Origin of the sequence: Centipeda periodontii DSM 2778 (genome assembly GCF_000213975.1) — a bacterium.
GTDB classification, from domain to species: domain Bacteria; phylum Bacillota; class Negativicutes; order Selenomonadales; family Selenomonadaceae; genus Centipeda; species Centipeda periodontii.
Genome location: NZ_GL892076.1, coordinates 2,030,125 through 2,145,467, shown reverse-complemented (window position 1 = coordinate 2,145,467; position 115,343 = coordinate 2,030,125). Strand labels below are relative to the sequence as shown.

General features: G+C 56.8%; 104 protein-coding genes, 5 tRNA genes and 1 riboswitch (1 of these 110 running past the window's edge). Of the genes, 105 read left to right on the top strand and 4 right to left on the bottom strand.

The genetic code is table 11. The features are described from left to right. From map to deoD, 65 genes are all read left to right on the top strand, one after another. On the top strand, nt 1–774 hold the 3' portion of the coding sequence (map, locus tag HMPREF9081_RS09760) for a type I methionyl aminopeptidase (RefSeq protein WP_006307110.1). The gene continues 99 nt to the left of window position 1, outside the view; the window shows 774 of its 873 coding nt (coding positions 100–873); its start codon lies off the left edge, out of view; its stop codon occupies nt 772–774. Then, nucleotides 771–2,042 (top strand): DEAD/DEAH box helicase, encoded by a 1,272-nt coding sequence (locus HMPREF9081_RS09755; protein WP_006307109.1) that lies wholly within the window; start codon nt 771–773, stop codon nt 2,040–2,042. Before map ends, HMPREF9081_RS09755 begins: the two co-directional genes overlap by 4 nt. 85 nt (nt 2,043–2,127) lie before the next feature. Then, nucleotides 2,128–3,390: a diphosphate--fructose-6-phosphate 1-phosphotransferase gene (gene pfp, locus HMPREF9081_RS09750; protein ID WP_006307108.1), complete on the top strand. Its 1,263-nt coding sequence runs from the start codon at nt 2,128–2,130 to the stop codon at nt 3,388–3,390. Between the two features lie 123 nt (nt 3,391–3,513). Beyond that, nucleotides 3,514–3,589, top strand: a tRNA-Met gene (locus HMPREF9081_RS09745). Between the two features lie 16 nt (nt 3,590–3,605). Then, nucleotides 3,606–3,691: transfer RNA gene (locus tag HMPREF9081_RS09740), tRNA-Tyr, on the top strand. Nucleotides 3,692–3,699: 8 nt separating this feature from the next. Then, a tRNA-Met gene (locus HMPREF9081_RS09735) sits at nt 3,700–3,775 on the top strand. 9 nt (nt 3,776–3,784) lie between these two features. After that, nucleotides 3,785–3,860: transfer RNA gene (locus HMPREF9081_RS09730), tRNA-Thr, on the top strand. A gap of 6 nt (nt 3,861–3,866) precedes the next feature. After that, nucleotides 3,867–3,943: transfer RNA gene (locus HMPREF9081_RS09725), tRNA-Met, on the top strand. 147 nt (nt 3,944–4,090) lie between these two features. Continuing rightward, complete coding sequence (rpmG, locus tag HMPREF9081_RS09720; RefSeq protein WP_006307107.1) at nt 4,091–4,240, top strand: 50S ribosomal protein L33; 150 nt, start codon at nt 4,091–4,093, stop codon at nt 4,238–4,240. A gap of 12 nt (nt 4,241–4,252) precedes the next feature. Beyond that, entirely contained in the window at nt 4,253–4,438 is a 186-nt protein-coding gene (gene secE / locus HMPREF9081_RS09715) for a preprotein translocase subunit SecE (RefSeq protein WP_006307106.1), read from the top strand. 14 nt (nt 4,439–4,452) lie between these two features. After that, on the top strand, nt 4,453–5,004 hold the full coding sequence (gene nusG / locus HMPREF9081_RS09710; protein ID WP_006307105.1) for a transcription termination/antitermination protein NusG: 552 nt from the start codon (nt 4,453–4,455) through the stop codon (nt 5,002–5,004). A gap of 43 nt (nt 5,005–5,047) precedes the next feature. Further along, the gene (rplK, locus tag HMPREF9081_RS09705) at nt 5,048–5,473 is read left to right on the top strand and encodes a 50S ribosomal protein L11 (protein ID WP_006307104.1); all 426 of its coding nucleotides are present in this window, start codon (nt 5,048–5,050) and stop codon (nt 5,471–5,473) included. Between the two features lie 57 nt (nt 5,474–5,530). Further along, nucleotides 5,531–6,214 (top strand): 50S ribosomal protein L1, encoded by a 684-nt coding sequence (gene rplA, locus HMPREF9081_RS09700; RefSeq protein WP_006307103.1) that lies wholly within the window; start codon nt 5,531–5,533, stop codon nt 6,212–6,214. Nucleotides 6,215–6,418: 204 nt separating this feature from the next. After that, a complete protein-coding gene (gene rplJ / locus HMPREF9081_RS09695; protein ID WP_006307102.1) occupies nt 6,419–6,955 on the top strand; it encodes a 50S ribosomal protein L10 in 537 nt (178 codons plus the stop codon). Between the two features lie 42 nt (nt 6,956–6,997). After that, nucleotides 6,998–7,372, top strand: coding sequence for a 50S ribosomal protein L7/L12 (rplL, locus tag HMPREF9081_RS09690; RefSeq protein WP_006307101.1), 375 nt, complete (start codon nt 6,998–7,000; stop codon nt 7,370–7,372). Between the two features lie 189 nt (nt 7,373–7,561). Next, entirely contained in the window at nt 7,562–9,187 is a 1,626-nt protein-coding gene (locus tag HMPREF9081_RS09685; protein ID WP_006307098.1) for a ShlB/FhaC/HecB family hemolysin secretion/activation protein, read from the top strand. A 169-nt stretch (nt 9,188–9,356) separates the two neighbouring features. Continuing rightward, on the top strand, nt 9,357–20,840 hold the full coding sequence (locus tag HMPREF9081_RS09680; RefSeq protein WP_006307097.1) for a beta strand repeat-containing protein: 11,484 nt from the start codon (nt 9,357–9,359) through the stop codon (nt 20,838–20,840). Nucleotides 20,841–21,034: 194 nt separating this feature from the next. Further along, the gene (gene hrcA / locus HMPREF9081_RS09675; protein ID WP_006307095.1) at nt 21,035–22,069 is read left to right on the top strand and encodes a heat-inducible transcriptional repressor HrcA; all 1,035 of its coding nucleotides are present in this window, start codon (nt 21,035–21,037) and stop codon (nt 22,067–22,069) included. Continuing rightward, nucleotides 22,063–22,644 carry a nucleotide exchange factor GrpE gene (gene grpE, locus HMPREF9081_RS09670; protein WP_006307094.1) on the top strand — a complete coding sequence of 194 codons (582 nt, stop codon included), beginning with the start codon at nt 22,063–22,065 and terminating at the stop codon, nt 22,642–22,644. The genes hrcA and grpE overlap by 7 nt, the downstream gene beginning before the upstream one ends. A 37-nt stretch (nt 22,645–22,681) precedes the next feature. Further along, nucleotides 22,682–24,544: a molecular chaperone DnaK gene (gene dnaK / locus HMPREF9081_RS13685; RefSeq protein WP_006307093.1), complete on the top strand. Its 1,863-nt coding sequence runs from the start codon at nt 22,682–22,684 to the stop codon at nt 24,542–24,544. A 9-nt stretch (nt 24,545–24,553) separates the two neighbouring features. Beyond that, nucleotides 24,554–25,705, top strand: coding sequence for a molecular chaperone DnaJ (gene dnaJ, locus HMPREF9081_RS13680; RefSeq protein ID WP_006307090.1), 1,152 nt, complete (start codon nt 24,554–24,556; stop codon nt 25,703–25,705). Nucleotides 25,706–25,847: 142 nt separating this feature from the next. Next, the gene (locus HMPREF9081_RS09655; RefSeq protein ID WP_006307088.1) at nt 25,848–27,398 is read left to right on the top strand and encodes a hypothetical protein; all 1,551 of its coding nucleotides are present in this window, start codon (nt 25,848–25,850) and stop codon (nt 27,396–27,398) included. Nucleotides 27,399–27,411: 13 nt separating this feature from the next. Continuing rightward, entirely contained in the window at nt 27,412–27,783 is a 372-nt protein-coding gene (locus tag HMPREF9081_RS09650) for a hypothetical protein (RefSeq protein WP_006307086.1), read from the top strand. A 14-nt stretch (nt 27,784–27,797) separates the two neighbouring features. Continuing rightward, the gene (locus tag HMPREF9081_RS09645; RefSeq protein ID WP_006307084.1) at nt 27,798–28,562 is read left to right on the top strand and encodes a zinc ribbon domain-containing protein; all 765 of its coding nucleotides are present in this window, start codon (nt 27,798–27,800) and stop codon (nt 28,560–28,562) included. Between the two features lie 123 nt (nt 28,563–28,685). Further along, nucleotides 28,686–29,135 (top strand): ribosome maturation factor RimP, encoded by a 450-nt coding sequence (locus tag HMPREF9081_RS09640; RefSeq protein ID WP_040395003.1) that lies wholly within the window; start codon nt 28,686–28,688, stop codon nt 29,133–29,135. A 14-nt stretch (nt 29,136–29,149) separates the two neighbouring features. Further along, a complete protein-coding gene (nusA, locus tag HMPREF9081_RS09635) occupies nt 29,150–30,295 on the top strand; it encodes a transcription termination factor NusA (RefSeq protein WP_006307080.1) in 1,146 nt (381 codons plus the stop codon). Next, nucleotides 30,295–30,576, top strand: a complete 282-nt coding sequence (gene rnpM, locus HMPREF9081_RS09630; protein ID WP_006307078.1) for an RNase P modulator RnpM — start codon at nt 30,295–30,297, stop codon at nt 30,574–30,576. Before nusA ends, rnpM begins: the two co-directional genes overlap by 1 nt. After that, nucleotides 30,573–30,905, top strand: a complete 333-nt coding sequence (locus HMPREF9081_RS09625; protein WP_006307077.1) for a L7Ae/L30e/S12e/Gadd45 family ribosomal protein — start codon at nt 30,573–30,575, stop codon at nt 30,903–30,905. Before rnpM ends, HMPREF9081_RS09625 begins: the two co-directional genes overlap by 4 nt. After that, the gene (infB, locus tag HMPREF9081_RS09620) at nt 30,905–33,526 is read left to right on the top strand and encodes a translation initiation factor IF-2 (protein ID WP_006307076.1); all 2,622 of its coding nucleotides are present in this window, start codon (nt 30,905–30,907) and stop codon (nt 33,524–33,526) included. The genes HMPREF9081_RS09625 and infB overlap by 1 nt, the downstream gene beginning before the upstream one ends. 84 nt (nt 33,527–33,610) lie before the next feature. Then, complete coding sequence (gene rbfA / locus HMPREF9081_RS09615; protein ID WP_006307074.1) at nt 33,611–33,985, top strand: 30S ribosome-binding factor RbfA; 375 nt, start codon at nt 33,611–33,613, stop codon at nt 33,983–33,985. Next, a complete protein-coding gene (locus HMPREF9081_RS09610) occupies nt 33,982–34,929 on the top strand; it encodes a DHH family phosphoesterase (protein ID WP_006307071.1) in 948 nt (315 codons plus the stop codon). Before rbfA ends, HMPREF9081_RS09610 begins: the two co-directional genes overlap by 4 nt. Nucleotides 34,930–34,932: 3 nt before the next feature. Beyond that, complete coding sequence (gene truB, locus HMPREF9081_RS09605; RefSeq protein WP_006307069.1) at nt 34,933–35,808, top strand: tRNA pseudouridine(55) synthase TruB; 876 nt, start codon at nt 34,933–34,935, stop codon at nt 35,806–35,808. A gap of 150 nt (nt 35,809–35,958) precedes the next feature. Then, entirely contained in the window at nt 35,959–36,810 is an 852-nt protein-coding gene (locus HMPREF9081_RS09600) for an Rpn family recombination-promoting nuclease/putative transposase (protein ID WP_006307068.1), read from the top strand. Between the two features lie 139 nt (nt 36,811–36,949). Continuing rightward, nucleotides 36,950–39,871 (top strand): insulinase family protein, encoded by a 2,922-nt coding sequence (locus tag HMPREF9081_RS09595; RefSeq protein ID WP_006307067.1) that lies wholly within the window; start codon nt 36,950–36,952, stop codon nt 39,869–39,871. A gap of 77 nt (nt 39,872–39,948) precedes the next feature. Then, complete coding sequence (dapA, locus tag HMPREF9081_RS09590; RefSeq protein ID WP_040394998.1) at nt 39,949–40,836, top strand: 4-hydroxy-tetrahydrodipicolinate synthase; 888 nt, start codon at nt 39,949–39,951, stop codon at nt 40,834–40,836. Between the two features lie 65 nt (nt 40,837–40,901). Then, nucleotides 40,902–41,678 (top strand): basic amino acid ABC transporter substrate-binding protein, encoded by a 777-nt coding sequence (locus tag HMPREF9081_RS09585; RefSeq protein ID WP_040394996.1) that lies wholly within the window; start codon nt 40,902–40,904, stop codon nt 41,676–41,678. Between the two features lie 25 nt (nt 41,679–41,703). Beyond that, nucleotides 41,704–42,630, top strand: coding sequence for a homocysteine S-methyltransferase (gene mmuM / locus HMPREF9081_RS09580; protein ID WP_006307064.1), 927 nt, complete (start codon nt 41,704–41,706; stop codon nt 42,628–42,630). A 21-nt stretch (nt 42,631–42,651) separates the two neighbouring features. Next, on the top strand, nt 42,652–43,263 hold the full coding sequence (gene folE, locus HMPREF9081_RS09575) for a GTP cyclohydrolase I (RefSeq protein WP_006307055.1): 612 nt from the start codon (nt 42,652–42,654) through the stop codon (nt 43,261–43,263). After that, a complete protein-coding gene (gene folP / locus HMPREF9081_RS09570) occupies nt 43,232–44,080 on the top strand; it encodes a dihydropteroate synthase (RefSeq protein WP_006307053.1) in 849 nt (282 codons plus the stop codon). Before folE ends, folP begins: the two co-directional genes overlap by 32 nt. A gap of 2 nt (nt 44,081–44,082) precedes the next feature. Continuing rightward, nucleotides 44,083–44,457 (top strand): dihydroneopterin aldolase, encoded by a 375-nt coding sequence (folB, locus tag HMPREF9081_RS09565; RefSeq protein ID WP_006307052.1) that lies wholly within the window; start codon nt 44,083–44,085, stop codon nt 44,455–44,457. After that, entirely contained in the window at nt 44,451–45,416 is a 966-nt protein-coding gene (folK, locus tag HMPREF9081_RS09560; RefSeq protein ID WP_006307051.1) for a 2-amino-4-hydroxy-6-hydroxymethyldihydropteridine diphosphokinase, read from the top strand. The genes folB and folK overlap by 7 nt, the downstream gene beginning before the upstream one ends. 1 nt (nt 45,417) lies before the next feature. Then, a complete protein-coding gene (locus tag HMPREF9081_RS09555) occupies nt 45,418–46,113 on the top strand; it encodes a uracil-DNA glycosylase (RefSeq protein WP_006307050.1) in 696 nt (231 codons plus the stop codon). Between the two features lie 253 nt (nt 46,114–46,366). After that, nucleotides 46,367–46,546 carry a monoheme cytochrome c gene (locus HMPREF9081_RS09550; protein WP_154647315.1) on the top strand — a complete coding sequence of 60 codons (180 nt, stop codon included), beginning with the start codon at nt 46,367–46,369 and terminating at the stop codon, nt 46,544–46,546. 45 nt (nt 46,547–46,591) lie between these two features. Continuing rightward, entirely contained in the window at nt 46,592–47,719 is a 1,128-nt protein-coding gene (msrB, locus tag HMPREF9081_RS09545) for a peptide-methionine (R)-S-oxide reductase MsrB (RefSeq protein WP_006307048.1), read from the top strand. A 135-nt stretch (nt 47,720–47,854) separates the two neighbouring features. Next, nucleotides 47,855–48,071, top strand: a riboswitch (cobalamin riboswitch). 167 nt (nt 48,072–48,238) lie between these two features. Continuing rightward, nucleotides 48,239–50,167, top strand: a complete 1,929-nt coding sequence (locus HMPREF9081_RS09540; RefSeq protein WP_006307047.1) for a TonB-dependent receptor plug domain-containing protein — start codon at nt 48,239–48,241, stop codon at nt 50,165–50,167. Continuing rightward, entirely contained in the window at nt 50,157–51,128 is a 972-nt protein-coding gene (locus HMPREF9081_RS09535) for an ABC transporter substrate-binding protein (protein ID WP_006307046.1), read from the top strand. The genes HMPREF9081_RS09540 and HMPREF9081_RS09535 overlap by 11 nt, the downstream gene beginning before the upstream one ends. Before the next feature lie 10 nt (nt 51,129–51,138). Beyond that, on the top strand, nt 51,139–52,170 hold the full coding sequence (locus HMPREF9081_RS09530; RefSeq protein ID WP_040394990.1) for a radical SAM/SPASM domain-containing protein: 1,032 nt from the start codon (nt 51,139–51,141) through the stop codon (nt 52,168–52,170). Nucleotides 52,171–52,184: 14 nt separating this feature from the next. Further along, a complete protein-coding gene (locus tag HMPREF9081_RS09525) occupies nt 52,185–53,186 on the top strand; it encodes an ABC transporter substrate-binding protein (protein WP_154647314.1) in 1,002 nt (333 codons plus the stop codon). A gap of 38 nt (nt 53,187–53,224) precedes the next feature. Next, on the top strand, nt 53,225–55,120 hold the full coding sequence (locus HMPREF9081_RS09520) for a TonB-dependent receptor plug domain-containing protein (protein ID WP_006307043.1): 1,896 nt from the start codon (nt 53,225–53,227) through the stop codon (nt 55,118–55,120). Between the two features lie 85 nt (nt 55,121–55,205). Further along, nucleotides 55,206–56,237 (top strand): magnesium chelatase ATPase subunit I, encoded by a 1,032-nt coding sequence (locus tag HMPREF9081_RS09515; RefSeq protein ID WP_006307042.1) that lies wholly within the window; start codon nt 55,206–55,208, stop codon nt 56,235–56,237. 22 nt (nt 56,238–56,259) lie between these two features. Continuing rightward, nucleotides 56,260–58,161 carry a VWA domain-containing protein gene (locus HMPREF9081_RS09510; protein WP_006307041.1) on the top strand — a complete coding sequence of 634 codons (1,902 nt, stop codon included), beginning with the start codon at nt 56,260–56,262 and terminating at the stop codon, nt 58,159–58,161. Nucleotides 58,162–58,184: 23 nt separating this feature from the next. Continuing rightward, complete coding sequence (locus HMPREF9081_RS09505; protein ID WP_006307040.1) at nt 58,185–59,285, top strand: adenosylcobinamide amidohydrolase; 1,101 nt, start codon at nt 58,185–58,187, stop codon at nt 59,283–59,285. Continuing rightward, nucleotides 59,282–62,965: a cobaltochelatase subunit CobN gene (gene cobN / locus HMPREF9081_RS09500; RefSeq protein ID WP_006307039.1), complete on the top strand. Its 3,684-nt coding sequence runs from the start codon at nt 59,282–59,284 to the stop codon at nt 62,963–62,965. The genes HMPREF9081_RS09505 and cobN overlap by 4 nt, the downstream gene beginning before the upstream one ends. Continuing rightward, nucleotides 62,962–63,948 (top strand): ABC transporter substrate-binding protein, encoded by a 987-nt coding sequence (locus HMPREF9081_RS09495; protein WP_006307038.1) that lies wholly within the window; start codon nt 62,962–62,964, stop codon nt 63,946–63,948. Before cobN ends, HMPREF9081_RS09495 begins: the two co-directional genes overlap by 4 nt. A gap of 9 nt (nt 63,949–63,957) precedes the next feature. Then, nucleotides 63,958–64,770, top strand: coding sequence for a nucleotide-binding protein (locus HMPREF9081_RS09490; RefSeq protein WP_006307037.1), 813 nt, complete (start codon nt 63,958–63,960; stop codon nt 64,768–64,770). After that, complete coding sequence (locus HMPREF9081_RS09485; protein WP_006307036.1) at nt 64,760–66,067, top strand: nitrogenase component 1; 1,308 nt, start codon at nt 64,760–64,762, stop codon at nt 66,065–66,067. Before HMPREF9081_RS09490 ends, HMPREF9081_RS09485 begins: the two co-directional genes overlap by 11 nt. Continuing rightward, entirely contained in the window at nt 66,060–67,337 is a 1,278-nt protein-coding gene (locus HMPREF9081_RS09480; protein WP_006307031.1) for a nitrogenase component 1, read from the top strand. The genes HMPREF9081_RS09485 and HMPREF9081_RS09480 overlap by 8 nt, the downstream gene beginning before the upstream one ends. Nucleotides 67,338–67,409: 72 nt before the next feature. Beyond that, on the top strand, nt 67,410–68,357 hold the full coding sequence (locus HMPREF9081_RS09475; RefSeq protein ID WP_245529882.1) for an ABC transporter substrate-binding protein: 948 nt from the start codon (nt 67,410–67,412) through the stop codon (nt 68,355–68,357). Nucleotides 68,358–68,388: 31 nt separating this feature from the next. After that, nucleotides 68,389–69,231, top strand: a complete 843-nt coding sequence (locus HMPREF9081_RS09470; RefSeq protein WP_040395596.1) for an ABC transporter ATP-binding protein — start codon at nt 68,389–68,391, stop codon at nt 69,229–69,231. Continuing rightward, nucleotides 69,228–70,265, top strand: a complete 1,038-nt coding sequence (locus tag HMPREF9081_RS09465; protein WP_006307016.1) for a FecCD family ABC transporter permease — start codon at nt 69,228–69,230, stop codon at nt 70,263–70,265. Before HMPREF9081_RS09470 ends, HMPREF9081_RS09465 begins: the two co-directional genes overlap by 4 nt. Before the next feature lies 1 nt (nt 70,266). Beyond that, nucleotides 70,267–71,025 (top strand): TonB family protein, encoded by a 759-nt coding sequence (locus HMPREF9081_RS09460; RefSeq protein ID WP_006307008.1) that lies wholly within the window; start codon nt 70,267–70,269, stop codon nt 71,023–71,025. Nucleotides 71,026–71,039: 14 nt separating this feature from the next. After that, the gene (locus HMPREF9081_RS09455; RefSeq protein ID WP_006307006.1) at nt 71,040–73,055 is read left to right on the top strand and encodes a TonB-dependent receptor plug domain-containing protein; all 2,016 of its coding nucleotides are present in this window, start codon (nt 71,040–71,042) and stop codon (nt 73,053–73,055) included. 90 nt (nt 73,056–73,145) lie between these two features. Beyond that, entirely contained in the window at nt 73,146–74,114 is a 969-nt protein-coding gene (locus HMPREF9081_RS09450; RefSeq protein ID WP_006307005.1) for a sugar phosphate isomerase/epimerase family protein, read from the top strand. Nucleotides 74,115–74,200: 86 nt separating this feature from the next. Continuing rightward, nucleotides 74,201–76,120 carry a TonB-dependent receptor plug domain-containing protein gene (locus HMPREF9081_RS09445; RefSeq protein ID WP_006307003.1) on the top strand — a complete coding sequence of 640 codons (1,920 nt, stop codon included), beginning with the start codon at nt 74,201–74,203 and terminating at the stop codon, nt 76,118–76,120. A 111-nt stretch (nt 76,121–76,231) separates the two neighbouring features. Continuing rightward, a complete protein-coding gene (gene deoD / locus HMPREF9081_RS09440; RefSeq protein WP_006307002.1) occupies nt 76,232–76,939 on the top strand; it encodes a purine-nucleoside phosphorylase in 708 nt (235 codons plus the stop codon). 79 nt (nt 76,940–77,018) lie between these two features. On the opposite strand, the gene HMPREF9081_RS09435 is transcribed toward deoD, so the two are convergent. Continuing rightward, complete coding sequence (locus tag HMPREF9081_RS09435; protein WP_006307000.1) at nt 77,019–77,540, bottom strand: YjbQ family protein; 522 nt, start codon at nt 77,538–77,540, stop codon at nt 77,019–77,021. A 12-nt stretch (nt 77,541–77,552) separates the two neighbouring features. Next, nucleotides 77,553–78,260, bottom strand: coding sequence for a triose-phosphate isomerase (locus HMPREF9081_RS09430; RefSeq protein WP_040394982.1), 708 nt, complete (start codon nt 78,258–78,260; stop codon nt 77,553–77,555). A 145-nt stretch (nt 78,261–78,405) separates the two neighbouring features. Here HMPREF9081_RS09430 and HMPREF9081_RS09425 point away from each other — a divergent pair, with 145 nt between their 5' ends. The 10 genes from HMPREF9081_RS09425 (at nt 78,406) to HMPREF9081_RS09380 (ending at nt 86,954) form a co-directional block, all read left to right on the top strand. Continuing rightward, the gene (locus HMPREF9081_RS09425) at nt 78,406–79,134 is read left to right on the top strand and encodes a GntR family transcriptional regulator (protein ID WP_040394979.1); all 729 of its coding nucleotides are present in this window, start codon (nt 78,406–78,408) and stop codon (nt 79,132–79,134) included. A 92-nt stretch (nt 79,135–79,226) separates the two neighbouring features. Then, nucleotides 79,227–80,063, top strand: coding sequence for a class II fructose-bisphosphate aldolase (locus HMPREF9081_RS09420; RefSeq protein ID WP_006306992.1), 837 nt, complete (start codon nt 79,227–79,229; stop codon nt 80,061–80,063). A gap of 186 nt (nt 80,064–80,249) precedes the next feature. Continuing rightward, nucleotides 80,250–80,651: a transcriptional regulator GutM gene (locus tag HMPREF9081_RS09415; RefSeq protein ID WP_040394977.1), complete on the top strand. Its 402-nt coding sequence runs from the start codon at nt 80,250–80,252 to the stop codon at nt 80,649–80,651. A 74-nt stretch (nt 80,652–80,725) separates the two neighbouring features. Beyond that, nucleotides 80,726–81,715 (top strand): PTS glucitol/sorbitol transporter subunit IIB, encoded by a 990-nt coding sequence (gene srlE, locus HMPREF9081_RS09410; protein ID WP_006306990.1) that lies wholly within the window; start codon nt 80,726–80,728, stop codon nt 81,713–81,715. Nucleotides 81,716–81,734: 19 nt separating this feature from the next. Beyond that, nucleotides 81,735–82,262, top strand: coding sequence for a PTS glucitol/sorbitol transporter subunit IIC (gene srlA, locus HMPREF9081_RS09405; RefSeq protein ID WP_006306989.1), 528 nt, complete (start codon nt 81,735–81,737; stop codon nt 82,260–82,262). 60 nt (nt 82,263–82,322) lie between these two features. Beyond that, a complete protein-coding gene (locus tag HMPREF9081_RS09400; protein ID WP_006306988.1) occupies nt 82,323–82,694 on the top strand; it encodes a PTS glucitol/sorbitol transporter subunit IIA in 372 nt (123 codons plus the stop codon). Between the two features lie 124 nt (nt 82,695–82,818). Then, nucleotides 82,819–83,778 carry a sugar-binding transcriptional regulator gene (locus HMPREF9081_RS09395; RefSeq protein WP_006306987.1) on the top strand — a complete coding sequence of 320 codons (960 nt, stop codon included), beginning with the start codon at nt 82,819–82,821 and terminating at the stop codon, nt 83,776–83,778. Nucleotides 83,779–83,840: 62 nt separating this feature from the next. Next, the gene (locus HMPREF9081_RS09390; protein ID WP_006306986.1) at nt 83,841–85,427 is read left to right on the top strand and encodes an ArnT family glycosyltransferase; all 1,587 of its coding nucleotides are present in this window, start codon (nt 83,841–83,843) and stop codon (nt 85,425–85,427) included. Continuing rightward, nucleotides 85,424–86,431 carry a glycosyltransferase family 2 protein gene (locus tag HMPREF9081_RS09385; RefSeq protein WP_006306985.1) on the top strand — a complete coding sequence of 336 codons (1,008 nt, stop codon included), beginning with the start codon at nt 85,424–85,426 and terminating at the stop codon, nt 86,429–86,431. Before HMPREF9081_RS09390 ends, HMPREF9081_RS09385 begins: the two co-directional genes overlap by 4 nt. A gap of 142 nt (nt 86,432–86,573) precedes the next feature. Continuing rightward, the gene (locus tag HMPREF9081_RS09380; protein WP_006306984.1) at nt 86,574–86,954 is read left to right on the top strand and encodes a desulfoferrodoxin family protein; all 381 of its coding nucleotides are present in this window, start codon (nt 86,574–86,576) and stop codon (nt 86,952–86,954) included. Nucleotides 86,955–87,017: 63 nt separating this feature from the next. Here the strand turns inward: HMPREF9081_RS09380 and HMPREF9081_RS12820 are convergent, their stop codons facing one another. Beyond that, nucleotides 87,018–87,461, bottom strand: coding sequence for a helix-turn-helix domain-containing protein (locus HMPREF9081_RS12820; RefSeq protein WP_006306983.1), 444 nt, complete (start codon nt 87,459–87,461; stop codon nt 87,018–87,020). Between the two features lie 118 nt (nt 87,462–87,579). On the opposite strand from HMPREF9081_RS12820, the gene HMPREF9081_RS09370 reads away from it, so the two are divergent. The 16 genes from HMPREF9081_RS09370 (at nt 87,580) to htpX (ending at nt 101,702) form a co-directional block, all read left to right on the top strand. Next, on the top strand, nt 87,580–87,777 hold the full coding sequence (locus tag HMPREF9081_RS09370) for a helix-turn-helix transcriptional regulator (RefSeq protein WP_040394976.1): 198 nt from the start codon (nt 87,580–87,582) through the stop codon (nt 87,775–87,777). Between the two features lie 87 nt (nt 87,778–87,864). Beyond that, nucleotides 87,865–88,320, top strand: a complete 456-nt coding sequence (locus HMPREF9081_RS09365) for a PTS sugar transporter subunit IIA (RefSeq protein WP_006306979.1) — start codon at nt 87,865–87,867, stop codon at nt 88,318–88,320. Between the two features lie 106 nt (nt 88,321–88,426). Next, nucleotides 88,427–88,708 carry a PTS sugar transporter subunit IIB gene (locus tag HMPREF9081_RS09360; protein WP_009656976.1) on the top strand — a complete coding sequence of 94 codons (282 nt, stop codon included), beginning with the start codon at nt 88,427–88,429 and terminating at the stop codon, nt 88,706–88,708. A gap of 32 nt (nt 88,709–88,740) precedes the next feature. After that, nucleotides 88,741–90,096 (top strand): PTS galactitol transporter subunit IIC, encoded by a 1,356-nt coding sequence (locus HMPREF9081_RS09355; RefSeq protein WP_006306977.1) that lies wholly within the window; start codon nt 88,741–88,743, stop codon nt 90,094–90,096. 40 nt (nt 90,097–90,136) lie between these two features. Then, entirely contained in the window at nt 90,137–90,805 is a 669-nt protein-coding gene (locus tag HMPREF9081_RS09350; protein WP_006306976.1) for a class II aldolase/adducin family protein, read from the top strand. A 27-nt stretch (nt 90,806–90,832) separates the two neighbouring features. Next, entirely contained in the window at nt 90,833–91,837 is a 1,005-nt protein-coding gene (locus HMPREF9081_RS09345; protein WP_006306975.1) for a dihydroxyacetone kinase subunit DhaK, read from the top strand. Between the two features lie 10 nt (nt 91,838–91,847). After that, the gene (gene dhaL, locus HMPREF9081_RS09340; protein ID WP_006306974.1) at nt 91,848–92,480 is read left to right on the top strand and encodes a dihydroxyacetone kinase subunit DhaL; all 633 of its coding nucleotides are present in this window, start codon (nt 91,848–91,850) and stop codon (nt 92,478–92,480) included. A 184-nt stretch (nt 92,481–92,664) separates the two neighbouring features. Further along, nucleotides 92,665–93,615 (top strand): 50S ribosomal protein L11 methyltransferase, encoded by a 951-nt coding sequence (gene prmA, locus HMPREF9081_RS09335; protein ID WP_040394973.1) that lies wholly within the window; start codon nt 92,665–92,667, stop codon nt 93,613–93,615. After that, on the top strand, nt 93,615–94,361 hold the full coding sequence (locus HMPREF9081_RS09330; protein ID WP_006306964.1) for a 16S rRNA (uracil(1498)-N(3))-methyltransferase: 747 nt from the start codon (nt 93,615–93,617) through the stop codon (nt 94,359–94,361). The genes prmA and HMPREF9081_RS09330 overlap by 1 nt, the downstream gene beginning before the upstream one ends. Nucleotides 94,362–94,381: 20 nt before the next feature. Beyond that, on the top strand, nt 94,382–94,924 hold the full coding sequence (locus tag HMPREF9081_RS09325; protein ID WP_040394970.1) for a TlpA family protein disulfide reductase: 543 nt from the start codon (nt 94,382–94,384) through the stop codon (nt 94,922–94,924). Between the two features lie 27 nt (nt 94,925–94,951). Further along, nucleotides 94,952–95,635, top strand: coding sequence for a cytochrome c biogenesis CcdA family protein (locus HMPREF9081_RS09320; protein ID WP_006306961.1), 684 nt, complete (start codon nt 94,952–94,954; stop codon nt 95,633–95,635). Nucleotides 95,636–95,772: 137 nt separating this feature from the next. Then, nucleotides 95,773–96,282 (top strand): ECF transporter S component, encoded by a 510-nt coding sequence (locus HMPREF9081_RS09315; protein ID WP_006306960.1) that lies wholly within the window; start codon nt 95,773–95,775, stop codon nt 96,280–96,282. 295 nt (nt 96,283–96,577) lie between these two features. Continuing rightward, nucleotides 96,578–96,985, top strand: coding sequence for a YkvA family protein (locus tag HMPREF9081_RS09310; protein ID WP_006306959.1), 408 nt, complete (start codon nt 96,578–96,580; stop codon nt 96,983–96,985). A 184-nt stretch (nt 96,986–97,169) separates the two neighbouring features. Continuing rightward, nucleotides 97,170–98,831, top strand: a complete 1,662-nt coding sequence (gene hcp / locus HMPREF9081_RS09305) for a hydroxylamine reductase (RefSeq protein ID WP_040394969.1) — start codon at nt 97,170–97,172, stop codon at nt 98,829–98,831. A 320-nt stretch (nt 98,832–99,151) separates the two neighbouring features. Beyond that, a complete protein-coding gene (serA, locus tag HMPREF9081_RS09300; protein WP_006306957.1) occupies nt 99,152–100,747 on the top strand; it encodes a phosphoglycerate dehydrogenase in 1,596 nt (531 codons plus the stop codon). 85 nt (nt 100,748–100,832) lie between these two features. Further along, nucleotides 100,833–101,702 (top strand): zinc metalloprotease HtpX, encoded by an 870-nt coding sequence (gene htpX / locus HMPREF9081_RS09295; protein ID WP_006306956.1) that lies wholly within the window; start codon nt 100,833–100,835, stop codon nt 101,700–101,702. A gap of 83 nt (nt 101,703–101,785) precedes the next feature. On the opposite strand, the gene HMPREF9081_RS13945 is transcribed toward htpX, so the two are convergent. Further along, a complete protein-coding gene (locus tag HMPREF9081_RS13945; RefSeq protein ID WP_006306955.1) occupies nt 101,786–101,950 on the bottom strand; it encodes a hypothetical protein in 165 nt (54 codons plus the stop codon). Nucleotides 101,951–102,095: 145 nt separating this feature from the next. Here HMPREF9081_RS13945 and HMPREF9081_RS09290 point away from each other — a divergent pair, with 145 nt between their 5' ends. From HMPREF9081_RS09290 to rfbC, 14 genes are all read left to right on the top strand, one after another. After that, nucleotides 102,096–103,196 (top strand): methyl-accepting chemotaxis protein, encoded by a 1,101-nt coding sequence (locus tag HMPREF9081_RS09290; protein WP_006306954.1) that lies wholly within the window; start codon nt 102,096–102,098, stop codon nt 103,194–103,196. 209 nt (nt 103,197–103,405) lie between these two features. Then, a complete protein-coding gene (locus tag HMPREF9081_RS09285; RefSeq protein ID WP_040395589.1) occupies nt 103,406–104,065 on the top strand; it encodes an amino acid ABC transporter permease in 660 nt (219 codons plus the stop codon). Beyond that, complete coding sequence (locus HMPREF9081_RS09280) at nt 104,058–104,777, top strand: amino acid ABC transporter ATP-binding protein (RefSeq protein WP_006306952.1); 720 nt, start codon at nt 104,058–104,060, stop codon at nt 104,775–104,777. Before HMPREF9081_RS09285 ends, HMPREF9081_RS09280 begins: the two co-directional genes overlap by 8 nt. A 3-nt stretch (nt 104,778–104,780) precedes the next feature. Further along, on the top strand, nt 104,781–105,659 hold the full coding sequence (locus tag HMPREF9081_RS09275; protein WP_006306951.1) for a DMT family transporter: 879 nt from the start codon (nt 104,781–104,783) through the stop codon (nt 105,657–105,659). 35 nt (nt 105,660–105,694) lie between these two features. Then, on the top strand, nt 105,695–106,675 hold the full coding sequence (locus tag HMPREF9081_RS09270) for a cell division protein FtsZ (protein WP_006306950.1): 981 nt from the start codon (nt 105,695–105,697) through the stop codon (nt 106,673–106,675). A 27-nt stretch (nt 106,676–106,702) separates the two neighbouring features. Continuing rightward, nucleotides 106,703–107,491, top strand: coding sequence for an HD domain-containing protein (locus HMPREF9081_RS09265; RefSeq protein WP_006306949.1), 789 nt, complete (start codon nt 106,703–106,705; stop codon nt 107,489–107,491). Between the two features lie 30 nt (nt 107,492–107,521). After that, complete coding sequence (locus HMPREF9081_RS09260; RefSeq protein ID WP_006306948.1) at nt 107,522–109,189, top strand: glutamine--tRNA ligase/YqeY domain fusion protein; 1,668 nt, start codon at nt 107,522–107,524, stop codon at nt 109,187–109,189. A 57-nt stretch (nt 109,190–109,246) separates the two neighbouring features. Next, nucleotides 109,247–109,543, top strand: coding sequence for a hypothetical protein (locus tag HMPREF9081_RS09255; RefSeq protein ID WP_040394967.1), 297 nt, complete (start codon nt 109,247–109,249; stop codon nt 109,541–109,543). 65 nt (nt 109,544–109,608) lie between these two features. Continuing rightward, complete coding sequence (locus HMPREF9081_RS09250; protein WP_006306946.1) at nt 109,609–110,895, top strand: ArsB/NhaD family transporter; 1,287 nt, start codon at nt 109,609–109,611, stop codon at nt 110,893–110,895. A 95-nt stretch (nt 110,896–110,990) separates the two neighbouring features. Further along, on the top strand, nt 110,991–111,917 hold the full coding sequence (locus HMPREF9081_RS09245; protein ID WP_006306945.1) for a DUF1848 domain-containing protein: 927 nt from the start codon (nt 110,991–110,993) through the stop codon (nt 111,915–111,917). Between the two features lie 221 nt (nt 111,918–112,138). Beyond that, nucleotides 112,139–112,435 carry a zinc-ribbon domain containing protein gene (locus HMPREF9081_RS09240; RefSeq protein WP_040394965.1) on the top strand — a complete coding sequence of 99 codons (297 nt, stop codon included), beginning with the start codon at nt 112,139–112,141 and terminating at the stop codon, nt 112,433–112,435. A gap of 96 nt (nt 112,436–112,531) precedes the next feature. Then, complete coding sequence (locus HMPREF9081_RS09235) at nt 112,532–113,305, top strand: basic amino acid ABC transporter substrate-binding protein (RefSeq protein WP_006306941.1); 774 nt, start codon at nt 112,532–112,534, stop codon at nt 113,303–113,305. Nucleotides 113,306–113,515: 210 nt separating this feature from the next. Beyond that, entirely contained in the window at nt 113,516–114,391 is an 876-nt protein-coding gene (rfbA, locus tag HMPREF9081_RS09230) for a glucose-1-phosphate thymidylyltransferase RfbA (RefSeq protein ID WP_040394964.1), read from the top strand. An 11-nt stretch (nt 114,392–114,402) separates the two neighbouring features. Then, complete coding sequence (gene rfbC, locus HMPREF9081_RS09225) at nt 114,403–114,963, top strand: dTDP-4-dehydrorhamnose 3,5-epimerase (protein WP_006306939.1); 561 nt, start codon at nt 114,403–114,405, stop codon at nt 114,961–114,963. Nucleotides 114,964–115,343: the final 380 nt, after the last annotated feature.

The following is a 115,343-nucleotide window of genomic DNA, read 5'->3' as shown; positions in this document are numbered from 1 at the left end:
CTCAAGGGACAGGTACGTCCACCGCGCAAGATTATCAATAATGCGGCGGACATTGAGGGGATCCGCAAGGCGGCAGTCATTAACGACGGCGTGCTCGACCTGATGGAGACGATGGTGCGTCCCGGCGTCGATACGGAGACGCTCGATCGCGCGGCACATGACTACATCGTGGAGCGCGGCGGGATTCCCGCATGCCTCGGCTTCGAGGGGTTCCCGAAGAGCATATGTACCTCGATCAACAATGTGGTCTGCCATGGCATTCCGTCGAAGAAGGATGTGCTCAAGGAGGGCGACATCCTGAACGTCGACTCCACGGTCATTCTCGGTGGTTACTATGCGGATGCCTCGCGCATGTACCTCGTGGGCAAGGTGCCCGCAGCGGCAGAACGGCTCGTACAGGTGACGAAGGAGTGTATGGAGCGCGGCATCGCGGCGGCGCAGCCGTGGCATTTCCTCGGCGATGTGAGCGCCGCCTGCGGTGACTGGGCGCACGCGAATGGCTACTCTGTCGTCACGGCACTCGGCGGGCATGGTGTCGGCAAGGACTTCCACATGGAGCCGTTCGTTGCGCATGAGGGCGAGGCGGGCACGGGCATGCTCATGGTACCGGGCATGGTCTTCACGGTCGAGCCGATGATCAACGCGGGCAAATATGATGTGACGGTGGATGCAGACGACGGGTGGACGGTGCGGACGAAGGATCACACGCTCTCGGCACAGTGGGAGAAGACCATTCTCATCACGGAGACGGGGGCAGAGGTGCTTTCATCATGACGCATTTTGACCAGCTCGGCGTCTCGGAGACACTCGTCACACTGCTGAAGAAGCAGGGCATCATTGAGCCTACCCCCGTGCAGGAGCAGGCGATCCCGCCCATGCGTGCGGGACGCGATGTCATCGCACAGGCACAGACGGGCACGGGCAAGACCATTGCCTTCCTCCTGCCTCTGCTTGCGAAGATCAAGCCGCAGGGAGCGGCAGCGCAGGCGCTCGTCATTGCGCCCACGCGCGAGCTTGCCATCCAGATCGCGCGTGTGGCGGAGCCTCTCGGAGCGGAGCTCGGTATCGGAACGATCGTCATCTACGGTGGTGCGGACATCGAGCGACAGAAGGAGAAACTGCGGCGCCGGCCGCAGCTCATCATCGGCACACCGGGACGACTGCTTGACCATGTGCGGCGCGGAACGCTCGCGCTCGGCAGCGTCAACAAGATCGTCCTCGATGAGGCGGACGAAATGCTCAAGATGGGCTTCATCGAGGATGTGGAAACGTTGCTCACCAAGACGGCACAGGACTATCAGCTTGCCCTCTTTTCCGCGACCATGCCGGAGCGCATCGTGCGCCTGACGAAGCGCTTTATGACGAATCCCGCGCACATCCGCATCGAGGGGGAACGGACGACGCTCGAAAATATCGAGCAGATTGTCCTCTCCGTGAGCGAGGGGACGAAGCTCGACCGTCTCTGCGCATCCATCAACGAGGAAGCGCCCTATCTCGCGATGGTGTTCTGCGCAACGAAGGAGCGCACGCGTGCGCTCATGATGGAACTGGCGCGGCGCGGCTACCTCGTGGACGCACTCAGCGGCGATCTTACGCAGACACAGCGCGCCTTTGTCCTGCGGCAGTTCCGTGAGGCGAAACTGCAAATTCTGTGCGCCACGGACATCGCCGCACGCGGGCTTGACATCGAGGGCGTGACCCACGTCTACAACTACGATCTGCCGCCGACCGTCACCGACTACATTCACCGCATCGGCCGCACGGGACGCGCAGGCTCGCAGGGAAAGGCGATCACGCTTGTCGCGGCGCATCAGCACGAGAAGCTGCGCAAGATGGAATCCGCGCTCAAGGAGCGTCTGCGCCGCGCCGTCGCAAAGAAGAAGCCGCGTTCGTCCCGCCCTGATGAGATGGAGAAAACGCAGACAGCGCAAAAGGGGGAGCGCAGACGGTCTGCACCGAAACACACAAAGCCAAAGCCGCGCAGCAGGAAGGCGGGCAAGACCGTCACGAACATTGGGCGGCGCAGTCGAAAACGCCGCTGAATCAAAAGTTTCTATACAGAAGGAAAACAATTCATTTCGTCGAATTGATATAACGTACGGACAATTTCAAAGAGGAGGCATATTCATGATTGGGATCAAGAATGTCATTGCGATCATCTGCGGGGGTGGCCCCGCACCCGGCATCAACAGCGTTATCTCGGCGGTGGTCAGCGAGGCAACGCGTCACGGTTGGGACGTACTCGGCATCTATGACGGCTTCTCACGTCTTGCGCGCGGCGAGAAGAACTATGTGCGCCTCGAGCCCGCGAGCATCAGCCGCATCCATTTGACGGGCGGCTGTATCCTCAAGATGTCGCGCTTCAACCCGACAAAGAAGGAATCCGACCTGCGCACGGTCGTCGAGACGCTGACCGAGCTCGGCGTGACCCACGTCGTCACCATCGGCGGCGACGACACGGCGTTCAGCTCGATGGCAGTCTCCGAGTATGCGCGCAAGATGGGGCGTACAATCAACGTCGTCCATGTTCCCAAGACCATCGACAACGATCTCCCGCTGCCCGAGGGCGTTCCGACGTTCGGCTTTGAGACGGCGCGTGCATTCGGTACGATGGAGATTGAAAACCTCATGGAGGACGCGAGCACGACGAACAACCGTTGGTACTTTACCATCGCAATGGGGCGTACGGCGGGACATCTCGCACTCGGCATGGGACGCAGCGCGGGCGCGGCGATCACGATCATCCCCGAGGAGTTCGCACAGGATAAGATTCCGCTTCAGCAGGTCGTCGATGTCATCGTCGGCTCCATCGTAAAGCGTTATCTGACGGGGCGCAACTACGGCGTCGCCGTTATCGCAGAGGGCGTCATTGAGAAGATCGCCGAAGAGGACTTCGCGAAGCTTGGCAATGTCGTCACGGACGAGCACGGACACATTCGCTACAGCGAACTCGACTTCGGTGAAATCCTGAAGCAGGCGGTGCTCGCCGAGACGAAGAAGCTCGGCATCGGCATCTCCGTCATCGACAAGGAGATTGGCTACGAGCTCCGCTGCACGGCGCCGATTGCATACGACATCGATTACTGCCGTTCGCTCGGCTACTCGGCGGTGAAGTTCCTCATGAGCGGTGACTCGGGCGCGATCATCACGATCCAGGACAACCAGGCGGTGCCCATGCGCTTCGATGAGATCCGCGACCCCGAGACCGGTAAGACAAAGGTGCGCAAGGTCAACATCAACTCCGTGCACTATCAGATCGCGCGCGGCTTCATGATGCGTCTCGAAAAGGGCGACCTCGACGATCCGGGGCTTGCGAATGCCTACCGCATGACACACGATGAGTTCAAGGAGCGTTACTCCTACCTCTTCGACGGTGACGCCGCAGAGTAACATTCACATAGAGAGAAATTATGGGGCAGAAATTTTCTGCTCCATTTTCATTTTGGGTATTGACGAGACGCTGTCTTTGCCGTATAATATCGTCTTGTTAGCGCAATGCGCAGATAAACATATCGCGGGGTGGAGCAGTCGGTAGCTCGTCGGGCTCATAACCCGAAGGTCACAGGTTCAAGTCCTGTCCCCGCAACCAATTTCATAGATCTCATGGGTAGGTGGCCGAGTGGTTAAAGGCAACAGACTGTAAATCTGTCATCTTCGGATTACGATGGTTCGAATCCATCCCTGCCCACCACCATTTATCGCGGGGTGGAGCAGTCGGTAGCTCGTCGGGCTCATAACCCGAAGGTCACAGGTTCAAGTCCTGTCCCCGCAACCAAGTCTGTGCGCTGGTGTAGCTCAGTCGGCAGAGCGTATCCTTGGTAAGGATAAGGTCACCAGTTCAATCCTGGTCATCAGCTCCATATAACGGCGGCATAGCTCAGTTGGCTAGAGCATGCGGTTCATACCCGCAGTGTCCGGAGTTCAAATCTCTGTGCCGCCACCATTTTGCAATCTGCCCCCGTTACGGGGGTTCTTTTATGCTTTTTTGTGAAAATGCCTCACAATGCGTTGACAGCATTTTCCAAGTATGATAAATTGGTAAGAGTCATTTCTGATGAAACCAAAGAACGAATGAGGAGAGTTGATATTCATGCGCAACAACATTACGCTTGAGTGCACGGAGTGCCATAGCCGCAACTATCGCACGAACAAGAACAAGAAGAACAACCCAGATCGTCTGGAGTTCAGCAAGTACTGCAAGTTCTGCCGTAAGCACACGCCGCACAAAGAGACGAAGTAAGCGTCCTCTGTCATGGGAAAAATAGTCAAATTCCTGCGGGAAGTTGTCGCAGAGATGAAAAAAGTCTCGTGGTCCACGAAGAAGGAACTCGTTACCTATACGGGCGTTGTCGGCATCGCGATCGTCGTTGTCTGCGCACTGATCTGGATCTGTGACACGATTTTTGCCCGTGTGTTTCAGGTCATACTGCACTACTAGACCGGGAGAGGGACATGGCGGATAAGGAAGAACTCTATCTCAGGCAGGCAAACCCCCACCGGGCTTGGTATGTCATCCACACCTATTCGGGCTACGAGAACAAGGTCAAGGCGAACCTCGAACGCCTCATGCACTCGGCGAGCATGAGCGAGATGATTTTCAATGTTGTCGTCCCCGTCGAGAACGAGATCGAGATGAAGGACGGTAAGGAAAAGGTTGTTCCGCGCAAGGTGTTTCCGGGGTACGTCCTTGTCGATATGATTGTCGATGAGCATTCGTGGTACGTCGTCCGCAATACGACAGGCGTCACAGGCTTTGTTGGCTCGGAGAAGCACCCGATCCCACTGACGGCGGAGGAGGCCGAGCGTATTCTTTCGGGCTCGGTCGGCGGTGCGCCGAAGCGCCGTACGAAGGTAAGTGTTGGGGATACCGTGCGCATCGCCTCGGGCGCGTTTGAGGACTATGCAGGCAAGATTACATCCATCGACTCGTCTGGTCTGCGTGTGCAGGTCGACGTGGAGGGGACGCCCCTTGATGTCGAAATCGATCAAGTTGAACTGATTTGAGAATCTCGCATAATATTATGCATCGAAAGGAGGTGATGTGTCGATGGCAAAGAAGGTTGCGCGTGTCGTAAAGCTGCAGGTTCCTGCGGGCAAGGCGACACCGGCTCCTCCGGTAGGTCCTGCGCTTGGTCAGGCGGGCGTGAATATCATGGCGTTCGTCAAGGACTTCAATGAGCGTACGGCAAAGCAGGCGGGGCTGATCATTCCGGTTGAGATCACGGTTTTTGAGGATCGTTCCTTTACCTTTATCACGAAGACCCCTCCGGCGGCAGTTCTGCTGAAGAAGGCGGCAGGGATTGAGAAGGCATCGGGCGAGCCGAACAAGGTGAAGGTCGCGAAGCTCCCGCGTGCAAAGGCGCGTGAGATTGCTGAGTCCAAGATGCCGGATCTGAACGCCGCATCGATTGAGGCGGCGACATCCATGATCGAGGGCACTGCCCGCAGCATGGGAATTGAGATCACGGACTAATCGTCCGCGATGAAGTGGAAGGGCATATGCCCGCTATGACCACGAAGGGAGTTATTCATGGCAAAGTTTGGTAAGAAATACCAAGACGCTGCGAAGCTCATCGAGAGCGGCAAGCTCTATGCTTCGCAGGAGGCGATGGAACTCGTGAAGAAGACGGCGACCGCCAAATTCGACGAGACCATCGAACTGCACGTGCGCCTCGGCGTCGATCCGAAGTATGCGGATCAGCAGGTGCGCGGTGCGCTTGTCCTGCCGAACGGCACGGGCAAGACCCAGCGTGTTCTCGTCTTCGCCAAGGGCGAAAAGGTCGCAGAGGCAGAGGCTGCCGGTGCGGACTTTGTCGGCTCGGATGAGATCGTGCAGAAGATTCAGGGCGGCTGGCTCGACTTCGATGTCGCCGTCGCAACGCCCGATATGATGGGCACGGTCGGTCGTCTCGGCAAGGTGCTCGGTCCGCGCGGACTCATGCCGAATCCGAAGCTCGGCACGGTCACGATGGATCTCAAGAAGGCGATCACCGAGATCAAGGCTGGACAGGTGGAATACCGCACGGACAAGGCGGGCAACATCCATGTCCCCATCGGCAAGGCATCGTTCGACGCGGACAAGCTCCGCGAGAACTATCAGGCAGTCATCGACACGCTGATTCGCGTGAAGCCGGCAGCGGCAAAGGGGCAGTACATTCGCTCCATCACCGTTGTGGCAACGATGGGACCTGCCGTCCCCGTCGCGCTCAGCTAAGAAGCTAAGAGCGTACGGAATTTCCCCGGGCTGTAGACAGCAGGTTTGCGCGAGCATCTAACGACGTGAGTCGCCTGCCGAGGCCGGACGTGAATTTGAACATTCATCTCCGGCAGTGTAGCAGCCGGAGATTTTTATTGCAGAAACACCAATATAGGAAAGTGCTCAGACGAGTACTTCGTATGAAAGGAGGGAATTTAGTTAATGGCAGATCATAAGAAAGAAGTCATCGTTGAGAAGCTGAAAGAACAGCTCTCCTCGGCGAAGGGTGCGGTCTTTACGACGTACAAAGGTCTCACGGTCGCACAGGATACGGAGCTGCGCCGCGAGCTGCGTGCCGCAGGCGTTACCTATCACGTTGTGAAGAACACGATGGTGCGACGCGCAGCCGATGCACTCGGGCTGGAGGGGCTTGACCCGCATCTTGAGGGCACGACGGCATTTGCATTCTCGGCAGAGGATGCAGTTGCACCTGCGAAGGTTATCTGTGGCTACATCAAGAAGAACAAGCTCGACGACAAGGGGATCCTGTCCGTCAAGGTCGGTACCGTCGAGGGCAAGGTGATCGAGGCGAACGAGGTGCAGGCGCTTGCGTCGCTCCCGTCGCGCGAAGAGCTTATCGCAAAGCTCATGGGCAGCATGAATGCGCCGATCTCGAATACGGTGAACGTGCTCCAGGGTGTTATTCGCAATGCCGTCTATGTGCTTGAAGCCGTGCGTGCGCAGAAGGCGTCCGCATAAGGATAAATTACAAAGAGAAATTACATTTTTTGGAGGTATATCATGAACAAGGATCAGATTCTGGAAGCCATTGAGAACATGACCGTTCTCGAACTCTCCGAGCTCGTCAAGGCAATGGAGGAGAAGTTCGGTGTCAGCGCTGCTGCACCGGTTGCTGTTGCTGCTGTCGGCGGCGCTGCTCCGGCAGCTGCGGGCGGCGAGGAGAAGACGGAGTTCACAGTCGTTCTCGCAGCCGCAGGCGACAAGAAGATCAACGTCATCAAGGCTGTCCGTGAGGCAACGGGTCTCGGACTGAAGGAGGCGAAGGAGCTCGTTGACGGTGCACCGAAGCCGGTCAAGGAGCACATCGCCAAGGCTGAGGCTGAGGAGCTCAAGAAGAAGCTCGAAGAGGCTGGCGCAACGGTTGAGCTGAAGTAATTCGGTCAAAACGGATTTTCAAACCGCTTTCCTGCAAGGGGAGGCGGTTTTTTGTGTTGTTGCTTGCAGATTAAAGTGATAAACCGAACATATAAACCTAGAAATAATGTCACATATATGTTAAGTTAGTACATAAAACAAACGATAATGTTTATAATATAAGAATCTAAATCAGTGGAGGCTCTGCGGATGACAAAACATGAGAACACGAAGCTTGCAGGCGTACAGCATGTCGATGGACATACCGTGCGCTTATTTATTATTGCCTGTGCAGCAGTGACAATGTACGCCTCTCCTGTCGGCGCGGCGGAGAATGCACAGGAGAGCATTTGGGTTGCACGCTATACGTTCTCGGGTGAGAATCCGGTGACAGAGGCGGAGCTGGCGGATGTGCTCGCGGAGCACAGACACAAGGAGGCGACACTGACGCAGCTCGAGGCACAGGCGGAGGAGATCACGAAGTATCTGCACGCGAAGGGCTATTTCGTTGCGTTCGCCTATCTCGCGCCGCAGGACTTCAAGAATGGCGTTGTGAATTTCACGATTGTGCCGGGACGCTATGACAATATTGTTGTCAATAATACATCCTATCTCCACGAGACTGCGATTCGACGTGAGATCGGCATTGACTCGGGCGAGCTTGTGAAAAAAAGCACGCTCAATCGCGGCGTATGGCTGACGAACGATCTCTCGCGCGTGGAGACGAACACGCAGCTGAAGGCAGGCAGTCGGCAGGGGACGACGGATCTCGTCGTCAATGTCAAGAACAAGGGACATCGAATGTGGGGCTACGTTGGTTTTGACAACGGCGGCTACCGCTATACAGGACGCTATCAGTACAGTGCATTTGTCAACTACGCGAGCCCCTTTCGCGAGGGTGACCTCTTTTCCGTCGGTGGCGTTATGTCCAACGGCGGGATGTGGTCCGGCTCCGTTTCGTATACGACACCTGTAGCAAAGCAGGGGGAGCGCATCGGCGTGAGCTATGCGCGTTCGCACTACACGCTCGGCGGCGCATTTTCTGCGCTTGACTACACAGGGACGGCAGAGACGGTAAGTATTCACTGGCAGCACAATTTCAAGCGCAGCCGCGATGTGAATATCTACGGGACGGTTCGCTTTGACATGAAGAGCCTCGATGATGAGGCGAAGAGCATGTCGTACCGCAGTCCGAAGAGCGCGCGCAACTGGGTGTACGGCATCAATGGCGACAGCCTCGATCGCTTCTGGACGGGCGGAAAAAATACGTTTGCACTGAACTATACGCGCGGCGATCTCTCGATTGACGATGCCATGCAGCGTGCATACGATGCGGGGACGGCACAGACGGCAGGCCATTTCGGCAAGTGGAACCTCGAACTGACGCGCCTTCAGCACATCAGTGAACGCACCTCGCTCTATCTCTCCTATCAGCGGCAGTGGGCGGAGAAGAACCTCGACTCCTCGGAGAAGATGTCGCTTGGCGGGCCGCATGGCGTACGTGCCTATCCGGTCGGCGAGGCATCGGGTGACGACGGCTGGCGCTGGACATCGGAGCTGCGCTATAACGTGCCGACGCGCGAGGGCGATGAGAATGTATGGCAGCTGATTGCTTTTGCGGACGGCGGTCATGTGCGTCTCTATCATAGCGGGCTTCCGGGCTACACGGGAAAGATGGGGCGCAGCCTTTACGGCGCCGGCGTCGGCGTAAACTGGAGCAATCAGGCAAATTGGGTGGCACGCGCGCACTATGCGTGGAAACTCGGCTCCGAGAATGCTCTTTCGGATACGGACCGCAGCGGGCGCTTCTGGTTTCAGATTTATAAATTCTTCTGAACGGCGAAGAACCGGCATAGCAAAGCCTCCCCCGCCAGAGCGGGGGGGGACCGCGTAAGCGGTGGAAGGGGCGCTTTGAGCGTCCGGACAATACAAACGAAGAGCTGGTGCACGCGTCAAAAAGACTTTGTGCAGCAGTTACATGATTTTTGATTGAGGGGAATAGACCATGAGCATGATGAGAAAACAGCGTCGCAGTATGCTGCGGAAAAGTCTGCACAGCGGTGTCGGCATTCTGGCGGCGGGTGCATTGATGATTGGCGGTGCACAGGAGGTCTATGCCCTGCCGCAGGGAGGAACGGTCGCAGCGGGGGCGGCAGAGATTGCGCAGACGCAGGCGGAGATGGCGATTCGACAGGCGACGGAGAGCGCCGTCATCAACTGGAACTCGTTTAATATCGCGGCGGGAGAACGTGTCAATATTTTTCAGCCGAGCGCACAGGCGGCGCTGCTCAACCGCGTGATTGGGAACAATCCGTCGGAGATTTTTGGCACGCTCTCGGCGAACGGACGCGTTTTCCTCGTGAATCCCGCAGGTGTTCTTTTTGCACCCGGTGCTCAGGTGGATGCGGGCTCGATTGTTGCGTCCACGATGAACATTACGAACGCGGATTTTATGGCGGGCAAATACGCCTTTGTCGGCACGCCGCAGGACGGGAAAGTCATCAACCGCGCCTCCCTCATCGCGCAGAATGAAGGGACGGTTGCGCTCCTTGGCAAGGATGTCATGAACGAGGGCGTCATTGTTGCGCGCAAGGGCGCGGCGGTGCTCGCAGCGGGCGAGGCGGTATCGCTGGACTTCAACGGCGACGGCAAGGTTACAGTCGTTCCGACACAGGCGGCACTTGAGCAGGCGGTTACGAACAAAGGTCTCGTCGAAGCGGACGGAGGTCTCGTTTTCATGTCCGCAGCGACGGGCGATGCACTGACGCGCTCGGCAGTGAATCAGGAGGGCATCGTGCGTGCCGCGAGTCTGGATGGCAAGGCGGGCGCGATCCGCATGACGGCGAACGACGTGCGTCTGGCGGCGGGCAGCGTGACGGACGTGAGCGGCACAGTCGGCGGCACGGTCGAGATCGGCGGCGGCTGGCAGGGCACAGGCGACCTCGCGCATGCGAAAAATGTCACAATCGAGCGCGGCGCAGCCGTACGTGCGGACGCGACTGAGGCGGGCAATGCGGGCGGCACGGTCGCCGTATGGTCGGACGGCAGGACGAAGTTTGCGGGCGAGATCACGGCACGCGGCAAAGGCGCGGGAGGTGCGGTCGAGACCTCGGGTGCACAGGTGCAGATCACGGGACGCGTCGATGCTTCGTCCGAAGCAGGCAAGGCGGGCGAGTGGCTGATCGATCCCGGCGATATTGAGGTCAAGACGCGTGCGGCGGGAGATCCTGAAGCCGGCTCTCAGGCGGATGTGCAGACCGTCACCAATTCGCTGAACGGTGGCACATCTGTAACCATTCAGACGGCGAACCTCACGGGACCGAACGACAATTCCATCACCGTATCGGATGCCATCACGAAGACGGCGGGCGGCGATGCGACCCTTTCCCTGAAAGCAACGGGCAGTGTCAACATCAATGCCGACATCACGTCGACGGCGGGCAAGCTCAATGTGGATATCACCTCCGATACGAACCACCGTGCGGGCGGCAGTGTCAGCGTTGCGACCGGAAAGAATATCAAGACGCTCGGCGGCAATGTCAAGATCGGCGGCGGTCTTGTCGAAGATGGCGTCGGCTTTGCCAACTCGCAGAGTGCGGGCGAAGCGGGCATCACACTCAACGGCGTCACGATTGACACGACGGACGGCGCCACGGCGAGCGGCAATGTCGAACTTGCAGGCAGCACGACAGCGAACGCGGCGGGCGTATCGCTCACGGGCGCGACGATCACGGCGGGCGCGGGCAAGGTCACGCTCGTCGGCAAATCCACGGGCGGCGGCAAGGGGATCGCCCTCGGCGGGAACATCACGACGCGCTCGGTCGAACTGCGCACGGATTCCCTCGACCTCTCGGGCACGATCACGGGCGACGGCGATCCCGCAGGCACGGCGAAGGTTTGGACGCTTTCGGATGGGAAGACCATCAACTTTGGCACAGGCACGGGCGGACTTGACCTCGCAGGCGATACGTTCACGAGCACGGGAAAGATTCGGAACTTCAAGAAGAATACGGTCGGCGACGCCGCGAAAAAGGCGAATATCATCGCAAACGGCGTGACGGCGGACGAAGATCTGGAAATGTATACGGGTGCAGGCACGCTGACGGTCAGCGGTGCGGTGAATATCGCTTCGACGCACGCACTGACGCTTGGCTCGAAAAACGCCATCACGGGCGTGGGTGTCATCACGACGGACACGGCCGTGCTTGAGGCGGCGGATGCAACCGTGAATCTCACGGGCGCGAACGCCGTCAAGAAGCTCGACGGCAAGGCAAAGGGCTTGACATTTAAGAACAGCGGCAATCTGACCGTTGGCGGTGAAACGGGGGTGGTGACAGCCGCGGGCGGCGCGAGTCTCGACGTGACGGGCGATCTCACGGTCGGCGCACACGGCATGACGAACGCGGCGGGCGCGATGAAGCTCAAGGCGAGCGGCACGCTCAAGTTCGATGCGAATGCCGAGGTCAAATCGACGGATGCGGCAGCGACGTCGCTCGAAGCGACGACGGTCAATTTCGACACGGCGAGCAAGGTATCGACAGCAGGCGGCACGATTGATGTCAAGACGGATGCGCTGACGCTCCCCTCGGGAGCGCAGGGCACTCTTTCGAGTGCAAACGGAAAAGTTACGGTTGAGACGAAAACGGCGGGCAAGACGATGGCAGTCGGTTCTTCGACACCCTCCGACCTTGTGCTGCCCAATCTCAATTTCATCAACTCCGGCACGGGCGAAGTCCATCTGGGCAACGCATCTACGGGCAATGTCGAAATCGGCACAGCCGACGTCAAGGCGCCGCTGACGGTGGAATCGGGTGCAACGCTCAAATTCTCGGGCGTAATGACGAATGCGACGGGCAAGGACACGACATTCAAGGCAAATATCATCGACTTTGCTTCGGGGGCGAATCTCGCCTCGGGCGCGGGGACGATGACGATGACGGCGAACAGCGTCACGAACTGGAACGATGCCGCGTTCGCCGATACGAACGGAGCGGGCACGTTTGTCCTGAAGCCCAAGACGGCAGGAAACTTCACCGTCGGCGGCACGGCGGGGCTTGTGACGGATGCAGGCTTCGGAACGCTCAAGGCGGGCAATTTTAAGAACGTCTCTATCGGCGCGAAGGACAATGCCGGCACGGCGACCATCGCAGGCATCGCGAGCGGCAATCTGCCCAAGTATACGAGCATCCTGACGCAGGGGAAAATCAATATCACGGGCGCGATCAACGGTGCGGCGACGGATACGCTCGCGCTCCATGCCGATGCTCCGGGCACGACGCTCGGTGACGGTCTTTCCCAGAGTGCGCCGATCACGGTCGGCAATCTGCTGCTCCTCGGCAAAGGCTCGATGGATCTCAGCACGCAGTCGAATGCGATTTCAAACATCGCCGCCGATATGGCGGACGGCGATCTCAAACTCAAGAACAACACGCCCATGAAGGTCGCCGTCGTCGAAGACCGCACGGTAAATCCTGCGAAGAACGTCGACGGACTCAAGACGAAATCGACGGACATCAAGATGGATGGCGGCAATAAGCTCACGATAGAGGGTAAGCTGACCTCCACGGACGACACGAAGATCGAAGCCGACGACCTCGACCTCGGCACGAACAAGGTCAATGTCGGCAAGCAGCTCACGCTTGAAAAGGCAAATAAGGCGCAGACCATCAATGTCGGTACGGGAGCGGGCGACTGGAACATCGACAATGCCGCTTACGGCAAGATCAAGATCGGCGGCGCGACGCAGACGGGCGACGTGAACCTCAAGGGCGCGACGTTCAAGAAGCCGTCGGACATCGAGACCACGGGCAAGGTCACGCTGACGGGCACGACGAAGGCGGGCGCGGATGGCAAGTCCGACATGAAGATCAAGGCGCATACGGCGGAACTGCCGACGGCGGCGGATACGCTCGCCGTCAAGAACCTCGACCTCGACCTCTCGGGCGGCATCGATCTTGGCCTCGGCAAGATCAACGGACAAAAGGACGGCAAGGTCACGGCGAAGGGCGCATCGGCGAGTCAGGACATCTATATCAGTGACAATGCCGCAGACGCTCCTGCCGCAGATTTCCGCATCGCCTACCGTACGATCAATGACACGCTCAACGGCTTCGGCGGCTTCGACGTCGCGGGTGAGAAGCATGTCTACTTCTACGGCGGCGCAGTCAAGAAGTCCATCAACGCGGCGGGTAAGCTTGGCGTCGAGGTGCGCGACAATCTCTCCATCGAGGGCAAGGGTACGAAGCTCACGATCGGTGCAGATCCGACGCAGGCGGGGCACGATCCCGCCTCGGTCATTACGGGCGGCTTCACCGTTAAGCAGGGCAAGACTGTCCATGTGAAAGGCTCGGGTGCGACGAAAAAGGGCGAAGGCGCGGAGATCAACATCCAGACGGGCAGTGACATCCATCTCGAGCAGGGAGCTACACTGAAGGTCGAGGGCAACTATGCACAGGCGACGCTCAATGCACGAAACGGCGACGTCGTGCTGAACGAGGATGCCAAGGTGCAGGTCGCTCCCGGCTCCACACCCGTCTGGGTCGATGTCACGGGCAATAAGCTGCAGCTCGATGCACGCGCTCAGCTCGATTCGGGCACCGATACCGTCGGTGCTCTGCGCGTGCATACGGACAAAATCGTCACGCCGGCGGCGGACGACAACACGACGAACATCGTCGGTAAGAGCGGTCTCGTCATCACGCGCAAGACGGCGGGCGATCTGACGCTCAACAACTCTTCAACGGGCGCAGGGCTTCATGTCACGAGCGACCAGCTCAATGGCAAGCTCTTTGGCAATCAGTTCAGTGAGCTTGTTCTCGGCGACAATCGTAGCCAGACGGTCACGATTGATGGCCTTGAGGCAAATAACCGCGTCGTCGTCAAGACGGCGGAGACGGGCAAGGTCACAGTCGATGCGGGCGGTCTCAAAGTCGGCACCGATGGATCGGGCAAGCCTTACAATGTGACACTGACGACGGGCGCAATCGAGAACCCGTCCGGTGGCAAAATGAATATTGGTGCGGGAAGTGCGCTGAATCTCTATACGAACAGCATCGCGAACCTCACCCCGAGCAGCGGCAGTCCGTCCGTCACGGGCACGGGCACGCTCGGCATCGGAACGTACAACGGTACGAAGACCATCGGGCTTGGTGACGGTGCGACGGGCGACCTGCAGTTGACGAACAATAAGTTCACGCAGGTATTCGGCCCGAACTTCTCGCATTACGCCATCGGCAACAGCACGCAGGGCACGATCAATGTGAAAAATTCTTCCCTCGGGAAGGACGTGACACTCCAAGCGGATAACATCAACTTCGCAGGGGATATGACGCTTGCGGCGGGAAAGACGCTCGTTGTCAACGCCAAGACGGCGGCGAACCAGACGGCGGGCAAGATTACGGCGGCGAAGCTCGCCGCAGTCGGCGGCAATATCGCACTTGAAGAGGCGAACGAAATCGGCACGCTCGCTGCCGACGCGCTCTCCGTCAAGGTCAAGTCGGACGCACTGAATATCGGCGCGATTACAACGCCCGCAGGTGCGCCCGTTGCTTCGCGTACCATCAAGGGTGTGAAGGCGGGCGAGTCGGGCGGTACGGCGGGCGACATTGAGCTTTCCGCCGATGTCATGACCTTCACCGAGGGCGTCGAGGGCAAGGGCAATCTCACCATACAGCAGGCGAATGCCGCGACGAACCTCAACGTTGGTGTGACGGGTACGGGGCTGACCCTGCCCGAAAACCTCTTCGGCGGCGCGAAGATCAAGGATGGCTTCAAGCACGTCTACCTCGGACGCGAAGATGCAACGGGCGCGACGAAGGTTGGCGGAAATCTGAACTTCGTCGATCCGACGACGATCCGATCCGGCAAGACGGCAGGCTCGATGACGCTCGACGGCTCGGCGAATATTCGGACGAACGGCAATGACTTTGCCCTCGCGTCGAAGGAGCTGACGACCGCTGCGGGAAGCTCCGTCGATACGGGGACGGGTGCGCTCACACTCAAGACCGATGCGATCGACTTGAGCGGCAAGATGAAGGGCACGAAGGCGCTCAACATCCTGCCGATGTCGTCCAATCGGGATGTCAAGCTCGGCGGCAGTGTGAACGATCCGGCGAAGCTCTCGCTGCTCGACAAGTATTTCAATGGCAACAACCGCCAGTTCTGGGAGTATGAGATCATCAACATCGGCGACCGCGGAGGCACCGGACGTCTCTATCAGAGCGGCGTGATCGACATGCCGTTCCGCGTGAACATCCAGCAGGCGGTTTCGAGCGGAGCGGGCGGCGTCAACCTCTCGGGCACGATCAATACGCACGGCAGGGACTACACCGTTGCCAGCCGTGAAGTCAATCTCGACGATGCGCATATCAATGCGGACGGTGCTGACCGCGATCATGACGGCAATGTCGCCATCCATACAGATGTGCTCAACACGGCGAACGGCAGCACGATCATCGGTCACGGCGACGTGTCCTTCGACACCTATTCGTCGAACAAGACGATCAACTTCGGCACGCCCGGCGCGGGCGGCTCTGCCTCCGATCCCACGCTTCCGTCCGACATCTTCAGCGGCACGGGACTTCTGCGCAAGAATCCCGACGGCAAGGGCTTCCGTAAAATACGCATCGGCGGTACGAATGCGGAAAATGTCAAGGTCGGCAACGTCGACCTGCCTGAGGGGCTTGCTGATGCCGTCGCCATCAAGACGCGCGGTGCTGTGACCTCGACGGGCGTATTGAAATCCGTTCCGACGCTCGAAGTGGAGGCGAACTCCGTCAACCTCACGGGGCCGAACGAGATCAAGAACCTCGGCGATATCACGTCAAGGGCCGGCGTTTCCGTCGAGACGAAGGGCGGCACAAATGTCACGGGGGTTATCAAGGGAAACAATGCCGCCATCAATATCACGAACAAGGACGGCGGCAACGTCACGATTGCGCCCGGCGGGCAGATCGTCGGCACGGGCACGTCCGATGTCCTCATCGAGGCGAAGGGCGGCGCATTCAAGAACAAGGGCGGCGCGAACGCCATCCAGACCGCGCCCGGTCAGCGCTATGTCGTGCATACGGAGGACTCCGTCGAGAACGAGATCGACGGGCTTGTATTCGAGTTCCGTAAATATGGCGTGGACTATACGAATCGCGGCTCCTTCCCCGTTCCTGCGGGCAAGAACGCCATGTTCTACAAGTACCAGCCCGAACTCAAGCTCTACTCGACGCGTGCCTACGGCGATGACAACGCGGCCTTCTTCAACTCGACGGCGGGCTTCCATATCGAAGACGACGGCAATGTCAAGCGTCGTGCGCTTGACAAGACGGAGGTCGACTATATCCGCGACCATGTGATTGACTCGGGCACGCATAACTTCGGCACGACGAAGCTGACAAATGTCAATGCCGACGTCAATACGGCGGACGGCACAGTGACGAATGCGTTGACCGATGTCAATATGCGTTCGGGTGCGCATACCTACGGCTCGGATTCGACCATCGCCAATGAGAAGATTACTTATATAGGACACAACGACCTCAACTACAAGATCACGGTCGACTACCGCATCGTGCCGCGTGTCGTTACGGTCACGGGCAAGACGGAGACGGTCAACTACGACGGCACGGCGCACAGCTACACGGGCAACGCGGGCGTCACATTCTCGAATTTCGCGAACAGCCAGACGGCGGCAACACCGGGACTGCTCTCGGGTTCTGTTTCCTATACCCCGATTGCGGATGCGGCGAAGACGACGGGATATGCGCAGGGCGCTGTCCATGCGGGCGAGTACAGTGTTGACCTGAAGAACAGCACGCTTACGGCAAACAACTACAAGTTCAAATATGTGCCGGGCAAACTGACCATCAAGCCCATCGACATTCACTTCACCGCGCCGAGCGGCGAGCGCATCTACGGTACGGCGAATGACAGTGTGACGATTCCCGCGCCGTCGTATACGGGCTCGCTTGCCACGGGGGACAGCTTCGCAAAGTACACGGTCACGGCGGTCGACGGCGGCGGCAACGCCGTGACCGAGCGCACAGGCATCGGCACGTATGCGATGACACTCGACGGCGTGGCACTTGCGTCCGGCAGCCGCGGCATTTCGACGGACTACAATATCACCTCGACGGTTGGCACGCTCACAATCAAAAAGCGTCCGCTCACCATCACGGCGGGCGACAAGAGCCGCTTCTACGGCGATGCGAATACAACGGCGGGGTATGTCAACAACACGGCGAAGGTCAACGTCGCTGTGGCTACCGCGACCACGGGGCTGGTGAATGGGGATACGATTGACGACGTGACGGAGACGATTGACCCGGCAGCGACCGTCACGACGAATGCGGGCACGGCAGGTCTTTGGACAAAGGCGAGCGCGGCGCACTTCTCATCGGGCACGGCGGCGAACTATGACATCAATTATGTGGATGGACATTTCAACATCACGAAGCGTGCGCTGGCGCTGGTCGCGGGCGATAAGAGCCGCATCTACGGCACGGCGAACAGCACCGCAAGCTATGTGAACGGAACGAATCTCTTCCGCGTCAAGGCGGGCACGAACCTCGTGAACGGCGATACGATTTCCTCGGTCACGGAGACGATTGATTCGCGTGCGACCGTCACGACGGATGCGGGCACCGCAGGACTCAAGACGACGATTGCGGGCGCTGTGTTTGGCACAGGCAATGCGAACAACTACGACATTTCCTACGAGGATGGCAGCTTTGCCATCACGCCGCGTGATCTCACGCTCCGTGCGGGGGATAAGACACGCATCTACGGGACGGAGAACACGACCGCCGTCTATACGGGCGGCACATCGAAGTTCCGCGCCGACGCCGCAACTGCGACCACGGGACTCGTAAACGGCGATGCCGTTGCCGATGTCACGGAGTCGACGAATGCGACGCGCACGACAAACGTCGGTGCGACGGGGCTCAAGACGCAGATTGCAAATGCGACATTCGGCACGGGCAAGGCGTCGAATTACAACATCAGCTATGTGGACGGCGGCTTCGATATCACGAAGCGCGACCTCTATATCACGGCGGGCGACAAGAGCCGCACCTACGGCGATGACAATGAAACGGCGCAGTATGTGAACGGCACGAGCCGTCTCAACGTACGCGCGGCGGACGCGACAACGGGACTTGTAAACGGCGATACGATTTCCTCCATTACGGAGACGATTGATCCCACGGCAACGGTCACAACGGATGCAGGGACGGGCGGACTTTGGACGCGTGCCTCTGCGGCGCAGTTCGCGCATGGCACGGACGCCAACTATAACATCCACTACGCAGACGGTGCATTCAACATCACGAAGCGTGCGCTAACCCTTGTCGCGGGCGATAAGAGCCGCATCTACGGCACGGCGAACAGCACCGCAAGCTATGTGAACGGAACGAATCTGTTCCGCGTCAAGGCGGGCACGAACCTCGTGAACGGCGATACGATTTCTTCGGTCACGGAGACGATTGACCCGCGTGCAACCGTCACGACGGATGCAGGTACGGCAGGACTCAAGACGATGATCGGCAGTGCTGTTTTCGGCACAGGAAATGCCAATAACTATGATGTTTCCTACGAGGACGGCAGCTTTGCCATCACGCCGCGTGATCTCACGCTGCGTGCGGGGGATAAGACGTGCATCTACGGAACGGAGAACAGTACCGCCATCTATACGGGCGGCACGACGAAGTTCCGCGCTGATGCCGCGACGGCGACCACGGGACTTGTCAATGGCGATGCCGTTGCCGATGTCACGGAGTCGACAAATGCGACGCGCACGACAAACGTCGGTGCGACGGGGCTCAAGACGCAGATTGCAAATGCGACATTCGGCACGGGCAAGGCGTCGAACTACAACATCAGCTATGTGGACGGCGGCTTCGATATCACGAAGCGCGATCTCTATATCACGGCGGGTGACAAGGAACGTGCCTTTGGCGCGGAGAATGCAACGGCGCGGTATGTGAACGGTACGCAGCGGATCAATGTGCGTCCGTCTGATGACACGACGGGGCTTGCAAATGGCGATGCCATTTCCTCCATTATGGAGACGATTGATCCCACGGCAACGGTCACAACAGATGCAGGGACGGGCGGACTTTGGACGCGTGCCTCTGCGGCGCAGTTCTCACAGGGCACGGATGCCAATTACAATATACTCTATGTGGATGGTAGATTCGCCATTGTTCCGCGTGAAGTTCTCGTGACTGCGGGCGATGTTACACGCGATTACGGTGCGCCGAATCCTGTTGTGACAGAGTACGTGGTCGAGCGCGGTGACCGCACCTCGTGGCGCGGTCTGCTTGCGGGCGACGAGGTCAGCGGTATCCGTTCTTACTACGATGCCGCAATTACACCGACGACGCAGGGCGGTTCTTATCCCGGCGTGATCCATGTCGATCCGGCATCCGTTACTGCCGGCTACACGGGAGCTTCGGCGATTTCCAACTATCGGTTCCGCTATGCCCCCGGAAGGCTCAAGATACAGATGCGCGGCTTCGACATGAGCACACCCGAGGGCAGAGCCGTGATCACGAGTACGGGTTCTGTCACACAGGTGACCGCAGGACTCACCGGTGTGGCTGCAAACCGCGTTCCGGGCAGCCTTTATGGCGGCACTGGCGCGGGCAGCACGGGTATCGGCACGGGCGGTGCAAGTGGTGCAGGTGGACGTACAGGCACGGCAGGCGGCAGAAATGTCGGTGGTATTGATGGAAACAGCGGCACGAGCAATGGTGCTGCTGGAATGAGCGGCGGCAGTGCAGGAAGCACAGGCAATGCCGGCGGCACAGGAAGTGCAGGCGATACGAACGCTGCGGCTTCGACCGGGAACGGATCGGGGGCAGCAGCACAGACCGTTGTTTCTGCAGCGGCGAAGCAGGATCGCTCGTTTGCTGACGGCGTGACGATTCAGATGCCGCAGGAGCAAGCGTCCGCACATTGGACGAATCGTGTTGTCGTATCGAACGGCAAGGCTTCCGAGGCGCACAGCTTTATCACGGAGTCCGATGGTACCTTTGGCTTTGATCTCGGCAGAACGCGCGGCATCTACGGGCATCGTCCTGACGATGTGCCGGGCAATACATCCGAGGCGATTCCCGTGCTCTTCACCGACGGCGGCACACGCGATCTTGACGGCATCTATTCCGTCAACTACTCGCCGGAGAAACTTGCGATCAAGCCTTCCTCAAAGAAGGTTGACATCCCCGACCCGAAGGAGATTCGGAATACGTCCGAACAGGCGTTGAGTTTCCTCTACCAGACGCAAAATGGTGCCTATGAGGTGACATTCGGCAACGGTATCGTGACACTTTATCCGCAGGATGATGCAGCGCTCAACATCATTACGAATAAAGATCGTAAGGCAGCGCGCGCCGTACTCTCCTCTGGCATTCTCACGGCGATTGAAGACCTTGGCGTAACTCCTGTAGAGATTCGCGCCGTCTACATCTTCAATGTACTGGATGGGCAGAGCGAGGAGTAAATATTGATGGCTAAGGCTGCTGCACGAAGTTCAATGACGAACTTTGTGCAGCAGCCTTTTTCTAAAATTTATTTGACTTTTTGTCATTTTGCTCTTGACTTTTTGCTTTTTACCGTGTATATTCAGTATAGATTTTGGTTAGCACTCATTTCTATAGAGTGCTAACAGGAATTGAAAGGAGAGGAGAGGGGTGGATGTCGGACGATCTGGACGCGCGCAAGAGTCAGATCCTGTGGGCGGTTATCGATGACTACATCGCATCGGCGGAGCCGGTCGGATCGCGGACACTCGCGCAGAAATATAACCTCGGCATCAGCCCTGCCACCATCCGGAACGAGATGGCAGATCTCGAGATGCTCGGCTACCTTGAGCATCCGCACACATCTGCCGGACGGATTCCCTCATCGAAGGGGTATCGGTTCTACGTCGATGGCTTGCAGCCTGTCGCTCCCGTGACGGAGGTCGAGAAGAAGAAGATTCACGATTGGTACCGCAGCCGCGTGCGGCGGCTCGACGAGGTGTTTCAGGAAACGGCACGGCTGATTGCGGATGTGACACACAATGTATCGCTCGTGCTTGCACCGCAGGCGGCGCAATCGACGTTTCGCATGCTGCAGTTCCTGCCGCTCGATATGACGCACGCAATCGCCGTGCTCATGACGGATGCGGGGTTTGTTGAGAATCGCATCGTCGAGATTCCGGACGGTGCGACATTTGCAGACTTTCAGCGCATGGCGGGGGCGGTCAACATGACGCTCTCCGGGAAGGCGCTCAGCGATGTGACGAAGGCAGATATGCGCCGCATGCGTGACACGATCGGTGACGAGTCCATCTTTGTTGCCGCTGTGGAGGTGATGCACCGTGCCCTCGAAGGGCGCTCGGAGGATCGGCTCTACCTCGGAGGTACGGCGCAGCTGCTCGGCAACCCTGAGTTTCAGGATCTCGAACGCGTTCGTGCAATGCTGCTCGTGCTTGAGCGTGAGGATCTCGTCAAGGAAATCCTCCATACGCATGCGGGCGAGGGGCTTGAGGTCACGATCGGGCGCGAGAATACGAACAGCACGTTCTGGGACAGCAGCTTCATCACGGCGACATACCATGTCGACGGCAGGCTGCTCGGGACGATTGCGGTGCTCGGACCGACGCGCATGGAATACGCGAAAGCGATGCGCATACTGGACTATGTGAACACGAATTTAACAGAAATGATCTATCAACTCAAATGGTAGGAGAGGTGAACGGCTTGCAGGAAAAGGAAGAGCTGACCGTAGAGACGGCAACAGAAGAGTCACCCGTGGAGGAAGTGACCGAAACAGAGACAGAACCCACAGAGGTATCTGTAGAGGACGTGCCTGCGGAGGACAAAACCGCTGAACTCGAGGCGCAGCTCCAAGAAAAGAGCGACCGCATCCTGCGGCTTCAGGCAGATTTTGAAAACTTCCGCCGCCGCACGGCGAAGGAGAAGGAGGAACTTGCAGCCGTCATCACGCAGAACATCCTCACGGATCTCCTGCCGCTCCTCGATAACTTCGAGCGGGCGATGGCGGTGGAGCAGTCGGATGTGGAGGCATTTCAGAAGGGTGTGGAGATGATCTATACACAGCTGCGCGAGGTAATGGTGGGGCATGGTCTTGAGGGCATTGAGGCGGAGGGGAAGCCCTTCGACCCGAATCTTCATCAGGCTGTCATGCGCGTCGAGAACCCCGACGTGGAGGACGGCACGATCACGCAGGTTCTGCAGAAGGGCTATCAGGCAAAGGGGAGGGTGATCCGCCCCGCGATGGTGCAGGTAGCCGGTAACTAAGAGAATAACATCTATTAAGATTTTGGAGGAATATAAAATGGCTAAAGTAATTGGTATTGATCTTGGAACGACGAACTCCGTTGTCTCCGTTATGGAGGGCGGCGAGCCCGTCGTCATCACGAACCCCGAGGGCAGCCGTATCACACCGTCTGTCGTAGGCTTTACGAAGGACGGGCAGCGCCTTGTCGGGCGTCTTGCGAAGAATCAGGCGGTTTCGAACCCTGACCGCACGATCTCGTCCATCAAGCGTCATATGGGCGATCCAAACTATCATGTGACGATTGATGGCAAGAACTACACGCCGCCCGAGATTTCGGCAATGATTCTGCAGAAACTCAAGAGCGATGCGGAGGCATACCTCGGTGAGACGGTTTCGCAGGCGGTCATCACCGTTCCGGCATACTTCAACGACAGCCAGCGCCAGGCGACGAAGGATGCGGGCAAGATCGCAGGTCTCGAAGTCCTGCGTATCATCAACGAGCCGACGGCGGCAGCACTTGCCTACGGTCTTGACAAGGATCAGGATGAGACGGTTCTCGTCTTTGACCTTGGCGGCGGTACGTTTGATGTATCCATCCTCGAACTGAGTGAGGGCGTGTTCGAGGTCAAGGCAACGAACGGCGACACTGTACTCGGCGGCGATGATTTCGATAAGAAGATTATGGACTGGATGGTCGAGCAGTTCAAGAAGGAGAACGGCATCGACCTCTCGCAGGACAAGATGAGCGCACAGCGTCTCATCGAGGCAGCGGAGAAGGCGAAGATTGAGCTTTCGAGCATGAGTCAGACGAACATCAACCTGCCGTTCATCACGGCGGATGCGACGGGGCCGAAGCATCTCGATCTCACGCTCTCGCGCGCAAAGTTTGATGAGCTGACGGCGGATCTCGTGGAGCGTACGATGGTGCCGACGCGCAAGGCGATGGAGGACGCAGGACTCTCGGGCAGCGACATCGACAAGATCATCCTCGTCGGCGGTTCGTCCCGTATTCCTGCCGTGCAGGATGCAATTCGCAAGATCCTCGGCAAGGAGCCCTCGAAGGGTGTCAACCCGGATGAGTGCGTCTCCATCGGCGCGGCGATTCAGGGCGGCGTGCTTGTCGGCGAGGTCAAGGACGTGCTGCTCCTCGATGTCACCCCGCTCTCGCTCGGCATTGAGACCCTCGGCGGTGTCTGCACGAAGATCATCGACCGCAATACGACCATCCCGACATCGAAGAGTCAGGTGTTCTCGACGGCGGCGGACAATCAGCCGGGCGTTGAGATCCACGTTCTGCAGGGCGAGCGCGAGATGGCGGCGGGCAACAAGACGCTCGGTCGTTTTCAGCTCACGGACATCCCGCCCGCACCGCGCGGTGTGCCCCAGATCGAGGTCAAGTTCGACATCGACGCGAACGGCATTGTCAACGTGTCGGCGAAGGATCTCGGCACGGGCAAGGAGCAGAAGATCACGATCCAGTCCGACAGCGGCATGAGCAAAGAGGACATCGAGCGCATGGTCAAGGAGGCGGAGTCGCACGCCGCCGAGGACAAGAAGCAGAAGGAAGCCGTCGATGCGCGCAACGCAGGCGACTCCCTCGTCTATCAGGCGGAGAAGGCGATCAAGGATCTCGGTGAGAAGGCAGATCAGGCGCTCGTCTCCAAGACGCAGGCAGCCGTCGACAAGCTGAAGGAAGCCCTCAAGGGCTCGGACATCGAGGCGATCAAGTCGGCAACCGAGGAGGCACGCCAGCCGCTCTACGAACTTTCGGCGGCGGCATATCAGCAGGCACAGCAGGCGGCGGGCGCGGCAGGAGCGGCACCGGGCGCAGAGGCAAATGCGGGTGCGCAAAGCAGCGCATCGCAGGATGACAATGTCGTCGATGCGGAGTTCACCGAAGTCAAGGACGATAAGAAGTAAGGTGGTATCGTGAGCGAGAAACGCGATTACTACGAAGTCTTGGGCGTCCCAAAGGGCGCCTCGGACGATGAGATCAAAAAGGCATACAAGAAACTCGCGCGTAAGTACCATCCCGATCTCAACCGTGACGATCCGAAGACCGCCGAGGAGAAATTCAAGGAGGTCAACGAGGCGTATGATGTGCTGAAGGATCCGCAGAAGAAGGCGGCGTATGACCAGTTCGGTCACGATGCCTTCGATCCGCGGCGCGGCGGCTCTGCCGGAGGGGGGAATCCCTTCGGCGGTGCCGGCGGCTTCGGCGGCTTCGATATGAACGACATCTTCGATATGTTCGGCATGGGCGGCGGCGGACGCCGCGTGCGCCGACAGGGACCGGAGCGCGGTGCCGATCTGCGCTATGATCTGGAGATTTCGTTCGAGGAGGCGGCGTTCGGCAAGGAGGTCGAGCTCTCCATCCCGCGAGAGGAGAACTGTCCCACCTGCGGTGGTTCGGGCGCCGCGAAGGGATCGAGTGCAGAGACATGTTCGACATGTCACGGCACAGGGCAGGAGCAGGTCATGCAGCGGACGATGTTCGGCAGCATGATGACCTCGCGCACATGCAGCCAGTGCCACGGCACGGGCAAGATCATCAAGAATCCCTGTGGAGACTGTCACGGCACGGGGCGTAAGCGCATCACGAAGACCATCAAGGTAAACATCCCGCGCGGCGTGGACGACGGTCAGCGCGTCCGCGTATCGGGCGGCGGTGAGGCAGGTGTGCGCGGCGGCGCGAACGGCGACCTCTATGTATACATCTTCATCCGTCCGCACAAGCTCTTTCAGCGGCGCGGGAACGATGTCCTCATTGAGATTCCCATTACCTTCGTGCAGGCATCGCTCGGCGATACCGTGCAGGTGCCGACGCTCGACGGAGCGGTCGATCTCAAGATTCCTGCGGGCATCCAGACGGGCACGGTACTGCGCGTCAAGGGCAAGGGGATTCCAAACCTGCGCGGCGCGGGACGCGGCGACGAACACGTCCGCGTCAAGGTTACGACACCGCAGAAGCTCTCGGCGAGGCAGAAGGAACTCCTCAAGGAGTTTGCCGCGCTCAGCGGCGATGCGGTGAATCCCGAGCAGAAGAGCTTCACTGAGAAGTTCAAGGATCTCTTTGCATAACGACAGACGAGGCTGCCATACGAAGTTTGTTAGCTTCGTATGGCAGCCCCGTCTTTTTTCGCATTGACATTGTTTCGTGCATTTGATAGGATAAACGGTATTGAATTTTGTATGTTGGGGCGCATGACGGCGGGAGGGCTGCATGGAAAATGTCTACACGTTAGTCAAGCGTTTCTATTCGGCGCATGGGCGTGCAAATATCTTTGTTTCGCGCACACTGATCGAGCGCTACCTCCGTGCATCGGCGTGGCGCGGGCGGAGCAACGAGGATCTCTGCACGGATTGGCACTGCATCGAGGACTTCCTCACGGTGATCCAGCGCCGCGATGATTCCCTTGCGCGGCTCTTCATCCGTATCGACTATCTGGCACTCTTCTTTCGCTATGCTGACGCGCATATTGACCGCCGCCCGCTGAAACGGCACGCGGAGGACTACTTTGCCCGCATGCGCGCATTCTTGGTCTATCTCGATGAGACCGGCGACTATGATGTCGACATTGGCGAACTGGACGCGGATCTCGAGATGTTCTATATTACGGGGCGTTTTCGTCTGCCCGAGCGCGTCGAGTGGGAGGAGATCGAGGGGCTGACGATTGAGGACATCGAGGAGGATGAGCGCATCGAGATGGAGGAGCTGAACATTCAGCTCAACGAGCTCCTGCACAAGATCGGCGAATACTTTCGGCGTCCCTCCTATCAGCGCGATATCGGTCGTGCGGCGATGATCTACACGGGCGATCTCTATGACATGAACGCATACGAGGATGCGACCGAGGAGGAGAAAGAAACCTTTTGGCTGCGGTTTTGGGATTATTTTTTCTTCGACTATCATCTTATTTCAACCGATGAAACGCCGATTGCTCACTATAGCGAGCGAGAATGGGATAAGCTCGACTATGATGAACGCGAGATCATTCGTGATCTCATGGCGGCACGTTTTGCCGTGCTCGCCGTAGAGGAGGAGTACGAGGATCACGTCGTCTGCCGTGATATCCTGCGCGATGAGGAGGTCGTTCTACCGCATCCCGACATCCCGGGGGCGCTCACAAAGAGTATTCTCTTTGGGCATATCTGCGATGAGGGCATGATGATGCTCAATTACATCACGGCGATTCCTGCAAGCAAGCGTCTCCAGCGGCGCATCAGTGATACCCTCCAACGAGAGTATGAACTCTTTCGCATACAGGCGCCTGATGCGACGATGGATCATTTTCTCGCACGTGAGGCAGCGCTCGTGCGCCATACGATTCACGTGCTCTCGACGCTGGCACAGATCAATGTTCTGCCGCGCCATGCACTGCCGCAGCCAATTTCGCGTACGATTGATCCGCATGTGTGTACGGAGGAGCTTGCAGCCATTCAGGTTGTTTCGGAGAAAATCGGGTTCAGCTGTCATGGGCGGCTGCTCATGTGCGAGCTTTTTCTCGACTATGCACAGTTGGATCTCGCGCGTGCGAAGACGGCAGAGGCCCTCACGGCAGCGATCTTTCTCTTTGCCGAGATCAACAATATCGACCTTACGCCGATCACGGAGCTCTATCATGTGGTCGGCTCGAACAAGAAAACGGTGCGGAAGGCGCAGGATCGCATGCGTGCAGCTCTGCACTGCGTGCCCTATGACCCCCGCTATCTCGGGGAGGAGGGATTTGTGACAATGCTCTACAGCGTTGTTCATGGAAAATTGAACTTCTAGGGAGGAGGCTCCTATGGAACAGGATCCGTGTGTACGGCCGATAAGCCGGGAAGAAAATGCCGCCTATCGCGGTGTGACCATGGATGAGAGCGGTGCCGAGCCGCAGTTGGACGAAGAGCGGGGGTGGGGCGGGAATCCGTATGGTAGTGCACCACACGGCTCCATACGCTACATTCGGATCGGCGGAGTGCGCCCGCAGCGCTCGCTGCTCACGAGTCTCATATGGGCTGTCGTTTTGGCAACATTGCTCGCGTTCTTCATCTTCGTTGCTCTTCCCGCGATTGCCATGATTGTCGTTGGTGTGCTTGTTCTCGGTGCGATCGTCAGCCTCATTGGACGCGGGCGTATCATGTCGTGGCTCATGCGTCGGCTGTATGGCCGATAGAAAGGGGATACCGAATGAAATTATGTGAAAAATGCGGTGCTTCCATTGAGGAAAACGCCAAGTTCTGCGCTTCTTGCGGTGCGCCGCAGGAGCCGACGGCAGAAGCTCCGGCGCAGGAGGAACGAATGACGGCTCAGGAAGCACCTGTTCAGATGGAGGGACTGTCGCCGGAGGCGCAGGAGAATGTGAGGAAACTTGAGAAACTGCGTGGGAATCTTACCACCACTGTATATATCAGTGCAGCGGGAATTATCATTTCCGTATTCCTGCCGTGGATTTCTCTTGGGAAGCTGTTTGACGTGACAATCATGGACATCAGCAAGGGATTGATGCTCGCAATTATGTTTATCGGCGCTGCTTCGGCACATGCGCTTCTCAAAAAGAAGAACTACGTTCTCTCTGTGGCGATGGGGCACTCTCTGCTCATCTTTGCCGCCGTTGCGTTTGTTCAGTATCAGAGCATGATCTCGGATCTGAAGAAGACGTTTTTCGGCGCAATGGCGGGGTCGGCGATCTCGTTGGACTGGGGCGCGTTGTTCTTCCTTGCCGGGGCGATTAGCTTGTGCAGCGTGGGCGTTTTCATGCATCTGATCGAGCAGCTCCTGCCGCAGGGCGGCGCACTGACGGGCGAGGTCATCCTGCACGCGTGGAAGGACCTGGCATTCGCGAAAATAAAGGTCGCATCGATCGAGGTGATCGCGTGGGTCTACTCTCTCGTGATCGGCATTCTGCTCGTCCTGCTCTTCTCGCAGTCCGGCATGAACCGTATGATGCACTGAGGAAAATCGCCGCAGGGGCTTTACAAGTTCTTGTACCTATGCTATAATCCAATAAATTCATTTAAGATCTGGAAAGAGTGGGTGAAAGCCCACTCTTTCATTACGTATGAGAAGAGGGAGAGCATGAGCGCGAAGATTGAGGAGCGCGTTGAGGAGATTGTGCGCGGACTCCTTGCGGATGTGCCGGAATTGGACCTGGTCGATGTCGAGTATGTGCGCGAGCGCGACTACTACCTGCGCGTCTATATCGACAAGGCGGGCGGCATTGATATCGATGACTGCCAAAACCTCAGCGAACGCTTGGAGGAGATTCTAGACCGTGAGGATTTCATCCCGGACGCCTATATTTTGGAGGTTTCCTCGCCGGGACTGGATCGTGTGCTGCGAAAGCCGCGCGATTTCGAGCGTGAGCACGGCAAGCAGGTCGATGTGACGCTCTATGCGCCCTTTGACGGAAAGAAGCAGTGGACGGGCGCACTTGCAGGCTGTGATGGAGAGACACTGGAACTGGATGGCGGGATTTGCATTCCCATGGAGCAGGTTTCACAGATACGTCTGCATATCGACTTTTAGGGAGGATTTGGGTTTTGGCAAGAAAAAGCACAAAGGAGAAGAACGGCGGAAAGGAGTTCCTTCAAACCCTGAAGGAGCTTGCCTATGAAAAGGGGATCGACGAGGAACGTCTCTTCGAGACCATCGAGGTAGCGCTGATCTCGGCGTATCGGCGCAATTTCAACTTGGCGCAGAATGTCCAGAATGTCCGCATCGTTCTGTCGCGTGAGACGGGGGCGTTTCATGTCTTTGCCATCAAGAAGGTTGTCGAGGAGGTAGAGAACGACATCACGGAGATCTCCCTTGCACAGGCGCGCGCAATAAGCTCAGATTACGCCGTCGATGATGTGGTCGAGATCGAGATGACCCCCGCGAATTTCGGGCGCATTGCGGCGCAGACGGCAAAGCAGGTCGTCATGCAACGCCTCAGAGAGGCGGAGCGTGACATCGTCTACAAAGAGTATGAGAATCGCGAGTCGAACATCGTGACAGGCATTGTCCAACGCGTCGAGGGGCGCAACGTGTTCGTCGACATCGGACGCGCCGAGGCATTGCTCATGGCGACGGAGCAGATGCCGACGGAGGAGTACAACTACGGTGACACACTGCGCGCCTACATCATCGAGGTGAAGAAGGACACGTCCCGCGGACCACAGATCATCCTATCGCGCACGCATCCGGGGCTGCTCAAAAAACTCTTCGAGCTGCAGGTCCCCGAGATACAGGAGGGCGTGATCGAGATCAAGTCGATCGCACGCGAGGCGGGCAGCCGTTCAAAGGTTGCAGTCTACTCCTCGGAGGAGCGTGTCGATCCGATCGGCGCCTGTGTCGGACCGCACTACATGCGCGTGCAGGCGGTCGTCGATGAGCTCGCGGGCGAGAAGATCGACATCGTGAAGTGGAGCGACGATCCCGCGACCTACATTGCGAACTCGCTGAATCCGGCGAAGGTCATCTCGGTCGCTGTAAATGAGGCGGAGAAGGTTTCGCGCGTCATCGTTCCCGACTATCAGCTCTCGCTTGCCATCGGCAAGGAGGGGCAGAACGCCCGCCTTGCGGCGAAACTGACGGGGTGGAAGATCGATATCAAGAGCGAGTCGCAGGCACAGGAACTCATGGCGGCAGAAGAGGTAGAGCATGATGTTCCTGCCGATGCCGACCTCGGTGCAGAGGAGGCGTAATGGCAGAGGCGAAACAGCCCGAGCGGCTGTGCGTCGGCTGTCGCCAGCTGCATCCAAAGAACGCGCTCCTTCGCATCGTGCGCAGCCCCGATGGGGCGATCTCGATTGATCCGACAGGGAAGAGCCCCGGGCGTGGTGCATACCTCTGTCCATCTGCCGCGTGCCTTCGATTGGCGCGCAAGCAGGGCGGACTTTCGTGGTCGTTCAAGGGACGCGTCGCTCCCGCCGTTTATGACGCATTGGAGGAAGCCCTCCGCGCGCGAGGGGAGGATGCGCAATGAACGGGGCGATCGAGCAGCGTGCCATGAACCTCCTCAGCATGGCGGCACGCGGACGGCGGATTGTATCCGGCGCATTCATGGCAGAGGACGCGCTCAAGCGGAAGCAGGGAACATTTCTCCTGCTCGCACAGGACGCCTCGGAGGAAACCAAGACGAAATTTATCCGCATGGCGGCACAGCTGAAGGTGCCGATGGCGGAATTACTGACCATGCAGCAGCTCGGACACTGCCTTGGCAAAGAGTACCGTGCGGTTGCTGTGCTCATAGATAGAGGATTTGCGGACAGGCTCAGCGCCTATTTGCAGGATATACCGACGGGGGTGGATTGATGTCAGAATCGAAATACAGAATCACCGATTTGGCAAAGGAATTCAAGACGGACAAAGATACCATTATTGATATCCTAAAGAGCAAGAACTACAAGGTTAAGAATATGTTCAGCGCAGTCGGCGAGGAAGAGCGTGCGGCGGTGAGAGCTGAACTTGGTCGTACGGCAAAACCCGTGCGCAAGGAGTCCCTGCAGAGCAAATCCCCCGCTCCAAAGGCTGCTGCGCGTCCGGCAAAGAAGGAAAAACGAGCCGCAGAATCCGCTGTAGCGGAGAAGCCGGCTGTGGAGAAGCCGGCTGCGGAGAAATCCGCGCCCGAGACTCCCGCAGAAAGTGCTGCTCCGGCAGCTCCGCCTGCGGTGGAGGAAAAGCCGGTGCTACGCGCGCGGACAAAGGCGCCCGGCATTGTGATCGTGCGTCAGGCACCCGCAAAGACGCGCGCGGAATCGCAGGATCGTCCCCGCTCGTCGGGCAGCGCAGGCAATGCCGGCGGACGTTCTGCGCGTCCCGCAGGCGGACGCGGCGGTGCACGTACGGGGGCTCCTGCGGCAGCAATTCCGCCGCCGCCCCCGAGCGAAGGGCGCAGTGAGAGCCGTCGCCGCGGCGGCGGACGCGGCGGCGAGAATAACGCCGCAGGCGGAGACCGCAGCCGCAATGCGCGTGGGGGCGCGCGCCGTGACCGCGAGGAGCGCACGGATCTGCGTCAGACAGAGCGCAGCCGCGGCGGTGCACGCAAGGGCCGCAAGGGACGTGCAGCAGCACCCGCACCCGCAGCGAAGGTTGAGATCGCACGTCCGAAGCACATCAAGCTGCCGGAGACGATCGCCGTCAAGGATCTCGCGTCCAAGATGAGCTACACGGCATCGGACATCATCAAGAAGCTCATGCTCATGGGCGTCATGGCGAGCATCAACCAGGAGATCGACTACGATACGGCGAGTCTCGTTGCGGCAGAGTTCGGCGTGACGACGGAGGAGCTGCCGCCGGATGTTGATCCGACGCTGATCCCGGAGATCGAGGACGATCCGAAGACGCTCAAGGATCGCCCGCCGGTCGTCACCGTCATGGGGCACGTCGACCACGGCAAGACATCACTCCTCGATGCGATCCGCAACACCTCCGTCAGCACGCATGAGGCAGGCGGCATCACGCAGCACATCGGCGCCTATCAGGTCGTCTGTCAGGGCAAGAAGATCGTCTTCCTCGACACGCCTGGTCATGAGGCGTTCACGGCGATGCGTGCGCGCGGTGCACAGATCACGGACGTTGCAATTCTCGTTGTCGCAGCCGATGACGGCGTCATGCCGCAGACGGTCGAGGCAATCGACCACGCAAAGTCGGCAGGGGTGCCCATCATCATTGCGATCAACAAGATCGACAAGCCGGGCGCGAATCCCGAGCGCGTCAAGCAGGAGCTCATGGAGTATGGACTTGTCTCCGAGGAATACGGCGGCGATACGATCATGGTACCTGTTTCCGCAAAGCAGCGCATGGGCATCGACGACCTGCTCGAGAACATTCTGCTCGTCGCCGAGGTTGAGGAGCTCAAGGCAAACCCGAACCGTGAGGCGCGCGGCGTCATCATCGAGGCAAAGCTCGACAAGGGGCGCGGCTCCGTTGCGACGGTGCTCGTTCAAAGCGGTACGTTGCGCATCGGTGATTCCATTGTTGTCGGTACAGCGTACGGTCACGTACGCGCGATGATCAACGATCGCGGTGACAACGTGAAGAAGGCAGGACCCTCCATGCCAGTTGAGATCTTGGGGCTCAATGACGTACCGTCGGCGGGCGACATCCTCGCCGTCGTTGATGAGAAGCAGGCGCGTTCGATTGCAGAGGCACGCCTCGGCAATCAGCGCCGCGACCTCATCAAGTCGAAGAGTGTTTCGCTCGATGCACTTTTCCAGCAGATTCAGCAGGGCGACATCAAGGATCTCAACATCGTCGTCAAGGCAGACGTGCAGGGCTCTGTCGAGGCGCTGAACTCCGCACTTCTCGGGCTCAACAAGAACGACGAGGTGCGCGTAAATATCGTACACTCAGGTGTCGGCGCCGTCAGCGAGTCGGATATCATGCTCGCGACGGCATCGAAAGCGATCGTGATCGCCTTCAACGTCCGTCCGGACGCCAATGCACGGCGCCTCGCCGACACGGAGGATGTGGACATCCGCACCTACCGCGTCATCTACGATGCGCTGAACGATGTCAAGGACGCGATGAGCGGCATGTTGAAGCCCAAGTACAAGGAAGTCATTCAGGGACGCGTCGAGATCCGTCAGGTCATGCGCTTCTCCAAGGCACTTGTTGCCGGCTCGTATGTGCTTGAGGGCAAGATCCACAACAACTCGAAGATCCGCATCCTGCGCGACAACGTCGAACTCTTCGACGGAGAGATCGACTCCCTGCGCCGCTTCAAGGATGAGGTGAAGGAGGTCGCTGCAGGCTATGAGTGCGGCATCTCCATCATCGACTTCCGCGACTTTGCGGAGGGTGATATCATCGAGGCATATACGATGGAGGAGATCGAGACATCCATTGCCGAGGCGAACAAGGCGGCAGAGCAGAAGCGCGAAGCGCAGGCTGCGGCCGCTGCAGCCGCTGCGGCAGAAGAAAACGCAGAATAATTTATGTATATGGTGCAGTCCTTTGGTGCATTTTTGCGCGGAGGGCTGTGCCAATTTCTATAGAGAAATGAGAGGAGGCGCACCTTGGCAAAGGTTCGCGTTGAAAAACTACAGGAACTGATCAAGCAGGAGGTCAGCGACATCATCTTCAATGAACTGAAGGACCCGCGCATCGGATTTGTGACGGTAACGTCCGTTGCCTGCACCGAGGATCTGCGCGAGGCGAAGATCTACGTCAGCGTCATGGGCGATGAGAAGAAGGCGCGGGACAGCCTGTACGGTCTCAACAGTTCGCTCGGCTTTGTACGCCGTGAGATCGGAAAGCGCATTCGTCTGCGCTTTACGCCTGAGATCAGCTTTGCGCTCGATACCTCGCTGAACTACAGCGACCACATTCAGCGGCTGCTCAACGAGATTCACGAGGATCGTCCAATGACAGAGAAGGGGGAGAATGAATGAAGATTACACTCGATGACGCGGCGCGGATGGTCGCCGATGCGCAAACCATCATCCTCACCTCGCATATCCGCCCCGATGGGGACAGCATCGGCTCAACGCTCGGGTTGATGCACTATCTCAGATCCTTGGGAAAGAACGCACGCGTGTTGATCGATGATGAGATTCCCCGTATTTTTAACGTCCTGCCGGGGATTGAGCAAATTGAGCGTCCCGCAGAGGGGCAACGCTACACGGCAGACCTCCTCATCGTCTGCGATGTGGAGCTGAAGCGTACGGGCGCGGTGATCGATGCCGTGGACGCCGTGCGCGTGCTCAACATCGACCATCATGTGACGAACGATGAGGCGGCGGAATATCTCTATCTGAATGCGGACTATGCCGCGACCTGCGAGATCATGCACGATCTGATTCTCGCGATGGGCGGCACATTCGCGCTCGATGTCGCGACCTGCCTCTATACGGGGATGGCGACGGATACGGGCTTTTTCCGCTTCTCGAACACCACGCCGCATACAATGCGCGCGGCGGCGGATCTCGTCGAAGTCGGTGTGAAACCGAACATCATCTCGGTCGCAATGGAGATGAAGTCCTACGACGAGGTCATGGCGCAGGTACGCGCGATCAAGAGTCTTGAGATGTTCTGTGATGGAAAAGTGGCGGCGGTCTTTATCGACGAGGAACGGGCGAAGGAAGTCACCACGACGGAGGGACTCCTCGACAAACTGCGCGTCATCGAGGGAACACAGGTCGTCTTCTTTATGAAGTGGCTTGAAAAGGATACCTACCGCATCAGTATGCGCTCGAAGGGCACGAACGTCTCGCGCATTGCGCAGGGCTTCGGCGGCGGCGGGCATATCCGCGCGGCGGGCTGTACCCTGCACGGCTCCTTTGACGAGGCGAAGAAAACCATCCTCGCGGCGATTGGGGAGGAGCTGAACCGTTAGGACATGGACGGATTTATCAACGTATTGAAACCCACGGGGCTTTCGTCGCACGATGTCATTGACATCGTGCGACGTATTTTTAAGCAGAAACGCGTCGGACACGCGGGTACGCTCGACCCTGCTGCGGCGGGCATCCTGCCGATTGCGCTCGGACGCGCCGCGCGTCTTGTGGAGTATATGGAGGGTGCGGACAAATCCTACCGCGCGGAGATCGCATTCGGCTATGCGACAGACACGGGGGATGTGTACGGCGACGTGATCGAGAGCGTGCGGCATCCCGTACTCCCCTCCGTGGAGGAACTGCGCTCCGTGCTTGCGTGCTTCGTTGGAGACATCGAACAGCAGCCGCCCGCCTACTCCGCCATCAAGGTCGGCGGGCAGCGCGCCTATGATCTTGTGCGGCAGGGGGCAGAGGTGGAGATGCCGATGCGCACGGTTACGATTCATCGCTTGGAACTCGTTCATGTGGACGCGGTGCACGCGCGTATTCTCGTCGATGTGGACTGCGCAAAGGGGACCTACATCCGCTCGCTCTGCATGGACATCGGTGCGGCGATGCGGCTGCCCGCGACCATGCGCTTTCTCCTGCGCACGCGTGTCGGCGGCTTCACGCTCGCGGACTCCTACACGATCGAGGAACTGACGGAGGCAGGGGAGGCGGCGCTTCGTGCACCGGATACCGCGCTTGATCTGCCGTGCTATGAACTCGACTCTTCGCGCGTCAAGGCGTTTTACAGTGGTCTTTCGACCTCGGAGCGCCGCATGGAGCTTGCCGATGGCTTCTATCGCGTCTGCTCTGAGGGCATCTTTCTCGGCATCGGGCGCTATGATGCGGCATCGCGGGAGATGTACCCTGCAAAGGCGTTCCCTCCGGTCTGATGCAAAGCCCACGCAGTTGTGTTCGACGCGAAAAGAGAGCAGCGATGTATGGGATTTCTCATGGATCGCTGCTTTTTTGATTTCCGTCATTGCAGGCATTCTTGTCAAAAAACGGCAAATTATTGTATAATATAAACAGGAGGGCGAAAAATGAGAAAGGCAAAGCGTGTTTATAAAGATTCCCTTTTTCGTGATATCTTCAACAATGTAGAGCGGCTGCCGAGCGTTTATGAGGCCCTTCTCGACTGTAAAGCGACTCCTGAGGACATCCGACTCGCGACAATGGAGGAAACGCTGTTCACGGGCGTTCAGAACGATGTTGGCTTCATCGTCGGGAATCAGCATGTGCTGCTGATTGAGCATCAGAGCACCATCAATGCGAATATGCCTCTGCGCCTCTTCATGTATCTCGCTGAAGTCTATCGGCGGCATGTGGATGAGGACGCCATCTATAAGAAGAATTTGCTTCCATTGCCGGCACCGAGGTTCTATGTGTTCTATAACGGCGTAAAGGAAATGCCTGATGCATGGACGTTGCGGCTATCCGACGCCTTTGGGGAACGTCAAGGCGCGATGGAGCTCATCGTCGAAGTGTTGAATATCAATGAGCATCCGAATCGCCCTGTTTTGGAGAAATGTCACGCGCTAAAAAGCTACAGTGTATTCATCGCACGGGTGCGGGAACAGGTCGAAAACGGCAGGACACTGGAAGCTGCGGTCGGTGAGGCGGTGCGGTACTGCATAGCCAATGATTATCTGAAAGAATATTTTCGGCAAAAACACAAAGAGGAGGTTTTTGACATGCTGAATTTTGTTTGGGATCAAGAGCGTGCCTTGGAAGTCCGTGCGGAGGAAGCTCGTGAAGAAGGGATGGAAAAAGGCATGGTATCATCCATCGGCAGGGTGATGAAAAGCCTGAACCTCCCTCTCGAAAGGGCGATGGACGTATTGCAAATCCCGGCGGCGGAGCGCGCCAAATATGCGGCACTCGTCAAAGGGTGAGCGAGGGCGTGGAGATAGAGGACTGTTGGACGAAGAAAAAACTTCGTTTAACAGTCTTTTTTGAACCAATCTCTTTTATTTTGCGAAAACACTGCGCTGTGCTATAATGAAATCCATTGTATGAAGGAGGACAACTCACATGAAGATAGATGACGTGATTCACGGGTTTCGACTGATCCGCTCGGAGGAGATTGCGGAGGCGGACGGGCACGGGCATACCTTCGTCCACGAGAAGACGGGCGCACGGCTCTTCTTTCTCGAAACCGAGGATGATAACAAGGTCTTTTCGATCAGCTTCCGCACGCCGCCCGTGGATGATACGGGGGTGGCGCACATCGTGGAGCACTCCGTGCTCTGCGGCTCGCGCAAGTATCCGCTGAAGGAGCCGTTCGTCGAGCTCGTGAAGGGCTCGCTCAATACCTTTCTCAATGCAATGACGTTTCCGGACAAGACGATGTACCCCGTCGCGAGCCGCAATGACCGCGATTTCCGGAACCTGATGGACGTATACCTCGACGCCGTATTCTATCCTGCGATGCGTGAGAACCCGCAGATACTCATGCAGGAGGGCTGGCACTATGAGATGGATGATGCAGATGCACCTCTGCGTTACAGCGGCGTCGTTTACAATGAGATGAAGGGGGCCCTCTCTGCGCCCGATGATCTGCTTGGCAGCTGCATCATGGCGGCACTCTATCCCGACACGACGTATGGCTATGAGTCGGGCGGCGACCCGGAGGCGATCCCGACGCTTACGCAGGAGATGTTTCTCGATTTTCATGCGCATTACTACCATCCATCGAACAGCTACATCTACCTTTACGGCGACATGGATATCGCGGAGAAACTCGCCTATCTCGACCGTGCGTACCTCTCGCATTTTGAGCGGATCCCTGTTCCATCACGCATTGACCGTCAGCAGGTGTTTGCGGGGCAAGTGGTCAAGGAGCATTTCTATCCGATCGGAGCAGATGAGCCGCTCGAGGAAAATGCGTTTCTCTCGCTGAACTGGGTGATCGGCGACACAACAGATCGAAAGCGCGTGATGGCGCTGCAAATCCTCGATCACGCGCTCCTCCGGATGCAGGGTGCACCGCTGCGTCAGGCGCTCATCGATGCGGGGCTCGGGCGCGATGTGGACTCGAACTACGAGAGCGACGTGCTGCAGCCGTTCTTCAGCATTGTTGTGAGCAAATCTGAAGTTGCACGCGCGGAGGAGTTCGTGCGTATCGTAAAGGAAACACTGACAAAACTTGCAGACGGCGGACTCGACCACATGCTCGTAAAGGCGGCACTCAATACACTTGAGTTCCGTCTGCGTGAGTCGGATTTCGGATCTTCGCCGAAGGGGCTGATCTACGGCATTCGCATGATGATGACGTGGCTCTATGACGGTGCTCCCGCCGACTATTTGCGCTATGAGGATGTGCTTGCGGAGTTGAAAGAGGGATTGGAAAACGGTTACTTCGAGCAGGTGATCCGTGAATCCTTCCTCGAAAATCCGCATGAGGCTCTTGTAACGCTCGCGCCGAGCCGCACGCTCGGGCAGGAGCGCGCGGCGGCGCAGGAGGCGATTCTCGCGGAGAAGAAGGCGGCGATGAGCGCTGATGAGATCGCGAAGGTCATGGACGACTGTGCGGCGCTGAAGGCGGCGCAAGAGGCGCCGGACACGGAGGAGGCACTTGCGTCCATTCCGATTCTTGCACGCTCCGATATTCGCAAAGAGGCAGAGCATCTGCCGCTCGAGATTCGCGATCTTGAAGGTACGCAGATCCTTTATTCCGACATCGAGACGAACGGCATTGTCTATCTGAATTTCTACTTTCCGATGGCGGCGGTTGCGCAGGAGGACCTGCAATATGCATATCTCCTCGCGGAGATGTTCGGTGCGGTCGATACCGCGCGGCACACCTACGCGGAACTCGCGATGCTCCGCAGTCTCTATACGGGTGGTTTCGGTGCGGATATTGTCGCCTATACGCGTGCGGGCGAGCCGGATTCGCTCGCACCGCGCTTCAAGCTGCGCGCGAAGGTGCTGCGTGAGAATCTGCCGCGCCTCTTTGACCTCCTCGCCGAGATCATGACGGAGAGTGACTTCACGGGTGCAAAGCGTGTACGTGAGCTGATCGACGAGGAAAAGACGGGCATGGAGCTTTCGCTGCAGCGTGCGGCAAATCAGGTCGTCGCCGCGCGGATTGCCGCCGATCTGACACCCTCGGGGCGCTATGCCGAGGTCGGCGGACTGCCGTTTCACGACTTCCTGCGCGCATTCAAGGACGATTTTGATGCACGTCACACGGAGATGCAGGCGACATTTGAACGCATCCTGCCGCAGATCTTCAATCAAAATGATCTTATGGTCAGCGTCACGGCACCGGCGGCTGACTACGCGGAGATTGCGGCGCAGCTTTCGGTGTTCCGGCAGAAGCTCTCATCCAAGCTCTTCCCCGCGGCGCCGTATACGTGGGAGATTGCGCCGAAAAACGAGGGGCTGATGACGCAGAGCCGTGTGCAGTATGTGGCAAAGGGCGCGAACTTCATCAAGCTGGGCTACGAATATACGGGCGTTCTGCGCGTGCTGGAAACGCTGCTTCGTTACGATTATTTCTGGACACGTATTCGCGTGCAGGGCGGCGCGTATGGGGCGATGACGCAGTTCAACCGCAACGGCTTCATGATCTTCTCCTCCTACCGTGATCCGAATCTTGCGGAGACGTTTACGGTGTTCGATGAGACGGCAGACTATGTGCGCGCGTTCGACGTGTCCGACCGCGAGATGGACAAGTTCATCATCGGCACGATGAGCAGCGTGGACACGCCGTTCACGCCGCAGATGAAGGGCGATATCGCGGCGACGTTTCACCTGCGCAATATTACGTGGGAGGATCGTCAGCGTGCGCGCGAGGAGATCCTGACGGCGCAGCAGGAGGATGTGCGTGCACTTGCACCGATGATTGAGGCAGCGATGCGCGAAAATGTGTGCTGCGTTCTCGGCGGTGAGGAGAAGGTTCACGCGAATGCGGCGCTCTTCGATGAGATTCGTCCTGCGCTGCGGACGTGAATATTCTATAAAATTTTTGACTTTTCACGTCGCGCGTGGGATAATATGAACAGAGAATTTTGAAGGGGGAGCTTGCCATGAAAAAGACAGTTTTCCGTGGTGCGGGCGTTGCCATCATTACGCCGTTTACAGAGACAGGTGTGAACTATCCCGAACTCGGACGTATCATCGACGATCAGATTGCGGGCGGAACGGATGCGATCATCATCACGGGAACGACGGGAGAGTCCGCGACGATGACCGATGCAGAGCATCGCGAGGCGATTCGGTTTGCGGTGGAGAAGGTGGCGGGGCGCATTCCCGTCGTGGCGGGTACGGGCTCGAATGAGACCTCCTATGCGATCGAGCTTTCGAAGTACGCGGAGCAGGTCGGTGCGGACGCACTGCTTCTCGTGACGCCGTACTACAACAAATGCACGCAGAACGGGCTGATCGCGCACTATACAGCGATCGCGGACAGCGTGAATATCCCCGCGATCCTCTATACGGTGCCCTCGCGCACGGGTGTGAGCATCAAGACGGAAACCTACGTCGCGCTTGCAAGGCATCCGCGCATCGTCGCCGTGAAGGAGGCGAGCGGGGATCTCTCGGCAATCCTGCGTCTGCGCGCGGCGGTTGGCGATGAGCTCGCGGTCTACTCCGGCAACGACGATCAGATTGTGCCCATCCTCTCGCTCGGCGGCGCAGGCGTCATCTCCGTGCTTTCGAATGTTGCGCCAAAGGTGACGCACGACATCTGTCAGAACTATTTCGACGGGAACGTTGCGGAGGCGGCACGCCTCCAGATTGCGTACGCCGATCTTATTGACGCGCTCTTCTGCGAGGTCAACCCCATCCCTGTCAAGACGGCGATGCGCCGCCTCGGCTATGAGACGGGTCCGCTGCGCATGCCGCTCTCGGAGATGGAGCCTGCGCATGCGGCACAGCTCGACGCGGCTCTGCGCACACACGGACTCTTGAAATAAAACATTTGACACAGCCCCTCATTTCATGTAGTATAGTAAAACATATGAAATGGGGGTTGTTTAGTATGGATTTGAAAAAATATGTTGCGGGCATTGTGCTCGCCGGGATTACGGCGTTCGGACTTGCGGGCTGCGGAGGCTCCGATACGGCGGCGACGAATGTATGGCGGGTCGGGACGGATGCGAGCTATGCACCGTTCGGATTTCAGGATGAGAAGTCGCATGAGTACGTCGGCTTCGACATTGACATCATCCGTGCGATTGGCGAGGCACAGGGGCGTGAGGTTACGATCAAAAACCTCAACTTTGACGGGCTGATCCCCGCGCTGCAGACGGGCGATCTCGACATCGCCATCTCGGACATGACGATCAACGAAGAACGGGCAAGGACGGTGGATTTCACAGATTCCTACTACAAGGCAGGTCTAAGCATGGTCGTCCGCGCGGATGAGACGCGCATTAACAGCTTTGATGATCTGAAGGGACTGCGTGTCGGCGTGACGATCGGCTCGACGGGCGCAGAGGTTGCACGCGGCATTCCGAATGCCGATCTGCACGAGTTCAGCACGATCTCGGATGCCTTCCTCGATCTCTATAACGGCGGCGTTGATGTCGTTGTGAATGATACGCCCGTCGATGAGTACTATGTTGAGAACAAGGGCAAGGGAATTGCAAAGGTTGTGCCTGCGCAGATCAATCAGGAGGATCTCGGCATCGCAGTCAAGAAGGGAAACGCAGAGTTGTTGGGGCAGTTGAATGCAGGGCTGCGTAAGATCAAGGAGAATGGAAAGTATGACGAAATCTACCGTAAGTGGTTCGGCAAGGAACCACCGAAAGAATAACAACGGATGAAGAAGGAGGGGACGGATGAATGTGATCGAGGAGCGCCTTGCGGTGCAGGATGTGATTGTATTGGATGGTGCGTTTGCAACGGAGATTGAGGCGCGCGGATTTTCCGTGAACGATGCACTCTGGTCGGCGAAGGCGCTCTTTGAGCGTCCCGATCTTGTGCGTGAGGTTCACCTGGACTACCTGCGCGCAGGAGCGGATGTCGTGACGAGCGCGAGTTATCAGGCGACGGTGGAGGGCTTTATGAAGCGCGGCTTCTCTAAAGAGGAGGCTGCTGCACTCATACAGAAGTCCATTCAGTTGGCGCAGGAGGCGTGTGATCTGTATCTTGCAGAGCGCGAGGAAAACGGGCGGGTGCCGTTCGTGGCGGCATCGGTTGGACCATACGGAGCATATCTTGCTGACGGCTCTGAGTATCGCGGCGACTATGGTATCGACGAGGATGCACTTGTCGCATTCCATGCGGAGCGACTTGCACTGCTTGCGTCGGCACAGCCCGATCTGCTCGCCTGCGAGACTCTGCCATGTTTGGTGGAGGCGCGCGCGATCGTGCGCGTATTGCGCGAAAAGAAGATACGGATTCCAGCATGGTTCTCGTTCTCCTGCCGCGATGCTGCGCACATCAGTGACGGCATGGAGATTGCGGTATGTGCGCGGTGGCTGGACACTGTGCCGGAGGCTGCGGCGATCGGGCTGAACTGTACGGCACCGCAGTACGTAGAATCGTTGATTGGCGAGATCCGAAGGGAAACGACAAAGCCCATCGTCGTTTATCCGAACTCCGGTGAGACGTATGATGCCTCAGATAAATCATGGCATGGTGCGGCAGAGGATTTCGGTACGATAGCCCGCCGCTGGCGCACGGCAGGAGCGCGCCTCATCGGCGGCTGCTGCAGGACGACGCCGCGCGAGATCGCAGACATAGCTGCATGGGCAAAGAATTGAACAAGGTGAGGTGACGGAGCGATGGAGGAAGCATGCACGACGGTCGACCTCGCGCGTGCAGAGCGCGCCATGCGCGAATTTCTCACGGCGGTCGGGGTTAATCTCGCTGCACGGGGGATGGAGGAAACACCCACGCGCGTGGCACAGCTCTATGGGGAACTGTTTGCGGGGCTCCGTGCGGATACAAGCAAGCTCTGGGCAGATGTGCTGACGGAGAAGACGGATGGTCTGATTGCCGTGCGTGCGATTCCCGTTTATTCCATCTGCGAACATCATTTGCTTCCGTTCTTCGGGACGGTACATATTGTCTATCGCCCGCACGCAGGACGCGTGGCGGGTTTTGGCGTTTTCACGCGGCTGGTCGAATGTATGGCGCGCCGCCCGCAGCTGCAGGAGCGACTGACGGCAGACATTGCCTCTGAAATCGAGCAGGGGCTTGGCGCGGAGGGCGTGCTTGTCGTTCTTGACGCACAGCAGCTCTGTATGACGATGCGCGGCGCACGCGCGCATGGAACGCGGACAACGACCTCGGCGTGTAGGGGAATCTTTCGCGAAGATAAGGCAATGGAACTGCAGGCATGGAAAATGTTAGGTGAATGGGATGACGGCAGAGAGAACATATCGCTTTCGTGACGGGAAAAAGCTGACGCTCGGCGGGCGAACGCTCGTCATGGGCATTCTGAATGTGACGCCCGATTCGTTTTCGGACGGCGGCAGGTGGAACACGCGCGATAGCGCGCTGCGCCATATGGAGGAGATGGTGCGGGACGGTGCGGACATCATCGATATCGGTGCGGAGTCGAGCCGTCCCGGATTCGTTCCAATGAGCGCGGCGGAGGAGATCGAGCGGCTGCTGCCGTTTCTTGAAACGATTCTGGCAGAATGTCCCGTGCCCGTTTCTGTGGACACGTTTAAGGCAGAGACGGCACGCGCGGCGCTTGACGCAGGCACGCACATGCTGAATGATATCTGGGGACTGCAATATGCGGAGGAGCCGGGTGCGATGGCGCGTGTCGCGGCGGAGGCGGATGTGCCCGTTGTCGTGATGCACAATCAGAACGGGACGGCATACAGCGGGGACATCATCGGCGCAATGCGCACGTTCTTTGCATGCGCGTTTGCGCGCGCGGATGCGGCGGGGCTTGCACGCGAAAATCTCATCCTTGACCCCGGCATTGGTTTCGGTAAGACGGCGGAGCAGAATATGCATGTTCTGCGGCGCATGGACGAACTTATCTCATACGATGGCACGGACTATCCCGTGCTCCTCGGGGCGAGCCGCAAGAGTTTTATCGGGGCGGCACTCGATCTGCCCGTAGAGGAACGCATGGAGGCGACGGGGGCGGCGTGCGTCATGGGGATTGAGCGCGGCGCATCGATTGTGCGCGTGCATGATGTGAAGCCGATTGTGCGTATGTGTCGCATGACGGATGCGATTCTGGGAGCATAAGTATGGATCGGATTTTTCTGTGCGGGATGCGCTTTATGGCTTGTCACGGTGTCCTACCACACGAGCGGGAGATTCCGCAGCCGTTCGAGGCGGATGTGGAGCTCGGGCTTGATCTGCGTGCGGCGGGGGAGAGCGATAACATCGAGGATACGGTGAACTATGCTAAGGTCTATGATATTGTATCCACAGATCTGACCGTCACATCGAAGAAGCTGATCGAAGCTCTTGCAGAGGAGATTGCAGAGGATCTGCTGAACGCCTTCGCACGGGTTCGTTGGGTGCGCGTTACCCTGCATAAGCCTGCCGCGCCGATTGACGGCATATTCTCGGATGTTGGCGTGACGATCCTGCGCCGCAGGAAAGACCTCGTATGCTGACGGCATATATCGGACTTGGGGCAAATCTCGGGGCGCGTGGAGAGACGATGCGTGCGGCACTGCGACAGTTATCAGAAACGCGCAGCGTGCGTGTGGAGCAGGTGTCGCACTTCTATGAAACGCCGCCGTGGGGCAAGACCGATCAGCCTGCGTTTCTGAATGCAGCAGCGCGTATCTCGTTTGATGGTGCTCCCTATGACTTGCTGCGAGATCTCAAACGGATTGAACACGCGCTTGGGCGTGTACGCCATGAACACTGGGGACCACGGACGATAGACCTCGATATTCTGTATGTTGAGGATGTGACACTGTCGGATAAGGCGTTGACTCTGCCGCATCCCTATCTCACGGAGCGTGCCTTTGTGCTCGTGCCGCTCGCTGAGATTGCGTCCGCTCTGATGGTGAACGGAAAGCGTATTGATGAATGGCTCTCTGAAATTGACGCGGCGGGCATTGTGCATGCGCCCGAACTCTCTGCTCCATACCCGCTCGAACTCATCGCCGCCTGTGATGAGGCGGGCGGCATCGGGCGTGATGGTCAGCTGCTTGCATATGTGCCGGAGGATCTGGCGCATTTTCGCCGGACGACGATGGGCGGGATCGTTGTCATGGGGCGGCGAACGATGGAGAGCCTACCCGCGCGCCGACCACTCGCGGGACGTGAGAATGTTGTCCTTTCGCGGACAGTGGAGCGCGCCGAGGGCTTTCATATCGTGCATGATCTTGCGGCGCTGTGGGCGCTGCTCGGTGCGATGACGCAGGATGCGCCGCGTCCGATCTTCACCATCGGCGGCGCGGCGTGTTACCGCCTCCTCCTGCCCTATGTGCGGCGTGCCCATGTGACACGTCTCACGGGCACGTATGGAGCGGATGTATTCTTGCCGCCGCTGGAAGGCTTTGCGTTGACAAACAGTCGGCGCGGAGAAAACGGTATGTTTGAGATTTACGAGAGAGTTTAGCATGGCAAAGGAAATCTTTCACAACGATTGGCAGGAGCTCCTTGCGGATGAGATGGCACAGCCCTACTATCGCGAGCTGCGCGCGTTTCTCATCGAGGAGTATCGTACGAAGCGCATCTATCCGGATATGTTTGCGATCTTCAACGCGCTCCACTATACGAGCTTTGCGGATACGAAGGTCGTGATCCTCGGGCAGGATCCGTATCATGGCGACGGGCAGGCGCACGGGCTCTCGTTCTCCGTGCAGGTCGGCATCGATCCGCCGCCGTCGCTGCTCAACATCTACAAGGAGCTGCAGGATGATCTTGGGATCACACCGCCCACACATGGCTGTCTCATCCCGTGGGCAAGGCAAGGCGTGCTCCTTCTCAACACCGTACTCACCGTGCGTGCTCATGCGGCGGCATCTCATCAGGGGCATGGATGGGAGCGCTTCACCGATCACATTATCCGGCTGCTCGGTGCGCGCGAGCGTCCGCTTGCCTTTATCCTCTGGGGCAGCCCTGCACGGAAGAAGCGCAGCCTCATCACGAATCCGCGCCACCTCATCGTCGAGTCGCCGCACCCGAGTCCGCTTTCGGCGCATCGGGGCTTCTTCGGCAGCCGCCCCTTTTCGCGTGTCAATTCTTTTCTCACAACAGCAGGTGAGACGCCAATCGAGTGGCAGCTGCCGCCGGCGGAGGAGATCACGAAATAGAATTTAGGGATACGTTCATTCTGTTTCGCTAATATTATGATATAATAGGAATCGCTGATAAAATGAAGTCCGTCAGATTGGCGTAGATTTTTCTGTCCGATTGAGGAGGCAAACCGGACGCATAGCCAAAGCTATGTGGAGGATTTGCAGGCATTGAGCGGGCAAAAAAGATACGCTAAGATGATGGTGCTGAATTTATCAGTGCTTCCTGAATGTTATCATGACCCCGAATTTGGAGAGAGGGGTGGCACAAATGTGCAATTTGAGCGAAGGTGTGTATAGGGATGGCGTGGAATACGGGCTCGAGCAGGGGCGCATGGAAACGGTGCTTGCCCTTCTGCGGGAGAAAATGCCGCTCGATCTGATCGCGCGTGTTACCAAACTCTCTGCGGAGAAAATACAGGACATCGGAAGACTGAACGGTATTTTGTAAAAGTATGCGTTACTCCATCACAAAACAGCAGAAAGGAGAAACCTCATGAAAATATTATCTCTGCGAAACATTTGCACACTTGGTCTGCTGGTCTGCCTCGGCGGATGCGGCACGCCTGCCGCGACATCGGGGGAGATGCCGCATGAAATCGTACAGAAAAATATGCCGCTGGATGGGCAGAAGGAAATCTACCTTGCGGGCGGCTGTTTCTGGGGGACGGAGCTCTATTTGGGACTTGTGCACGGTGTGATCTCCGTGGAGAGTGGTTATGCGAACGGCTCGACTTCACATCCCTCCTATCGTGAGGTGTGCAGCGGAAGCGGTCACGCGGAGACGGTGCACGTCGTCTATGATCCGCAGATTGTTTCTCTCGACGAGATACTGACGGATTTTTACGATTCCATCGACCCGACAGCGAAGGATCGGCAGGGCAATGATATCGGGCGGCAGTATCGTTCCGGCATCTACTACGTGCCGAATGAGGACGGCAGTGAGAGTACCGACGCAAGCGTGATTCGTGCCTCACTCGCTGCACTGCAGCAGCGCATTGGAAAAAAGGTCGCCATTGAGGTGGAACCGATTGTGAACTTCTACCGCGCGGAGGAGGATCATCAGGAGTATCTCGAGAAGAATCCGAACGGCTACTGCCATATTTCGCCCGCACTCATCGCCAAGATGCGCGAGAAGCGTGCGGCGGCAGAGCGTGCGGAGGCGGCGAAGCCTACACGTACGTATGAAAAGCCATCGGATGCCGAACTCAAGGAACGTCTGACGGATCTGCAGTATGCCGTCACGCAGGAGAAGGCGACCGAGCGACCGTTCTTCAACGAGTACGACCATGAATTCCGCGAGGGCATCTACTGCGATATCACGACAGGTGAGCCGCTCTTCATCTCGACGGATAAATACGATTCGGGCTGCGGCTGGCCGGCGTTCTCGCGTCCGATTGACAGTACACTGATCGCGGAGCATGAGGATCGCTCGCACGGCATGGTGCGCACGGAGGTCACGGCGACGACCAGCGGCGCGCATTTGGGGCACGTCTTCAACGACGGTCCTGCCGCGACAGGTGGTCTGCGCTACTGCATCAACAGTGCCTCCCTGCGTTTTATCCCGAAGGAGGATATGGAGCGGGAGGGGTATGGCGACTATCTCTATCTGCTGGAAAAATAGATTTGAAAAGTTCTCATGTGTTGAGAGAATTTATGAAATATTTCTTTTGCGTATTGACAAGCACTTCATCCAATGTTATCTTTATCGAGGTGTTTTAGGAAGCATTGATCAGTTCAGCACTTCCATTATGAAAACTTTATAGCCATTGGATCAGGTGTTACAACACTTAATAGAAAATCCGGTAAAGGGAGTAATGTCCACAAAGCCGGAGCGGTCCCGCCACTGTATCAGTGAGCAAACCTGCAAGAAAATACGAATGGTGTTTTCGATCATGTCACTGGGGGTATCCCTGGGAAGGCGCAGGTGAGCAACGAACTGAAGCCAGGAGAACTGCCTGATTGACAATCGCCGTTTGACCTGCGAGTGATGGGGATGGGGATTTAGATCCTTTAATTGTGTGTAAGTGCGCCCTTTTCTGCTGTTGCAGGAAAGGGCTTTTTACTTGCCTTTATGCCTTAAAGTTTTCCGAAATATGAACACAACGCATGGAAAGTGCTGAAAGAAAGGTGACAAAGGATTATGACGAGAGAAAAGAAGTGGACACTGGCGGTACTTGCGGCATTTGCCGGAGTGAGCTTTGCGGGGACAGGATATGCTGCGGAACAGACAACGGCAGAACAGGCAGAGGCGCATGCCCTGACCGATACCGTGGTAACGGCGCAGCGCCGTGAGAAGCGCGATCTCGATACGCCCGCGACGACGACGGTCATCACGGCAAAGGAGATCGAGAAGGCAGGCTACCGCAACGTATTCGAGGCAATCGATCAGCAGATCGGCTCGACGAGCACGTCGTATGGTGAGGCGGGACAGGACTTTGGTTTTGCGGCCGGGCGTATCACCTTGCGCGGCTACGATCGCGGCACGCTCGTCATGGTCAACGGCGTACCAATGAATCTCAAGAACTATCCGAGCACGGAGAATATTCCGGCGTCCATGGTCGAGCGCATCGAGATCGTCAAGGGAGCGGCATCAACCCTTTACGGAGCTGAGGCGATGGGCGGCGTTGTCAACATCATTCTGAAGAAACCGGCGGAGGGAGAATCTGAATTCAAGCTCAGCCAGACGGTTGGAAATTATTTCAAAAAGAGCGAGGCAACCTATGCAGGGGAGCGTATCATCGTCGATGTGAGCCGCGAGTGGTTGAAGGATTTGCCGCACTCCAACGGATTTGGCATGGATAAGATCTCTTGGGTGGACTGGTGGGTTGGCAAAGGGAAAAGAAGCCGCGTGGGCATTATCGCCCAGCTAACCGATGAGGTCTCTCTCAACTATAACTATATGGAGGGAGACATTACGCGCGGTGGGACTCAATACCGCAAAACGGGGAATAGACTTGTCCCGACGGGAACGAGATATAACTACCGCTATAATGACCTTCGCCATACGGCGAGTCTCGTCTATCAGGGCAAGGACAACGGCATTCATGCTGTTCTCGGCTATAATTATCGCAAGGTCAATGGATTTGACTATCTTGCGAATAAGAAGAATGACAGTAATGCCACGATGGACGGTCAAATCCTCGATGTACAGAAAAACTGGAAGCTCGGGATGGACTCGATGGTGGTCGGATACTCCTATAAGCGGGAGGCAATCGACACCCCGGCACGGCATCGCAGCGCGTCCCGTACAGCGAACTCTCTCTATGCGTCTTACAGCAAGCAGTTTACGCCGAAATTCAACGTTACACTTGGTCTGCGCGGTGAGTTCATCAATGACCCGGAGGAGGATCAGCGTGTCTTTGTGCCGCAGTTCCAGACAGAATATAAATTTGACCGCAATACGGCATGGTATATCAATGTCGGTAAGGCGTTCCAGATGCCGACCATCGATGACAGCTTCCGCTATACCAATTTCAATCCGAACGGGCTAAAGCCCGAGAGTGGTTGGACATATGAGACGGGAGTCAAGATTCGCCGCGGAAATGACACATGGAAAGCCGCTGTCTACCATATGGATATGAAGAACAAGATTGGTTGGAGACTCGACGTGCCGACACAGCAACACTACGCGGTCAATACGGGGCAATTCCGTAACACGGGAGTTGAACTCGAATATGCGAAGCGTTTCAATGATGCATGGAGTTTGACGCTCGGCGGTTCCGTATCCAATCCGGAGGTACAGAATCCGGCGGGAACGAACAAGGCGTGGGTGCAGGATGCAGCACGGCTTGAGGGCCTTATTCGCCTGGATTATCAGATGGCAAAGTGGCAGGGCAATCTCAACCTGAAATATCTCGGTGACCGTGAATATACTGCACAGCGATATGGCGCCCCGCAGGATGTACCCGACAAGATCCAGCTCAATATGAATGTGATCTATACGGCGGGCAAGGATGATGTCGTGTCGCTCGGCCTCTACAATCTGCTGAACCGTGAGAACTACTCCAATCGCTACGGCAATATCGATCTCGGGCGCAACTTCCGCCTGACCTATACGCATGCGTTCTAAGATGATACAGCTCTGCGCACTCTCCTTCCTCCTCATCACAGCCGCCATCATCGGCGGTTGTGGTGTGGAGGAAAAGGAGAATGCGACAGAGCCATCTGTGTTTTATCGCGGCACGGATGGCATGGGCGTCGAGGTCGTGCTGCGCGAGAAGCCGCAGCGCATTGTGTCACTCGGTCTTGCGACCGATGAGATCCTGCTCGCGATTGCGCCGCCGGAGCAGATCGCGGCACTCACATCGTACGCGGATGATCCGGGACTCTCATCCATGACAGAGCAGGCGAAGGCGGTTTCCGTCAAACTCAAGGACAAGAGCCCTGAGCGTGTGCTTGCACTCAACCCCGATCTCGTCTTTACAACGGACGGCGTGCCAAAGGAACTCGTGGAGAGTCTGCGCGACCTCGGACTGACGGTTTATGCCTCGCGTACCCCGAAGCGCATCGAGGGCATCTTTACGCGCATCGAGGAGATCGGCAGGCTGATCGGGCAGGAGGAGAATGCCGCAGCGCTCATCGCTGAAAAGCGTGCACGCCTTGCCGATGTAGAGCGTCGTGTCGGAGATATCCCCGAGGAGGAGCGTCCGATTATCGTGGCGTTTGCATTCAGCGGCGTGTTCGGACAAAAGGACGGTCTCTTTGACGATATGTGTCGTCATGCATCCCTGCGCAACGGTGCCGCCATGGTAGGGCTAACGGCAGACACACCCGTTTCCATGGAGCAGATCGTTGCGCTTGATCCCGATGTGTTCCTCCTGCCCACATGGAGCGCAGAGGGCGAAAAGACCGAGGATTTTCGCCAAAAGCTTCGGAGTGATCCCCTGTTTATGCACGTCAAGGCGGTGCGGGAGAATCATCTTTACACCGTACCCGATACCTATCGTTACAGTGCGGGACAGAACGCAATCGAGTGCGTTCATGAGCTGGCGCGCGTGGTGTATCCCGAGCGCTTTGCCGATGAGAAGTGAGAAAACGAGAATGACTCCGCTGCGGATGATGGTACTGAGCCTCACCGGGAACTGCAACCTTGCGTGTCGCTACTGCTACGCCTCGGAGCAGGATCGGAACACGATGACATGGGAGACGGCGCGGCGTGCGATCGATCTTGCGGCGGCGAGTGGTGCTCCCTTTATCCTCCAGTTCTCGGGCGGGGAGCCGCTGCTCGCCCTGCCGCTCCTGCATCAGATCGTGGACTACATACGCACGAATCGTATACGGGCACGCATGGATCTGCAGACCAACGGAACATTGCTGACGGAGGAGACGGCTGCTTTCCTGCGGTGTGCGCGCATCGGCATCGGCGTCAGCCTTGACGGCAGACCTGCCGAACACGATGCGCACCGCTGTTATCCGGACGGGCGCGGCTCATCAATGGATGTGATTGCAGGGATTCAGCGCCTTGGTCGGCGTGGCATTGCGATCGGTCTGACATGCGTTGTCACAGCGGAGAATGTTGCGGAGCTCTCCGGCGTTATCGAGATGGCGTACTATCTCGGCAATGTGCGCCGCATCGGCTTTGATCTCCTGCGATCGCAGGGGCGGGGCTCTGCCGTCCGTCCCGCGCGGGAGGAGGATATGGCGCGGGCGATGGAGCAGGTCTTTGCACTTTGCAGGAAATTTGAGAAGCTGACCGGACGCCATATTTCCATTGCGCAGGAGGAGCAGGCGGCGTGCCTCCTACAGCGCACGAGCGATGGCTTTTCCCACTGCCACGCGATGAGCGGGGCGGGCGTGCACATCGATGCTGCGGGACGTATCTACGCTTGCGCTTCCTTTGTGGGGGATGCGCGCTTCCTGCTCGGCGATGTGGAGCACGGCATCGACGTTCGGCGGCAGGAGACGGTGGCGCATGAGATGCAGCGCGCCATGGCGTTTTGCAGGGCGTGTGCGGACTTTGCAGGATGCGGCGGCGCGTGCTATGCACGCAGGGCAGGGCAGGGACACCCTGCAACATCCAATGCCGAATGTGCACTGAAGCGATCTGCGATAAAGATAGCAGTGGAGAAATGACATTGGGGGCTTCTATGGCTGGAGTAAAGTATATACCGCAGGTTGTATTGGTTGTTCTTTTGCTCTGTTTGATACAGCTGACCGCCGCCTGCGGCAGTGTCGAAAAGGAGCGTACGGCAGAAGTCGGATACTCTGTTACGGATATTACGGGACGAACAATTCATTTTGATGCTCCTCCGCAGCGTATCGTTACATTGTCTTCGACGCTTGATCAAATAGTTCTCTCCGTCCTTCCACCGGAGCGTATGGTGGCAATCAATGCGAGCATGAAGGAGCATATCAACTCAAACATGGTTGGGATTGCGGATCAGGTCGCGGAAACGATAGAACGCCCCAGCGTGGAATATATCGTTTCTCTGCATCCGGACATCGTCTTGATTGCGGACTGGCAGTATCTTGAGCTTGCCGATCCGCTGCGGGATGCAGGGCTCAAGGTCGTGATCGGGCGCGGCCCGCACAATCTGGCGGAGGTGCGGGATCTCGTTCGCCTCACAACGGATGCGATTGGAGAGTCTCGGCGCGGTGATATCTTACTGCGCAAGATGGATGAAAAACTGGCGGAGATCACAGAGAAGGTGCGGGCGATTCCGGAGAGTGAGCGTAAGACGGTGGTCTTTCTATCGCTTATGCCCTCGTATGGCGGGATTGGGTCCAGTTTTGACGATGCTTGTCACTATGCGGGTGTCATCAACGGTGTCTCTGCCTTTGGACTGCGCAATGGGCAGGAGGTGACGAAGGAGGTCATTCTTGCCATCAATCCTGACATCCTGTTTCTGCCGGATTATCCATGGAAGGGAGAGGAATGGCTGGCGGCTTATATTCGGAGCTACACGGAGGATCCGGCGCTTCGGCCGCTCAAAGCACTCCAAAACCGGCATCTCGTCACGCCGCGCTCGTCATTCCTCTACAACTGCTCACAGGATTTTGTCTATGGCGTGCAGGAGATTGCTTACCGTGTCTATGGAGATGATTTTTACCTGTCGGATGATGCCCACATATCGGCAGTTGATGAATAAATATTGTTGGTGTATCTGGATTTTAGGAGGAAAATGGAATGCGAAGCTATCTTTCAAAGAAGATTGTCATGCAGGTGACGATGGCACTCACTCTTGGATTTGTATCCACGGGAGGGGGACATGCTCTTGCTGCAGATGCGGAGTCATCTGCACGTGAGCGTATGCTGGACGAAACGGTTGTCACTGCAACGAGGACACCCAATAAGGAGCTGAAGACGGATGCAAACGTCACAGTGATTACGGGCAAGGACATCGAGCGCCGTCACTATACGGATCTCAAGCAGGCACTGCGCGATGTGCCCGGTGTTGTCGTCAACCAGTATGCACAGGCGGGATACAACAACAGCGATGCGGTCTACATCAACGGTTCCGATGATGTCGTTGTGCTTGTCGATGGTGTGCGCCAGAACTATGCAGGCGGCAAGGCGGGTTCAATTGTCTCCGCGATGAAGGACATCGGCGGCATTGACCGTATCGAGGTGCTGCACGGGTCGGCATCGACCCTCTACGGCTCGGATGCCAAGGGCGGCGTTATCAACATCATCACGAAGAAGGCACAGGGGATGAAGACGACGATCGGCATCGGCTACGGCAGCTACAGCCGTCAGCAGTACAGCATCACCAATGCCGGCGGTGCGGATGGATGGGATTGGCGCATCAAATACCAGAAGGATAAGAGCGGTGACTTCAAGGACGCACACGGCGATACAACGCCGTCGAAGCTCGATGCAAACTCCGTCGGCGTGCATCTTGGCAAGCAGCTGAGCAAGGCATCCTATCTAGCCTTTAATGTTCGTTCCTATAAGGATTCGGACCGCTATCAGGCACTCTATGAAAAGCGGATGGGACAGGCGCCGAAGGATGGGGAGTATGATCGTGTCGACGGCAATCTCATCTGGAATGTGCAGATCGATGATACGACAAAGAATCAGATGTCCATCGCGCGCAGTAAATATGACTATATGGTTGGCGGATATGGACTTACCGTTTGGACAACGAAATTCAGCAATCAGCTTGACAAGAAACTGGGCGATCATCTGCTGACGGCGGGATTCGACTATACAAAGGATGAGACGGATGGAACGCAGCTGACAAATCGCGGACTGTTCAATCGGTCTTTCTATGTGCAGGATCAGTGGAGTATCTTGCCGGAACTGAAGCTGACAGCAGGGATTCGTCATGACAATAACTCATCGTTTGGCAGCCACAACAGTCCGAGCGTCAGCCTTGGCTATGATATCGATCCCGCGACGCACGTCTATGCGTCATACAGCGCATACTTCCTGACACCGAGCCCAAGCAATCTGTACAGCACCCGTTATGGAAATCCGAATCTAAAGCCCGAATCCGGCAACACGAAGGAGATCGGCATTGCACGTGATTTCGGAAGGGGACTCAGCCTCACGGCGAGCTACTTCAAGCGGCACTCTAAGGATCGTATCGGATACAGCTATATGACTTCACGCTATGCGAATGTCGGCGATGAGGATGCGCATGGCTGGTCGCTGCAGCTCGCGAAGCGTGTCGACTCGCATCTGCGGGCACGTCTCGGCTATACGCGGACCCATGTCGGTGCAACGGCGCAGCGCCAGTTTAACGTAGACGGTTATCTGCCGAAGGATCAGTGGAACATTGGTGTCGATTATGTCAACCGCGCATTCGATGCCTCGCTGCTTGCACGCGGAATCGTCGGTCGCCCGGGGCCGTCCGATGCGATTGGTAAATTCTTCCCAACCGATAACTACTGGGTGGTTGATCTCGCAATGAACTATAAGGTTGCCGAGGAGACGAAGGTCTATCTGAAAGTCAACAATATCTTCAACCAGTTCTACGCCGAGCACTCCAATGCCCGCATCAGTTGGTGGGGGGCTGCCGAACAGTGGTGGACAGCGCCCGGACGTAACTTCATGATCGGTGTGGAGCAGAGCTTCTAACCGATATTTTGTGCAGAGGAAGCAAGGGAGAGCTATGGCGATTTGACTGCCATAGCGCTTTCCTTCCTCATGAAAGGAAATAGGAATGAAAAAGAGGGTGACGTACCCCTTTTCCGCTATTGTTGGGCAGGAGGAGATGAAGACGGCGCTTCTCCTCAGTATTGTGATGCCGTCACTCGGAGGTGTGCTGATCAAGGGGGAGAAGGGGACGGCGAAGTCTACCGCCGTCCGAGCGGCTGCAGCACTCCTGCCGGATTTGCGGGCGGTGACCGGCTGTGCCTGTCACTGTGACCCGTCGCTGCCGGATCTGTACTGTGATGCCTGCCGTGCAAGGCGGGGATTCGGAGAAGAGCTCACGGCAGAGGAAATTCCGATGCGCGTGGTGGAACTGCCCGTTAGTGCGACGGAGGACCGCGTGGTTGGAACGCTCGACATGGAGGCAGCGATCCAGCATGGGCGCAAGGAGTTCGAGCCGGGTATCTTAGCAGCGGCGAACCGCAATATTCTCTACGTGGATGAGATCAACCTGCTGGAGGATCACATTGTCGATATTCTGCTCGACTCTGCGGCGATGGGGGTCAATACCGTCGAGCGCGAGGGGATCTCTTATGCGCATCCGGCGCGTTTTGTTCTCGTCGGGACGATGAATCCGGAGGAGGGGGACATCCGTCCGCAGCTTCTCGATCGTTTTGCGCTTTCCGTGACTGTCGCGGGGGAACGCGAGGCAGAGACGCGCGTCGAGGTTATCCGCCGCCGCATCGCCTACGAACGTGATCCCGATGGCTTTGCGGAAATGTATGCGGCAGAGCAGGATCACCTGCGCACGCAGATTCTTGAGGCGCGTGCACGTGTTCCCCATGTAGAGGTGCCGGATGAAATTCTCGGCTATGCTGCTCAGATCTCGCTGACTCTCGGTGTCGATGGACATCGTGCGGATATTACGCTGATCAAGGCAGGCATTGCTCATGCAGCGCTTGCAGGACGCATGGCGGTGACGGCAGAGGATCTGCAGCGTGTCAGCCGGCTCGTCCTCGCACATCGCATGCGCCGCCGCCCGTTCGAGGAGGGCGCGGTCGACTGGACTGCGGTGGATGCGATCTTGGGAGAAAGCGCATAAAACTTTTTTCGGAGGAAAGATTTTGAATATCCCGCGTTATCCGTTGACTGCCATTGTCGGACAGGAGCATGCACGGCGCGCGCTTTCGATTGCACTTGTCAATCCGCGTGCAGGCGGGCTTTTGATCTCCGGTACACGCGGCACGGCAAAGTCTGTTCTCGTTCGTGCAACTGCACCCTTTACACCGACAGGACAAATTATGGAGCTGCCGCTTGGAGCCTCGGAGGATATGATCTTCGGCACAATCGATATGGAGACGGCACTCCAAAAAGGGGAGCGGCAGCTGCGGCACGGGCTGTTGCATCGTGCACACGATACCATCCTCTATATGGATGAGGTCAATCTCCTGCGGGAGGACATTCTGTCCACTGTGCTGAAATGCGCGGGAGACGGCTTCTTTCACCTTGAGCGGGACGGGCTTTCGTTTACCGAGGATGTTTCCTATACGCCTGTCGGAACGATGGATCCCGCAGAGGGCACGCTCCGCTCTGCACTGCTGGATTCGTTCGGGATGTTTGCAGCGATGGAGGAGATCGAAGACGCTGCGCAGTGCAGGGAGATTGTGGCGCGTGTCCTTGCCTATGAGCGCGACTCGGCAGTATTTCGTGCCTCCTACGCCGCACAGGAGGAGGCATTCGGGACGATGATCTGCCGCGCACGTGACTTGCTGCCGCGTGTGGAGGCACCGTCAGCCATTCTTCGCTTTGCAGCTGCCTGTGCTGCGCGTGCGCACTGTGTCGGCAACCGTGCGGAGCTCTATCTGATTGAGGCGGCACGCGCGATTGCGGCACTGGCGGGCAGATCGTTCGTCATGCCCGAAGATGTGGAGGAGGCTGCGGTATTCGTGCTCGTGCATCGGATGAGCCGCCCGCAGGAGGAGCAGCAGCCGCTGCCGCCTCCGAGTGACGGGAATGCGCCGGAGCAGGATGATCTTCCCAATGAGCTGCAGGAACCCACTCCCCCGCAGAACGATGGAGATGCACAAGCGCCTCAGGAGCATACGCAGGAGAACGAACCACAGGACGGAGCAGATGACCCGCCTCCATCGGAGGAGGATGAGCCGTGTGCGGAGGATGAGGATCGGGTCGCCGCTCCGCTCGAAAATGTTATGGCACGGCTCTCGCTTCTCTCCATGACGATGCGGGCGCAGGGCGGGAAGAGCGGCAGGCGTGACATCATTCAGATTCATACGGCGGACGGGCGTGGTCTGCGTACGGATCTGCCGCGGCGCGGTGCGCGCCTCGATCTTGCGCTCTCCGCTACACTGCGTGCGGCAGCTCCGCACCAGCGCACACGAAGAGGGGGGCAGGCGGTTGTGATCCATCCCGAGGATGTGCGCGTCTGGGTGCGTGCGAAGCGGTCGGCGGCGCACATCCTGTTCCTCGTTGATGCGAGTGGGTCGATGGGCGCACGCGAACGCATGCGGACGGTGAAGGGGGCCATCCTTGCCCTCCTGCGGGAGGCATACCAAAAGCGTGACTGTGTTGGGCTCATTGCCTTTCGGCGGGATCGTGCAGAGACGCTCCTGCCGATGACGCGCAGCGTGGAGCTGGCGGAAAGAGCATTGCGCGACCTGCCGACGGGCGGGCGGACGCCGCTTGCCGAGGGGCTTGCCCATGCACATCGGACACTGCGTGAACTGGAGCGCAAGGGCAGCGAGAAGACGGTGCTTGTCCTCGTCACAGACGGACGCACAAATACCAAAGAGGGAGATGCGGGCGTGCAGCGTGCCCTGCGTGCAGCCGAGGAGATCGCGGAAACCGCGGCACTTACCCTTGTTCTCGATACGGAGCATTCCGTTCCGCGCGTCGGTGTTGCACCGGAACTTGCGCGTCGGATGGCGGCGCAGTATTATACATTGGAACGGCTCTCGGCAGAGGGCGTACTGGAGATTGTCCGCGCATCCCGTGCGGTGCAGTCGTGAGCGGCAGGAGGCACAGAGAGCGCATGGAACTGACCAAACTGACAACGGGAGACGTAGCCTACCGCTATGACAAGAGCATCGCGCTGTTCTTTTCCGGTCCGCGCAAGGTGCTCAGTACCTCGCTGTATAACGGCGGGTATCATGAGGACTTTACGGCGGTGTTCAACCGCGACATGACGCAGGGAGCGGGCATGCCCTGCGAGACGTTTGCGGACACCTATGTGGAGAGCATGCGTATCGTCGCGCAGAGGATCGGGCTGGATCCTGACCGCACGACGGGGATGGGAACTGCCGCACAGATGGAGAATGTCTCCGTGCAGTCGCGCAGCTACAAGGAACTCACGGTGACTGCCCTTGTGACGGGGGGCGTGGAGACGAACGGCGGACGCGTTGGCGACCCGGCATCTTATTACAAGACGGTACCAAAGAAATGTGGGACGATCAACATCATTCTTGTGATCGATGCCGATCTGCCGCCGGGGATTCTCGCGCGCGCCCTTGTTACGTGTACGGAGGCAAAGACGGCGGCGCTACAGGAACTCATGGCGGAGAGCCGATACTCTTGCGGGCTTGCCACGGGCTCGGGCACCGATCAGACCATCGTCGTTGCCAATACGGAGTCGCCGCTCTATTTTGAGGGGGCGGGCAAACACTCCAAGCTCGGCGAGTTGATCGGTCAGGCGGTCATCGCTGCCGTCAAGGAGACGCTGGGAAAGCAGTCGGGGCTGACTCCAGAACATCAGCATAACCTCCTGCGCCGTCTGCGCCGTTTCGGGATTACAGGCGACACGCTCTGGCGTGACTATGAGAGGCGGATGCAGGACGTGCACCTTATCAAACCGCGTTTCCTGCACATTCTCCATGAGATCGGAGCGTGTTCGGGAGTTTTTGCGCTTGGCGTGAGCTATATCCACATCTATGACGAGTTCCTGTGGGGGCTGCTCACGGAGGAGGAAACGCACGCGGCAGGAGCGTATTTTCTCACGGAGATGGCACGCTGCGCCGATGTTCCGCTGCCTGCGGAGCGGCAGGCGGGGGAGGACTATATGCAGGCAATGGCAGTATTTCTGGTGGACGCGGTCTGTGCAAGGGCAGAGAAATTGCCGGCAGGAGGGACGATATGAGGATAGCAGTCTATACGAACATCCTGCGTGTTCGCGTGCTCGCGCGCCGATGCGCCGCCGATATGGCGAAACCCGAGGTGTGCGTATGCTCTGTCAGCGGCATGGACGATTGGAATGCGGTACGCGCGGATGCGGATCTTCATCTCTTCCTTTGGATGGGTACGGGTCTCGACAATGAATTCCTGAAGAAGGCATCGCGCTTCTTACAGAAGCATCGTATTCCGCATCTGATTGTCGTGGACAATGCGGAACATGACAAGGTGACGTACGGCTTTTCGGAGGAGCAGATCCGGACGGCGTGGGCATATTTTCGCTATGACGGCGAGGAGAATATGCGCAATCTTTTTCTCTGGCTCGGCAGGGAGTTCGGGGGGCTTTCCTGCACAGCAGAGCCGCCCGCGCCGCTTGCGTGGAACGGTGTCTACCATCCAAACTGGGCGGGGGATCCCGAGGACATTGCGGGCTATCTCGCGTCCCACTATACGGAGGGGCGTCCGACGGTCGGCGTGATTTTCTACCGCTCGGAATGGATTACGGGAGACTTTACCTATCATGCGGCACTCGTCCGTGCAATCGAGGCGGAGGGGATGAATGCGGTCGCTGTGTTCTCGAATTCCTACCGCGATGAACGCGTGGAGTCGCCGACGCTGATGGCGGCGATCGAGAAATATTTTTGCAGGGATGGGCATCCCTTTGTCGATGTCATCATCAGCACGATGAAGTTCTCCATCAAGGCGGGCGGAACGCGCATCGAGGATCTCTATGCGCTCGGGGTTCCCGTCCTCGAGGCGTACACGGTGCTCGCTCCGAAGGAGGAGTGGGAGAAATCTCCGGCGGGGCTTGACCCCATGGAAGTTTCGATGAGCGTCGCCATGCCGGAGTTTGACGGTGTGATCCATGCCGTACCGATCGCAGCGAAGGTGCGCGACGAGAGCGGAGAGATCAGCTATGCGGCGCTCGATGAGCGCATGGAGCGGATCGCACGTAAGGCGCGGAAGTGGGCGGCACTGCGGCATAAGCCAAACGTGGAGAAAAAGATTGCGATCGTTTTCCATAACTATCCGCCGACGAATTCAAACATCGGCAGTGCGGCGGGACTGGATTCCCCCGAGAGCGTGCTCCGTCTGCTGACGGCGATGCGTGCCGCCGGCTATGTCATGGATGAGATTCCTGAGAGCAGCAAGGCGTTTATGAAGCTGTTGACGGATCACGCGACGAACGACCGCCGCTTCATGAGCGTGGAACAGGCAAAGGCTGCCGACGGGCAGCTGACGGCGGCGCAGTACGGAGCATTCTTCAAGGAACTGCCCGAGAAGGTGCGTGTGCAGCTTGTGCGGGACTGGGGGGAGGCTCCGGGGGACGTGTTCAATTACGACGGTGCGCTCCTCATTCCGGGCACGCTGAATGGAAATATCTTTATCACGGTGCAGCCGCCGCGCGGCTTCGGCGAGGATCCCGGCAAGCTCCTGCACTCGCCCGACGCCGCGCCGACGCATCACTACATTGGTTACTATCATTGGCTGCGCGACATCTGGAAGGCGGACGCGGTGATTCACGTCGGGACGCATGGCTCGCTTGAGTGGCTGCCCGGCAAGGGGACGGGGCTCTCGAATGCCTGCTACCCAGATGTGTCGCTCGGCGACCTGCCGGACATCTATCCCTACTGGATCACGATTGTCGGGGAGGGGTTGCAGGCAAAGCGGCGCGGTGCGGCATGCCTGATTAGTCATCTCTCGCCACCGATGGAGATGGCGGGCGGATTTGAGGAGCTGGCAGAGCTTGAGCAGGCGCTCGATGAATACGTTCATTTTCGTGCGTCACAGCCGGACAATATAGAGGCTGCGCAGATGCTTGTCCGAGAGAAGGCTGCTGCCTGTCACTTCGAGGATGAGATCGAAGAGGGGGCGAACTTCGACGACTATGCTGCAGCGCTTCACAACTATGTGACGGACATCAAGAATATGCAGATCCGCACGGGGTTGCATATCCTCGGGCGCATGCCGGAGGGGGAACAGCTCATCGACTTTTTGTGCGCGCTCGTTCGCATGGAGCACGGCGGGGAGAAGTCGCTTATCCGTCTTATTGCAGAGCAGGCGGGCTATGACTATGAGGATCTGCTCACGCATAGCGAGCGTATGACATCGGACGGCATGACCTACGGCAGAAAGCTGGATGCGGTCGAGACGGAGATGCGTGCGCTGATCTCCTTCCTTGGTGCACATGACTATGCGCCGGAGGCGGTCGAGCGGGCGATGAGGCTCCCTGTTATTGCCGCATCCTCTGCCGAGGAGCGTGCCACATTTGCCCATGCACTGCACGAGATTGTGACGGACATGGTGCCGCGTCTGCGCCGGACAGAGGGAGAGATCACGGAGACGCTGCGGGCACTCACGGGCAGATATATCGAACCGAGCCCTGCGGGGGCACCGACGACAAATGGCGTCGATGTACTGCCGACGGGGCGGAATTTCTACGGGCTCGATCCGCGCTGCATGCCGACGCCCGCAGCATGGGAGTACGGAAAACAGCTGGGCGACGCACTCATCGAGCAGTACATCAGCGATGAGGGGCGCTATCCCGAGGCGGTTGGCATTGTCTTCTGGGCGGGTTCGAATATGCGCAGCCACGGGCAGTGCATCGCAGAGCTCTTCTATCTCATGGGCGTTCGTCCCGTATGGCGGCGTCCGTCACAGCGTGTCTGTGCACTCGATGTCATCCCGATAGCGGAGCTGCGGCGACCGCGCATCGATGTGACGGCGCGCATCAGCGGCCTGTTCCGCGATGCCGTCCCGAACGCCGTACACTGGGTGGACGAGGCGGTGCGTATGGTGCGCGATCTCGATGAGAGCGATGAGGAGAACTATGTGCGCAAGCACGTTCTCGCAGATACCGCATGGCTTGAGGAGCAGGGCGAGGCACGGGAGAATGCGTGGGAGCGCGCCTCCGTCCGTATCTTCGGCGATCCGCCGGGCGTCTATGGTGCTGGTGTTGCTGCTCTGCTTGAGTCAAAGGCGTGGGAGACATTGGATGATCTTGCCGCCGTTTATACGCGCTTTTCGGGGACGGCATACGGCGGCGATGGAATGGCGCGCGGCTATGATCCGGAGGTTTTTCAGCGGCGCATGGCGGGGCTCGACGTTACCGTCAAGAATGAGGATACGCGCGAGACGCATATGTTCAGCTCCGATGACTACAACGCCTACCATGGCGGCATGATTGCGACCGTGCGGGCACTGACGGGCAAGGCACCGCGATCCTACACGGGCGATTCGAGCGATCGGCAGCGCATTGTTCTGCGCAGCGTCGCGGAGGAGGCGGCACGCCTCTTCCGCGGGGAGGCGATGAATCCGAAGTTTATCGAGGGCATGAAGAAACATGGCTATAAAGGCGCATCCGATCTCGCGAACTATCTCGCGCACAGCTACCAGTGGGATGCGACGAGTGCTATAATGAAGGACTGGATGTACGAAGGCTACGCGCGCAAATATGTACTGGATGCGGAGATGCAGGAGTGGATGGAGGATGTCAACCCGTGGGCGCTTCACCGCATGGCGGAGGTCCTGCTTGAGGCACAGCAGCGCGGACTGTGGAACGCATCCGAGGATACGCTTGCCGAACTGCGCAGTCTCTACCTCTCCATCGAGGGCGATCTTGAGGAACGGGCGGAGGGCGCACGATGAGAAGGCATATGCGTGCACTCGCTGCGCTCACGGTGATTTTTGCCGCGCTGTTGATCGGCGGCTGCATAAACTCCTCGGAGCAACAGGCGGGCGGCTATCAAATCACAGACGTGGAGGGCACGGTCGTCACGTTTGAACACAAGCCGCAGCGCATCCTGACGGTCAGCGCGGGGACGGACGAGCTGATGCTCGGCCTTGTGGAGCCGGAGCGCATGGCGGCGATCAATGAATCGCTCGCCGATCGGGAGCATACGAATATCCCGTGGGTGTGCGATCGGATTCCGACGGTCATCCCCCGCAGCCCGTCCGTCGAACAGATTGCCGCACTGCATCCGGATCTCGTCGTCGTGACACCGTGGATGCCGCGCGAGAACATCGATGCCATCCGCGAGCTGAATGTCCCCGTTCTCGTCTGTAAATCTGCTGCGACCATGGAGGATATTCACGATAATATCCGACTCTATGCGGCGGCTGTCGGCGAAGTGGAGCGCGGGGAGAAGCTCATCGGCATGATGGAGGAAAAGCTCGCGGAGATTCGCGCCAAGGTGGAAAAGGTTCCCGAGGAGAAGAAGCATAAGAGCATTGCACTCATCTCCATCATGGTGAACTACGGCGGTGCCGGCTGCACCTTTGACGAGCTCTGCCGCTATACGGATTCGATCAACGCGAAGGCGGCGGCAGGAAACCGCATGGGGCAAGAGATGACGAAGGAGCAGCTCGTCGCGGCGAATCCGGACTATCTCTTTTTCCCAAGCTATGAAGACGGCGCGACGAATGAGGAGAACTACGGACGTCAGTATCTGGAGGATCCCTCACTTGCGCAGATGACCGCCGTGCGGGAGCGGCAGATCGGTCATCCGTGGGCGCGCTATGTCTACAATCTCTCGCAGGACATTGTGTATGGTATTCAGGAGACGGCGTGGATTCTCTACGGTGACGAGTTCAAACAGTCGCGGCATGAGTTCCTCACCGCCGTGGAATAAGGTGATCCTATGAAAAAAATTGCGTTCTACGGCAAGGGCGGCATCGGTAAGTCCACAACAGCCGCAAACGTATCTGCCGCGTTCTCGCGCATGGGGCGGCGCGTCTGCCAGATCGGCTGCGATCCGAAGAATGACTCGACCCGTCTCTTGCTCGGACGTATTGCACCCTCCACGATCCTCGATCTGGAGCGGGAGAAGAAGGGTGCGGCGCTGACGCTCACAGACATCATACATGAGGGCTGGAACGGCATTCGCTGCATTGAGGCCGGCGGACCGGATCCGGGGGTCGGCTGTGCGGGGCGTGGGATTATCGTTGCACTTGAGCGCCTTAAGGAACTTCATGCCTTTGACGATCTGGATGTCGTGCTCTATGATGTCCTCGGCGATGTGGTCTGCGGCGGCTTTGCCGTGCCGATCCGCGAGGGCTATGCCGAGGAGATCTACATCGTCTCCTCAGGTGAGCTCATGTCGCTCTATGCGACAAACAACATTGCAAAGGGGGTGCGTCGCTTTGCCGCGCGCGGCGCGGTAAAGCTCGGCGGCATCATCGGCAACGGGCGTGATGTGCTGAACGAGCGCGAACTTCTCGCGGCGTTTGCCGCACGGCTCGGCACGCAGCTAATCGCCTACATTCCACGCTCCCGTGCCGTGCACGAGGCGGAGATTCACCGGCAGACGCTCATCGCCTATGCGCCGGAGTCGGAACAGGCGCAGCACTATACGGCACTCGCGCAGGAGATCGATACGAATGAGATGCTGACCATACCGACACCGATGGAGTTCGAGGAACTTGAGGATCTGGTGGAGAGCTATGGGGATTGAGGTCAAACGCGTCGGTGTGCGCCGTACAAACTGCAGCTGCAGTATGCCGGGCGTCTGGCGTGCGCTCTCCTTTGTGCGCGGTGCCCTTGTCGTCTTCCACAGCCCGCGTCCATGCGCACACATTGCGCACGGGATGGATGTGAGCAGCTTCCATCGGTTGACGGCGGCGGGAACGTCGGTACGTCTCTCTCCCGTTCCTCTCCTGACGAGCGGGCTTGGGGAGAGCGAGGCGGTCTTTGGCGGGGAGGAGCGCCTGCGGGAGTGCGTTCGCTTTGCCGCACAGAAATATCATCCGCAGGCGGTATTCATTGCAAACTCCTGTGTCAGCGGCGTGATTGGTGACGATACGAAGGCGATTGCGGCGGAGATGGAGGAGGAACTGGGGCTGCCTGTCACGGCGGTATCGGCGCACGGTTTTCTCGACGGTGAATACTATGCGGGGTATCTTGATGCCGCGCGTGCGCTCGTGGATCGTTTTATGCAGCCCGCCGCACGGCGAAGAGAAGGGACGATTGCCCTGCTCGGTGACTGCGGCGGCATGCATGGAGAATATGTAAAAGAATTGCGTCGTCTGCTCTCTCTGCTCGATCTGCGCGTCACGGCACAGTTTCCCTCCTATCTTGCACTCGATGAACTGCAGGCGGTGCCGGAGGCGGAGCTCATCATCCTGCTCGGGCGCCGCATGGACGATGAGAAACAGGCGCAGTTGGTGGAACTCGCCGAGCATATGAAGGAGCGCTTCGGCACGCCGTATCTCGGAGATATCTATGCGGTCGGAGCGGAGGAGACGAAGGTCTGGCTGCGGCGTGTTGGTCAGCTCTGTCACCGTGAGGAGGCGGCAGAGCGCGCCATTGCGGTTGAGGAGGAATCCTTTGCCGGCGCCGTGGAAAAGGCACGCGTTGATCTCGCGAGCCGGCGCTGTGTGCTGGCAATCGGGCGCGATCTTACATGGTTCCAGCCGGAGATCGTTCTGCGTCTTCTGAAACGGGTGGGGGTGGAACTGACCGGTATCATTCTGCTCGACTGCTTTATGCCTGCGCGGTGCGAAGTGATGGAGGAGGAACTGCGCCGCAGAACGGATGTATCTATTTATCATGAGGGGGATGCCGCAGCGGAGAAACTGCTGCACGCGGTAGATTTTGTCCTCACGACGCACGAACTCGTCGATGCGAAGCTGCGCCAGCTCTTTCTCGCGCTACTGCCGTCGGTCGGTTGGTCGATGGAGCGGCGCCTGCTCGATGATATGCGTCAGATCCTGCACAGGCATGAGAGCAGGGGAGGGCTGATCTATGGATGAGTGCGAAAAATCCTTCGATGATGTCTGCATGTGCACGGACACCTGCGCTCTTGCAGGTGCATCGGCGTTCTTCGCAGGGATTCAGGATGCGGTCATTGTCGTCAACGGCCCGCTTTGGTGTTATTTCTTTGCGATGCGTCACATCGAGCATAGCCAAAGCACGATCTCGCATCGTATGATCTGTACGCAGCTCGACAACGACGCGATTGTATTCGGCGCGGAGGAATATCTGCACGATGCACTTGTCCCCTATGTGGAGCAGCCGCCTGCGCTGCTTGCCATCGTCAGCAGCTGTGCGGCAGGGCTGATCGGGGATGATATCGAGGCGATTGCACACGGAGCCGGGATCACCTGTCCGATTGTCGCGCTTGACACGAGCGGATTGGTTGGCAGCTTTGCGGACGGATGGGACAAGGCGGCGCACACTGCACTTTCGGTGCTCCTGCCGGAGCGGCAGGAGCCTCAGGTGAATACGGTCAATCTGATCGGCATGACGAGTGCCTATTACAACGGCGGGAATGATGTGCGCGAGCTCGTGCGTCTGCTCGAGATGGCAGGCTATACAGTGCATGCAGTCTTTGGCAGCGAGATGTTCGCTGCGGAACTTTGCACTCTGTCGCGTGCAGCGCTGAACATTGTGGTGCATGATGAATTGGGGCTTGAGAGCGCTCGCTTGCTGGAGGATATCTGCAGTACGCCCTATATTGCACCTCTGCCGCCGTATGGACGTGCGGGGACGCGGCGCTGGCTGGAAGAAATTGCGCGTGCATTGCCGCCTGTGCGCGGGGATGAAACAGAGGCAGAGATCGCACGTGTGACGTGCGAGGACTTCCTGCGTATCAACGAGTGCAAGAGCCTGTGGGGGGAGCTCCGCTACGATACGGCGCTCATTCGTGCGCCGCGCTCCGTTGCATGGGGGATTGCCCATGCGCTGCGGACGGAGTGGGCAGATGTCTGCCACCTCGCCGTGGCGGCGGAGGCTGAGCGCACGCAGGAAGTCATGAAGATTGCGGACGAGATTCCGGGAGAAACGGATGCCGTGCGGATACAGCAGATCCTCTCTGCGATGGAGGGTGGACTGCTGCTCGGCAGCAGCAATGAGTCGGCGCATATCGATCCGAAGGGGACGCAATACCTTCCTATATCCTATCCCGTACAGGATGCACTGCGTTTGACGGATGTTCCCTTTATGGGACTGCGCGGTGCACGCCATATCGAAGAGCAGCTGTGGAACGGCAATATTTTGCGGCGAAAGATCTCTCTTTCATAGAGGAAGCCGCACAAGCATCGGAAAGGAAGAGAGATGTTGTTAAAGAAAAAGCTCCCTGTGGTTTTTCTCTGTATGCTGTGTGTCTTGCTCACGGCGTGCAGCATGCCAAAGTCGGCTGAGGAGAAGCCTGCGGCATATACGGTTACGGATATTGAGGGGACGGTCGTTGACTTCCCCTCACCGCCAAAGCGCATCGTCACACTCTCGATGAGCACGGATGAAACGATGCTCGGCCTCGTCGAGCCGCAGCGTATGGCGGCGGTCAATACGCTGCTCGATGATCCTGTGAGCTCCAATGTCACAGGACTCGTCAAGGAGATTCCGCAGCGCATCGGAAATCCGACGGTGGAGGAGATCATGGCGCTGCAGCCCGATCTCGTCGTCGTTCCGGACTGGGGTGATCTTACGATGGTGCCCTCCCTGCGAGAGGTGGGACTCAAAGTCATCGTCTGCAAGGGCGCATCGAATCTTGCAGAGATTCGCGAGACGATCGAACTCCTTGCGGCGGCGGCGGGGGTGCCGGAGCGCGGACAAAAACTCCGCGCGATGATGGATGCAAAGCTCGCGGAGATTCAGGAAAAGGTCGCGAAAATTCCACAGACCGAGCGCAAGCGTGTTGTCCTCATCTCGCTCATGTCGGGCTACGGCGGACTCGGCAGTAGCTTTGACGAGGCGTGTCACTATGCGGGCGTGATCAATGGGCGTGCAGAACTCGGCATTCGTGACTTTCAAGTCATGACGAAGGAGCAGCTTGTCCAGATTGATCCCGATATTCTCTTCCTGCCGACGTACAACGATCATGGGAAATACGATGTGGAGAAATTCCGCAGGGAGTATTTGGACGATCCATCCCTGCAGACGATGAAGGCGATCCGGAATGAGGCTTTTGCGGAGCCGTTTGAAGGTTACATCTACAACTGTTCGCAGGATTTCGTTTTCGGTGTGCAGGAGATTGCCTATCGTGTTTACGGCGATGAATTTAAGCAGGGTGAGGATGAACATCTTTCTGCAGTGAAGTAACCGTGTGGAAGGGGGATTTTATTTGAACGAGATGATCCGTGCGGAAAATCTCTATGCAGGGTATAACGGAAAGGTCATCCTCGAGGATGTGTCATTCACCGTGGGGACGGGGGAGATTGTCGGGCTGATCGGACCCAACGGCGCGGGCAAGAGCACACTTCTAAAGACGTTGCGCGGAATACTTCCGATCCTGTCCGGGAGTGCTGTGTTGATGGGGGATGACATCCATGCGCTTGAAGCAAAGGAGTTTGCACGCCGTGTGGCATATCTGCAGCAGCACATGGAGATGACCTTTGCATATACGGCACGAGATATTGTGCTCGCTGGTCGCTACCCCTATCTCTCATGGTGGAGTCAGGAAAAGGCGGATGATCTTGCGATTGCCGATGCCTGTATGGCGTATACAGGTGTATCGGAGCTCGCCGATACGCCGCTACACGCCATGTCGGGCGGGCAGCGTCAGCGCGTCCTGCTCGCAAAGGTGCTCGCCCAACAGACGCCCGTGCTTTTCCTCGACGAACCCGCAACGGGACTCGACATTATCTATCAGGAGGAGATTTTCCGCTTTTGTCGGGACCTTTGTGCGGCGGGCAAAACGGTACTGCTGGTTGCGCATGAACTGAGTCTTGCCGCACGCTTCTGCTCGCGGCTCCTCCTCGTCGGTCATGGAAAACTTCTCGCCGATGGAGCACCGCGCGATGTGCTGACAGATGAGCTCCTGACACGGGCATATGGAGCGCCTGTGCGCGTTGTTGAGAACCCATTGACACATCATGCAGAGGTGTATACGGAGGCGAAGGTGGACGGGGGAGAGAGCGCGCAGCTCCTCAGCGTGATCCTCGGAAGATCGGAGAAAGAGGTGGTGACGGTATGAGTTTTGGACAGCATCGAACACAGCTCTTTCTATGTGCTCTCGTTGGAGCGCTCCTCTTTGCGATCCTCCTGTCTATGAGCTCGGGGCAGTACGATATCCCGATGGAGGCGGTCGTTGCTTCCTTTGCACATGCGGCAGGGCTTCCTATCTTTACGGATGTTGTCGTGACGCCCGAGCAGGAGGCGGTGCTCTGGCATATCCGCCTCCCGCGTACACTTGTCGGCATGATGGTCGGTGCGGGGCTCGGTGTCTCGGGTGCGGTTCTGCAGGGGATCTTCAGCAATCCTCTTGCCGATCCCGGCATCATCGGCGTATCGAGCGGTGCCTCCGTCGGTGCGGTGCTCGCCATCGGCATCGGGGTGACGGCGAGGAGCGTGCTCTCGCTGCCCGCCTTTGCCTTTACGGGGGCAATCCTTGCCGTGGGGCTGACCGTATCGCTGTCGATGCGGCGCGGGCGGATCCCGGTTATGACACTCCTGCTCTCAGGTGTTGTGGTGGGAATGTTCCTCGCGGCGTGCACGGCAGCAATTCTCACGGTGATGAACGAGCAGAAGATGCAGCAGTACCTCTTTTGGACGATCGGCGGACTCGATTATCGGCGCTGGGATCATGTCCTGCTCGGCATAGGTCCGATCGGCGTCGGTGCATCCGTCATGGTGCTCCTCGCGCGGCATCTGAACCTGCTTGCGTTCGGCGAGGTGGAGGCGCGCGCAGCGGGCATGCCCGTGACGGCGTTTCGCCTGCTCTTCCTCGTACTCGCCTCGCTCACGACGGCGGCAGGCGTCTGCATCAGCGGCAACATCGGCTTTGTGGGACTCGTTGTTCCGCATATGGTGCGCCTCCTGATCGGTCCCGACCATCGCCGCCTGCTGCCCGCGAGTCTCTTGGCAGGTGCCGTATTCCTCGTGCTCTGTGATTCGCTCGGGCGCATTTTGCTTCATGGGATGGAGATTCGTGTCGGCATTATGACGGCGTTTATCGGCACGCCCTACTTCCTGTATCTCCTGCGCAGGCATATGAAGATGGTGGCATGACATGGAAGAAAATGTGATGGAACGTGACGGTGAACGCAAAGCTCTTGCAGGCTCTCTGATCCTGCATCTCATACTTTTTCTGATCGCGGCGGCGTGTGGGCTCTTCTCCGTTGCGGAGCCGTCCGGAAAGAGAGCGCCCATCGACGTTGTGCTCTACGATGCGGGCGGCGATACGGGCAGCGCCGCCGGTGATGCTGCTCCGGCCGCCGCTCCTGTGGTGACGATGGATGACATCGTTGTGCAGGATAAAAATATCGTGCAGCAGGAGGAGCAGAAGCCGCAAACAAAACCGCAGCAGAATACACCACGCACGGTACAGAATTCTGTGCATGCGGTGCAGACGGGATCAGCGGGGGAGAGCAGCAGCTCGGGCAGCGGGACAGAGACTTCCTCTGCCGGAACGAGCAGCGGATCAGGAACAGGGAGCGGAACTGAGGGCGGAGATGGAAGCGGAGATGGGAGCCCCGGGATTGGTTCTGTTGCTGCACCGCCGAAAGAACGCGTGGAGGCGAGCCTTCGTTCAGAGGCTGTTCCGGAGTACCCGCAGGAGCTCATTGATGATGATGTGGAGGGGGTGGTTACGATCAAGATCCTTGTGGCGGCGGATGGCTCCGTGGAATCCGTCAGCGTTGAGTCCTCATCGGGCTATCGCGCGATGGACAGAGCGGCGGTCGCCGCGGGGTGGCGCTTTCGCTTTAATCCGGGGGATAACGGACGGAGAGGTGTTTGGACAAAGACGTTTCGTTTCCAGTTGAATTAATTTTATAGAGGAGAATGACAATGAAGATGTGGCGTAAAAATTTCCTTGCAGCAGCAGTTGCGCTTTCGGCGATGACGGGGCATGTCTATGCGGCAGAGACCGCACATACGGGAACAGGAGATGATGAACTGCTGCCCTCGTATTCGCTTGGCGAGGTTGTCGTGACGGCAACGCGCACTCAGAAGCGGGATATCGATGTGCCCGCCGCGACGACCGTTATCACGGCAGATGAGATCAAGAACAGCGGCGCAGCGAATGTTTCGGATGTGCTTGAGAAAGTGGATGGCTTTACTTACAAAGCTTTCGGACCGAACGGCGCATCGATGGGAACGATGACGAATGAACTGAATGTACGCGGCGTGAGAAGTGGTGCACTCGTGCTCATGAACGGCAATCCAATTGCATGGCGCGGCAAGTACAATCTCGATGCAATCCCTGCAAGCAGCATTGAGCGCATTGAGATCGTTAAGGGAAGCGGCTCTGTCCTCTATGGCAGTGAGGCGATAGCCGGTGTTGTCAATATCATCACGAAGAAAAAGACGGAAAACGCTGTTCATGCAGGCTTTGGCAACTATGGACAGCGCAGCTACGGCGTGAGTGTCGGGGATGAAAAATTTGGTTTATACTACAATTATGATAAGTTTGGCCGCAGGGACGGTATCACCTATGCAGATGTAAATCTGCTAAACAGCAGCAAAGTCCCGCAACTCACAGGAGAAACGCGTACGGATATACACAATATAAAAAAGCAAAGTGCAGGATTTACGTATCAAGTGAATCCGCATCTCGACTTTCTTTTGAGTTACTATGAAACGGAGGCAAGGTACGACCGTATATTCTCGGAGGTCACTCTCAGTACCAATGGCATTCGTGTGGGCGAGCCGTATAATTCGCGTAAGTATACGACAAAGCGATATACAACACAGATCAACTATAAGGATCGAGACTGGAAGGGAAGCCTGTATTTCAATACGGGGACGATTGAGTCGATGGGACCAAATCTCATCTCCTCAGTCGGAAGAAGAACACCGAATGGGTGGTACAACACACGCGAAAAGAACACGACATACGGTTTGGACTTACAGCGCACATGGCGTATCGGCAAAAAGTCTACCGCGATTGCGGGGGTCAATCTGGCGCATGAGGTTTATGACGTTCTGCAAACACGAACGACGGCGGCGGCATCACATTATACACGCAATAACTGGGGTGTGTTTGGGCAGTGGGAGCAGAAATTTGACGAGAAAAATACGGGGATCTTCGGTCTACGCGAGACGTGGACGACAGGAGCTGCGCGCGGGCAAAACTATAACAATCTCAGTGCATCGGGGCAGTGGTTGCATAAGCTCAATCGCGACAACAGTCTCTATCTGAACGTCAGTCAGTCCTTTGTCATGCCGACCTTTTCCCAGATGTACCCAAATAATGACCGCCAAAAAGCTGCGCCGAATCTGAAACCGCAAAAGGGTGTCAACTATGAAATCGGCTGGAAGAAAAATCATGGCGGGCACACATGGAAAGCAGCGCTGTTCCATATCGATATCAAGGATAATATTACGGCATCGGTGGAACGCGGAAAAACGGAGTATAAGTATGTCAACGAAGATTTTCGCAATACGGGGATTGAGCTGTCCGACGAGATTCGCGGGACACACGGGCTCTCCTATCGATGGGGCGTGACATGGCAGAACCCTCAGACGAACAACACCGACCGCCCGGGCGGGTGGTATCGTACCTTTGGAAAAGTTCAGCTTACGGGCGGTGTGACCTACCAGAAGGATAAGTGGACATCGTCACTCACGGCAACCTATCTGGCCAGCCGTGTGGTTCTTCCGTCACGAGAGAAGCCAAGCGCGGTAAAGCCATATCTGCTCACTACGTGGAACACAACCTATGCACCCGATGAGAACAGCGAGATCAGCCTGTGCATCGACAACGTGCTTGACCGCGACGATACGACGATGCACAGTGGGGCACGTTATCACAATGCCCCAATCAACTATCTCCTCAGCTACAGCTATAAGTTCTAAGACTTACGCCCTTCTTTACAGCCTGTGAGAATAGTGTTAAAATATTGCAATATAATCTAACACTATCATTTGTTGTAGAACGGGGGGCATATGCTTGCACTGACGAATCTCTCCAATGCGGACTGTGATGTGGAGAATGTGCTGCAAAACAGTGCGGACACTCTTCCGACGCTCCTGCGCGTACATGAGCTGGACGGCATCGAATTCATGCTCTGTGCGCCGTGGGATCGCGTGATGTTTCCACCGACCTATATCAAGGGCGTGCATCTCATGTTCTGGCCGACATGGGTGGATTTTTGGCGCGGCGATCGTGTTGCGCTCATGGAGGAGTTCGGCAGTGAGGAGAATATCCGCAGATATTATGGTTCACTGGATACCGGTGATTGGGTGGCGGCGTGGAAGGAAAATTTGAGGCAGGCGGCGGAATGTCAGCCGCATTATATCATCTTTCATGTCGCACACAATCGGACATCGGAGATGTATGCGCGAAGATTTTCCATGTCGGATGAGTCTGTCATCCGTGCGACGATTGAGCTCGTGAATGAAATTGCGCGTGAAATTCCGCAGGGATGTCGGCTCCTCTTTGAAAATCTTTGGTGGCCGGGGCTGACTTTTCGTGAACCGCATCTTGCCGAAATGCTCCTGGAGCGAATCGACTATGACAATGCAGGTTTTATGCTGGATGTTGGGCATCTGATGAACACGAACTTCGATCTGCGAAGCGAGTCCGACGGTGCTGCATATGTGGCGAAGATCTATCACGCGCTCGGGGCGTTGGGCAAGCGCATCTGCGGGGTTCACCTGCATCAGTCGCTTTCCGGTGCGTATACACGGGAGATGATACATCGGCACATGGGCGAGTTTCATCCCCTCGATTGGCGGGAGACGATGGACTACGTGCGCCATGTCGATCGTCATGAGCCGTTCCGGACAGAGGCAGCGCGCAGGATCGTCGATATGGTTCAGCCGGATTATCTCGTCCACGAGTTCCTGCATCGATCGCGGGCGGACTTGGAGCAGAAATTGCGGACGCAGCGCTTTGCGTTGGGGATTTTGTAAAGAGCTCTTGCCTGTTGGAGTCCATGCCAACAGTGTCATAAGAAGATCTTATTTGCAGTAGGATGAAATTTTAGGAGGAGTTCACGATGAAGAAGAGTATTCGCATAGCTGTGACAGCTGCGCTTGCCTTTGGTATCCTGTCCATCGGGGGGCAAACGTACGCGGCAGATCACAATAACTCTGCGGATGAGCATGCACTTGGAGAGACCGTTGTCACGGCGACGCGAACGCCCAACGAGGAACTGAAGGCAAACGCGAATATCACGGTGATTACGGGCAAGGATATCGAGCGCCGTCACTACACTGATCTGACGCAGGCTCTGCGCGATGTGCCCGGGGTTGCGGTCAATCAGTATGCACCAGCAGGATACAATAACAGTACCAAATTCTATATCAATGGTTCGGAGGATGTTGTTCTTCTCATTGACGGTGTTCGGCAGAACTATGCGGGCGGCTTTGGTGCATCTCTTGCGTCTGCGTTGAAGGATCTCAGTGGTATCGAGCGCATTGAGGTGCTGCATGGCTCGGCATCGACGCTCTATGGCTCAGATGCAAAGGGGGGTGTCATCAACATCATCACGAAGAAGGCGCAGGGAGTGAAGACAACGCTCGGCATCGGCTACGGCAGCTATGGTCGCCAGCTCTATAGCGTGGCAAATGAGGGCAGTGCGAACGGCTGGGATTGGCGTGTTAAGTACCAAAAGGACAAGAGCAGTGACTTCAAGGACGCGCATGGAAACAAGACACCATCGAAACTGGATGCCGACTCGGTCAATGTTCACATTGGCAAGGATTTGAGCAAGGCGTCCTATCTCGCTCTTAATTTCCGTTCCTATAAGGACTCGGATCACTATCAGGCCCTCTATGAAAAAGAGCAGGGGTTTCCAGTTAATCTTGGGAACTATGATCATTTTGATACCAACCTGATTTGGAATGTGCAGATCGACGACTCGACAAAGAATCAGATGAGTGTCTCCCGCAGTAAGTATAATTATGATCTTACCACTTACAGCTTGGATTGGCTGACGCTCTTGCCCGTGAAATCTTTTTATGATTTTGACGTTCAAACATGGAGATTTAGCGACCAGTTTGACAAGCAGCTTGGTGATCACCTGCTGACAGCGGGCTTTGAGTTTACGAAGGATGATACGACGATCAAGAACGGCGGCGCTGTAAGTATCGGTGATCGCACTCTTTTGAACCGCTCCTTCTACCTTCAGGATCAGTGGAGTATCATTCCCACATTGAAGCTCACGGCAGGCATTCGTCATGACAGCAACTCTGCATTCGGCAGCCACAACAGTCCGAGCGTCAGCCTTGGGTATGACATTGATCCGATGACGCATGCTTATGTTTCTTATAGTGAATATTTTATCACGCCGACACCCAATCAACTCTATGCGCCGACCTATGGGAATGCAAAGCTCAAACCGGAGTCGGGCAATACGAAGGAAATCGGCATTGCACATGACTTTGGCAGAGGACTCAGCCTTACGGCGAGCTATTTCAAGCGCCATTCGAAGAACCGAATCGGTTACCATCCCATGACCTATCAGAATATCAATGTTGGGGATGAGGACGCGCATGGATGGTCACTGCAATTCGCAAAGCGCATTGATTCCCACCTGCGCGCACGCCTCGGATATACACAGACACATGTTGGAAAGACGGCACAGCGTGACGTAAATATCGACGGTTATCTGCCAAGGGATCAGTGGAACATCGGTGTGGACTACCGCAACCGTGACTTCGATTCTTCGCTCCTTGCACGTGGTATGATCGGTCGTCCGGGACCTGTGAGTGGGGCATTCCCGACCGATAACTACTGGGTTGTCGATCTTGCGATGAACTACCAGATCGCTGACGCGACAAAAGTTTATCTCAAGGCGAATAATATCTTCAACCAGTTCTATGCCGAGCATTCGAATGTAAGGTATGGCTCTCGCGGACAGTGGTGGACGGCACCGGGCCGCAACTTCATGATCGGGGTGGAGCAGAGCTTCTGATTGTAAAACAACAGCAGGAAGGCTTGATTTTCAGGAGAGCCCTGATAAAATGGAGGGAGAATGTCTGCGGATATATCCATGCTGTGTTGAGATCAGAAGAGGAGCGTACCTATGAGTTCATTGCATATTGCTGCCGAAAAGGGCGAGATCGCCGAGCGCATCCTGCTGCCGGGGGATCCGCTGCGTGCGAAGTTCATCGCGGAGAATTTTCTTGAGGGGGCGAAGGAATACACATCTATCCGCAATATCCTCGGCTATACGGGGACGTATCACGGCGTTCCTGTATCCGTACAGGGAACGGGCATGGGCATGCCCTCCATCTCCATCTATGTCAATGAGCTGATGGACTATTATCATGTGCAGAAGCTCATCCGTGTCGGTACCTGTGGCGGTATGCACGAGAAGGTCAAACTGCGCGATGTCTTCATTGCGCAGGGCGCAACGACAGACTCCGGTATGATTCGGAGCATCTTCGGCGGTGCGATCAACTATGCACCGCTCGCGGACTATGACCTCCTCTCTGCTGCTGTGGAGAATGCGCGAAAGCTGAACCTTCCTGTGCGTGTCGGCAACGTCATCTCCGTCGATCGTTTTTATGATGAGGAGATCGATAACGCAAAGCTCCGTCAGTACGGCGTTTTCGCTGTAGAGATGGAGGCGGCAGCGCTCTATACGCTCGCGGCAAAATACGGGCGGCAGGCGCTCGCACTCTTCACGGTCAGCGACCATCTCCTCACGGGGGAACGCTGCACGGCAGAGGAGCGGCAAACGACGTTCAACGATATGATCAAGATCGCACTTGAGACTGTGATCGGCTGAAAAATCCCACACAAAAAGCACAAAGTCTGTGCCGTTTTCATGCGGAGATGACTTTGTGCTTTTTCACTTGCTATCTGTATTATTCACCCATCACCACAATCGTACACTTTCGTGTGCGCGATCGCGTGCGGTCGAAGTCGACGAAGTAGCAGTAGCCGGTTGTACCGACGGCGAGCTTGCCGTCCGCGACCTCAAAGGTCTCTGAGGAGCCGATGAGGGTCGCCTTGAGGTGGGCGTCACAGTTCCAGAGCGCCGTGCGGTCGCCGCCCGGCAGATACACATCGGCATCGGGCCAACTCTCGACGGCGCGATAGTGTTCCGCGCCGGGATACTGGTACTGGTTCCAACCTGTCTGGTTCGGGATGATCTTTTCAAGAACAGCATTGAGATCGTTCTGCAGGAACTCCGTGCCCGTCTCATCGACATCGTGCACGAACTCCTCAAAGAATACGCCGCAGGTGGTGTGTGGAGAGATGACGGTCGCAATGCCCTCTGCAATGCCGCTCTCTTCGATGGCGGCGCGCAGTTCTGCGGTGATGTTGATAAAGGTCGGTGTGCCGCCGTGCGATGTGAGAGTCAACTTCTTCTTAAATACGCTCATGATGATTCTCCCTTATGCCGCACCCTCGGTTGCCTCACGTGCCTCTGCAGCACGTACAATCGCCTCTGCCATCTCCATGATGCGCTCTGCCGGATCGGGGGCGTTCAGAATACCGCTTGTCGCACCGCTGCCATCCGCACCGAGGCGTACGACACGGTAGACATCGTCTGCCGTCGTGATGCCGGAGGCGATCATGATGCCAATAGTGGGATCGATGCTGCGGATCTTTGCGACAATCGAGGTCGTGTAGCTGTCATCTGCGGTTTTGCCGGTGCCGATGAGATCGGTCGGCTCGCAGAGAAGGATATCGGGATGGAATGCGGCAATGGCTGTTCCCTCAGCGAGCGAATCTGCGCAGGCAATCGTCTCGATGCCAAGCTCGCGTGCGCGTGCAATCGTCTTTGCGAGCTCTGCCATCGTCATGGGGTTCTCCGCGTGGTTGAGAAAGGTCGCGCGCGCACCCGCCTCGTAGAGCGCCTCGGGGAGGAGATGCCCCATGCCGCGCCCCGGTTTCAGGCTCTCCATCGCCTGTGCCGTGACGATGATCGCCTCGGTGTTCTCACGAATGTAACGAATATCGGAGAAGGGGCAGGTGAAGTAGATCTTCAGTCCCGTCTCCTTGGAAGCATGATCGGCAGCCCGTGCAAGCGCAAGTGACTTTTTGCCGTAGAGATAGGACTTTGGGTTGACAACGAGGAAGGGGGCAAGGCTGCTCTTCATGATGATGACCTCCTGTATGAGATGATTAATTACCATTGGTTAATAAAATATTACCACAGGTAAAATATACTTGCAAGAGGCTTTCCTGTTGACAAAAAGACAAGTAATCCCATACTATAACAAAAGTAAAAAAGGAGGGCTGTTCATGTCGAGCAAAAAACAGCAGCGTCTGCATGAGAAGATTCGCGATGCAATGGAGAAGCAGTTCGCCGATCTCGCATATTTCTCACCGATCCCGGGTGAGCGGGAACTCTGTCAGATTCTCGGTGTGAGTCGGCCGACCGTACGCAAGGCACTCGAACTGCTCGAGGCGGAGAATAAGATTGTGCGCATGCAGGGGCGCGGCTCGTTCTACACGGGGGAGAAAATCCCCGTCGATTATTCCGAGGCAGCACAGCGAGGGTTCGGACTCGCGCAGATGTTTTCGGCAGAGGGGCGCGTCACGCGGAGCACGGTTCTGCAGCAGGTTGTCGAGCCCGCGCGCGGCAACCTTGCCTCTATGCTCGGACTCGCCGAGGAGACGCTCGTCTTTCATCTCAAACGTCTGCGCTATGTGGATGAGAAGATCTATGCCGTCACGGATGACTATATCCCGCTCGCGCTCTGCCCCGAGCTGGTGCACACGGATTTCACGCAGCACGGACTCCTGCGCACGCTCGAGGCACATGATGTCCATCCCTATGCAGAGGACAAGACCATCGAGGTGATTCACGCCACGCCCGAGATCGCGCTCTATCTTGAGGTGGCAGAGCAGGCGCCAATCTTCGTCACACGCATCCTGACGACGGATCGTGAAGGACGGATCATTCAGTATGCAACGTCGAAGGCAGATGCATTCCGCAGTCGGTTTCGTGTGCGTTCGACAAAAAAATAATAACCACTGGTAAATAAAACGATTGACAAATGGATTTCTCTGACATATGATAATCAAAAAATGAATGTGATTTCAGAAAAGGAGGAATTCTCATGTTGGTTGATGGAAAATCTGTGCTCGATGCCGCAAAAGCCGGGCGCTACGGTATTGTTGCGCCCGACTTTCTCACACTGAATGCCGCGCGCATTTTTGTGCAGACGGCAGACGCACTCAAAACCCCGATCCTGCTCTCATTTGCACAGGGGCATTCTGGGCTGATCTCTCTTGAAGAGGCGGCACTTGTCGGCAAATATTGGGCAGAGAAGGTGACGACGCCGATCGTGCTGCATCTCGATCACGGGCAGGATTTTGATTTCCTGCACCGCGCAATCGAGCTTGGTTTTACCTCTGTTATGCTGGATGCCTCCATGAAAGATATGGATGAGAATATTCGTTTGACGAAGGAAGTCGTTGACTACGCGCATACCAAAGGGGTCAGTGTCGAGGCGGAGATCGGTCATGTCGGGGGAGCCTCCGAGGGGGTTGAGGGCGCAACCTCGGACAGTGTCTATACAACGGTGGAGGAAGCAAAGATCTTTGTGGAGGCGACGGGCGTCGATTCTCTTGCTGTATCCATCGGTACCTCGCATGGTGTTTACAAGAGCAATAAGACACCGGAGCTGAACTTCGAGCGCCTGCGTGAGCTTGCTGCTGCCGTTCCCGTACCGCTCGTACTGCACGGCGGATCCGGCACAGGGGATGAGAATCTGCACCGCGCCGTACGCGAGGGCATTACGAAGCTGAACATCTATACGGACTTTCTCGTTGGCGCGATGGCGGAGATCAAGGCGGCGCATACGGACTCTTTGATCGAGACACAGAAGGCGGTAGACGAGGGGATGCGCAAGGTGCTCACGCATTACATCAATCTCATCTCCAAAACGTCATAAAGCGTTTTCTTCTAACAAAGCTGTCGATTTGTCCGACAGCTTTTTATATTGGAACAAATGACAAGGCAATCGGAAATGAGTAATTACATTTACAAAAATTCAAGAAAGCAATTATTGTAAAAAATGAATTTGGATGGTATAATTCATTTCGTCAGATGGAATACGGAAGTCGAAGGGGGGACGATCTTGCAGACAGAGATGCTCGTCGGCGCTGTTTTCTTACTCTTTGTCATTCAAGTCATCGGTACGCATTTGCAGGTGAAGGCCTATAAGGGGGCTGTGCGCGAGATGCACAAGCTCGGCAATGTTGGGATCGGTTCGCGCAGACGCAAGCTCGGCGCATCGAACATCGTTGTGATTGCGTGCAACTCCGCAGGCGAGATTCTGGACGGGCGGATCATGCAGGGCATGACGATCCTCAGCCGATTTCGTCCGATGGAGGATATTGTCGGGCGCACGATCTACGATCTGCATGCGGAGTATGCGGCGCTGCCCCAAAAGCGGCGCGTCCACTACAAGGGGCATATGCAGGCACTCGATGCACTGATCACACGGTTACATAACGCAGAGCAAAGCGAAGCACGGTAGTTGGTGGGAGCATCTCCTTTGCGGGAGCGGCTTCCTTAAGTATTAAAGAAGTATGTTGCATAGGAGGAAAGCGAATGTATAACTCATTAAAGATTGTCGCCGGAAATGGCGGCTGGGGCGGTCCGCTCGTCCTCGTTCCGACAGACATGCGGAATAAGATCGTCAGCGTGACGGGCGGCGGGGTGCATCCACTCGCCGCAAAGATTGCCGAGATGACGGGCTGTACGGCAGTCGACGGTTTCTCAACAGGGGTTCCGGATGAGGAGATCCTGCTCGCTGTTGTGGATTGCGGCGGTACGGCGCGATGCGGCGTCTATCCGAAGAAGGGCATCTTGACCGCGAACGTGCTCCCGGTTGGAAAGACAGGGCCCCTTGCGCAGTTCATCACGAAGGAGCTCTACGTATCGGCAGTCGATCTCTCCTGCCTCTCCCTTGCGGATGAGAGCGAAAGTGCGGCCGCTGCTGCGGCACCCGCTCACACACCCAAGACAAAGGCTGAAGCACGCGCGGAGATCGCGGAGATGCAGAAGGGGCGCGAGAAGAATTTTGTCACGCGCCTCGGCATTGCCATTGGCGGCGTGGTCAATAAATTCTATGCCGCAGGACGCGAGACGATCGACATCACGGTCAAGAGCATCCTGCCGTTCATGGCGTTTGTTTCCATGATCCTCGGCATCATCTCTGTCTCGGGACTCGGTAACGTGATTGCGAATACGATCTCGCCGCTCGCAAGCACGCTCCCCGGCATGCTCATCATCTCGCTCATCTGCGCGATTCCGTTCATCTCTCCCGTCCTCGGGCCGGGCGCAGTCATCGCGCAGGTCGTGGGCACGCTGCTCGGCGCACAGATCGGCATGGGCAACATCCCACCGCAGTATGCACTGCCCGCACTCTTTGCGATCAACGCACAGGTCGGTGCGGACTTCGTTCCGGTCGGGCTCAGCCTCGGAGAGGCGGATCCTGAGACCATTGAGCTCGGCGTACCCGCCGTCCTTTACTCGCGTGTTATTACGGGGCCCTTGGCGGTGCTGATCGCCTACGCGGCAAGTATTGGTCTTTACTAATCGGGAGGGATATAGTATTATGGAACTGATAGCAACAGCAGCAAACGGCTTTATGGATCTCTTCCGCGCGGGTGCGGGCATCTTTACATCGTGGGTCACGGGGATCATTCCCCTGCTTGTCATCATGATGACGGCGGTCAACTCGCTCATCAAGCTCATCGGTGAAGAGCGCGTGAACGGTGTGGCACAGCGTGCGACGCAGAACATCATCACACGCTACACGGTTCTCCCCGTACTCGCCGTGCTCTTTCTTGGCAATCCCATGTGCTACACATTCGGCAACTTCGTTGAGCAGAAGTACAAGCCCGCCTACTATGACGCGGCGGTCAGCTTCGTCCATCCCGTGACGGGACTCTTCCCGCATGCCAATGGCGGTGAGCTTTTCGTCTACATGGGCATCGCGGCGGGCATCACAACACTTGGGCTGCCGCTTGGAGATCTCGCCGTCCGCTACTTCCTCGTCGGCATTGTCGTCATTCTCGTACGCGGCATTGTCACGGAGAAGATCTATCTCTATATGAGGCGCCGTGAGGCGAAGCAGGCGTAGGAAAACGCAGCGTCTCGCCATCTCGGAGCAGTGTGTTTTTATGAGACAGGAGGATGCAGGATGAAATACTATTGCGAAATTACAAGTTGGGGCGAGGAGTCTCTTCTCTTTCTGGATGACCCAAACTCTAATTTTATCATCATTTTCAACAACAACGCACCGCCGGAGCTCGCATCGTTTTCCGTCCTGCATACGCCGGCGAACTACAACGAGGATCCTGCTGTCGGCGATACGATGATCGTCTGTGACAAGGCGTTCACAATCACGGCGATCGGCGATGAGGCCCTGCATACGCTGAAGGAACTTGGACACTGCACGCTTTCCTTCCGTGGGGGCGAGACGGCAGAGCGTCCCGGCTGCATCATGTTGCAGGGGGACGTGCCGTTCGTGAAGGATGATGTCAAGATGGGTGCCACGATCGAAGTACACTGATTAGTATTCATGGGGGAGCTGCCGCAGCAGCGGCAGCTCCCTTTTTCGGCACATGTATAGAAAATATGTCAAAAGAGATAGCAAAAGTCAGAATGTGTTCGATACAAATTAAGAGGTTTTCACGATGAAGAAGATTGTTGACGATGTGCGCCTCATCTTCAAATGCTGCAGTCTATACTATCAGGATGGGTTGGGGCAGAAGGAGATCTGTGAAGTACTCGGAATCTCGCGCCCGACGGTCTCGCGGATGCTTACCATCGGCAAGGAGCGCGGTATCGTCCGTATCGAGATCCAAAACCCGGACAACATCGCCTATGGAAAGATGGAGCGTGAAATCGAAAAAAAATACGACCTGCAGGAGGTCATCATCGTTCCGTCCAGTCCCATCTCGGATGGGCAGTATCCGATCAACTCGGAGATCGGCAGTGCAACGCTCGAATATCTGTCGCGCGTGCTGATGGATGGCTATCTTGTCGGCATTACGATGGGGCTGGCGATCCAGAATGTCGTGCGCTCGGATTACTTCATCCGCAGCCCGATCAAGGCGACCTTCGTCCCTCTCGTAGGCGGGGTGGCAGAGAGTCGCCTCGACATTCACTCCAACTATCTCGCGCAGGAATTTGCAGACCGCTTTGTCGGAGCCTGCATCCAATTCTTTGCGCCAGCGGTGTTCTCGCGTCGGGAGGTACTCGAGGGTTTTTTGGAGGAAAAGACGATTCGCAATGTGATTCGACTCTACTCACGGCTCGATCTCGTCCTTATGGGGATCGGGATTCCCTCGACGGAACATTCCACGATTCTCCAGACGGGCTATGTCGATCGTGCTGTTCTTGAGGAGTTCACGGCGCGCGGGGCGGTGGGGGACATTGCCCTGCGCTATTTCGACGCGAATGGCGATACGACGCCGTTTCAAGAGTTCAATGAACGGGTGGCAGGCATCCCGCTCGATACGCTGAAGAAGATTCCGCGCCGCGTCGGTGTGGCCGGCGGGCGTCAAAAAAAGGACGCCGTACTCGGCGCCATCCGCGGCGGTTTTATCAACGTGCTGATCACGGACATTGACTGCGCGGAGAATCTGATATAGTTGTAAAAAGCGAAATATATGGTACAATGCAGATACTATAAAGCTGTGAGGTGCATATCTGCATGAACGATGAGAAAAATCTTGGATGGTTGGTCTATCTTCTGCTGCTCGTGATCATATCCTTTCAAATTCTATTTGGAATCGGCGGGACGGCGCTGCTCGACCCCGATGAGCCGGTCTATGCAGAGACGGCAAAGGAGATGATCCGCTTCGGTGATTATCTCTCGCCGCGGATCTACAATGAGTTTTGGTATGATAAGCCGCCCATCTTCTACTGGCTCGTGGTCGCCTCACTCAAGGTGTTTGGCGGATTCAGCGAACTTGCGGCGCGCCTCCCCGCTGCGCTCATGGCGATCGGCTCCATTCTCATGACGGCGCTCGCCGCAGCGCGTCTCTTTGGTGCGCGTACGGGGTTCTGGTCAGGACTCGTCATGGGGACGAGCATCATCCTCATGTATATGGGCAAGGCGTCTGTGACGGACTCGACGCTGCTCTTCTTTCTAACAGCGGCGCTCTTTTCGTTCATCCATCGGCAGTATTGGCTGATGTATCTCGCCTGTGGGTTCGCGGTGATGACGAAGGGACCCATTGGGGTGGTATTCCCCGCAGGGATCGTTTTCTTTTATCTGCTCGCTACGCGTCAGCTCGAGCAGCTTTTTCGCATGCATATTTTGCGCGGGCTCCTGCTCATCATCGCCGTGGGGCTCCCGTGGTATCTCTATATGTATGAGGTACACGGCATGGCGTTCATCTACGAGTTCATCGGATTCCACAACGTCAGCCGCTTCACCGCACCGCTTCATCCCGTGCGCGCACATTGGTGGTTCTACCTGCCCGTCGTGATTCTCGGCTTCTTCCCATGGACGGGCATACTCATCCAGTCGGTCAAAAATGCCTTCCGCCGGAGCTTTGGTGAGGAGGCGCGGATGCTTGCCTTCTTCCAAGTGTGGTGGATCTTCGTTCTCGTCTTCTTTTCGATTGCACAGACGAAGCAGGTCTCCTATATGCTCCTCCTGACGCCTGCGCTCTCGACCATCATCGGTTGGAATCTCGCGCGTATGATCGAGGATTGGAGGCAGACGCATTTTGCGTGGGCAGGCGGCAGTGCCCTCATGTTCCTCCTCTTGGGACTCGGCTGGCTCATGAGCGGAGACAGTTTCGCGGGGCTCGCCGAGGGCGGGCTCTGGCTCGGTGCGATTACCCTCGTCCTCGGTGCAGCGATTGTTTACACCATCACGGCATCGCACAATCTCATATGTGCGGCGTGGCTGCATGTCTTTGCCGGCGTTGTGACGATGGTCATCGCGTTCGGATTTATGATGCCAGCGATCGAGGGGAACTTCAGCGTGAAGCAGATCGCGCTTCACTATGCGGAAAACTACCACGCTGCGGCAGAGGCGGAGGGGCGAGTCCTCTACATCGACAAACAGCTGCGCCCCGGCGTCATGCTCTACACGGATATCCCCGGTATCGAGGCGGATACGAACCGTGCGGATTCGCTCAGCGCCCTGCGTGCGGACGTGCGCCCGAAGTACATCATCATGCGTGACTTTATGTATACCAAGATGAAAAAGGAACTCGGTGCGGAGAACTGGCAGCTCGTCGAGGAGCGTGACGGACTCTGTATATTTAAGGATGATAAAGAATGACGGCACCTGTCCTCTATCTCGTTGTGCCCTGCTACAATGAGCAGGAAGTGCTGAACGATACGGCAGATAAACTGCAGCAAAAGCTGATGGATCTCATCGATGCGGGTGTTGTGAGTGCGCGGAGCCGCATCGCTTTTGTCAACGACGGCAGCCGTGACCGCACATGGGAGCTGATCGTGCAGTGCACGGTGCGGAGTCCGATCTTTTCCGGGATCAACCTCGCGCACAATGAGGGACATCAGAACGCCCTGCTTGCGGGACTGATGACCGTGCTCCCGCATGCAGATGTGACGATCAGCATGGACGCCGACCTGCAGGACGACATCGACGCGATTGACGCCATGCTCGAAAAACATGCAGCAGGGGCGAACATTGTCTACGGTGTGCGCGAAAACCGCGCTTCGGATACCTTTCTCAAGCGTTTTACTGCGGAGACATTCTACCGCGCCATGCGTGGGCTCGGCGCGGATATCGTGTTCAATCATGCGGATTTTCGCCTGATGGATCGGCGCGCGCTCGCAGCGCTCGCAGAGTATCCGGAGGTCAACCTCTTCCTGCGCGGTATTGTGCCCATGATCGGTCTTACGCACGATGTCGTCTACTACGTGCGCAGGCAGCGCCTCGCCGGAGACTCAAAATACCCGTGGCGGCGTATGGCGTCGTTTGCATGGGAGGGAGTGACCTCCCTTTCAGCGCGTCCCATTCGGCTCATCTCGCAGATCGGAGTGTCTATCTCCTTTATCAGCGGATTGATTCTTGCGTGGTCGATTGTTCGCTACGTGTCGGGGGAGACAATCGTCGGCTGGACAAGTCTTGTCGTTTCGCTCTGGTTCCTCGGCGGACTGATCCTCCTCTCCATCGGCGTGATTGGGGAATACATTGCGAAGATATATCTCGAGGTCAAGCGCCGACCACGTTTCCTTGTGCAGGATTTTATCGACGCAAACGCAAACGAAAAAAATAATTCTTTTTTTGCAAAAAAAGTTGGGAAAAAAGAAGGATAATGTTATTTTGTGGAGAATTATTATTCGTGAAAGACGAAATAGATGATATCGATCGCGTCTGTCACACTCCACATTTTTAATTTTTACTTTGCTGTGTATTTATGTATAGGAAGCATGAGCTTTCGCAATAGGAGGGTTATCTATGTCAGTATTTTACATCGCAGACAAGAAGCACATGATTGAGGTCTATGGCGATGAAGAGCTCAAACTCACTGCCAATGGACAGGAACTCAAGGCGATCCAACCGAATACGGTGGATGCGGCGCAAGAGAAGCACGTTCCCGTGGCAACCTACGATGCCGCAAAGAACGAGGTGCATGTAAAGGTCGGCTCCGTCGCGCATCCGATGACCGAGGAGCATCTGATCACGTGTGTTATTCTTGTGACAAAGAAGGGCTCGCAGCGTATTAACTTGACGCCGACAGATGCGCCCGAGGCGACGTTTCGACTCGCGGACGGCGATACTCCGGTGAAGGTCCTCGAATACTGTAATCTGCACGGCCTCTGGCAGGCAGAGTTCTAAACAGAAGTACATAGGGAGAAACGGCGTTGCATATTGTTGCAGCGCCGTTTTGCATGCGGAAAGTCAGCGCACTTTCTTTCCGGCAAGCCGTCGTGCGATACGTGCGGCGGTTTCGACGGCGGAATGAAGCAGTTCTACGTCTTCCGAATCATATTGCTGCTGGATGGAGTCAGATACCTGCAGTGCGTGCTGAATATTCTCAAGTGTCCGCATGATCTGCTGTGCATCCATCTGTTCAAAATTCTGTTGGAGCTTGGGTAGGGGCGTGATCGTGATCGGTTGGTCTCCATCGAGTATTTTCAGCAGGGAATCTACGTCGGTTTTTGTCCCACGTGCGATTTTTTCAAAAGTCAACATCGTGGGGGATATGGGCTTATTCGTTTTTGGATTGATTCCCTTTTCAAGAATGTTGATGTATGCTTTGCTGAATCCGCACAGATCCGCCAAAGCCTGCATGGACAAACTGTGTTGTTGTCGATAGGACTTTAACCACGCACCTAGCTTCATATTTTAAGCACCTCAATTCTAAATCTTATTTTATAACGCTTTGGATAAATCTGTCAAATATACTTGCCAGAGGTTTTACTGCATAATATACTAGACGAAAATGAAAGGAGGATCTATTATGCCGTATAAAGTCAAAGAAATACGACTTGCCAGAGGTTTTTCACAGGAAGAACTCAGCAGGGTGTCCGGCGTGTCCCGACAGACTATTTCTGATTTGGAGAACGGCAAGGTGGTGAATACCACAACCGCCACATTGACAAAACTGGCAGAGGCTTTGCAGTGCAGTGTTGGGGATATTTTTATCTTTGGTGTCTAGTATATTTGACGTTAAGTAAAATATGGTTGGAAATGAACGTCGAGAGATCTTTCTTTCATGGGATTGTTGAAGTGAGGAGTGAAACGAATGGCGCTGTTGCATGAGGAGCTTGTTCTATTTGATGTGGAGGCGGAAAACAGCGAAGAATTGCTGAAGCGGCTTGCACACGTTCTATTGGAGAAGGGCTATGTCAAGGACTCTTATCCGGGAGCGATTTTAGCGCGTGAGGCAGCCTATCCGACGGGGCTCAACACAAAGGGTGTTGCCATTGCGATGCCCCATGCCGCAGCAGAACACGCGAATGAGGCAGCAATTCTCGTTGCACGGCTGAAAAATCCTATCACGTTCAAGGAGATGGGCGGAAGCGGGAAAGATGTCCCCGCCCGTCTGATTTTCATGCTGTCCATTGATGATCCTGAGGGGCATGTCATTATGCTTGGGAAGTTTATGTCCATTTTTTGTGATGAGGAAAAACTCGTTGATCTCTATGAGACAAACGATCCGAAGGAAGTTATCGCAAAGCTGGCAAGGGTAATTGAATGAGGGTCTTGTCAAATATTGTTCCGTATGTGGTTCTCGCTGCGGAACAGCGTTTCTGTCTGCCGTTTCCATGTGGATGTGGATCGGCTGCGTCGAAAGGAGCAGTATTATGAAGAAGATTTTTGTCGCCTGCGGATCGGGGGTTGCGACCAGTCAGACGGTTGCTTCCAAAATCGGCAATATGATCGAGGATGAGGGACTGGATGCGTCCGTGGAGGCGGTCGACATCAAGTCGCTCGAGAGCATCATCGATCAGTGTGATATCTATGTGTCCATTGTATCCAGCGACGCGGAAAACTATGGAAAGCCGACGGTCAGCGGCATTCCGTTCCTCACGGGCGTCGGGCTCGATGAGACATGGGAACAGCTCAAATCCTATATCGAAGCATAACAGGTAAAAACCGTTATTGGGGGAATTTATCTATGTTGGATGCAGTAAATTATATTCTTGGTCTGGGTGCTGCGATCTTCCTGCCGCTCGTCATGATCGTTCTCGGACTTGCGATGGGAATGTCCCTGAAAAAGGCAATCTCTGCAGGTCTTACGCTTGGGATCGCGTTTACAGGCATGAACGTCATCCTCGGATTCATGTTCGATGCCATCGGTCCCGCAGCAACGGCGCTCGTCGAGCATACGGGGCTTCAACTGACTGCAATTGATGTCGGCTGGTCTCCCATTGCGGCGATCGCTTGGGCTTGGCCGTATGCACTGATTCTGTTTCCTGTGCAGATCGGCATCAATATCCTGATGCTTGCGCTCAAGTGGACAAACTGTCTGAACGTCGATCTCTGGAATGTTTGGGGCAAGATCTTTGTCGCAGCAATGGTCATGGGGCTGACGGGCAGTTTGGTATTCGGCCTGATCGCTGCCGGGATTCAGATTGTATTCGAGCTGATCAATGGGGACCTCATCCAGAAGCAGCTCTACCGTATTTGTAAAATTCCAGGTGTTACCTGCACACATCCGATGATGCTGCAGGCGCCTCTGCTTGCGCTCATCAACCGTGGGTTGGACTTCATTCCGGGGCTGAACGCGGTCAATATGAATGCGGCGGATATGCGCAAGAAACTTGGACTCTTCGGCGAAAACAGCGTCATGGGCTTCCTCATCGGTGCACTTATTGCTGTGATGGGCGGCTATGATGTCAAGGGGGTTCTCACGACTGCCATGCAGGTTGCAACCTCCCTCGTACTCTTTCCGATGGTGGCAAAGCTCTTCATGCAGGCACTTGCACCGATTGCCGATGCAGCGGGCGCATTTATGAAGGCTCGTTTCAAAGGGCGTGAGTTCTACGTCGGACTTGACTGGCCGTTTCTTGCCGGCTCGTCCGAACTTTGGGTGACGGCAATCATTCTCGTTCCGTTTGAACTGCTGTGGGCGGTTGGTCTCAGCTATTTCGATATGAATAATGTTATCCCGCTGGCATCGGTAATTAATGTCGTGGTCGCTGTTCCGGCTCTGATTGTAACGGGCGGAAACCTCATTCGCATGATTATCATCTGCATCATAGCGACACCGACCTATCTCTGGGTCGCGACGAGCTTCGCCGGTATGCTGACCGAAATGGCGGCGCAGACCGGAACACTGCAGGTGAATGCAGGGCAGTACATCACATGGATTCAGCTTGAGGTTCCGGAACTGCGTTGGGCTCTTGCACACGCGTTTAACGGAGAGATTGCGGGCATCGGTCTGCTCATCGCGTTCTGTGCAATGTTTGTCTGGTACTTCAGGCGGATGAAGACGCGTGATGCGGAGCTTGAGGCTGCGGACAAGGCATAATCTTTGGCGCTGTTTCCGGCGCTGAAAGGAAGGTCGTATCATGTTAGAGACTTTGAAAAAGCAGGTTGTGGAATATGCGCTTCAGGCAGACCGCATGGGGCTGTGTAAGCATCGCTCGGGAAATTTCAGCATACGCGACGAGGAGACGCAGCTGGTCTGCATCACGCCGACCGGCATGGATCGCGAGGAGATGTCCTATCATGATATCGTCGTCATGACACTGGATGCCGAAGTCGTCGAGGCTGAGACCGGGCAGCGTCCGACGAGCGAGTCACTGATGCACCTGATGGCGTACAAGACGCGTCCTGATGTTCATGCCATTGCACATACGCACTCGAAGATCGCAACGGCATTTGCTGTTCTGAACAAGCCCATCCCAGCCGTTGTCTATGAGATTGCTGCGTTGGGTTGCAAGGAGGGCTATATCCCTGTCGCACCGTATGGCAGACCCGGTACGCCGGCGCTTGCCGAGTCCATCATCGAGCCGCTGAAGATCTCCGATGTCGCACTGATGGAGAAGCATGGCGTCATCGCTGTTGATGGAAGCGAACTCAAGGAGGCGCTTCTCAAGGCATCCTACGTTGAGGAGATGGCAGAGATCTATCTCACGACGCTGACGATTCTCGGCGGTAAGGAGCCGCAGTCAGTTCCTAAGAGCGAACTGCAGAAATGGGAGTATCCGAAGGAGATCAAACTCCTCCAAAAGTAGACGAAATAAAAAGGAAGGGGTTCAGCGATGAAGAAATTAATCAACAGTCCCGAGGACTTTGCACGCGAGACCGTGGAAGGCATCGTTGCCGCTCATCCGGATCAGCTGAAAATCCTTGATGACAGCTGGCATCGCATGGTGCGCGCCGATGAGAAGAAGGTCGGCAAGGTTGCTATCACAACGGGCGGCGGCTCCGGGCATCTCCCCGTGTTTCTCGGCTATGTCGGCTATGGGCTCTGCGATGGGGTGACGATCGGCAATGTATTTGCTTCGCCAAGCGCGGAGGATATGTACGAGGTGGACAAGGCTGCCCACAGCGGCGCCGGTGTGCTCCATCTCTACGGTCGCTATGGCGGCGATATCATGAACTTCGGTATGGCAAAAGATCTCTGCGAGATGGATGATATCGAGGTGCGCGAAGTCCTTGTGACGGATGATGTCGCATCTGCCCCGAAAGGCAGCGAGGATAAGCGCCGCGGCGTTGCAGGGCTTGTATTTGCGTATAAGATCGCGGGTGCAGCCGCTGAGAGGATGCTTCCGCTGGATGAGGTCACGCGTATTGCACAGAAGACTGTCGACAATACGCGCACGATGGGCGTCGCACTGACGCCGTGCATCGTTCCGGAGGCAGGAAAGGCAACCTTCTCCATCGGCGATGATGAGATGGAGATCGGTATGGGCATCCATGGCGAGCCGGGCATTGAGCGTACGAAGCTGCAGACGATTGATGCGACGGTGGAGACGATGCTTGCACGGATTTTGGATGATCTTCCCTTTGCCTCCGGCGATACGGTCGCCGTTCTGGTCAATGGACTTGGTGCAACGCCAAAGGAAGAGCTCTACATCGCCTATCGGAAAGCGGCGGCTGTTCTGTGCGAGAAGGGGATTTCCGTTCATCGGAACTACATCGGGGAGTATGCAACCTCTCTTGAGATGGCGGGAATGTCCATTTCGCTCCTGCGTCTTGATGATGAACTCAAAGAACTGATTGATGCGCCGTGCCGTTCTCCGTTTTTTGAGCAGTCCAAATGAGGAGGATGTAATGGATATCATTCGGAAGGAAGAGCTCACTCAAATCCTTGATGAAATTGTTACGACGATGGAGGGCGCGAAAGACGAGCTGATCGAACTTGACGGTGCGATGGGCGACGGGGACCTCGGTCTCACAATGGTGAAGGGCTTTACCGCCGTCGCAGAGGAGATTCGCACGCTCGATGAAACCGATATGGGCAAGATCATGATGAAGCTCGGGTTGAAGATGAATGCAACGGCCCCGTCCACGATGGGCACCCTCGTCTCCACCTGCTTCCTCAAGGCAGCGCCTGCGGCAAAGGGCAAAACGGAGCTCACGCTCGCAGATATGGTCGAGATGGGCAGGGGGGCTGTTGCGGGGGTCATGGAGCGCGGCAAGTCGAAGCCCGGCGATAAGACCATGCTGGATGCTCTTTATCCCGCTGTGGAAGCGCTCGGCGCAGCAGCGGCTGCGGGGGACTCCCTCACGGATGCGTGGCAAAAGGCGTATGAAGCTGCCAAGGACGGTATGGAGAAAACGACGTCCATGCAGTCTGTTCACGGGCGTGCTGCCTACTATCAGGAGAAGTCCGTCGGCAGACAGGATCCCGGCGCAACCGCAATGATGTATATTGTGAGCGGCATCGCCAAAGCGGTACGATAGGACAGTCGAATGACGTTCGGCTCTCTCTGCGTTTGCTGAAAAGCAGATGCAGAGAGGGTTTTTTTTGATGTGCTGCTATGGATTGAAAGAGTCCGTTAAAAATTTATCGCATTTCCAATCTTTATCATGTATAATAGCTCTCAGCGAGAGAGAAAATATCCGAGTGAACGTAGGGGGCGATGAAATGCGCTGGGCACGGGTGAGCGTTGTGACGACGCGTGAGGGCGCGGATCTGATCGGGAATGTCCTGATGGAGCTCGGCGCGGCGGGAACAGAGATCGACGATCCGTTGCTCGTGAATGAGTACATTGATGCGGGGCTGTGGGACTACACGGATCTGCCGCGCGCGGAGGACACGGAAACAGTCACCGTGCGCGCGTATCTGCCCGAGGACGAGCGCCTTGAGGGCAGTCTCCTGACACTCACGGAGCGTGTGGAGAACCTGCGTCGCGCAGATGTCCCCATCGGTGCGGGAACGATCTCACATACATTTGTCGCCGATGAGGACTGGGCAGAGACGTGGAAGGCGTATATCCACACGGAGAAGATCGGACGACGGATCGTTGTTCGTCCGACGTGGGAGGAATACACGCCATCGGGGGATGAGATCGTCATTGATCTCGATCCGGGGGCAGCGTTCGGCACCGGGGCGCATGCAACGACGGCAATGTGTCTGCGCTGGCTTGAGCACATCGTATGTCCCGGTATGCGTGTCTATGATGTAGGCTGCGGCTCCGGGATTCTCTCCATCGCGGCGTCGAAACTCGGTGCCGGTGAAATCATTGCGATGGATTACGATCCTGTGGCAGTCTCCGTTGCAGCTGAGAATATACGGCAGAACAACACTCCGAATGTCGTTGTCTTTGAGAGCGATCTGCTTGCGATGTGCGCGGGTGCAGAACCCGCTGAACTCATCATTGCGAACATCATTGCAGACATCATTATTCGCCTCTTTGATCAGTTGGATGCACATCTGGCACCGGGTGGTGTCTTCCTCGCCTCCGGAATTATTGATGACCGTATTTCCGATGTGGAGCGTGTTGCGGCAGAGCATGGCTACACCGTGCTCGACATGACATGCGAAAAGGAATGGGCGGCGATGATTATCCGGCGCAGTTCGGAGCTTGGCTTCTGATGCGACGACTGTTCTATGCGGGGGTACTTGCGGAGGAAATCGAGATTACGGGCGGCGATGCGCACCATCTTGCGCACGTCATGCGTGCACAGGCGGGGGATGAGATTGTTGTCGCAGATGTCGACGGGCGGGCTGCCCGCATGACGATCACGGCGATTGACCGCGATGCCGTCCATCTTCGTCTGGTGGAATATGTCGCATCCGAGGAGCGGACGCGTACCGAGGTCATCCTCGTACAGGCGCTCCTCAAGGGCGAGAAGATGGACTTTGTCGTGCAAAAAGCAGTGGAGCTCGGTGCATCGGCGCTCTATCCCCTCAAAACAGAGCATGTCGTCGTGCGCTACGATGCGAAAAAGGCGGCGGCAAAGGCGGCGCGCTGGCAGAAGATCGCAGATGAGGCGGCAAAGCAGTGCGGACGGCGTGCGCTGATGCGCGTTGCAGAGGTCACGGCACTTTCTGCACTTTTGCAGAATGCCGAACTTTTTGACACGCCAGATACGGCGGTCATATTCTGCTATGAAAGCGAGGGCACGCAGTCCGCGCGTGCGGTGCTGCGCTCCATTGAGGCACGCCGCATTGTACTGATCGTCGGTGCGGAGGGCGGCTTTTCGCCCGTCGAGGCGGAGCACATTCGTGCGGCGGGTGCGCAGTCCGTTTCCCTCGGGCAGCTTATCTTGCGCGCGGAGACGGCGGCGGTGACGGCACTTGCCGTAACGCAGTACGAACTTGGTAATTTTGATCTTTGATGATTCAGAAAGGAAAATCTATGAAGAAGAGATATACGGCGCTTTTCGCGGCGGCATTTGCACTCAGCATGATTGCGGGCTGTGGCGGCAATGAGAAGGCGGATACGGGAGCGACGGCAAAAGCACAGCCTGCTGTGGAGCAGGGGAAGGGGGCGGGACTGCGCGGTGAGGCAGCGCCGACGTTCACGCTCAAAAACATCGCGGGTGAGGATGTCGCCGTCGAGGCGAAGGGCAAGCCCTACATCATCAACTTCTGGGCGACGTGGTGCCCGCCCTGTCAGGCGGAGATCCCCGATCTCGCGGCGTTCTATGCGTCGCATATGGACACGGTGGACTTCTACGCCGTCAACCTGCAGGAGGATGCACAGGTCGTTCAGAAATTTATGACGGAGCGCAAGGCGGAACTCCCTGTCGTGCTCGACCGAAAGGGGGGTGCTGCGACGCTCTACGGTGTGCGTGCCATTCCGACGACCGTTGTCGTTGACAAGGAGGGGAAGGTTGCCTACCGCAAGACGGGCGGGGTAACCAAAGAGGAGCTCGAAGATGTCATCAGCAAGCTCTAAGTTCTTTTCAGACGGAGGATTTGCCATATGGAACTGACTCTTCTTGGCGGGGCGTTTCTCGCGGGCTTTCTCTCGTTCATCTCGCCCTGCGTCCTGCCTCTCCTGCCTACATTCTCACTGATTCTTGCGAAGAACAGTTCGCAGGACGGCAGGGAAACGCAGCGTCTCTATACAAATACGACCGCGTTTCTCGCGGGTTTCACCCTTGTCTTTGTCCTGCTCGGCGCAACGGCGTCGTACATCGGCTCATGGCTCTTTTCCTATCAGGAGATTCTGCGGCAGGGTGCTGCGATTCTTATCATCGTCATGGGGCTCTTTATGACGGGATGGATCAAGATTCCGCTGTTGCTGCGTGAGTATCGCCCGTTTCAACGCCGTGGCTTCGGTGGCATCGGCGGCGCGTTCCTCCTCGGTTGCGGCTTTACGCTCGGCTGGACGCCGTGCACAGGTCCCATGCTTGCGACCATTCTCCTCTATGCAGGGGATACGGCGACCGTCGGGGCAGGGGCGTTTCTACTCCTCGTCTACAGCCTCGGCTTTGCCGTGCCGTTCTTTTTGCTCGCCGTCATCTGGCGGCGGCACATCATGAAGTTGCGCGCGTTCTATCAGTATCTGCCGCGCATCCAACAGGGAGCGGGGGTTGTGCTCGTCCTCCTCGGCATTCTGCTCTGGTCGGACTCGCTGACCTATCTCGTGCGTATCCTGTCATGAATATTTTCGCATAACAAAATCCGTGACATCTGTGCCGTTTGGCACTGTGTCATGGGTTTTTGCATGTCGTTTTGACGCTTGTCATTGAATTATAATGGAGTGAATGATATGATAGGGGACAAAGGAGATCTGATATCATGCAGCAAAAAAATTACTTCACCGTACAGGAGCTTGTCTTCACCGCGCTCATGACGGCGCTCGTCTTTGTTGCGACCTATCTGCCGCATATCCCGATTCCCCTCGGTTACGCGCATCTCGGAGATGCAGTGATCTTCCTGCTTGCGCTCCTCACGCCGCGCCGCAGTGCGTTCTTCGCCGCCTGCATCGGCTCGGCGCTCGCCGACCTCCTCGGAGGTTTCGCGCTCTGGATCGTGCCGACACTTATCATCAAATTTGTGATGGCGGAGATCGTCTGCCGCATCGGACGGCGGGGGGCTGTGCTTGCACCCCGCATAAGCATCATCGCAGCGCTTTTCCTCTCGAGCCTCTGGATGGCGGCGGCGTATACCCTTGCGGGAGCCGTGCTCTATGCGAGCCTGCCCGCCGCACTCGCCTCTTCTCCCGGACTTTTGATGGAGGGGCTGGTCAACAGTGTTGTCGCATTTTTGCTTTTGCCCGTACTGTGGGAGCGGTTTCCGAGATTTTAGGGCATATTCATAAAGGAGAATGACGTGGATTCTAATGTTGATCCCTATGAGTTAGGGAATCACTGATAAATTCAAGGTCATCATCTTGGCGCATTTTTTCCTTCTTTTTGCCCTCGATCTTCCACAGAGCACCGCTCTGCGTGCGGTTTTCCTCCTCAATCGGACGAAAAAGTCTACGCCAATCTGAGGGTCTATTTTATCAGAGGAGGCAATGAATGTAAGGGCGTGATTTTGTCAATAGGAATTCAGAATATGCAGTTCGGGTATTGGTTGAAAGAAAACAGGAGGTAATCACATGAGTACGCAGGAGGATATCAAGGTCGAGGAAATTGAGAATCTGGACTTTGAGAAGTATGAGGACAAGTATTCTGAGGCGGGGCTGTGGGACAAGATCCGCAAGAACATTGCCAAGATCGGTGTGAAGGTGATCTATCAGGCACTACTGCTCTTCTATGTGGCACAGTCACCGAATTGCCCCACAAAGATCAAGGCGGGCATCATCGGCGCGCTAGGCTATCTGATCTCGCCGCTTGATCTGATTCCGGATATGCTGCCAGGCATCGGATTTGCCGATGATGCGATCGCGATTGCGACGGCGGTCGCGCTTGCGCAGATCTATATCACCGATGAGATTCGTGCGCAGGCAAAGGCAAAGCTGGCTGATTTGCTTGGTGAGGATGTACTCAAGAAGCTGGATGACTGAACTGTTTACAATAAGAAGCTCTCACCGCACTGTTGCTTTACAACAGAGTGGCGAGGGCTTCTTCTTAAAGTGAGAACTTTTATTGATTATTGACTGGTAACATATGTTACATCTATTGAGAAAGCCCTTTGCTATAATCAAGACAACAAATGTGTATTGGATATATCGCAAAGGAGAGTTTCTCATGGATGCTAAAATGTTTTGTTATCAGTGTCAGGAGACAGCGGGTGGCAAGGGCTGCACGGTGCAGGGAGTCTGCGGCAAGAAGCCGGATGTCGCCGACATGCAGGATCTGCTCGTCTATGTGACGAAGGGGCTCGGCGCGGTGACGACGGCACTGCGCGCAGCGGGCAAGAAGGTTGCCATCGAGGTGAACCATCGCGTGACGATGAACCTCTTCATTACGATCACGAATGCGAACTTCGACCGCGAGGCGATCATGGACGTGATTGAGGAGACGCTTGCGATCAAGGCGGATCTGCTTGGGCAGCTCTCTGATGCGTCGCATCTGCCAGAGGCGGCACATTGGACGGCGCCGCGTGCAGAGTTCGAGGCAAAGGCGAAGACGGTCGGCGTGCTCGCGACGGAGAACGAGGATGTACGCAGCCTGCGTGAGCTGACGACGTACGGTCTGAAGGGGCTGTCCGCCTATGTCGAGCACGCAAATGCGCTCGGTCACGAGAACGAGGAGATCGACGCATTCATGCAGCACGCGCTGGCACAGCTGCTCGATGATACGATGGATGGCGATGCGCTGACGGCGCTCGTGCTTGAGACGGGCAAGTGGGGCGTTGCGGGGATGGCACTCCTCGACGGTGCGAACACGGGCACGTACGGTCATCCCGAGATCTCAAAGGTCAACCTCGGCGTTCGTAACCGCCCCGGTATCCTCATCTCCGGGCATGACCTCAAGGATCTTGAGCGTCTCTTGGAGCAGACGAAGGGCACGGGCGTCGATGTCTATACGCATGGCGAGATGATCCCCGCGCACTACTACCCCGCATTCAAGAAGTACGACAACCTCGTCGGCAACTACGGCAACGCATGGTGGCTGCAGAAAGAGGAGTTCGAGAAGTTTAATGGCGCGATCCTCATGACGACGAACTGTGTCGTTCCGCCGAAGGACAGCTACAAGGATCGCCTCTTTACGACGGCTGCGGTCGGCGTGCCGGGCTGCACGCACATCCCTCTCGTGAACGGTGAGAAGGACTTTACACCCGTCATCGAGTGTGCGAAGAAGTGCGCGCCTCCGACGGAGCTGGAGACGGGCGAGATCGTCGGCGGCTTCGCGCATGAGCAGGTCTTTGCCGTCGCGGACAAGGTTGTCGAGGCGGTGAAGAGCGGCGCGATCAAGAAATTCGTCGTCATGGCGGGCTGCGATGGCCGTATGAAGTCGCGTGAGTACTATGCTGAGTTCGCTGAGGCTCTGCCGCATGACACGGTCATTCTCACGGCGGGCTGCGCGAAATACAAGTATATCAAGAAGGATCTCGGCGACATCGGCGGTATCCCGCGTGTCCTTGACGCAGGGCAGTGCAACGACTCCTATTCGCTTGCGCTGATTGCGCTGAAGCTTAAGGAAGTATTCGGTCTGGATGATGTGAACAAGCTCCCGATTGCGTACAATATCGCGTGGTACGAGCAGAAGGCTGTCATCGTTCTCCTCGCGCTGCTCCACCTCGGCGTGAAGAACATCCACCTCGGACCCACGCTCCCCGCGTTCCTCTCTCCGAATGTCGCAAAGGTGCTCGTCGAGACCTTCGGCATCGGCGGCATCACGAACGTCGAGGACGATATGGCAATGTTCGGCATCGAAGCGGACGAGTCGGAAGCCGCTGCGGTGTAAGAGAATATCTTTTCATATGATAGGATGATCTTCGAAAAACAGCGAAAGAACCTGTCAGAATAGCTGAAATCAAAAAGAGGCTGTTGTACGTTTTGTTTCGTGCAACAGCCTCTTTGCGTGGGGGAAATTGACGCATCTTTTTGCCCACACTTCGGCGGAAAATTCTCTACATCTAAACGCCCTTCGATTGAACGGCGAAATCCGCTATCATAGAACCCCGTCGAAATATTTGACACCGGACGCCTCTTTTGACTATAATGAGCCGTACACTGTGTAAAAGAAACGATGTGCGCCAAAGCGCCGCATGGGAGGGCTAACGGATGAAGATTTTGGCTGCGGATGGGATTTCACCCGAGGGGATTGGTCTGCTGGCAGAGTATGAAGTTGATGTGCGTGACAAGATCTCGCATGAAGAGCTTGTGGAGATCATCGGTGACTATGACGCACTCATGGTGCGCTCGGCGTCGAAGGTGTCGGCGGACGTGCTCGCGCGCGCGGATAAACTGAAGATCATTGGGCGTGCGGGCGTCGGTGTCGACAACATCGACGTGAAGGCGGCGACGGAGCGCGGCATTATCGTCATTAACTCGCCGGGCGGCAACACGATCGCGGCGACAGAGCACACGATGGCGATGATGCTCTCGATGGCGCGCAACATTCCTGTGGCGGATGCGACCATGCATGCGGGAGAGTGGAACCGTAAGGCGTACGTCGGCGTGGAGCTGCGTGGCAAGACACTCGGCGTCATCGGTATGGGGCGCATCGGCAGTGGGGTCGCAAAACGCGCGCTCGCCTTTGATATGAACATTATCGCCTATGATCCGTATATCAATGAAGAGAGAGCCAAGGCGCTCGGCGTGACCGTGGGAACACTGGACGATATCTTTGCGGCGGCGGACTTTATCACCGTGCACATGCCGCTCACGAAGGAAACGCGCGGTATGATCTCCATGAATCAAATGCGCAAGATGAAGCCGGGCGTGCGCCTCGTAAACTGCGCGCGCGGCGGCATCATCAACGAGAAGGATCTGGCGGCGGCGATCAAGGAAGGAATCGTTGCGGGCGCAGCGATCGATGTGTTCGAGAGCGAGCCGCTCGTAGAGGACAGCCCTCTGCGCGATGTTCCGGGAATCGTGCTCACGCCACACCTCGGTGCATCCACGGTGGAGGCACAGATCGGTGTGTCCGTAGACGTGGCAGAGGGCATTCGCGCGGCACTGCGTGGTGAGCCTGTGACGGCAGCGGTCAACATGGCGCCCGTATCGAAGGAAGTCATGCGCGTCATCCGTCCCTACATCACACTCGCGGAGCAGCTCGGTTGTACCGTTTGTTCGCTCGCCGAAGGACCCATCTCCCATGTGGAGGTCATCTACAACGGCGAGATTACGGAGGTCAACACGAGTTTCCTTACGACGGCGATTCTCAAAGGCATGCTCAATCCCATCCTCGAGAGCGAGATCAACTACGTCAACGCCCCGAGTGTCGCGAAATCGCGCGGCATCAAGGTGACGGAGATCAAGGAAAAGGAAAACTCGCACTATTCGACGCTCATCACCGTGCGTGTCACGACAGCGGCGGGTACGGCAGAAGCGGGCACGGCAGAGGTTCAGGGCGCACTCTTCGGCACCGATGGACGTATCGTGCGGATCAACGGCTTCCGCGTGGATATCGATCCACACGCACGCCTCCTCATCTGTCCGCATATCAACCGTCCCGGTGTCATCGGCACAGTCGGTTCTATTATGGGCGAGGCGGGCATCAACATTTCGTCCATGCAGGTGGGCAAGTCAAAACGTGAGGGGATGAGCATCATGGCACTCACGATTGATCACGACATCCCCGACGATACGCTCGCACGCTTGCTCGCCATTGACGGTATCTTTGACGCGAAACTGGTCAATTTCGAAACGATTTGAGAGGATTCCAGCCTTTTTCCATAATGTCCCTGTATGATATAGTCAAAAGGACAAAGAATTTGTCGCGACAAGGAGGAAGAAGCCTATGAACACACTTAAGACGACAATGCTTATGGCGCTCCTCATGGCGCTCATGGTTGCTCTCGGCGGCATCTTCGCCGGACATACGGGTATGACTGTCATGCTCATCATCGCGCTTGGCATGAACTTCTTCTCGTACTGGTTCTCCGATCGTATGGTGCTCAGCATGTATCATGCACGCGAGGTGGATCGTGCGAGTGCCCCGGAGCTCTATGGGCTCGTTGAGAAGCTTGCGGAGCGTGCAGGGCTCCCAATGCCGCGCGTCTACATCATCAACGAGGATGCGCCGAACGCATTCGCGACGGGGCGCAATCCCTCGAACGCGGCGGTCGCTGTGACGACGGGGCTCATGCGTGCGCTCGACTACAACGAAATCTCGGGGGTACTCGGTCATGAGCTCGCGCATGTAAAGCACCGTGACATTCTCATCTCGACGATTGCAGCGACGATGGCGACCGTCATCTCCTATGCGGCGAGCATCGCCCAGTGGGCGGCTATCTTTGGAGGCGGGCGTTCGAGCGACGACGATCGCGGCGGCATCATCGGTCTCATCGCGACGGCGATTATCGCACCGATTGCGGCGGCGCTCATCCAGATGGCGATCTCGCGCTCGCGTGAGTACAGTGCGGACGAGGGGGGCGCAGAGATCTGCGGCAACCCGAACTACCTCGCCTCGGCACTCGAGAAGATCGAGTACTACGCCGTGCACGGCGCACCCTTGCCGGAGGCAACGCCCGCGACGGCACACATGTGCATCATCAATCCGCTCACGGGGCGTGACATCTCGTTCAAGAGCTTGTTCTCGACTCATCCGGACACGCAGGAGCGCATCGCGCGTCTGCGCGCGCAGGCACAGCGCATGCACATCCGCTGAATATATAGGAAGCACTGATAATTTTATCAGCGATTCCTAAAAGAATCCCCTTTGACGGAGACGATTCGTCGAAGGGGATTTTTCTATTTGTTGAGCGTGTCAATCTTTCGCCGCAGAAATTCCAAAAGTTCCAGACGTTCCTCGACATAGTCGAGCAGAGCATCGGATGGCAACTCCGCATGTGCACGTTCCGTCCGTACTGCGTTTGACCGATTTCCAAAGTCAAGTTTATCGGAAAAGCAAATCAAGCTTTATCTCAACTCCTGCTTGCATATATGCTCTGATATGATACAATAAGCGTAACAGTGGGAGTAAAGGGAGCACGGATAAATTCAGCACCATCGTCTTGGCGCATTTATCAGTGATTCCTAAAACTTTTTGGAGGGAATGCAATTGTTAGACAAGAATAACGGAACAGGCGGGGCACACGATTTCGCGGGAGCGATTCAGGGAATCGTTGCGGGACATGAGAAAAATGAGCTTTTCACAAAACTGCGCAGTAATGAGCCATATGCAGCTGAGTTGAATGAATTGATTGACTGCGTGAACGAGGAACTTGAGTACCAGCGTTTCCGTCTCCGTACGGTCAATGAGGCGATCAACTCCGGCATGTGGTATATGAAGATCAATCCGGATTTCAGCATCGCCTATGCGATCTGGTCGGATGAGTTTCGCCGCATGATCGGTTTCCGTGGGGAGTCGGACTTCCCGAACACGATTGAGTCGTGGAGTTCACGTCTGCACCCGGATGATGTGGAGGGGACATTCTCCTCGTTTAACGCCTGTATCCGAGATCTCAGTGGTCATACGACATACAATGCGGACTATCGCCTGAAGATCCATGACGGCAGCTACCGCTGGTATCATGCCTCCGGCAACGTCGTACGCGACAAGAGTGGACATCCGGAGGAGATCATCGGCGTCTTTGTCGATATCGATGAGGAGAGGCGGAAATCGGAAGAGCTTGAGCAGACATCGCAGAAGAAGGAAAAGTTCTATAGCGAGCTTGAGACGATGCTCAGCAGTCTGTATGCGTCCATCGACACGATCACAGAGAGTGTGAGCCAGACGATGGAGCGCACGATGGAGATCTCGAACGTACAGGAGGAGATCACAAAGGCGGCGGAGGATACGCGCAGCCAGACGGAGAACACGCTCAAGATGTCCGAGCTTGTCATGACGATCTCGAAGCAGACAAACCTTCTCTCGCTGAATGCCTCCATTGAGGCTGCCCGTGCGGGCGAGGCAGGGCGCGGCTTCTCTGTTGTGGCGGAGGAGGTTGGAAAACTTGCCGACAGCAGCCGTGATGCCGCGAGCAAAATCCTTGAAGAACTCGGCTCCATGGGAAAGGCGGCGAATCATATTACCGAGCGCATCAAGTCCATCAACGGTCTGATCGAGAATCAGGCGGCGAACATGAAGGAGATCAGCGCGTCCGTTGAGGAGGCAAAGGCGATGTCCGACAACATTGAGGCGCTGTCCAAGAAGTTGTAAAGGAAACTGCAATTCCTTAAGCACCCCACGAGCCGGTGCTCATCACCGGCTCGTGGGGTGTATTTTTTCGCGATTGACGTGATTCGATTTCGACAAAGAGCGCGAATTTATTGACACCACTCTTTGATTGAAATATAATATGGAGAACGGCTATTTATGCAGGAATATCATGGGAATTATGAATCTATACAGGGAGAATGGATGAACTTATGAACTTTGATATGAATCTCGTCGTCAACTCATTTCCGCTACTGCTCATCGGTGCGGGGGTTACGATACAGATTACGATGCTGTCGACGGCGATCGGCTTTGTGATCGGTCTGATTGTCGGTGTGGCGCGCATCTCGAATCTGCGTGTACTTCGGATGCTCGCGGAGGTCTACGTGGAATTCTTTCGCGGGACGCCGCTGCTCGTGCAGATCTTTCTCTTTTACTTTGCCCTGCCGGTCATCACGGGGCAGCGCATCGACCCATTCATTGCGGCAATCTCTGCGTGCGGCATCAACTCGGGTGCATACGTGGCGGAGATTTTCCGTGCGGGCATCCAGTCGGTCGACGACGGACAGATGGAGGCGGGGCGTTCGCTCGGCATGACGTGGTTGCAGACCATGCGCTACATCATCGTGCCGCAGGCATTCAAACGCGTCATCCCGCCGCTTGGCAATGAGTTCATCGCCATGCTGAAGGACTCCTCCCTTGTGTCGGTCATCGGCTTCGAGGAGCTGACGCGTCGGGGACAGCTCATCATTGCAAAGACGTACGGCTCGTTTGAAATATGGATGAGTGTCGCCGTTATCTATCTCGTGATGACGCTGACGATTTCGCGCTTTGTCGCATATCTGGAACGGAGGTATCGTGTCCATGATTGAGATTAAGGGCCTCCGCAAGTCATTTGGTACGGATGAGGTGCTGAAGGGGATCGACCTCTCGATTGATGAGAAAGAGGTCGTCGTTATTATCGGCCCTTCGGGATCCGGTAAAAGTACATTGCTCCGTTGCATGAACCACCTCGAGGAGCCGACGGGGGGCGAGGTCGTCGTTGACGGTATCACGCTTTCGAGTGAGGCAAATATTAACAAGGTGCGCGAAGAGGTAGGCATGGTGTTTCAACGCTTCAACCTCTTTCCTCATATGACAGTGCTTGAGAACATCATGCTCGCGCCGATGAAGGTCAAGCACGTTTCTCGTGATGCAGCCGAAAAGACGGCACGCGAACTGCTCGCACGTGTGGGACTTGCAGAAAAGGCGGATGCCTATCCTGACAATCTCTCGGGCGGTCAGCAGCAGCGCGTCGCGATCGCGCGTGCGCTCGCCATGCACCCGAAGGTCATGCTCTTCGATGAGCCGACCTCGGCGCTCGACCCAGAGATGGTCGGCGAGGTGCTCGATGTCATGCGTGCACTTGCAAACGAGGGCATGACGATGGTCGTTGTCACGCATGAGATGGGCTTTGCCCGCGAGGTGGGCGACCGCCTGCTCTTCGTGGACGAGGGGCGCATCATCGAGTCTGGGGTGCCGCGCGAGGTGTTCGAGCATCCAAAGGAGGAGCGTACGCGCAGCTTCCTGTCGAAGGTGCTCTGATCCATGCGCGGAAATCTGATGTTGCTTGCGGCGTCGTTCTTCTGGGGAACGACGTTCGTTGCTCAGGTTCTCGGGATGGAGGGGCTTGGTCCTTACACCTATGCGGCATTCCGCTTTGCTCTTGGAACGCTGTTTATGGGGGCGCTCTGGTTCGCTTATCGCGGCAAGCGCGCGGACGAGCGGCGCGCGGGGACATTTCGCTCGGGATTTCTCCCGGGGATTCCCGTCGGAGTTGCGATGTTCATCGGCGTGACGCTCCAACAGGTCGCACTCCTCTATACGACGGCGGGTAAGACGGCGTTCATCACGACGCTGTATATCGTGCTCGTACCGCTCGCTGCGGTTCTGCTCGGTCAGCGCGTCCGCGTGGCGCAGTGGGGAGGCGCACTGCTTGCGTTCATCGGTGTTTACTTCCTCTCCGCCTATGGGGAGCTGACGATCAATACGGGCGATCTGCTCGTCTTCATCTGCTCCTTCTTCTGGATGGCGCAGATTCTCCTCATTGACCGCTATGCAAGCACTGTGGATGCCATCGAGCTCTGTCTCATGGAGATGATCGTCTGCACGGTCGGCAACGCGGCGCTCGCCGCCGTCTATGAAACGTTCCTGTGGAGCGATGTCGTCCGTGCGGCGATTCCGATTCTCTACGCAGGGGTTCTCTCCTGCGGCGTCGCCTACACCTGTCAGATTCTCGGGCAGGCATATGTAGAGCCGATGCAGGCGTCGATTCTCCTGTCGACGGAGGCGGTTTTTGCTGCTGTGTCGGGGTGGATCATTCTCGGTGAGACCATGAGCGGCGTTCAGATTATGGGCTGCGCACTCCTCCTCGGCGGTGCGCTGATGGCACAGATTCGGGGAGGCACGGAAAAAGGTGTGTTATAGCGCTATTTTATCGGCACTTCTGTAAGGAGTACACTATGCCGGCAGCTGAAATTATCAAACCGAAAATCACAATCAAGGTGGTCGGCGTTGGCGGCGGCGGCAACAATATCGTACGCTGTGTGCACGAGAAATACGATCTCGATATCACGCTCATCGGCATTAACTCCGATCTGCGCCAGCTGAATACCCTGCACAAGCAGGGCATTACGGTTCTGCCCATCGGCGAGAAGCTGACAAATGGGCGCGGTACGGGCGGACGGGTTGAGATCGGCGAGCAGGCGGCGCGTGAGGAGGAGCGGGCGATCCGCGCCGTGCTCGAGGGTTCGGATCTCGTCATTATCGCAGCGACGATGGGCGGGGGACTCGGAACAGGGGCCGCTCCTGTCGTCGCGGAGATCGCTCGCGACATGGGCATTCTCTCGATCGGCGTTGTGACGACGCCATTTCACTTCGAGATGGCACGCAAGATGCAGACGGCGCAGGAGGGCATTGCACGTATGCAGGGGCATACGGACGCCTTTATCACGATACACAACGATAACTTGCTCAAGATTGCACCCGACCGCAATATGTCCTTCGTCGATGCCTTTGCCCTCGCAGATGAGGTCCTGCGACAGACGGTAGGCTGCGTGGCAGAGCTCATTCTCACGACGGGCATCATCAATGTTGACTTCTCCGATGTGACGACGATCTTTCGTCAGAGCACATCGAGCGACGCGCTGCTCGCCATCGGGGTGGACGAAAGCCCGCAGAAGGCGGTGCTGAGGGCGATCAAGAGTCCTCTGATCGACCGCGGCATTGAGGGAGCACGTGGAGTCGTGCTCAACCTTACGGGCGATCCCACGATGAGTCTGCGCGATGTGGACGAGGCGGTGCAGTATATTCACAAGCGTGCACATCCAGAGGTCGATATTATTGTGGGGATCGTTGTTCAGCCGGAGATGGTGGGCAAAGTACAGGCGACACTGATTGCAACGGATTTTGACGATGCCTATGTCAGTGCTTCGCAGGGCTAAGGGAAGCATGTGAAAGGAGGAACGCAGATGAAAGAACTGCTGCATGAGATGCATGTATGGATGAACGACTATATGCGTTCCTTCCGCACGAATGATCCCGATGTCATGCTCGGGATTCGTCTGAAAGAGATTCATACGGGCTATGTCACGACGAACGCGCGGGCGCTCGCAAAGCATCTCGGCTGCAATGCGCACGATATGGCACTTGCCGAGATCATCGGTCTCTTTCATGATGTTGGGCGCTTCCGACAATATGCCGTCTATCAGACATTTAACGATGCGATGTCGGAGGATCACGCGGAACTCGGATTGAAGGTGCTTGCGGAAGAGGTCGCCTTTCTGGATCGCCTTCGTCCGCAGGATGCCGACACTGTGCGCTTTGCGATCAAGTATCACAATAAAAGAGAGATCGCACCGACAGACGACGAGCGCAAGCTGTTTTTTGCAAAGCTGATCCGCGATGCGGACAAACTCGACATCTACCGTGTGCTCCTGCCGTTCCTCGCGCCCGATGCGGCAGAAAAGGCGCCGAACTTCGTGCCGTCGGACGCGGCGCAGGAGGTCAGCCCTGACTTTATCGCAGACTTTGCGGCGGGGAGGCAGGCGGACTACTACCGGCTGCGTACGCACGGCGACCGCAAGATCGTGCGGCTCATGTGGATCTATGACATCAATTTCATGTGGACACTGCGCCGCATTGTAGAACGCGGCTATGTGGACGCATTCATTGAGAGCCTTCCGGCGCAGGAGGGGATTGCCGAGGGCGTCGCGCGCCTGCGCACCTATATCGAGCAGTGCTGCGCACGGAACGATTGATTGGCATTATACGGATAAAGGGGTAGGGACATGGCGGACGTAAAGACATCGAATTTCATCCGAAATATCATCGACGAGGATCTGCGTGCAGGACGGCACGCGGAGGGGATTCACACGCGCTTCCCGCCAGAGCCGAACGGCTACCTGCACGTCGGGCACGCAAAGTCCATCTGCCTCAACTTCGGTGTTGCCGAAGACTACAATGGTCTCTGCAACCTGCGCTTTGATGATACGAATCCGACGAAGGAGGACGTCGAGTATGTGGACTCCATTCAGGAGGATATCCGCTGGCTCGGCTTTACGTGGGACGATCGCTGCTTCTATGCCTCGGATTACTTCGAGCAGATGTATGAATATGCAGTTGAATTGATAAAGAAGGGGCTTGCCTATGTGGACGATCTCTCGGCGGAGGAGATTCGTGCCTATCGCGGCACGCTGACAGAGCCGGGCAGGGAAAGCCCATATCGCAGCCGCTCCGTGGAGGAGAATCTCGACCTCTTCACGCGCATGCGTGCGGGTGAGTTCCCCGATGGTGCGCGCGTCCTGCGTGCGAAGATCGACATGGCGTCACCGAACCTCGTTATGCGCGACACGGTCATCTACCGCATCGCGCACGTTCCCCATCATCGAACGGGCGATGCGTGGTGCATCTATCCGATGTATGACTTTGCGCACCCAATCTCGGATGCGATCGAGGGCATTACACACTCCCTCTGCACGCTCGAGTTCGAGGAGCACCGTCCGTTCTATGACTGGCTGCTCGAGGCACTGGGGTTCCCGGCGGGAGAGCGTCCGCGTCAGATCGAGTTCGCACGGCTCAACCTCTCGGGCGCGATCACGAGCAAGCGCAAGCTGCGCCAGCTCGTCGAGGAGGGGCATGTGCGCGGTTGGGACGATCCGCGTATGCCGACCATCTCGGGGATGCGCCGCCGCGGATATCCGCCTGCGGCAGTGCGTGCGTTCTGTGAGGAGATCGGCGTCGCTAAGAGCAACAGCACCGTTGACAATGCAATGCTTGAGCACAGCGTGCGCGATGACCTGAATCAGAATGCGCCGCGTGTCATGGCCGTACTGCACCCGCTGAAGCTCGTCCTCACGAACTATCCCGCGGGTGAGACGGAATATCTGCTCGCAGAAAACAGCCCCACGCACGGCGGACAGCGCTATGTACCGTTTGCGCGTGAGCTCTATATCGACCGCGAGGACTTCATGGAGGACGCGCCGAAAAAGTTCTTCCGCCTGAAGCCGGGCGGGGAGGTGCGTCTCAAGCACGCCTACATCATCAAATGCGAGGAAGTCGTCAAGGATGCGGCGGGGGAGATCACGGAGCTGCGTTGCACCTACGATCGCGAGACACGGAGCGGCGGCGTTGCTGCAAACCGCAAGGTGAAGGGGACGATCCAGTGGGTTGCGGCAGAGCACGCGCTCACGGCGGAGGTGCGTCTCTACGAGAGCCTTTTGCGTGACATCCCGGAGGGTGAGGAGGAGCCGGAGCACTTTATTGACGCGCTGAACCCGCACTCGCTTGAGATCCTCACGGATGCGAAGATCGAGCCGAGCGTTTACCTAACGGCAGCAGGAGCACATTATCAGTTCCTGCGCGTTGGCTACTTTGTTGTTGACCCGGACACAACGCCGGATCATATAGTGTTCAACCGCATTGTCGGACTTAAGGATTCGTGGAGCAAGGTGAAATGATTCTTTTCCGATGGTGCACATATGCCGCCCGATGCGGACGGTATGAGGAGGTTTGCCGTGGCAAAGATACCGAAGAACCGATCTGATAAGGATATGATGCAGGGCTTTGAGGAGGAGGAAACCCTCGCCGAGGTTCTGCTGAAAAAGGAGCGGCAGGAGGAGGAACGCGCGCGTCAGCAAGCAGAGCGCATTCCTCCCGCCGACCTTGCCCGTGCGGGGCTTTCCTCTGCGCAGACGGATGAACTCGGCCGCGCGCTGATGGAGCTGAAACTTGCGCTGGCGCAGGAAGGCGTACAGCACTATAAGCTCAAGATTCAGCGCAAGGGCCGGCAGGTGATCATCACGGCGACGTGATGTGGAGTCACGGATCAATTTGTTTGTGACTTCTGGATTTCTCGCAACGAGAAAAAGGATGTGAAATGATGGAAAATGCAACGATTGTGGCGATTGTCATCTTCGTCATCGCATACGCGCTCATCATCTCCGAAAAGGTGCACCGCACCATCGTCGGACTGTTCGGCGCAATGCTCATGATACTCTTCGGAATCATCGAGCAGGAGACAGCGGTTCACCACATTGATTTCAACACGCTTGGACTCCTCATGGGCATGATGATTATTGTCAATATCACGAGCGAGACAGGGCTCTTTAACTTTCTTGCCATCTGGGCAGCGCAGAAAGTCAAGGCACAGCCAATTGCACTCCTCGTCGTCCTCTCGACCATTACGATGGTCTGCTCGGCTCTGCTTGACAACGTCACAACGGTTCTGCTGACCGTCCCGATCACCTTCAGCATTACGTCGCAGCTCAAGGTCGATGTCATGCCGTATCTGATCTCACAGATTCTCTCCTCGAATATCGGCGGCACGGCAACGCTCATCGGCGATCCGCCGAACATCATGATCGGCAGTGCCGTCGGACTGGACTTCATGGCATTCGTGGAAAATCTGACGCTCATCTCGATAATTATCTTTATCTTGGTACAATTCATTCTTATCGCGATCTACCGTAAGGGGCTGCACACGCAGCCCGAACTGCAGGATAAGATCATGCGTCTGCCGGCGGGCGCGCAGATCACGGATCATGCACTGCTGAAGAAATGTCTCGCTGTCATCTTCCTCACGATCACGCTCTTCGTCCTGCACGGCAGTCTCGGCCTGGAGTCCGCGACCGTTGCGCTCTCGGGCGCAGGACTTCTCCTGCTCCTCACGGCGACGCGCGATGAAGGTGCGATTGTCAAGGTGCTCTCCAAGATTGAGTGGCCGGCGATCTTCTTCTTCGGCGGGCTCTTCATTCTCGTCGGTGCGCTGGTCGAAACGGGTGTTATCCGTATGCTCGCCGCCGAAGCGATCAAGGCGACGGGCGGCAATGTCGAGGCGACAGCGATCCTCATCCTCTGGATGAGCGCGATTGCATCCGCATTCATCGACAACATCCCATTCGTTGCAACGCTGATTCCGCTCATTCAGGATATGGGTGAGATGGGGCTCACGAATCTCGATCCGATGTGGTGGTCGCTTGCTCTTGGTGCATGCCTTGGCGGCAACGGTACGCTCATCGGCGCGAGTGCAAACGTCGTTGTCGCGTCCATGTCGGCGCAGCGCGGACGACCGATTTCCTTCCTCGGCTTTATGAAGATTGCGTTCCCCGTCATGATTTTCACCATCATCATCTCGAATATCTACGTTTGGATTCGATATCTCTGAGAATTTTTGGTCGCGCTATCCCCGATCGCTGTCGCGGTTGGGGATTTATCTTTGCGCTCATCTGTGCTATTCTATGGGAAAAAGGGGGGAGCATCATGGTTTTGCATACGGGTATGCGTACGGATATTCCTGCGTTCTATGCGCCGTGGTTCGTCAATCGCTTGCATGCGGGCGAAGTGTGCGTACGCAACCCATATGATGCACAGCAGGTCACGCGCTACCGTCTCGATCCCTCTGTCGTCGACATCATCGCCTTCTGTACCAAGAATCCCGCGCCCATGCTTCCTCATATGCAACTTCTCGCGCCGTACGGACAATTCTGGTATGTCACGATCACTCCTTACGGCAGGGACATCGAGCCGAATGTGCCCGTATGGCAGGAGGTCGCGCACACATTCCGGCAACTCTCCATGATCGTCGGTACGCGTGCGATCGGCTGGCGTTACGATCCGATCATGATCGACGAACGCCATACAATCAATTGGCATCAGCAGATGTTCGCCGCGATGGCAGAGACGCTTGCGGGCGCGACTGAGATGGTCGTTATCAGCTTTCTCATGCGTTACGCAAAAACACGGCGCAACTTTCCTGCCTCACGCGATGTCACGCGTCTCGAACGGCTGGAACTTGGCGCGTACATTGTTGAGACAGCACGCACCTATGGAATGACCGTCTATCCCTGCGGCGACGGCGCAGAGCTCGCTGCATTCGGCGCAGATACGGGCGGCTGCATGACGCCGCGCATTTACGAGCGCGCGCTCGGACGGAGCATTCGCTTCCCCAAGTATCAGCGTCAGCGCAAGGAGTGTGACTGCTACCTCGGTGCGGACATCGGTGCCTATGACAGCTGCCCGCATCTCTGTCGCTACTGCTACGCGAATACACATCTCACGCGTGTCCAAAAAAATTGTCGCCGCCACGATCCCGCATCGCCCTTTCTCATCGGGCATGCGGAGGCAGGCGACCGCATGCACACGGCGCGGCAGGAGAGCTGGCTGGACGTGCAGGAGAGCCTGTTTTGACCAATATTTTCAGGCATGGAAAAAATGCTTGCACTTTATGAAAAACATCTGTATAATACAGAGCGTTGAAATCCGTTCCTCAAGACCTGATAGTCGTTCAATGAACGAGTGAAGCCTTGTTTATGTAATCAACGCTTGACCGTACCATAATCTCAGTGAACGCTTTCCCAGTTCGGCGAATGGAGAGACTAACTATATTTTTCAAGGGAGATTGTGGAAGAATGGCATTTGAAGACAAGACACTCGTATGCAAGGAATGCGGCGGCAACTTCGTATTCACCGCCGGTGAGCAGGAGTTCTACGCGGAGAAGGGCTTTGAGAACGAGCCAGCACGCTGCCGTGACTGCCGTGACAAGCGTCGTCGCAGTCGTGACGAGCAGAGCAGCGGCGAGCGTCAGATGTTCCCCGTGACCTGCGCCGCGTGCGGCAAGGAAACGGAAGTCCCGTTCCAGCCGAAGACGGATCGTCCGGTCTACTGCCGCGACTGCTTCAACTCGAAGCGCGCAGCACGTTTCTAAGGATTTTTGAGGAGGCTCTGCCTCCTTCGATGGAGGGATTGCGGCATTCGTTGCGGCGTCCCTCTTTTGTTTTCGTCTGTATGAGGAGGTTTCCCTATGAAACTGAAAAAATTGGCACTCATTCTTACCGGCGCTCTTGTGAGCCTTGCCCTCGTCGGCTGCGGTGGTGGCACAGATCAGGCAAAACAGGAGGCGAAGGTGCTTCGTGTCGGCTCTGCGATTGACTTTGCACCGTTTGAGTTCCAGGATGAGGGACAGAAGGACTATCAGGGCTTCGATATGGATCTCATCCGCGCGATCGCCAAGGAGATGGGCAGCGAGGCGGAGATCCAGAACATCGGCTTTGACGGACTCATTCCCGCTCTGCAGGCAAAGAATATCGATGTCATCATCAGTGGTATGACGATCAACGACGAACGTGCACAGAAGGTGAACTTCTCCGATCCGTACTATCAGTCGGGACTTACGATGGTCGTGCGTAGCGATGAGGAGGCGATCAAGTCCTTCAAGGATCTCAAGGGACACAAGGTCGCCGTACAGATCGGTACGACAAGCGCGAACATGGTCAAGGATATGGAAGGTGTTACCGTCACCGAGCTCAACACGCCTGCAGACTGCTTTATGGAGCTCAAAGCGCGCGGCGTTGATGCTGTTGTGAACGATCGCCCGGTCAACGACTACTACATCAAGCAGACACAGGCGGTCGGCGTGAAGTCCCTCGAGGACAAACTCTCGGCGGAGGACTACGGCATTGCGATGGCAAAGGACAACGCCGATCTCCAGAAGAAGATCAACGATGCGCTCAAAAAACTTCGTGAGAACGGCGAGTATGACAAGATTTATCAGAAGTGGTTCGGAACGAACAAGTAAAGGAACCCCTGATAAAAGATGCGTCAAGATGATGGTGCTGAATTTATCAGTGCTTCCTAAACATTGAATAACGATAAAAGCATCGTAGATGGAGTACGACTCGTCTGCGGTGCTTTTTGCGTTGATGGGATAGATAGAACAATATCTTCTTGCTTTATAAGCGAAAACACCGTAGAATAAAGCATAGATAAAATGCAGAGAGGTGACGGAATGATTCAGAAGGGAATTATCCTCGCGGGAGGTTCGGGGACGCGGCTCTATCCGCTCACGAAGGTCGTATCGAAGCAGCTCATGCCGATCTACGACAAGCCAATGATCTATTATCCCTTGAGCGCGCTGATGCTCGCGGGGATACGGGACATCCTCATTATTACAACGCCGAATGACAGCGCCCTCTATCGGGAGTTGCTCGGCGACGGCAGTCAACTTGGAATTTCCATATCGTATGCCGTGCAGCCAAGCCCGGATGGACTCGCACAGGCGTTTATCATCGGTGCGGATTTCGTTGCGGGCGAGGGCTGTGCGCTCGTGCTCGGTGACAACATCTTCTATGGTTCCGACTTTGCACAGGTCCTGCAGCGCACCGTGCGTCGTGAGGATGGGGCGACCGTGTTTGCCTACTATGTGTCCGATCCCGAGCGTTACGGTGTCGTTTCCTTCGACGAGGCAGGAAATGCGCTCACGCTTGAGGAGAAACCGAAAGAGCCGAAGTCCAACTACGCCGTCACAGGGCTCTACTTCTATGACAGTGATATTGTCGAGATTGCGCGCGGCATTCGCCCCTCGGCGCGCGGCGAGCTTGAGATCACCGACGTGAACAAGGAATATCTTGCAGCGGGAAAACTCCATGTGGAGCGCCTGCGGCGCGGTTACGCATGGCTCGATACGGGGACGCACGAGTCGCTGCTCTCGGCTGCCACCTTTGTCCAGACCATACAGGCGCGGCAGGGGCTCAAGATCTCCTGCATCGAGGAGATTGCCTATCGCATGGGCTACATCGATGCCGAGCAGGTGCTTCGCCTCGCCGAACCCCTTGCAAAGAACGAGTATGGTGTTTATTTGAAACGACTGATCAAGGACGTATAGGGAGCGCGTATATGAACGTAATTGAAACGGCACTTGTGGGTGTCCGCATCCTCGAGCCTCAAGTGTTTGGTGACGCACGTGGCTGGTTCATGGAGAGCTGGTCGAAAAAGAAGATGGAGGACGCGGGTATTTTCGTTGACTTTGTGCAGGACAACCATTCCTTTTCGGCGCAGAAGGGGACACTGCGCGGTCTGCACTATCAGCTGAATCCCATGGCACAGGCAAAGCTGCTGCGCGTTTCGCGTGGTTCGATCTTCGATGTTGCCGTGGACATTCGTCGCGGTTCGCCGACCTATGCGAAATGGGTTGGTGTGGAGCTGTCGGCGGAGAACTATCGTCAGCTCTTTATTCCGCGTGGATTTGCACATGGCTTCATTACACTTACCGATGATGTCGAGGTGCAGTACAAGGCGGACAATCTCTACGCGCCTGCCTGCGATGGCAATATCCGCTGGGATGATCCGGAGATTGGCGTCGACTGGCCGATCACGCCTACTGTTCTCTCTGATAAAGATGCCAACGCGCCCCTTCTTGCCGCGCGAACAGAACTCAATTTTACTTACAGCGCGTAAGGCGCGTGGGATTTTTTCAAAAAGAATGATGAAAAAATGAAAAAAGGGGGTTGACGAGAGTCAGCTCCCTGTGTTATATTATGACAGTCGCGCCGATGAGGGAAATGAAAGCGAAGAAAAACGCTGAAAGCCTCTGAATGGTGCAGGATGTACCCTGAAAACTACACAATGCAAAACACGTTAGAGGAAACTCTAACAAGCCAGATGCAACATCGTTGATGTCAGTCAACGAAACACAATTCTTTTACAAGAATGAACTTTTGAGCCAACAGGCTCTTCACATTAGCGGAGAGTTTGATCCTGGCTCAGGACGAACGCTGGCGGCGTGCTTAACACATGCAAGTCGAACGGAGCGAATGAAAGCTTGCTTTTATGAGCTT

Excerpts from the sequence above, each read along its gene's own strand:
- srlE (WP_006306990.1), top strand. The coding sequence starts at position 80,726 with ATGTATAACTCATTAAAGATTGTCGCCGGAAATGGCGGCTGGGGCGGT.
- HMPREF9081_RS09470 (WP_040395596.1), top strand. The coding sequence starts at position 68,389 with ATGATCCGTGCGGAAAATCTCTATGCAGGGTATAACGGAAAGGTCATC.
- hcp (WP_040394969.1), top strand. The coding sequence starts at position 97,170 with ATGGATGCTAAAATGTTTTGTTATCAGTGTCAGGAGACAGCGGGTGGC.
- HMPREF9081_RS09555 (WP_006307050.1), top strand. The coding sequence starts at position 45,418 with ATGGCAAAGGAAATCTTTCACAACGATTGGCAGGAGCTCCTTGCGGAT.
- srlA (WP_006306989.1), top strand. The coding sequence starts at position 81,735 with ATGGAACTGATAGCAACAGCAGCAAACGGCTTTATGGATCTCTTCCGC.
- dhaL (WP_006306974.1), top strand. The coding sequence starts at position 91,848 with ATGGATATCATTCGGAAGGAAGAGCTCACTCAAATCCTTGATGAAATT.
- HMPREF9081_RS09540 (WP_006307047.1), top strand. The coding sequence starts at position 48,239 with ATGACGAGAGAAAAGAAGTGGACACTGGCGGTACTTGCGGCATTTGCC.
- HMPREF9081_RS09235 (WP_006306941.1), top strand. The coding sequence starts at position 112,532 with ATGAAACTGAAAAAATTGGCACTCATTCTTACCGGCGCTCTTGTGAGC.
- folK (WP_006307051.1), top strand. The coding sequence starts at position 44,451 with ATGCTGACGGCATATATCGGACTTGGGGCAAATCTCGGGGCGCGTGGA.
- HMPREF9081_RS09250 (WP_006306946.1), top strand. The coding sequence starts at position 109,609 with ATGATGGAAAATGCAACGATTGTGGCGATTGTCATCTTCGTCATCGCA.
- HMPREF9081_RS09535 (WP_006307046.1), top strand. The coding sequence starts at position 50,157 with ATGCGTTCTAAGATGATACAGCTCTGCGCACTCTCCTTCCTCCTCATC.
- infB (WP_006307076.1), top strand. The coding sequence starts at position 30,905 with ATGTCAGAATCGAAATACAGAATCACCGATTTGGCAAAGGAATTCAAG.
- rplK (WP_006307104.1), top strand. The coding sequence starts at position 5,048 with ATGGCAAAGAAGGTTGCGCGTGTCGTAAAGCTGCAGGTTCCTGCGGGC.
- HMPREF9081_RS09430 (WP_040394982.1), bottom strand. The coding sequence starts at position 78,260 with ATGAAGAGCAGCCTTGCCCCCTTCCTCGTTGTCAACCCAAAGTCCTAT.
- HMPREF9081_RS09520 (WP_006307043.1), top strand. The coding sequence starts at position 53,225 with ATGCGAAGCTATCTTTCAAAGAAGATTGTCATGCAGGTGACGATGGCA.
- dapA (WP_040394998.1), top strand. The coding sequence starts at position 39,949 with ATGAAAAAGACAGTTTTCCGTGGTGCGGGCGTTGCCATCATTACGCCG.
- HMPREF9081_RS09280 (WP_006306952.1), top strand. The coding sequence starts at position 104,058 with ATGATTGAGATTAAGGGCCTCCGCAAGTCATTTGGTACGGATGAGGTG.
- HMPREF9081_RS09330 (WP_006306964.1), top strand. The coding sequence starts at position 93,615 with ATGCGACGACTGTTCTATGCGGGGGTACTTGCGGAGGAAATCGAGATT.
- HMPREF9081_RS09490 (WP_006307037.1), top strand. The coding sequence starts at position 63,958 with ATGAAAAAAATTGCGTTCTACGGCAAGGGCGGCATCGGTAAGTCCACA.
- HMPREF9081_RS09645 (WP_006307084.1), top strand. The coding sequence starts at position 27,798 with ATGAAATTATGTGAAAAATGCGGTGCTTCCATTGAGGAAAACGCCAAG.
- secE (WP_006307106.1), top strand. The coding sequence starts at position 4,253 with ATGGGAAAAATAGTCAAATTCCTGCGGGAAGTTGTCGCAGAGATGAAA.
- HMPREF9081_RS09355 (WP_006306977.1), top strand. The coding sequence starts at position 88,741 with ATGTTGGATGCAGTAAATTATATTCTTGGTCTGGGTGCTGCGATCTTC.
- HMPREF9081_RS09485 (WP_006307036.1), top strand. The coding sequence starts at position 64,760 with ATGGGGATTGAGGTCAAACGCGTCGGTGTGCGCCGTACAAACTGCAGC.
- dnaK (WP_006307093.1), top strand. The coding sequence starts at position 22,682 with ATGGCTAAAGTAATTGGTATTGATCTTGGAACGACGAACTCCGTTGTC.
- cobN (WP_006307039.1), top strand. The coding sequence starts at position 59,282 with ATGAGGATAGCAGTCTATACGAACATCCTGCGTGTTCGCGTGCTCGCG.
- truB (WP_006307069.1), top strand. The coding sequence starts at position 34,933 with ATGGACGGATTTATCAACGTATTGAAACCCACGGGGCTTTCGTCGCAC.
- HMPREF9081_RS09270 (WP_006306950.1), top strand. The coding sequence starts at position 105,695 with ATGCCGGCAGCTGAAATTATCAAACCGAAAATCACAATCAAGGTGGTC.
- HMPREF9081_RS09550 (WP_154647315.1), top strand. The coding sequence starts at position 46,367 with ATGTGCAATTTGAGCGAAGGTGTGTATAGGGATGGCGTGGAATACGGG.
- HMPREF9081_RS09465 (WP_006307016.1), top strand. The coding sequence starts at position 69,228 with ATGAGTTTTGGACAGCATCGAACACAGCTCTTTCTATGTGCTCTCGTT.
- HMPREF9081_RS09360 (WP_009656976.1), top strand. The coding sequence starts at position 88,427 with ATGAAGAAGATTTTTGTCGCCTGCGGATCGGGGGTTGCGACCAGTCAG.
- HMPREF9081_RS12820 (WP_006306983.1), bottom strand. The coding sequence starts at position 87,461 with ATGAAGCTAGGTGCGTGGTTAAAGTCCTATCGACAACAACACAGTTTG.
- rplL (WP_006307101.1), top strand. The coding sequence starts at position 6,998 with ATGAACAAGGATCAGATTCTGGAAGCCATTGAGAACATGACCGTTCTC.
- HMPREF9081_RS09265 (WP_006306949.1), top strand. The coding sequence starts at position 106,703 with ATGAAAGAACTGCTGCATGAGATGCATGTATGGATGAACGACTATATG.
- rfbC (WP_006306939.1), top strand. The coding sequence starts at position 114,403 with ATGAACGTAATTGAAACGGCACTTGTGGGTGTCCGCATCCTCGAGCCT.
- HMPREF9081_RS09260 (WP_006306948.1), top strand. The coding sequence starts at position 107,522 with ATGGCGGACGTAAAGACATCGAATTTCATCCGAAATATCATCGACGAG.
- HMPREF9081_RS09450 (WP_006307005.1), top strand. The coding sequence starts at position 73,146 with ATGCTTGCACTGACGAATCTCTCCAATGCGGACTGTGATGTGGAGAAT.
- HMPREF9081_RS09610 (WP_006307071.1), top strand. The coding sequence starts at position 33,982 with ATGAAGATTACACTCGATGACGCGGCGCGGATGGTCGCCGATGCGCAA.
- HMPREF9081_RS09370 (WP_040394976.1), top strand. The coding sequence starts at position 87,580 with ATGCCGTATAAAGTCAAAGAAATACGACTTGCCAGAGGTTTTTCACAG.
- HMPREF9081_RS09600 (WP_006307068.1), top strand. The coding sequence starts at position 35,959 with ATGAGAAAGGCAAAGCGTGTTTATAAAGATTCCCTTTTTCGTGATATC.
- HMPREF9081_RS09625 (WP_006307077.1), top strand. The coding sequence starts at position 30,573 with ATGAACGGGGCGATCGAGCAGCGTGCCATGAACCTCCTCAGCATGGCG.
- HMPREF9081_RS09505 (WP_006307040.1), top strand. The coding sequence starts at position 58,185 with ATGGAACTGACCAAACTGACAACGGGAGACGTAGCCTACCGCTATGAC.
- HMPREF9081_RS09480 (WP_006307031.1), top strand. The coding sequence starts at position 66,060 with ATGGATGAGTGCGAAAAATCCTTCGATGATGTCTGCATGTGCACGGAC.
- HMPREF9081_RS09435 (WP_006307000.1), bottom strand. The coding sequence starts at position 77,540 with ATGAGCGTATTTAAGAAGAAGTTGACTCTCACATCGCACGGCGGCACA.
- pfp (WP_006307108.1), top strand. The coding sequence starts at position 2,128 with ATGATTGGGATCAAGAATGTCATTGCGATCATCTGCGGGGGTGGCCCC.
- HMPREF9081_RS09595 (WP_006307067.1), top strand. The coding sequence starts at position 36,950 with ATGAAGATAGATGACGTGATTCACGGGTTTCGACTGATCCGCTCGGAG.
- HMPREF9081_RS09455 (WP_006307006.1), top strand. The coding sequence starts at position 71,040 with ATGACAATGAAGATGTGGCGTAAAAATTTCCTTGCAGCAGCAGTTGCG.
- msrB (WP_006307048.1), top strand. The coding sequence starts at position 46,592 with ATGAAAATATTATCTCTGCGAAACATTTGCACACTTGGTCTGCTGGTC.
- HMPREF9081_RS09275 (WP_006306951.1), top strand. The coding sequence starts at position 104,781 with ATGCGCGGAAATCTGATGTTGCTTGCGGCGTCGTTCTTCTGGGGAACG.
- HMPREF9081_RS09315 (WP_006306960.1), top strand. The coding sequence starts at position 95,773 with ATGCAGCAAAAAAATTACTTCACCGTACAGGAGCTTGTCTTCACCGCG.
- HMPREF9081_RS09680 (WP_006307097.1), top strand. The coding sequence starts at position 9,357 with ATGAGCATGATGAGAAAACAGCGTCGCAGTATGCTGCGGAAAAGTCTG.
- HMPREF9081_RS09460 (WP_006307008.1), top strand. The coding sequence starts at position 70,267 with ATGGAAGAAAATGTGATGGAACGTGACGGTGAACGCAAAGCTCTTGCA.
- HMPREF9081_RS09245 (WP_006306945.1), top strand. The coding sequence starts at position 110,991 with ATGGTTTTGCATACGGGTATGCGTACGGATATTCCTGCGTTCTATGCG.
- HMPREF9081_RS09525 (WP_154647314.1), top strand. The coding sequence starts at position 52,185 with ATGGCTGGAGTAAAGTATATACCGCAGGTTGTATTGGTTGTTCTTTTG.
- grpE (WP_006307094.1), top strand. The coding sequence starts at position 22,063 with ATGGTAGGAGAGGTGAACGGCTTGCAGGAAAAGGAAGAGCTGACCGTA.
- rplA (WP_006307103.1), top strand. The coding sequence starts at position 5,531 with ATGGCAAAGTTTGGTAAGAAATACCAAGACGCTGCGAAGCTCATCGAG.
- hrcA (WP_006307095.1), top strand. The coding sequence starts at position 21,035 with ATGTCGGACGATCTGGACGCGCGCAAGAGTCAGATCCTGTGGGCGGTT.
- HMPREF9081_RS09650 (WP_006307086.1), top strand. The coding sequence starts at position 27,412 with ATGGAACAGGATCCGTGTGTACGGCCGATAAGCCGGGAAGAAAATGCC.
- rplJ (WP_006307102.1), top strand. The coding sequence starts at position 6,419 with ATGGCAGATCATAAGAAAGAAGTCATCGTTGAGAAGCTGAAAGAACAG.
- folE (WP_006307055.1), top strand. The coding sequence starts at position 42,652 with ATGGAGGAAGCATGCACGACGGTCGACCTCGCGCGTGCAGAGCGCGCC.
- rpmG (WP_006307107.1), top strand. The coding sequence starts at position 4,091 with ATGCGCAACAACATTACGCTTGAGTGCACGGAGTGCCATAGCCGCAAC.
- HMPREF9081_RS09380 (WP_006306984.1), top strand. The coding sequence starts at position 86,574 with ATGTCAGTATTTTACATCGCAGACAAGAAGCACATGATTGAGGTCTAT.
- HMPREF9081_RS09655 (WP_006307088.1), top strand. The coding sequence starts at position 25,848 with ATGGAAAATGTCTACACGTTAGTCAAGCGTTTCTATTCGGCGCATGGG.
- HMPREF9081_RS09475 (WP_245529882.1), top strand. The coding sequence starts at position 67,410 with ATGCTGTGTGTCTTGCTCACGGCGTGCAGCATGCCAAAGTCGGCTGAG.
- deoD (WP_006307002.1), top strand. The coding sequence starts at position 76,232 with ATGAGTTCATTGCATATTGCTGCCGAAAAGGGCGAGATCGCCGAGCGC.
- HMPREF9081_RS09445 (WP_006307003.1), top strand. The coding sequence starts at position 74,201 with ATGAAGAAGAGTATTCGCATAGCTGTGACAGCTGCGCTTGCCTTTGGT.
- rfbA (WP_040394964.1), top strand. The coding sequence starts at position 113,516 with ATGATTCAGAAGGGAATTATCCTCGCGGGAGGTTCGGGGACGCGGCTC.
- HMPREF9081_RS09530 (WP_040394990.1), top strand. The coding sequence starts at position 51,139 with ATGACTCCGCTGCGGATGATGGTACTGAGCCTCACCGGGAACTGCAAC.
- HMPREF9081_RS09285 (WP_040395589.1), top strand. The coding sequence starts at position 103,406 with ATGAACTTTGATATGAATCTCGTCGTCAACTCATTTCCGCTACTGCTC.
- HMPREF9081_RS09350 (WP_006306976.1), top strand. The coding sequence starts at position 90,137 with ATGTTAGAGACTTTGAAAAAGCAGGTTGTGGAATATGCGCTTCAGGCA.
- nusG (WP_006307105.1), top strand. The coding sequence starts at position 4,453 with ATGGCGGATAAGGAAGAACTCTATCTCAGGCAGGCAAACCCCCACCGG.
- HMPREF9081_RS09400 (WP_006306988.1), top strand. The coding sequence starts at position 82,323 with ATGAAATACTATTGCGAAATTACAAGTTGGGGCGAGGAGTCTCTTCTC.
- HMPREF9081_RS09310 (WP_006306959.1), top strand. The coding sequence starts at position 96,578 with ATGAGTACGCAGGAGGATATCAAGGTCGAGGAAATTGAGAATCTGGAC.
- HMPREF9081_RS09385 (WP_006306985.1), top strand. The coding sequence starts at position 85,424 with ATGACGGCACCTGTCCTCTATCTCGTTGTGCCCTGCTACAATGAGCAG.
- serA (WP_006306957.1), top strand. The coding sequence starts at position 99,152 with ATGAAGATTTTGGCTGCGGATGGGATTTCACCCGAGGGGATTGGTCTG.
- HMPREF9081_RS09365 (WP_006306979.1), top strand. The coding sequence starts at position 87,865 with ATGGCGCTGTTGCATGAGGAGCTTGTTCTATTTGATGTGGAGGCGGAA.
- HMPREF9081_RS09320 (WP_006306961.1), top strand. The coding sequence starts at position 94,952 with ATGGAACTGACTCTTCTTGGCGGGGCGTTTCTCGCGGGCTTTCTCTCG.
- HMPREF9081_RS09495 (WP_006307038.1), top strand. The coding sequence starts at position 62,962 with ATGAGAAGGCATATGCGTGCACTCGCTGCGCTCACGGTGATTTTTGCC.
- folB (WP_006307052.1), top strand. The coding sequence starts at position 44,083 with ATGGATCGGATTTTTCTGTGCGGGATGCGCTTTATGGCTTGTCACGGT.
- HMPREF9081_RS09420 (WP_006306992.1), top strand. The coding sequence starts at position 79,227 with ATGTTGGTTGATGGAAAATCTGTGCTCGATGCCGCAAAAGCCGGGCGC.
- rnpM (WP_006307078.1), top strand. The coding sequence starts at position 30,295 with ATGGCAGAGGCGAAACAGCCCGAGCGGCTGTGCGTCGGCTGTCGCCAG.
- HMPREF9081_RS09755 (WP_006307109.1), top strand. The coding sequence starts at position 771 with ATGACGCATTTTGACCAGCTCGGCGTCTCGGAGACACTCGTCACACTG.
- HMPREF9081_RS09390 (WP_006306986.1), top strand. The coding sequence starts at position 83,841 with ATGAACGATGAGAAAAATCTTGGATGGTTGGTCTATCTTCTGCTGCTC.
- htpX (WP_006306956.1), top strand. The coding sequence starts at position 100,833 with ATGAACACACTTAAGACGACAATGCTTATGGCGCTCCTCATGGCGCTC.
- prmA (WP_040394973.1), top strand. The coding sequence starts at position 92,665 with ATGCGCTGGGCACGGGTGAGCGTTGTGACGACGCGTGAGGGCGCGGAT.
- folP (WP_006307053.1), top strand. The coding sequence starts at position 43,232 with ATGACGGCAGAGAGAACATATCGCTTTCGTGACGGGAAAAAGCTGACG.
- HMPREF9081_RS09425 (WP_040394979.1), top strand. The coding sequence starts at position 78,406 with ATGTCGAGCAAAAAACAGCAGCGTCTGCATGAGAAGATTCGCGATGCA.
- HMPREF9081_RS09345 (WP_006306975.1), top strand. The coding sequence starts at position 90,833 with ATGAAGAAATTAATCAACAGTCCCGAGGACTTTGCACGCGAGACCGTG.
- mmuM (WP_006307064.1), top strand. The coding sequence starts at position 41,704 with ATGAATGTGATCGAGGAGCGCCTTGCGGTGCAGGATGTGATTGTATTG.
- HMPREF9081_RS09585 (WP_040394996.1), top strand. The coding sequence starts at position 40,902 with ATGGATTTGAAAAAATATGTTGCGGGCATTGTGCTCGCCGGGATTACG.
- HMPREF9081_RS09240 (WP_040394965.1), top strand. The coding sequence starts at position 112,139 with ATGGCATTTGAAGACAAGACACTCGTATGCAAGGAATGCGGCGGCAAC.
- HMPREF9081_RS09685 (WP_006307098.1), top strand. The coding sequence starts at position 7,562 with ATGACAAAACATGAGAACACGAAGCTTGCAGGCGTACAGCATGTCGAT.
- HMPREF9081_RS09515 (WP_006307042.1), top strand. The coding sequence starts at position 55,206 with ATGAAAAAGAGGGTGACGTACCCCTTTTCCGCTATTGTTGGGCAGGAG.
- HMPREF9081_RS09325 (WP_040394970.1), top strand. The coding sequence starts at position 94,382 with ATGAAGAAGAGATATACGGCGCTTTTCGCGGCGGCATTTGCACTCAGC.
- HMPREF9081_RS09640 (WP_040395003.1), top strand. The coding sequence starts at position 28,686 with ATGAGCGCGAAGATTGAGGAGCGCGTTGAGGAGATTGTGCGCGGACTC.
- HMPREF9081_RS09395 (WP_006306987.1), top strand. The coding sequence starts at position 82,819 with ATGAAGAAGATTGTTGACGATGTGCGCCTCATCTTCAAATGCTGCAGT.